The following is a 115343-nucleotide window of genomic DNA, read 5'->3' as shown; positions in this document are numbered from 1 at the left end:
GTGTTTGTTCGTTGCATTAAAGTTGGCGAGGAAACGCATTATTCTCCTATTTTTTATGCTTCGGCAAATGAGTATTTATCGGAAGTATCGGTAGAAAGTCCTGTGGCAGGTCTACCAAATTACGAATTGAGTGACTATTTCGAAGGAAAAAGTGTATTTAGATTATTGCCCGAACCAAGCACTTACACAAGCACAAATATCGCAAATGGGATTTATAAATTTACATTAACATCTGCAAAACAGGAACGTTTAACCATACAGGATAAACTATTGGATTCGCGAATCGAGCCTATTGTAATTTCCGATTTTACCTACACAAAAGCAGGTCATACTTTTGATATCTCGTGGAACCAATTAGAAAATGCCGATACTTATGTAGTAAAATTAATGACGGAAAAAGACGGCAAAGTTCTTTACATTTCCGATCGTATCACCACCACAAAATATCAGTTTAACGATAACTCTAAAAACTGGACCTATGGCGTTCAATTAAATGCCGGCACCACCTACTGGATTGGTGTATTTGGATACGAATTTGAAAGTGCAAGTACCTCAAACGGCTCCAATATTAACTCCGAAACGGTAGAGTTTAAAGAAATTGTGTGGTAGCACATAAAAAAATCCCGCCTTTCAAACAGAGAGGCGGGATTTTAGTGTTGATCGTTAATTAATTTATAAACCAGAATTAAATCGAGAAACAAATTATGATATAATTCAGAGCCTATTAGAATCCTATTCCAAGAATAAGATTTGCTGTTTCTGCTTGTGGGTTAATACCAACTTTAGCCCAAGCATTTAAAGAAAAATTATCGTTTATTTTGATTTTTCGTGTAGCAGTAGCTCCAATATTTACGAAACCAAAACTCTCTCCGTAAACCTGATTTTCGAAAGGATTCAAACCTGCAAATAAAGAAACAGTTTCTCCTCCAATTTTCACTGGGTAACCAAACTCTACATAAGTAGAATAATTCTGATCACCGTCTGCATCTAAATCGCGACCATATAACATAGTAGCTACACTAACACTTAAAGGAAATTGCTCGGTAAAATAGAAATTAAAACTCGCATCAATTAAGTGATTAGTTGTCTTTTTGTCTAAATCTAAATAGTTGTAATCATCAATAGAAGCTCTGTCTCGGTTAGCAAACAGATCCCAAATATCAATATTGAAATGATCACTAAACTTATATCCTACGTGGAAATCGAACTCCGAATAAGTATTATCGAATGAATATCCACCCCAAGCTCCAAATGTGAAATTATTATTGGTATAAACAGCATCCATTTCGAAGTTGGCTGTATTACTTACCATGATACCTCTCCAGTAGTGACGAGTGGTTACCGATGGACTAACTGTTACTTTACCTTGTGCGTTCACAGAAAGGTTCGAAGCCATTATAATAACGAGAACTAATAGCGTTGCTATTTTAAATGTAATTTTTTTCATCTGATTTAAGATTAGATTCTAAAGAGATTTAAAACAAGTGGCTTTAAATCTCTTTAGTAGTTTAAATGTAGTAGTTAGTTAAATAAGGTAATTAGGTAACACGATTGCGAGGATAAATACATGAATAACACGGCTGCCAAAATTGCTCCTACAATAGGGGCAATGATAGGAATTAAAGCATATCCCCAATCACTTGTTCCTTTGTTCTTCATAGGAAGAATAGCGTGCATAATTCTTGGACCCAAATCTCGGGCAGGGTTAATAGCATAACCTGTAGTTCCTCCTAGCGAAAGACCAATAGCTACCACCAATAAAGCAACTGGTAAAGCTCCTAAAGTTCCCAAGCCAATCTTGGCATGTTCAATACCTTCACCGGCTAATGATGGTCCTACCAAATAAAAGATGACAAAAACCAATACAAAAGTTCCAATAATTTCACTGATAGCATTACTTGCAAAGTTACGAATTGCTGGTCCTGTAGAGTAACAAGCTAGTTTAGCTCCACCATCTTCTGTTTCATTAAAATGATCGCGATACATTAACCAAACAAGGAAAGCACCCATTGCTGCACCTAGTATTTGAGCAATAATAAAAAGAGCTACTTTCGACCATGCAAATATACCAGCAACAGCTAGTCCAATGGTTACAGCAGGATTAAGATGTGCACCAGACACTGGGCCTGCAACAGCTACTCCAACAAAAACTGCTAATCCCCAACCCATAGTGATTACAATCCAACCACCGTTATTTCCTTTTGTTTTATTTAATACAACGTTTGCTACAACTCCGTTACCAAGTAAAATAAGTAGCATTGTTCCTAAAAATTCTGCAATAATTTCACACATAATAAAAAATATTAAACGATTTTACTTACAAAAAATAGATCTACCAGATAGTTTCATTCCTTTTCAATCAATCACCTCCCTATCTGGTAGTATTCAAATAATTTTCTAATAATTAAGCTTAAATATCCCAGTTTTTAGAACGTCCTAAGGCTTTATCCCAACCAGAAAGTAATCTTGCTGATTCTTCTTTAGCCATTGTAGGTTCGAATTTGCGATCCATTTGCCACTGATTCTTGATATCATCTACACCATCCCAGTATCCAACAGCTAAACCAGCTAAATAAGCTGCACCAAGAGCAGTTGTTTCAAGAGTTTTAGGACGATATACCGGAGCATCCAATACATCCGACTGGAATTGCATTAACAAGTTGTTAATCGCTGCGCCACCATCAACACGAAGTTCTCTAATCTCGATTCCAGCATCGGCTTCCATTGCTTTCAATACGTCTCTTACTTGGAACGCGATTCCTTCCAAAGCTGCTCTTGCGATGTGTGCCGCAGTTGAACCTCTGGTTAAACCAACAATGGTTCCTCTTGCATATTGATCCCAATGCGGAGCTCCTAAACCAGTAAGAGCAGGAACCATAAATACGCCACCATTATCATTTACAGAAGTAGCTAAAGCTTCCACATCGGCTGATGATTTTATAATTCCCAATCCGTCGCGCAACCATTGTACAATTGCACCCCCCATAAAAATACTTCCTTCTAAGCAGTAAGTAGTTTCGCCATTAATTTGCCATCCAATAGTAGTTAACAAATTATTATTCGATTTTACCGGCTTATTTCCAGTATTACAAAGCATGAAACAACCTGTACCATAAGTATTCTTCACCGAACCTGGCTCAATACACATTTGTCCGAAAGTTGCAGCTTGCTGATCGCCAGCGATACCCGCGATAGGTACCTTATGAGCAAATAATGTAGAGGTTGTATATCCATAAACTTCCGAAGAAGATTTTACCTCTGGCAACATACTGGCAGGAATAGTTAAAAGCTCTAACATTTCTTTATCCCACTCTAAATTCTTGATATTATAAAGAAGAGTTCTACTTGCGTTAGATACATCAGTAACGTGAACTGCACCTTTCGTCAATTTCCAAATTAACCAGCTATCAATAGTACCAAATGCTAATTTACCAGCTTCCGCTTTTTCACGAGCACCTTTTACATTATCCAGAATCCATTTTACTTTAGTTCCTGAGAAGTAGGAATCAATAATCAATCCTGTTTTATCCTGAATCATATCAGCATGACCTTCTGCTTTTAATTGGTCACAATATTTCGATGTTCTTCTGTCCTGCCAAACGATTGCATTGTAAACCGGTTCTCCAGTTTCACGATCCCAAACAACAGTTGTCTCTCTCTGATTTGTGATACCAATACTTGCAATACTTTTTCCATCAACACCTGCACGCGAAATAGCTTCTGCAGCAACACCTGCCTGAGTAAACCAAATTTCGTTTGCATCGTGTTCTACCCATCCTGGCTTAGGAAAAATTTGAGTAAACTCTTTTTGTGCAGTACTAATCATTTCCCCTTTTTTGTTGAAAACGATCGCACGGGAACTTGTTGTTCCCTGGTCTAGTGCTAAAATAAACTTGTCATTCATATTAAATCTAATTTTGGGTTATTGTATTTTATATATGTTTTGATTTTATTTCCCTGCTTAATTTTTCAATCATTTATATCGTTTGCATCCTTTGCAAAAAAAATATAAGAATCCTAATACACCTTATAAATTAAGATATTGTACCTATCGTGCTAAATTATTTATCCTCTAAACAAGCTTGCACTGTTATCGGTCTTTACTACAAAAATTCTTTTTTTTTAATTACAAATCACTATTTGTAATCGATTGCGAGCACCCTGTAAAAAAAAATATTTTCCTAAACCTATTCTTTCTTTCTCAACCTTTCAATTCAAGTTTACACTTGATGCTTTAGAGATTGGAAGGTTGGCAATTTATTAACCACCAACCTTCCTGGTGTAAAATGTAAGTCGATTTGTGCTAAGTTAATTTTGTGCCAAAAACTAACTGATTAATATTATTATAACTAACAAATACGGTAGTACTTATAATTCTTAAATACTGCTCTATCCTTGTTTCTCAACACAAATCCACTTTTTCAATTACTAACTACTGTAATATATATCGAGATGCTAACTCCTTGTATTCTTTCACTTGATTTTCTTCCCACTGTTTATCGTAACCTAATTCTTTGGCCAATAAGCTTGCAACTTTAGGTGCCATTGCAATACTTTCTTTTGCATCTAACAGCAAACACCTTGTTCTTCTAGATAAAATATCTTCTACAGTTCGTGCCATTTCATATCTTGCTCCCCAAACTACCTGAGCATTAATCACCTTCAGTTTTTCACTCAAGAATTGATCTAAGCCTTCTTCTTTTTTAGCAAGATTTACTATTTTCTCCTCATCAGAACCATAGAAATACATTGGATTATTCAAATCTACATTGTTCTTATATCCGTGTATTTTCAAGTTTCGGGTAATCGATTTCTTTTCTGGAAAATTCCCTGTCTTAGTAACTGTATCAATAACATCTTCGGCCATTTGACGATAAGTAGTCCACTTACCTCCTGTGATAGTAACCATTCCTGATTTGGAAACTACAATTTTATGTCCTCTCGAAATCTCTTTGGTTTTTTTACCTTCACCTGTAGGTGCTGCTAAAGGTCTTAATCCGGCAAATACACTTTTCACATCCGATCGTTTCGGTGCCTTTGCCAGGAATCGGCCTGCTGTTTCTAAAATAAAGTTTACTTCTTCCTCCAAAGCTCGTGGCTCCAACTCTGCAGTTTCCTTAGAAACATCTGTTGTTCCAACCACCACTTTACCATGCCAAGGCACTGCAAACAATACACGACCGTCTGATGTTTTTGGAATCATTATTGCATGATCTCCTGGCACAAATTCTTTATCCAATACCAAATGAACTCCCTGACTAACTTTTACTATATCACGAGCTTTTGGCTCATCCATCTTAATAATTTCATCAACAAATACACCAGTTGCATTTAAAATCACTTTTGCTTCTAAAGTGTATTTCGATCCCGTTTCCAAATCGGTTGCCAATACAGCAGTTACTTTATCGTTGGTTTTCTTTAATCCGTCAACTTTCATGTAATTTAAAGCAACGCCTCCATTCTCTACAAATGTCTGACACAAATTAATTGCCAATCGTGCGTCATCAAACTGACCATCGTGATAAATAACACCACCACAAAGATTTTTTTGCTGTAAAGTTGGTATATATTTTAAGGTACGCTTCTTTGAAAACGGTAATGAGCGACCATAACTTAACTTTCCTGCCATTAAATCATACAAAGTAAGACCAATGGTATAGTAAGGTGTTCCCCACCAGGTATAGTTTGGAATAATAAACGATTGATCTTTCACAAGATGCGGAGCATTTTGCTTCATCAAGCCTCTCTCTCGAAGTGCTTCCAACACAAGTGAGATATTTCCCTGTGCTAAATAACGAACTCCTCCGTGCACCAATTTGGTACTTCTGCTCGATGTTCCTTTTGCGAAATCACCTTGCTCTAAAAGCAAAGTTTTAAAACCTCTTGTAGTTGATTCGATTGCTGCACCTAAACCGGAAGCACCACCTCCTACAATAATTACATCCCACTTTTGATCTACTTTCTCAATCTCTCTAATCATTCCTTCTCTTTCCATGGCGATTCAATAAATAGTTTATGCTTCAATTCAACTATTAAAGTTCTTTTTCCCAAAATTCCCAAATACTTCCATACACATTTTCCTCATCCCGAACACAGTTGTTTTTTTGCAGCGCCAAAATGTCGAGAAAAAAGTCGTACAGGCGATTGCCTACTTCTAAATCAAATCTCTGATCTTCCATTGCTAATAATTTTTTCAATTAAAAATTAAATCCGTATACACAGTACATAGCATAACTATGTTCTTAGTGAAAAAAATTGGAAGTATTACTTCCTTCAGATTATTAACGAAATATGAACCTTTTCAAACCCTTTAATAAATCCTTCCTTACAAAGCTAAATAAAATACTTAGCTTTGCAAGGTATGTAGTATTGAATTAGTTAATTTTTATTTAGTCTAAGTTCCTGTTTTGCCATTAATACATTCAACAACAACAACTTACACGTATTGATGAATGTTTTAACTTTTAAAAATAAAAAAATAAAACGTTTGCAAACAAGAAAGCCGTACTGATTAGGTACGGCTTTATTATCGAATAGAATAGTAATCTTACTCGTCTGCATCAATCCAATTTAAGGAACGGCCTACAGCTTTATTCCAATATTTTTTATGGTGTGCAACCTGATCTTTATCCATTAAAACATGAAATTCCTTAGCAATTTTCCAATGCTCTCTAATTTCTTCGGTATTCTTCCAGAAACCAACTCCTAATCCTGCCAAATAAGCAGCACCTAAAGCGGCAATCTCCTTAATTTTAGGTTGAACCACAGGAATATCGTAAAAATCAGCCTGATATTGAAGTAAGGTATTATTTACCATAGTACCACCAGCCCTAAGTTGTTTAAATTTCATTCCAGAATCTGCTTCCATAGCTTTCAGTACATCTGCCGATCGGTGAGCAATTGATTCTAATGATGCTCTGGCAATATGACCAATACTTGTTCCCATATTTAGTCCCCAAAAGGTTCCTCTGGCATACTGATCCCAATAAGGAGCTCCTAAACCTGTAAAAGCAGGTACAATATAAATACCTCCATTATCCTTCTCGGTAAGCGCAAGTGTTTCAATTTCCTCGGTAGAATGAATCAATCCGAGACCATCGCGAAGCCATTGCACAACAGCACCACCAATAAAAACGCTTCCTTCGAGTGCATAGGTAACTTTATCTCCAATACTCCATGCAATTGTGGTTATCAAATCATTTTTTGATTCCACAGGCTGATCTCCGGTATTCATTAATATAAAACAACCTGTATTGTAGGTGTTTTTTACCATTCCCTTCTCAAAACAAACTTGTCCAAATAAAGCTGCTTGCTGATCTCCACAAATACCAGAAATTGGAATATCATCACCAAACATAGATCTTTTAGTATTACCATACACTTCACTCGACGAGCATACTTTTGGTAGTATAGAAGCGGGAATGTTCATGATATCCAATATTTCCTGATCCCATTCCAGTTTATGAATATTATAAAGCATGGTACGACTTGCGTTAGACACATCCGTAACGTGTTTTTCTCCTTTGGTAAGCTTCCAGATCAACCAACTATCAACAGTACCGAATGCAAGTTCTCCTTTTTCTGCCTTTTCTCTTGCACCCTCCACATTATCCAGAATCCATTTAATTTTTGTGGCGGAAAAGAAGGCATCAAGAATTAAACCAGTCTTTGATTTTATTAAAGAAGCATAACCTCTTTTTTTCAGGTCATCACAAATATGCGAAGTACGCTTATCCTGCCATACAATTGCATTGTAAATAGGCTGACCAGTTTCCCGATCCCATATAATAGTAGTTTCTCTTTGATTTGTAATCCCGATTCCTGCAATATCGGCACCAGTTAGTCCTGCTTTGGCAAGCACTTCCTCTGCAACCGATGCCTGAGAATACCAAATTTCCTTGGCATCCTGTTCAATCCAACCTGGCTTAGGATAATACTGTTCATATTCTTTTTGAACTAGAGAAACAATCTCGCCATCCTTATTAAATATTATTGCCTTTGATACTGAGGTTCCTTGATCCAAGGATAAAATATACTTCTTCATCACCTTTTACTCCTTATGAATTTCTGGTTATTTAAACACTCTCTTTTATCCTCTCAATCGAAAAGTTTAAAGAATCTACATATTCCCTCATCACTGATAGATGAGCGGTACCCTCCTCGGTAAGTTTATAATACTTTCGAGGAATACCTGTATCCATTTCAGCCCATTCCGAGGTCACCAAATTTTCTTTCTTCAGTCGATTCAACAAAGGATAAATAGTACCCTCGGCTATTTCGAGTGAAGTAAATTGATTCATCTCACTAATTAGCTCGTATCCATAGCATGGTCTAGACCGCAATAATAGCAGGATTATATACTCGAGAAGTCCTTTTTTAAATTGCGACTTCCACTTCGTAATAAAATATAAATTTATTTCTTCATTCATCGTTTAACAAACATATATAAAAACACCTAGTTTTACAAGACACTATGCATCATGTTAATTCTGTATATTAAATATTATCGTAAGGAAACCTCTATTCGGAATTTTGGTGTGTATTGTTCCTCCGATAAATTTCTTAGGTCAACTTTCCTCATTTCAAATGATTCACTTTTCACCAATAAGCTATCTGTGAGGTAATTCGAAAGCATACTATTTCTCTTTTCATAAAGATTATTAAATAATAAACTTAATTCCTGCGCCCCTACTACAGCCATACAGTTATCCGAAACGGATTTGTCTATATTTGAATTTATCTGGCTAAAGATATACGTTCTAAATTCAAAACTACTATCGGCCCATGTTAATAATTGATCGTCCTCGATCTTATTCTCCATTGCATTAGACTGAAAAAACCGATTTGCACATTCTCTAACTGCAAGTAAAATCTTTTCATTTTCAATATCTGTCTCCTGCGAAAAGGAAAATTTCAAATCTGGTTTTTTCACCAATATATCGGCGATATTTTGCAATGTTTTCATTTGACTAAGATCTAAGCTATCTTGTAAAAAATGAAAAGGTACTTTTTCGATACTTTCCGGATTCGATCCAACTAAATTACCCAATACTCCAAATGGTTGAGCTGCCGTTTTTACCAAAAAGTTCATTAAGGTTTTCCAGATAATTTTCCCCACCCGAAATTCCGGTTCTTTTGGATTTCCGGACACTGGCAAATCAAATTTTATCAAATCATTCTTATCCTTTAGTAAATACAAAGCTAAACGAACCGGAGCTTTAATTGGATTGGGATCCTTCGTCTTCTCTCCAAATTCAAATTCCGAAATTTTTAATTGATTCTGATTTGTTAATGCGTTAGCAGACATATTTATACTGCAGGTATAATTAAACTCTCCTTGAATAATTGGTCTGGCAATATAAAATTCGGTATAAGGCGAAAAACTCATTAAATCGAGACGTTCAACATCACCCTTTAAATGAAATTCATAAACATCTTTTATGCTAAAGCTTGCAAGTCCAGCAGATTTTCCTCCATCATTTAAATTCAACGAATATACTACAGGAATCTTTAAAGCCTCTGCATTAATAGTTCCCATATCCACATCGATATTGTTTAAATCGTAAACAAATTTCCGATTTAACGTATAATCGACAAATCGCACCACACCTCTTCGAAGAGATAGAGTATCAATCTGATAAAAGAGGGAATCAGACTCTTCTTCGGCAATCGTTGCTGAGGCAATAGAATCAGCAAGTAAATATGGCTGAAAAATAGTTTCAAAATTGCTCTTTTTAGGATACAAGGAAGCATACAACACCAAAGAGTCCATTTCAATAGCCCGAATTTTATAGTAGGAAGATCCGACATGAATAGAATCCAAATTAACTTTTGCCGATTTAGCTGCCAAAAACGGACTTCCTCCAGCATCACTAACCGAAAAATTATTTAAGGTGGAATTCCCTAGAACAAACACATCCAAAAAATCATTCATACTGCCATTAACAGTAAGCTTTGTATCCAAATATCCCTCTAAATTTGATACTAGCATATAATCCTTTAAATAAGGCATAAAAGGACTTATATCAAGAGATTTTGCACCTAATTTAATAGTATATCGTTCTAAGAAATGATCTACGTCAGCATCAATAGATACTTCCCCATTTTTTCCTATTGAGAAATTAACACCCATTTCAGATTTCTCATTATTCCAAGCAATTACGGGTAATTCAATATTAATATCCTTCAGATCTATTTTATTATTATTTTCTTGATCTAGATAATTAACAGATCCATCTTTAATTTTTATATCACGAATCTCGAACTTTACAGTTTGTTTTTCCTCATTTAAATTGGTTGAATCAATCGCTTCGCTTTCCTCCACTAACAAATCGCTAAAATTAAAACTATCTAAATTCTTTACTACCGTTACATTTAATCCATCCAAATAAATTTCACTAACCGAATATTCCCCCGAAAATAATTTCCAAGGATTAATATTCACATACAACTCATCGAAAGAAATAAACTTAGCACTTTGATCTAATTCATACAAGCTAAATCCCTTTACCCTTGCAGCAAGCTTCGCGTAATTAAAATGAAGTTCTGCAATTTCAATTTTTCGACCAATTAATTCTTCCGAATTATCATTGATCCAATATTTAACTATTGTGGATAGCATCAAAAAAATAAAAAACAGCACAACCACAATGGAGCTTAGTATAATTTTTCCCTTTGTAAGTTTCATCATAATATCATTAAAAATTTACCAACAAAAATAGAAAATACATTTTGCGATACTACATCTAATCCTACTTATCTGCTATTAGTAACCCAAAAAAAAAGGGAAGCTTTCGCCTCCCTTTTGTTATAAATTCATTTTTTTAATGATTGTATACGTGTACATCTCGCTGAGGAAATGGAATTCCAATTGAATTCTTATCGAATTCTTTTTTCACGGATTCTTGCATATAGAAGAAAACCGTCCAATAATCCGCAGCATTTACCCATGCTCTTACCGTAAAATTCACCGAACTATCGGCCAACTCGGAGACTGCAATAAAATGCGCAGGATCTTTTAGCACTGATGCATGATTCACTAATAAGTCATTAAGAATCTTTTTTGCCTTATCGATATCATCAGAATAACCTATTCCAAACGTCATATCAACTCTTCGAGTTGGTTGCGTAGAATAATTAATCATTGAACCTGTTGATAAACCTCCGTTTGGAATGATAATCGTTTTATTATCAAACGAAAGCATTATCGTATTAAAAAGTTGAATTTCTTGAACAACTCCAGCATATCCTTGAGCTTCCAATACATCACCAACCTTAAATGGTTTAAAAATTAAAATCATGATGCCACCAGCAAAATTCTGCAGAGTACCCGACAAGGCCATACCTACGGCTAAACCAGCTGCTGCCAAAATAGCAATAAATGAAGTCATTTGAACACCAACCATTCCTATAACAGAAATAAACAGCATCACTTTTAAAACAATCCCTAAAAGATTGATAAAAAAAGGCTTTAAGGTTGCATCCATGTTTCTTTTATCCATTAACCTACCTACCCCTTTAGTTAAGACTTTAATAATCCATAAACCAACTAATAAAGTAAGTATTGCTAATAATAATTTGGGAGCATAATCCATTGCCATTGTCCAAATTTGATCTGACTTACCTATAATAACGTCCATATCCATATCTTAAATTTTCTAATAATTATTTAATTTCTAATTCAAATTGTACTCTTCTATTTAATGCTCGTCCTGCAGAAGTTGCATTTGTTGCGATTGGATTCGATTCTCCAAAGCCTTTAGCAGAAATTCGCTCCATTGCAATTCCTTTTTCAGTTAAAAACTTCTTGGTTGCGTTTGCTCTTTTCTCTGACAACATTAAATTCATTTCGTCTTTACCTTGATTATCGGTATAACCAGAAATGGCTAAAGAATAAGCTGGGTAATCATTTAATATCTGAACCACTTCATCGAGGATTTTTTTAGAATTTGGTGTTAATTCATCTTTTCCAGAAGCAAACTGTACATTTTTCGCAGCAAACTCAAGTTCTTTTTTAACTTCAGCCTTAATTTCAGGACATCCATAATTAGATGCTGGACCTGCTACCTCAGGACATTTATCTTCCTCATTAACTACACCATCTTTATCATTATCAAAAGCACAACCCATTGCGTCCACTTTATATCCAGGTTTCGTTGTTGGACATTTATCTTTTGCATCGGTCACACCATCACCATCAGAATCAGGACAACCATTTAGAGCTTTTAATCCTTTCACTTGAGGACATTCATCTTCAGAATCCTGAACACCATCACCATCAGTATCCGGACAACCTGCAAACTGAACTAATCCTTTTACATCTGGACATTTATCATCTTTATCGGCAACACCATCACCATCAGAATCCGGGCAACCTGCCAATAATGGATCTCCAGCTAACATAGGACATTCATCCTGATAGTCAGCAACACCGTCTCCATCCGAATCGAGTGGGCATCCTTTTTTGTCTACAGCAACGCCAGCAGGAGTGTTAGGACACTCATCACGTTTATCGCTTACACCATCACCATCAGAATCGTCAGATTTACCGAAACTATAAATTACACCAACAGTATTGTGCATGAATTTATCATGATACGACTCTGTATCTCTCATTTTGTTTTTATATCCGTCGTACTTGTCATTAAGAGGATAATAAATTCCGGTTTCAAGGGCAATGCTCCATCGGTCATCAATTCGAATATTTAAACCAGCAGCATAGTAGAAATTTACATTATCATATTTTTTATCGAAATTACTAGCAAACACACGACCTTTCGTGTCTGCGTTGGTATAACCAACCCCAGCAACTAAAAAAGGAGATAGAGTTGCATCTTCTTTTAAAAAGTAGCCATTATTGAATTTATATTTCAAATTCAAATTGGTATTGAACAACCAAGCATCAAAGTTACCAATAGCACCTTCCGATTCAACATTAAAATAACTAACCCGGAAAACCGCATCGAAGGAAGAATTTAAATAACGACCTAAAGTCGCTGATCCAATATAAGGTTCTGCATTACCAAATTCCCAAAAATCATTAGCAATATCCCCTTTATAATCATTAAAATTTAAGTAGAGCCCAACGCCCCATTTCTTATCTGCATTTTGTGCTTTTACTCCTGTAAACAGTAGCGTAGCAACAAAAAGCAACAATACAATTTTAACGTAATTTTTATTCATAGCATAAATTTTAGTTAATACCTAATTAAACCATAAAACATTGTGTAAAATAGCTTAATTAGAATAAAAATAAATAAAATTAACGTAAAATAAAATATATACGTGATTAAATTATTAACAAGATGGTAAACTTAAGAATAAGTATTTTAAAAAAAATTAAACAATTAGAAAATTCACCCTCAGCTTAGTACAAAAAAAAAAGGAAGCTTACGCTTCCCTTTTTTTTCTTTCCGAATATCTCGGACTATCATTGCTTGTTTTCCTTTTTCTATCTCTAAAAGATTCTCTTTTATTATCTGATCGATCGGATCCTCTACGACCTCTGTCAGATGCGCCTCTCTCTCCTCTTGGTCTTCCTTTTCGATGACTACTACCGCCACCACTTTCCGAAGGTCGATCTCCAGACACCTCGATACGAACATTTCGTCCGCCTACTACAGCACCAGCAAAACCTTTTACGATATCATTGGTAAATTCTTTTTCTACATCAAAGAAAGAAAATACACCTTTTAAATCTACTCTACCAATATTCTTTCCTCTAACTCCACATTGTTTGTGAATTAAAGTTAGTAATCGAGGAACATCAATTCCATCTTTTATACCAATATTAATAAACATTCGATCCTCATTGCTATCACTACTCTCATTAGCTCTTTGAGCTCGTTTTTGAGTGGATGATTTCATATTCAAATCAGGAGTATTCTTATAATAATCCATAAAACGATTAAACTCAAGAGATACAAATTTCTTAATAATATCCTCTCTGCTTAATTCGCTTAACTCATTGTTAATCGCTTCAAAATAAGTTTCGATATTATTCTCTTCAATATCTACTTCCTTAATTCGATTCATAAAATGAAGTAACTGTCTTTCGCAAACCTCTTCTCCACCAGGAACCTTCACCTGAGCAAATTCAACATTTAATTTTTTAGATAAATCTCTTACTTTTCGCTCATCACGAGGAGTAATTAAGGCAATAGAGATACCTGATCTACCTGCTCTAGCAGTACGTCCGCTTCGGTGAGTATAAAACTCTAATTCATCCGGTAAATTGTAATGAATTACGTGAGTTAAATCGTCCACATCGATTCCACGAGCAGCAACATCGGTTGCAACTAAAAGCTGAAGTGTTTTATTTTTAAAACTTCTCATCACTTTATCGCGCTGTACCTGAGAAAGATCACCATGCAAAGCATCGGCAGAATACCCGTCCTTCATTAAAAGCTCGGCAACTTCCTGTGTTTCTTTTCTAGTACGACAAAAGATAATTCCGAATATACTTGGGTAAAAATCAACTACACGTTTTAAAACATTATAGCGATCGCGGTTATTCAACAGGTAATATTGATGTTCGATATTCACATTCGAAGTATTTGCTTTTCCCACAGTAACCTCAACTGGGTTCGTCATGTAGTTTTTTGCAATTCTTCGAACCTCAGCGGGCATAGTTGCAGAAAACAACCAAGTTAATTTATCCTCTGAAGTAGCTGAAAGAATATCATCAATATCTTCTTTAAATCCCATATTAAGCATTTCATCTGCTTCATCGAGAATTAAATATTCAATTTTAGATAGATTTACTGCTTTACGTCTAATCATATCAAGTAGACGGCCTGGAGTTGCAACAATAACGTGTGCTCCTCTTCTTAATTTCCGGATTTGATCCTCAATGCTAGCACCGCCATAAACGTTCACCACATTAAGATTCAAGATATTTTTAGAAAATAGTCTTAAGTCGTCTGCAATTTGGATTCCCAATTCCCTTGTCGGGGATAGAATCAAAGCTTGTGGTAATTTTTCGTCTTGCTCGATTAGTTCGAGCAATGGTAAACCATAAGCCGCCGTTTTCCCAGTTCCAGTTTGAGCCAAACCAACAAAGTCCGATCGTCCTTCCAATAATACAGGAATCGCCTTTTCTTGAATAGGTGTTGGATTTTCGAAGCCTAACTCTTTGATAGCTCCTAGGATAGCCTCAGAAAGGCCAAGATTTTCAAATGAATTCATTCTATAAAATTTATGAGCCGCAAAGGTACAAATTTAATAACGAACTAAGCCATCTTTTTTAGTATTATCCTAACAGAGAAAATAATAGCTGACAATAAGGAAAGTTTAAATACATTTCGAATTTAAAACCAACAACTTATCCTCCCTAAATTCATTTGAATCCTTCTAGGTTCTTTAATTACGCACCAACATAAAAACGACTTCGGATTTTATAATAGAAGGCAGTTCAATTTTCCGAAGCTCTAAACTTCTTAGCCAACCTTCCATTTCATTTTCTTTCAAGCTATAAAGCACCTCGCGAAACTCATCAATTTGATCGTCGTTGAAATCATTTTCCTCAAAGTTTTTATAGGCATCTAATTCTTCGTCTTCGTAATAAATAATTTCCTCAGACATCTTATTAATTAGATCGGTTTCGCAAATCTCGTGCGCACCACAACATTCTTCCACTGGTTCCACAGGTGTTTCAATCACCACATCACCACCTTTTTTCGATCTCCAACGCTGCCCAATATAGGTGGTTAGAAATGCAATACACGCAATCCCTACAAGTGCTATTAATAAAACTTCCATGAGCGCAAAGCTAAATATTCACAGTTAATTAATCAAGATATCTAGATATTCTTTTTTCGACCAACAAATCGAATCACCATAGCATTTCCATTGTGCAATTCCCCCTCCGAAAGGTTTATTTCAACTTCCTGCAAAACCGGAAATGTAAACCCCTCAAAATCTCGTTTAATTTCTGATAAATCATAAAGCAGATCTTCATTTTGCGGTCCGCCAGTTTTGCGGCCAAGTTGACTTTTCGAAAATACCTCTATTAGTATCGTGCCTCCTGGTTTCAAAGAATCGGCCAAAAAACGATGAGCAATAGATCGATGCTCGGATGGTAAATGCAAATAAAGCATCGCTACAAGATCGTATTTCTCAACAACAGAAGGATGATCGAGTATACTTTCAGCATACATATTTACATGTACGTCTTGCTTTACAAAGAATTGCTTGGCATTCTCGACTGCCTGACTACTATAATCAAATGCATCCACTTCCCATCCTCTGCGAGAGGCATAGCTCGCATTTCGTCCCTCACCTTCGCCAGGCAACAATAAGTTACCCGGTTCAATCGTATCCAGATGTTTTTCAAAAAAAGAATTTGCCTTCTCCCCATAAATATTTTTCGCCTCAGCATATCGCCGATCCCACATTTCCTTCATAAAAATCATTTTTCAAACTAGCTTATCTTGAAGTCGCTTTTTCGTACTCTTTTTTATATAACTTCACTTGATTGGTCAACTTTTCGATTGTTGCTTCGTTTTCTTCTTTTACCTTTCGCAACCAATTTAATTTTCCATCTTTTTCTATAATCTCAGCCTTTAAATTTTCCATCTCTTTATCTTTCAAAGAAACCAATTCGCTGTTCTTTTTAATTTCATTGGTAAGCTTTCTCATTTCCCAATCCGCATCAACTCCGGCAGTTTTCAAATCTTGAGTTAGCTGACTCGACTCCAACTTTAAGCCTTCAATCTGTTTTAACAATTCAGATATTTTCAAATTATTTTCGTCGTTCAAACTCAATGCCGCATTGTACTTATCTAATGTTTGCATTAACTTCACCTGAAGTTCTGTAGTATCAGAAGCCAATCCCATTAATTCAGTACTTAAAACATCAATTTTAGTATTTTTCATAGCATTACTTTCCGACATGCTATTTTTCATCTCATTATACTCGGCCAATGTTTGATCCAATTTGGAGTTTAACTCTGTAATATATTTGCCTTTTTTTGAATTTTCACTATCAAGAGCAACAACTTTGGCATCACTTCGACGTTTTGCATATTCCAGTTCTTCATACTTTTTCTTGGAAACTACACAGGAAAAAAGAAAAAGTGGAAGCATCGATAGAACAAGAAATTGTTTTTTCATAGGTTTACAATTTTATTAGTAGATTTAATACGCCAAACCATATCAATTGCGTATTTATTAGCATAAATGTAAACGAAGATATTTGTAATTCGACAAAAAATAAACTCATCTGCTAAAAATTAACATTTTTTATCATGAAAAGCCCTTCTTTTTCTTTTCTAAAGCTATCATAAACATATCTTTGTAGAAGTTTATTTTTTTTACAAAAAAAAACTAAAGTTTGGCTTGATTTTTTTTTGGCAAGAGAATTGTTGCCTTAACAATGATTACGAATTTTTATCTGAAACAAACCCGATTGTTTATGCAAAAATATATTATTCTTTTTCTTACGGTAATTACATTGTCTTTTTCAACAAGTGCACAAGAAGACAAAAATGAAGATCAAAAAACGAAGTTAATCCGGATTGTTGGTAAACTTACCAACGACGTAAACAACGAACCAATTCCCTTTGCAAACATTGGTGTTCTAGGATCCTACATTGGTGCCGCATCAAATATGGATGGTATTTTTGAACTTAAGATTCCCGGCAACCTAATCGACAAAACAATACAAGCCTCTGCGGTTGGTTATTCCACCTTCTCGAACAGTGTGAAAAATTGTCTGATACAGGATACTTTACTTATAAAACTAACTCCTAAAAATTACAGCATTGCAGAAGTTGAGATTACTGCACAATCATTAGTTCTGAAAAAAAGAATTAAAACTGCCATTGAAAGAATTCCAGAGAATTACCTACAAACGTCTTTTAATTACGATGTTTACTATCGTTCCGAAAAGTTCGAGAACAGCCAATTAAATCGTCTTCGCGAAGCTGCAATTCGAATTTACGACGACAAAGGATATCAGCGAGCAGATGCCCATCAAGTATTTAAGGAACGTGCCTATAAATTTTTGCAAGTACGTAAGAATTTTGAAACCTCATCGTTAGCCGATGGATCTACTTATTTAGATGAACTTTTAGAAATGGACATTGTTCGTGGTCGAGGAAATATATTAAACGGCAACCACTTAGATTTCTATGACTTAATGTTGGATCAGATCACCGAATACGAAAATGATTCCATTTGGGTAATTGCCTACAAAAGCAAAAAACCACTATTAAGTAATACCGGCGATTATTACGCCAAAGAATATTCTGGAAAAATTTACATCAAAATTAAAGACTTTGCAGTAATTAAAAATGAGACTCATGTTATTGCAAGTAATTATTCAGCGCAAGGACGAAGTTTTTACGTAAACGAGGATCGGCAAACATGGAAACCATTGAATATTGAATACGATTTTAGCGTTACTTACAAACAACATTCAGGCAGATATTATTTAAGCTATGTAAATTACAAGCGTCACCATGTAGTGGAAGACAAAAAATCACAAAAAATTACAACTACTGATATCAACACTGAAATGTTAATTACCAAAATAAACACGGACACACCAGAAGTAATAGAAAAAAGAGCCTATTATGAGAACATGCCTTTTGATGAAAAATTCTGGGAAAGTTATAATATCATTTTCGATGGAGAATAGGAAAAGAGGCATAAGCCTCTTTTTTCATCTACACCAAAGCGAAAAATAGTTCCAATAAATAATCTAACACCATATTTCCTTCCTGATTATCTCAGCACGTGAAGCTAAATAGTCCAAATTAATCCAAAAAAAAACTGCCCATAAAATGGACAGTTCCTTAAATTATATAGGAGCTTTATTCTTCCTCTTTCACTTCTTCTACTGTTTCTTCAAGATCTAACAAATTATTTTCCTGCAGAATATTATACCACTGAAAAACCTTTTTCATGTCAGAAACATATACACGATCCTCGTCGTAACTTGGCAAAACATCAGCCATATAAGCTTTCAATTCAGTTCCTGAAGCTTTGTGACTAATTGCTTGTCCGCCATTCTCCTTTTCCTTAATACTTTTAAAAACAACTGCTAATTGAACATCTCCTTCTTCTGTAAAAATAGCAATATCTTCTAGAGCACTAATTTTAGAAGATGCATAAGCTGCCATACGCTTTTTATCAATCAAAGACTCAACAATTAAAGCATTCTTTGAGTTAGATACCATTTTAAAAAGACCTGAATGTCCTGCTATGGCTAATATTCCTTTTAACATATTTTCATTTGTTTATAATTTTTATTCAATTACCAAATGGAACTCACCATGATTAAATAAACATACTCTCGTGTGAAAATTTACAATTATTGAATCACGAATGTTTCGGTTTTATATTTGGAAGCACAAATTTATAATTCCATTGTAGTTAAAAAAACAATTTTGCAAAAAAATATCTTAGAATTAATCCAGATTACGCAAAGCCTCTCTCCTTTTTAATCTTTTCGAAAGCCTCACTTAATTTCTGGAACTTCTCCTTAGCTGCTTCTTGCACATCTTCCCCTAAATAACTTACCTTATCGGGATGATATTTGGTTGCCATTTTTCGATACGCCTTTTTTACTTCGGCATCAGAGGCATCGCGAGTAAGATCCAGTATTTCATAACTTGATTCAGTAGATTGAATAAACATAGATTTAATAGAAGTATAATCTCCCGACTGAATACCCAAATAATAGGATATTTTATCGATAATACCCAACTCTAATTCACTCACACTACCATCGGACTGAGCAATTCCGAATAAAAAATGCATCAATTGCAAACGAGAAGAATAATCGAGATTGTGCTGAATTTGCTGACAAACCTCTTCCACCGGAATATCTTGCTTCAGAATATCTCGAAGTACAGTAATTGCTTCACTTGCTCTGCCAACGCCAAAACTTTTAACCAAATAAGTTTTTACGTAATCCAATTCTAATTTTAATACTTTTCCGTCGGCTTTCATAACCGCGGCAACCAACACTAACAAGCTTACAACAAAATCACCCTGTCTTGTACCACCACGCACACTTCCCGTTTCAACTTCAATCGTATCAATTGCCGAACCCAACATAAAACCCAAAACTCCACCAATTGGTCCTAAAACAGCCCAACCTAATCCTCCAGCAATCCACTTTCCGTATTTTCCCATTTTTAACACAAAATTATTTTACGCTCTTTTTCTTCAAACAAAGAAAACAAAAGATCATTTAAATAGAAATCGCCATTCAAAAAATGCGAATCTATTAACAAAGTTTAACAAAAATTTGAATTTATTTCTTGATCAAAGACCGAATTTGCTTGTCAATTTGAATAATCTGAGGAAGAATTAGATCAGCATTATTATAAATTACAAAATCAGCTCTTTCGAGCCTTACGGATTCTGGAAGCTGATTTTTCATTCTTTCAATTATTTGCTCCCTACTTGCAGCATCTCGCTTAACAACTCTCCCAATTCTTAACTCCTCTTCGGCAGTAACTGTAATAATTTTATCGAAACTCTTATACAAGCCAGAATCAAAAATAATTGCTGATTCCTGAATCACGTAGGGTTTTTCTACAAATTGTTCACACCATCTGCTAAAATCCTCTCGTACAGCAGGATGAACAATTGCATTTATGTCTTTTAGAGATGTTTCATCATGAAATACAATTTCGGCTAGTAATTTCCGATTTAAATTAAAATTTGAGTCATAAACTTGTCTTCCAAACCGAGAAATTAATAAGTCCCTAACACCGAAATCCGACGCCATTAGTCGCTTGGCCTCCACATCTGCAACATAAATAGGTATGCCCATCATCTCAAATGCCTTTCCAACAATTGATTTCCCAGATCCTATTCCTCCTGTTAAGCCGATTTTCAACATTTTCGCAAAGTATTTGTCATTCTATTTAGCAACAGGTAAGTTATTTACTGAAACGTTTTCTTTTCCTTTAAATAAGTAAGCTCTTGCGGGTAAAAACGAACATTTGTTACAAAACCAGGATAACGAAGCAAGTCAATCTTTAATTTATTACTTCCCTCATCTGAAGTTTCTTTATAATCTACTCTCACATCAAACAAATCGGCAGACACTTTACCATGCTTTTTAAATCCCACGAAGTAGGAAACTTTAACATCTCCCGGAAACAATCTAAGTAAAAGCGAATCAGGAAGATTACTCACTTTAATAGGTATAGTAATTTTTTCTTCGGTAAATTGTTCCACAGGAACAGTAATTTTGACTTTTACTTGATCAAATTCAAGTCCTTCAACTTTTTTTAAATTTACCGTCTTACGAACCGTTTTATTCAGGTTCGTTAGAATAAGCTCTTCTGTCTCTACAAAATGAACACTGTCAAGAATTGAACTTGGACCTTTGACAAGCACACTATCAAACTCCAAAAAAACAGCTCCATCCAGCATAAACTGCTGCTCAAAGCTACTTGAAACATTACTCTTAATTGGAATTTTTTTTTCGAGAATAGGCGAAAATTCGAATAGAATAGTATCGGGTAAGATACTTATTAACTGAATACTTGAAGACAAATCTCTTTCAAATTGAGGTACAATTTGCGAAGTAACTAAAGAATAGTTTCGAATCGATTTATTATTTCTCATCCTATTATTAGTATAGAACCCAACATCGAAAGGATTGGAAAGAAAAGCAGTACTAAGTTTATAACGTATTAAATCGAAGCCATACGCATTAACTTTTAGAGTTAACTGTTGGGGCAATTTATTGGTGAGAACTTTATTCTGTGGCAAATTTATATATTGAACTGGATAATTTACAGTTGTTGTATATTCTTTGCCTAATGCATTTAAGAACCAAAATATGGTAGCAATCCCAACAAAAAAAACATACACAAGTAGTTTTTTATTCGAAGCGATTTTTTCGGTATCAAAAAGCTCCTTTATTTTACTAAGATCTGGAATAGCCAATGTGAGGAAGTATTAAAATAGACTGTGCTCAATTGAGCACAGTCCAAACTATTATTTTTGAGCAACGTCGCTCATATCTTTAACAACTGCCGCTTTGTCAATTTTCAATCGGTTTTGTCCTTCAACTTCCATGATAATAACGTTTTCCTGAATTTCAAGAACCTTACCATAGATACCACCTGTTGTTACTACCTTATCTCCTTTTTGTAAATCATCACGAAACTTTTTTAGCTCCTTCTGCTTTTTCATTTGCGGACGAATCATGAAAAAATAAAATACTACAATAATTGCTCCAAGCATAATAAAAGAACCATAAGGATTTTGTCCTTCCTGAGGTTGTGTCATCAATAAGATGTTCAATAAATTATCCATTTCAATCCTGAATTTTTAGGCCAAAGGCCATATTAATTATATAAATTACTAATTATTCTATTTTACTTGTGCTGAAATTACCAGCTCATCAATTCCTGTTAAAGTATTACTAAAAATAGTAATTACCTTATACTGTTTGCCATATCTTCCTTCAGTATTAAACTCGACGATTATTCTTGATTCTTTTCCTACTCCCAAGGGTTTCTTCTCCCATTTTACGGCAGTACAACCACAACTCGTCTCCACATTTTTAATAACTAAATCTTTCGAACCAATATTTTTAAAAAAGAAATCACAAACCACTATTTCCCCTTCCGAAACATCCCCAAATTTATGTAATTCTTTAGTAAACTCAAACTTAGGAAAACCATTCGACGAAATATTTTTTTCAGTAGCTTTTCCATCAAGACTTTCAGAATCAACATTACCTGTTTTATTTGAATTACATCGTACTAAACATACGATAAATATTATCAAAAACAAGATACGACTAAGACATTTAACAGATGCAAAAATAGCTGTATTATTCATCAATTGTTCGAACATTTTGGTTCCCGAATGTACTAATTTTAAATGGAAGAATATTTGCTCCCATTAATAAAATAAAAAATGCGCATACCCCTAGGATAAGCGCATTCTAAAATATCTATTTTGGTTTTACTTTCCCTCTATTAAACCTCTACCTGCTTTTTTAACAGTTCCATTTAATTTTAACTCCTGAACCATCTTATCTAAAATTCCATTAATAAAATTACTACTATTTGCAGTACTATAAAATTTAGCAATTTCGAGGTATTCGTTAAAACTTACTTTAACCGGCACACTTGTAAACTCTTTAATTTCAGTAAGCGCCAGCTCCATGATTAAAATATCCATATAGGCGATACGCTCCAAATCCCAATTTTTAGTATTCGCCTTAATCAACTCCAGGTGTTCGGTGTGATTAATAATCGCTTTACGGAATAATGTTTTCATAAATTCCTCATCATCCCGATCCTTGTATAAAGACATTAAAGAGGCATGAGTATCATCTGTTTGCGAAAAACCTTTAATTGTTCTCACTACCATACTAATAATAAACTCAATCTCGTCATTCCAATAAATGCTCTTCTCCTCCATCACCCCATAAAACTCTTCATCTGCAGCGATAATGTGAGTGAAAAATTTCTCAACAAATTTTTTATCCGCGGCATAAGAACTCTCCGGTTGAGCCATGTACTCTTGATACAATTCTGAATTAATCAATTTATCATGCAAAATTCGAACGTAATCCTCTTGATCATCCCAAGTAACCGAATGCGAATTAGAATAGCTATTCAACTGAATATTTTCCGCCAACTGTCTAATTACTGGATTGTTAATAAACTTTGTGTTAGGATTTAAATCCTCATGAGATGGAATGATTTTGCCTCTGGAATTTTCTATTTTCTTTTCAGAAACAAAAGCGACGTCCACAATAAGTAGAAGTAAATAATGATACAAATCGTAAGCTTTTCCAACACTAAAGAATAATTCCTTTTCGGCCTTAGCTATCGTGCGATCTTGATTTTTATAATAGGCATACAAAATTTGTAACACCTTAACTCGAAGCAATCTTCTACTAATCATACGTTTAAAGAACTTGTCAATTACATTAATTTGGCTGCAAAAATACGCTTTTTTTTAATTGCTAACAAGGAAAAACCAACAAATAAGGGAAAATAATTACTCCTACTAAGCAAATGACTTTACATATAAAAAAGGATAGGCAAAAAACCATAAATACACTGAAAAGGTTTGCATACTCATTTTAAATAACCACATTTTCCTCAATAAAATACCTATTCATAATAAATAGTAAGTATATTTTTTTATTTTTGAATGTATAAAATCAAAATAAATAACAAATTATTTCAGATGGAAGGTTACGATAAAAAGGAAGGGTTCGAAAAACATAATCGAGATGAAATTTATTCAAATGCCGTAAGAGCGGGGAAAAGGACTTATTTTTTTGATGTTAAAGCAACAAAGAAAAACGACTATTACTTAACAATCACCGAAAGTAAAAAACGTTATGACAAAGAAGGAAATTTTTCCTTCGAGAAGCATAAAATATTTTTATACAAAGAGGATTTTGATAAATTTTCGGATGGTTTATTAGAAGCAATTGATTTTATCAAATCTTCAAATCTTGAAAAAGATACTGAGGAAAATACATACTCAGATCAAGAATACCATGAGCCAGAAACAGTACTAGAGGGATTTGAATCCAAATCTTTTACAAATGTAGAGTTTGAAGATTTAACTGAGTAATAGTATCAACATATTTTAAAAGCTGTCCTAAAAGACAGCTTTTTTTATGCATTTTTTTATTTCAATTCAATAATAAAAGGGCTGAAGAAGTATCGGTTTCCCAAAAACACTTACTTTTGTTTAAATTCTCTTTAATTTGATCTATTTAAACATTACAACACATTCCAATATAAATAAAATGAGTTGAAAAGTTCAAAATACCTACAAATAGGGATTGCACGTAAGTTATTTTTCCTATACGTTTGACATGCGTTAAAAATGCCCGAGAATTAAATTATAATCAAATAGCAAAAGCAGATGCCCAATGGCGTCGTTTATTAATAAATACGAATGAAGCTTTCCGAATTATCTGATAGTCAAGAAGGAATTATTATAAAAGTCCAAGGGCACGGTGCCTTTCGAAAAAGGATTACCGAAATGGGCTTTGTTAAGGGCAAAAAGGTTATTGTAATCAAAAATGCTCCTCTGAAAGATCCTGTTGAATATCAAATAATGGGATATGAAGTCTCATTAAGAAGAAGTGAAGCATCTTTAATTGAGGTAATTACAAAAGAAGAAGCGAAAGATATTAAGGTTAATGGATTTGAAGGAACTATTAACGACGACATTTTAAAAACTTCTGCAAAAGAAAAAGGGAAAAATATTAACATTGCATTAGTTGGTAACCCGAATGCAGGTAAAACTACATTATTCAATTACGCTTCGGGATCGAAGGAGCACGTTGGTAATTATAGCGGAGTAACCGTAGATGCCAAACAAGCCAAAGTAAAACAAAATGGCTATCAATTTAATATTACCGATCTTCCCGGTACCTATTCCTTAACAGCCTACTCTCCTGAGGAACTATTTGTTCGTAAATACATTATGAATGAAAGGCCCGACGTGGTTATTAATGTTGTAGATGCCTCTAATTTGGAAAGAAACCTTTACTTAACCACGCAATTAATCGACATGGACATAAAGGTAATTATTGCCTTAAACATGTATGACGAATTAGAGAAAAAAGGAGCTATTCTTAATTTTAAGGCACTTGCAAAAATGCTTGGCATTCCAATTATACCAACAATAAGCCCAAAAGGAATTGGAATTAAGGAACTATTCAACAAGGTAATTAACGTATACGAAGACAAAGATCCAATTGTACGTCATATTCATGTTAATTACGGAACGTCAGTTGAAAAATCAATTGCTAAAATACAATCTGAAATAAAAAAGGATGCTAAGCTTTGCGCCAAATCATCTCCTAGGTTTCTAGCCATAAAGCTTTTAGAATCAGATAAAAGCGCACGATTCCTTGTGCAAGATAGCGACCTGCATTTTAATATAAAAAAAACAACCAAAGAAGAAATTCAAAAACTTGAGAAGGAATTTGGTGAAGTATGTGAAACTGTTATTACCGATTCAAAGTACGGATTTATTGATGGAGCCCTTAAAGAAACCTATAAGGAAAGTCCGATAAAACGCAGACGAAAAACCACAATAATAGACACATTTATTACCCACAAGCTTTTTAGTTTTCCGATTTTTTTCGTGTTTATGTTTTTAACCTTTTATGCCACTTTTAATTTGGGGGAATACCCAATGCAGTGGATTGATATGGGAGTTAATGCCTTTGCAGGATTAATTGAACAATTTATGCCCGAAGGTCCACTAAAAGATTTAATTATAGATGGCATTATTGGTGGCGTTGGAGGTGTAATTGTGTTTCTCCCTAACATCTTAATTTTATTCTTCTTTATTTCCTTCATGGAAGATACAGGATATATGGCAAGAGCTGCCTTTATCATGGATAAGTTGATGCATAAAATTGGTTTGCATGGAAAATCATTTATTCCATTAATAATGGGATTTGGTTGCAATGTGCCGGCATTAATGGCAACCAGAACATTAGAGAACAGGAATGACCGGATTCTAACCATGCTGATTACTCCATTTATGTCGTGCAGTGCGCGATTGCCAATTTATATTTTAATTATCGGCACATTTTTCCCCGAACACGCTACTTTTGTTCTATTTGGAATTTACACTTTTGGAATTGTACTTGCCATTTTCTTTGCGAAAATATTCAAAGCAAGTTTTTTCAAATCCAAAGAGGCTCCTTTCGTAATGGAATTACCGCCATATCGCCTGCCAACCTTTAAATCGACCATAATTCACATGTGGCATAAAGGAGTTCAATATCTACAGAAAATGGGAGGTGTTATCCTCCTGGCATCGATTCTAATTTGGGCTTTAGGATACTTTCCCAGAGAAGTAAATTTCTCGAAAGATTACGATAAGATGATTGCGGAAACAACTCAAAGGTTTGATAGTGAGATTGATAATACTCAACAAAATCCCGATTTTAATACCATTCAGTTAAAACAGGAAAAAGAAGTTGAAATTCAAAAAATTCTTAATCTTAAATTGGAAGAAAAGCAACAAAAATCGTACATCGGACAAATAGGTCAATTTGTTGCACCAGCATTGCATCCTTTAGGTTTCGATTGGAAAATGACTGTGAGTATACTAACCGGTATTGCCGCAAAAGAAGTTGTAGTTAGTACAATGGGTGTTTTATATCAGGAAGGAGAAGGTGCCAGCGAAAACAGCGAAGGATTACGAACAAAATTAAAGGAGCAAAAATTTATCGGTAATTATCGAACAGGCGAGTATGTTTTCAATAGTTTATCGGCTCTATCCTTCCTTCTATTTATACTAATCTATTTTCCATGCATAGCCGTAATCGTAACAATCGTGAAGGAAGCAAATTGGAAATGGGCTGCTTTTGTGGTATTTTACACTACGGGATTGGCTTGGTTAGTTTCTTTTATTATCTATCAAACCGGAAATTTAATACTTTAATATTATGAGCTTTCAGTTAGTAGCAACTTATATAATTGTACTTTTTGCTTTTGGATATACTCTATACCAATTTGTAAAGTTATTCACGAAACAAAAATCGAGCTGTGGTGGCAGTTGCGGTGGTTGTCATTTTAAAAGAGAACTTCACAAGAGAAACCTACATTCGAAACCTCTTTTAAAAACTCAAAACTTAACATATGTTAAAAATTAATCATACTGCAATACACTATCCTATAAAACATTGAAAATAACATACAATACATAACAAAAAAAGGCGACCACACAGTCGCCTTTTTTTATTTATTTTTAGCTTATGCTCCTAAAGTAGCAACCATTACAGCTTTAATTGTATGTAAACGATTCTCAGCCTCATCAAAAACGATAGATGCTGCAGACTCAAATACCTCTTCAGTAACCTCAACACCATCCATACCAAACTTTTGGAAAACCTCTTCACCAACTTTGGTTTGTCTGTTGTGATATGCAGGCAAACAGTGCATAAATTTACATTTCTCATTCCCTGTTGCTGTCATCAATTCAGCATTAATTTGGTATGGCTTAAGAATACCAATTCTTTCTTCCCATACTTTATCAGGCTCACCCATTGATACCCAAACATCAGTATAAAGGAAATCACATCCTTCAACTCCTGCTTTTGCATCATCAGTAATTGTAATTGTTGCACCAGTCTCTTTAGCAATTTTCATACATTCAGCTACCAATCCTTCTTCTGGTTGAAGATTTGCAGGACCAACAATTCTTACATCCATGCCCATTTTTGCAGCACCAACCATTAAAGAGTTAGCCATATTATTACGAGCATCGCCTAAATATGCAAATGAAATTTGACTAAGTGGTTTGTCTGAATGCTCTGTCATCGTTAAAAAGTCGGCTAAAATTTGAGTTGGATGAAATTCATCTGTCAAACCATTCCAAACAGGAACACCAGCAAACTTACCTAACTCCTCTACAATTGCCTGTCCGTATCCACGGTACTCAATACCATCATACATACGACCTAAAACACGAGCAGTATCTGCCATCGACTCCTTAACGCCAATCTGAGAACCCGAAGGACCTAAGTAGGTTACGTGAGCACCTTGATCGTAAGCCGCTGTTTCGAATGCACAACGAGTACGAGTTGAAGATTTTTCAAATATCAAAGCGATATTTTTTCCCTTCATAGTTTGCACTTCTGTACCGGCATATTTTGCTCTTTTAAGATCTCTTGAAAGATCTAACAAATATTGCATTTCCTTTGGAGTAAAATCCAACAACTTTAAAAAGTTTCTGTTTCTTAAATTAAAAGCCATGGTATGTATTTTTTTATTACGATTACAAAAGTAATTATAATCTGATATTAATAATAGTTAATTAAGAATTATGCTCTACGTCGTTTTCGTCGTATTCCATTGTGATCTTAGTTCCGTATGATTTATCAACCAATTTTGTAGCTTCGGTAATCACGGATTTACCGCCTCCATTTTCGATAAAACTTAAACAAGCACGAATTTTAGGAGCCATAGATCCTTCTGCAAAAGTACCATCTTCCATGTATTTCATAGTATCTGCATGATTCAAGAATTCCAATTTTTTCTCATTTGGTCCTCTAAAGTCATGATATACAAAAGATACATCCGTAAGAATATAGAATTCATCTGCTTTAATTCGAGCTCCGATTAATGCCGATGCAAGATCTTTATCAATTACAGCCTCTACTGGGCACAAGTCACCATTTTCGTCTTCCGAAACTGGGATACCACCACCTCCCACAGTAATAACAATATTTCCTTGACGAGCTAGATTTTCAATAACCGTTTCGTTTAAAACTCGGATTGGTTTGGGCGATGGCACTACACGTCTCCACCCTCCTTCAGTTTTCACCTCTTCCTTAAAAATCCAACCTTTAGAATGAACCAATTCATCAGCCTGCTCTTTGGTATAAATTTTACCAACACGTTTTAATGGATTGGCGAAAGCAGGATCATTCTTATCAACAACAACCTGAGTTACCAAAGTCACAACATCTTTTTCAATGCCATGTCGTTTTAATACATTACGCAAATTTCTCTCGATCATGTAACCTATTCCTCCCTGAGAGTCAGCCACATCAATATCCAAAGGCATTTGAGGAATATTATAAAGTTGCTCACCTGCATCGTTTCTCATTAAGATATTACCTACCTGAGGGCCATTACCATGAGCAATAATAACATCATACCCTTCTTTTACAAGAAAAATAAGATTTTCGAGCGTATCAATTGTATTCTGAGTCTGCTCCTCCACAGTCCCTTTCTGATTCCCTCTCAATAAGGCATTTCCACCTAATGCTACAACTGCTAATTTATTTTTCATTACTTTTCCATTTATGTTTTTCTTTTCACTGTGCAAATCTAAAAAAAATAAGTTCAAAACAACGAAATACTTTTTTATTTACAACATTTTTCACCCTCTGTTTTTCAACACATTAGAGCTTTTATAAATTTACTGTTTACTAAAATTTCCTGTAAATGCATGAATTTCAAAGCAAAGAATCTTTTAAAATGCATTCGTTTGCAAGTCTTAAATAAGATTTGTAGTTATGATAATTATAGCACCTCATTCCTTATTTTATTTTTTTACCTCACAAATTCATTTTATACAAAAACCAAAGTAAATGAAGAACACTCTATTTTTAAACAAAACCTCAAGCAATTATTTACGTATGAAATAAAAGTGGAATTAATTAGGTAAAAAATGTGATATTTGTAAAATAACCCGTAATTTAATCTAAGATGCCAAATTTTAATATCGTATCCCCCACTGTTTTCATACTCTTAGTAAGTTTATTTATTGTTTTTGTAAATAACTTATAAATATATAGTTGCAACAAATCGATTGCTGTAAATACTCACTAACCAAAATATTATCCTATGAAACAAGGATTATCTATAATTCTAATTTTATTTCTAGTCTGGGGATGCAAAACAAAATCAGAAACAGAAACCAAAATAAATGAAGGGATAATAACCTATGATGTTAGTTATTTTTCTTCGGAAAAAGACAATCCTATTATTGCGCTTTTGCCTAATAAAGTTGAATTGCGCTTTAAGAATAATAATATCTGCTTGATATCTGAAGGATATCTTGGATTTTTCAGCACCAAATTTGTTTCTAAATACGAAAAACCGAATAGTAATATACTACTTAAGGTGCTGAGCAATAAGCTTAACTATGAATTCCCCAAAGATGAAGTTGCATTTGTATATAGTCAACTTCCTCCCACTAAAATAGAATATATTGATTCAACTAAAATAATAGCTGGTTATGAATGTAAAAAGGCAATTGTTTATTTGAATGAGTCCTCTAAGGCTAGTCTATACTACACAAAAGAAATTGGTCTAAAAGCTCCTAACCGAAACACTCCTTTGTTTCAAATTTCTGGAGTACTAATGGAGTTTGAGACTACAATGAACCAAGTAAAAGCAAAATTCACTGCTCAATCTGTAAATTTAAACCCTGTTAGCGAGGAAAACTTTACTATTCCAGAAGAATACGTTCTTTCTGATCTCAAAACATTAAAAAAATACATTGTAGATTTCAATTAATTAGCCTCCAGTTTAAAACAAATCTTTTTTACAAACCGATATTCCTGTGGTTTTAAATGCCATTTTTATTACTTTTACATAAATTTGTACTTCATGCAAATTTTGTGAAAATTGAAAAAATAGTCAATGGCTAAAAAGAAAAAAAATAGCACTACAAAAGCTAAATCGCGCTTCTCTGCCCCAAAGTTTCTTAGTGATGAAAGAACAAAACCTCTTATTGGTATTGCACTTTCGTTGTTCACTATTTATGTTGGATTGGCATTTGTCTCCTTCTTTTTTACAGGAGGAGCCGACCAGAGCAAATTAGATATTAAATGGCTTGAATTAATTACCGATTCGAAGGTTCGTGTAGAAAACTGGACTGGAAAAACTGGAGCATATATTTCCAATTTATTTATCAACAAAGGATTCGGCATTGCCTCTTTTTCATTCCTTTATTTATTAGTGGTTCTTACGCTTCGAGTTTGGGGATTAAAAATTCAATCCCTCCGAAAAACGATTATTTATACCTTACTATTTTGCATTTGGTTTTCGGTATTAATGTCGTTTCTATTTGTTAAATCAACATCACATTCATTTTTATTTTTGGGAGGTATTCATGGCTTCTTTATAAGCGAATGGCTTGTATCTTTTGTTGGAAATGTAGGCACTTTGTTTTTAGTGGTTCTAAGCTTTTTAACCTTTATCACACTCGCCTTTCAAAACTCCATTTCCTTCTTCAAAAAATTATTTATCCGAAAACCTAAAACGGATACCGAAGAGGATCAAGATTTATCTGAACCTACTGACAATGAGGAGTTAAATGAGCCTGTCTCCTTTCCCTCAACCAAAAAATCAATGGACGAGGAAAGCGAGGAGGAGGATGACGATGAGCCTACAAATGACTCTGAATTTATTCCTAAGGAAGAAATTATTCTTGAACAGGAAGTGAAAAAAACGAAAGCAGTAAGCGACGATCTAGAATTAAAAATAGAGACTGTTTCGAAGCAGGAAGAAACTGTAAGTATAAAACATGGCCCGATGGAAGATTTCGATCCAACTCTTGATCTTTCTAATTACAAATACCCTCCATTAGAATTATTAGAAGCACATCATGCAAGTAATTCTAGTGTTGGTAAGGAAGAACTTGAATCCAATAAGGATAAAATTGTTGAGACGCTACGTCATTACAAAATTGAAATCACTCAAATTAAGGCTACTATTGGGCCTACCATCACGTTGTATGAAATTGTGCCTGCTCCTGGAGTACGTATTTCCAAAATTAAAAATTTGGAAGATGATATCGCACTTAGTTTATCGGCATTAGGAATTAGAATTATAGCTCCTATTCCTGGAAAAGGAACCATTGGTATTGAGGTTCCGAACCGCAAACCAGAAATCGTGTCGATGAAAAATATTATTGCCTCGAAAAAATTTCAGGAATCCACCTATGCGTTGCCTGTAGCTTTGGGAAAAACAATATCGAACGAAACTTATACGCTCGACCTAACCAAAATGCCTCACCTTTTAGTAGCTGGAGCAACTGGACAAGGAAAATCGGTTGGATTAAATGCTATTATTACCTCTTTATTATACAAAAAGCATCCATCTCAGCTCAAATTTGTTCTTATTGATCCCAAAAAGGTTGAATTAAGTATTTATTCTACTATCGAGAAGCATTTCCTTGCAAAACTTCCCGATGAAGAGGAACCTATCATAACTGATATTCATAAAGTGATTGCGACTTTAAATTCCTTATGCATAGAAATGGATTCACGGTATGATTTATTGAAAAAAGCACATGCCAGAAATATAAAAGAATACAATACTAAGTTTGTAAAACGTGGTTTAAATCCGGAAAACGGTCATCGTTACCTACCTTATATTGTTGTAATTATTGATGAGTTTGCCGATTTAATAATGACTGCTGGCAAAGAAGTTGAAACGCCAATTGCTCGTATTGCCCAATTAGCACGTGCAATTGGAATTCATATGATTATTGCAACACAACGACCTTCAACCAATATTATTACTGGAGTTATTAAGGCTAACTTCCCAGCGCGAATTGCCTTTAAAGTAGCATCTATGATCGATTCAAGAACCATTCTTGACAGTCCTGGAGCAAATCAATTAATTGGACGCGGAGATATGCTAATTTCATTAACCAGTGAATTGGTAAGGGTACAATGTGCTTTTGTTGATACTCCAGAGGTAGAAGCCGTAACCGAATTTATACAAAAACAGCAATCCTATCCAACAGCAATGTTTTTGCCTGAGTATGTAGGCGAATCGTCGGAAAATTCAGCAACAGATATCGATCTGCAAAAAAGAGATGCTCTTTTTGAAGATGCTGCTCGTTTAGTAGTTTCCTCTCAACAAGGATCGACATCTGGAATTCAGAGACGATTCTCAATCGGTTACAATAGAGCAGGTAGAATTGTTGACCAACTGGAGGCTGCTGGAATTGTTGGCCCTTTTGAAGGAAGTAAAGCCAGACAGGTACTTGTTCAGGATGAGTATTCGTTGGAAAAATTATTGAGAGATGTGTTGCAATAAATGCGTGGCACAGTTATTGATTAAGAATAATTGAAATTTATAAAATCAGATAAAATGAGAAAAGTATTTTGTTTCCTTCTTTTTGGAGTTATGTGTTTAAATCTATCGGCACAGGATATTAAAGCTAAAACCGTTCTTGACAAAGTTTCTGCAAAAAATAAAGAATTTAAAAGTATCAAAGCAGAATTTACGTTTTCTATGGATAATGCAGAAGAAGATATCCATGAAGTATCGGAAGGAAGCATAGTGCTTGTTGGCAATAAATATCGTCTTAAACTTATGGGTGTTGACACTTATTATAATGGTACAACCATGGCTTCGCACATCATCGATGTAAATGAAGTAAACATTACTGAACCTGAGGATAATGAAGATGAAGGATTAAATCCAGCGCAAATATTTTCTATTTACGAAAAAGGCTACAATTATAAGTATATTAAAGAGGAAACTGTAAATTCAACAATTTGTCATGTAATAGACCTTATTCCTTTAAATACTGAACGAGAATTTACTTCGATACAATTAAGAATTGATAAAGTAAACAATCAAATTGAGTCGTTAAAAACAATTGGAAAGGATGGAAATAACGTAAGTATTATTCTTAAAAAATTAACTCCAAATCTTAAGTTTGCAGATTCTTATTTTGTTTTTGATCCAAAATCCCACACGGATGTGGAAATAAATGATATGCGATAAATTATTACGCAATACAATCCTCCTCTACTCTTTCAAGGGTAGAGGATTTTTTTTCTGTAGCTAAAGAGTGTAATGCCAACGAGAAGCAAAATTTGCTTCCAATTCCTTCTTGACTTTCAACAGCTATCGTCCCTCCATTTTTCTCCACAAAATCTTTGCAAAGTATTAATCCCAAACCAGTTCCTTTTTCATTAGAAGTTCCTGGCCTCGAATAGTTTGAATCCAAATTAAATAATTTCGCTTTATCCTCAGGTCGAATTCCAACACCATTATCTTCCACACTAATAATAGCTTTACCTGCTTCCACTTTAATCGAAAAAATAACACGTCCACTTTCCTCTGTAAATTTAATCGAGTTATTCCCCAAATTTCTAACCACTGTTCTAATCATATCCGAATCAGCACAAACCAGCACATTATCATTTTCAATAAAATCGATTGAAATACTTTTTGCAAGCGCTTTTTCTTCCAATCCCTCCATCTCTTCCTTAATTATTTGATTTGCGCTAAAAACAATTGGATTATACTCCATTACACCCATCTGCGATCTAGACCAAGTTAGCAAAGTGTCGAGCAACAAGGAACCATGACGAGCCGATCGATGCACTATTTCAATATATTCTTTCCGCATGGAATCCTCTAGTTCGTCATATCTGTCAATTAACAAATCGGTAAAACCCAACACAGCATTAAAAGGATTTTTTAAATCGTGTGCAACGATAGATAAAAATTTATCTTTAGTTGCATTCAAACTTGTCAGGTTTGTATTTTTATCCGAAATAATTTTACTTTTTTCTGTTAAAACTAAATTGTGCTTCTTCCTAATTCTATTAATATACATGGAGTATATTACTAATGATAAAATTAAAACACCCAAACACACGAATAATATATTTGCGGTCTTTTGTTTGTCTATTTCTAACTTCTGAATTGTATTTCGTTGCTTGAGCACTTCATTTTCAGAATCAATTTTATCCAACTGAAATTTTGCCTGAATTTCTGCAATTTCTTTACTATTATTCTCATTGTAAATTTTAGATCTTATTTTATCGTACTGTTTAAAATAATAGAGACTCTTCTCTAAATTATTTTTCTTCTCATACAATTCCGACATGTAATAACAACAGTCCGATTCAATGCGAACCACTCCTATTACTTTCGCATTTTGCAAAGCTTCCTCGAACAATCCTAGTGACACATCATAATCATTATTCTTTAAATGAGCTATTGCAAGAGATGATTTTACACTAGCAATGGAAATTTTATCTCCTTTCATTTCCGACTCTAACAAAGCTCTATGATAGTAAACCAAGCACTTATTAATATCACCTCTATCGAGATACAGCTGTCCGATATTTTCGAGCAGTATAGGTTTCCATACAATATCTTCCTCTGGTTCAATAATTTCCAAAGCTTTAAAATAAGAAGCTAGAGCCTGGGAACTATCATTCAATTTATGATAAACATTTCCAATATTAGAAAGCATAATTGCAACCCCTTGTAAATTGCCTTCAATTTCTTTTAAAGCCAACGATTGATTGTAGTATTCCAAAGCCTTAAAATACTCTTCCATTTGAAAATAAACATTTCCAATATTATTTAAGGATGCGGCAATTAGTAAGTTATTACCTAATTTGTTACGAATACTCAAACTAGTAAAATAGGAGCTAAGTGCAAATTTATAATTTTCAAATTCTATGAATGAATTTCCTAAAACATGATAGCAATCTGCTCTATCCTTATCTTGATTGATGGAGCAATAGGATATTGCTTTTTCGAGATAGCGAATAGCATTATGGAAATCACTACTCCTATACGATGCTTTTCCTTTTAGATAATTTGCTTTTACTACATAAACCGAATCGGGAAAAAAATTCGAAGTAACTAAAATTTGTTCTGCACAATAAAAAGCTGAATCTGGATAATCGGTAATATAATCTTCCCCTAATTGGTAAAACACATCACATTTAATGGCTTCTGAAGAAGATTTTATTAGCAATTTTAGACTATCACGTTTTGTGTTTGGGATTTCTGCAAAAATAAATTGGGGAATGAATAAAAGAACGATTAGAAGCCTTATCATTATATAGATATTGGTTTGGGTTAAAAAAGACCCGTAAAGATGTTAATTATTTTCAATTTTAATAAATACTATGTAATATTTTTGATAAAATGGGGAAAAAAGTAGGTCTATCCTCTTTACAAGCTAAACAACTATTCAATACTATTTTAGGAATAGGAAATTAGCATCACAAACATAAAATTCTCAATAATTCGTTTTACGAAGTTTCACCAAGCTTATTTTGCAATAAAAATCTTTCTTTTTCCTGATAAATTATGAAATCGAAAACAACTGCAATTTCCATAAAATACTTATCTTCGAAGAGTAAACCATACGCATTATGACATTAAAAACGATCTCTTTCCAAATCTTATTTATTGCATTTTTTTTAGTATCAATTAGCAATAAAACAATCGGCCAAAAATTATCAAATAATTCAGAAATTAGTCTTCTCACCTGTACCCCAGGTGACGAACTATACTCTCTATTTGGGCATTCGGCATTAAGAATAAAAGATACAGAAAGAAAATTCGATCTCGTTTTTGGCTATGGCACCTTCAATTTCAACACACCAAATTTTTATCCGAAATTTGCCAGAGGAAAATTAGATTATATGCTGTCCTACACCAACTTTGATCGTTTTAAAAATGAATACATCGATGAAAAAAGAGGCATTACGGAGCAAAAACTAAACCTTGATAGCTTAGAGAAACAAAAGCTATTCTCAGCATTACTTAAAAATTACCTGCCGGAAAACAGGTATTATAGGTATGATTTTCTATTTGACAATTGTTCTACTCGAATTAGAGATATTGTAAAAGAAAACACAACCGGCACAATTCTTTTCGATACAATTGTTGATTCCCCAAAATCTTTTTGGAATCTTTTAGATCCATTCATGGAAAAAAGCCGTTGGATATTTTTAAGTATTCACTTAGCACTTGGATATCCTTGCGATACCGAAGCAACGCCCGAGCAGTACATGTTTTTACCCGACAATATGATGTCGGCCTTTGATAAAGCTAAAATAAATACCGATGGAACAATTAAACCACTTGTATGTTCAACCAATACGATACTAAAACCAGCTCTCCAGTTAAAAACCACCAATTGGTATCAACAACCAATTTTCATTTTTGGAATCATTGCAGGAATAGGCTTTTTTCTAAGTATTACGTACTGGAAAAGACGTAAAAATTTATTCATTTTTGATATGTTCGTATTTGGAATTTGCGGATTACTTGGGTGGGTAATCATTTTCTTATGGTTTTTTACAGATCATCAGGCAACCGGACCAAATTGGAACATTGTATGGGCTTTTCCGCTTCACTTTCCGATTGTTTTTGCATTGTATAGAAATAGGTCTCGTTTGTTTTTGTTTTACTATTTTCTGTTGCATTCCGTAATATTATTCTTGGTACTAAGTGGATGGGTTTTTATCCCCCAATCATTTCCAAATGAGATAATACCATTCGTTATGCTTCTATTCATCCGATCAGTATATATTGCTAAAAAATTAAGAACTCGTTTATTATAATTGTAATGGATACCCCAAACATAGACCTCCGAAAATACCGAGAAAGTTTCCGAATTGGATCTTTTGATACAGACTTAAATGGAAGAGCAAAACTCACCAGTATCTGTAATTATTTTCAAGAAATAGCAGGACATCACGTAGATATAATTCACCAAGGCATTGACGATTTAATGGCGAATAACATGGCTTGGATTTTATCACGATTGAAAGTGCAAATTTTTGAAACCCCTAAATGCAAGGAAACTATTGATATTGAAACCTGGTCGATTGGAACAGAAGGAATGTTTGGAAACCGAGAATTCAGAATTTATAACCATGACGGAAAAGTTATTGGCCAAGCAACCTCCTCGTGGCTAGTTTTAAATACCAAAACGAAAAGATTGGTAAGACCGCAAGAAATTGTAGCTAAATTGCCAATAAATTGTGAAGATCCAATATTTGAACATACTCTTACTAAAATACCAGCAACTGAATGCAATAACTTCGTGGAGGATTTGCACATTCACTATAGCGATTTGGACTTTTATAAGCATGTAAATAACGTAAAATATATAAAATGGGCTATTGACTCTTGTCTTTCTGAAATTTTAGCAGGAAAAACAATTCATGACCTAGAAATAAACTATTTACACGAAGCAAAGCTAGATCAAACACTGGAGATATTTAGCCAAACTAACAGCGATAACTCAAAAATTACTATCAAAACCAAAAACACGAACATTGAAAATTGTCGTGCACTTATAAAATGGAAATAAAAAATGGATACTATACTATCAAGCTTTCAAACCGCACTATACCACTTACTATCTTTTGCATCTTTTGAACCATTTATGCTACTAGTATTATTTGGAATCACCTTCCAACTAAAAGACTGGAAAGCTTATTTTTCGCTCTTACTTGCTGTTGTAATTGGATCTATTGCAGGACTTTTACTCTGTAATTTTACAATTATAAACTTCTCCACTCCAACTGTTAAATTAATTTTGGCCTTCTCGATTCTAATTGTAGGCTTACAAAATCTACTTATCAGTCAAAGTTCAGCATCCACAATCAGATATAATTTCTTCGCCTTAATAGGGATCATACTCGGAATTGCAATCAACTTTCATTACAGAAAACATTATGGTAGTGGATTTTCTTTTTATCCGTTTACCGGATATAGCCTTGGAGCAAGTGTTTCCTACTTTTTAATTTCATTTATCAGCCTGCTGGTATCCTCTGTACTTATGCTTGTTTTTAAATCGGACCGAAGAAGTTTTAATTTGGTAATAACGGGGATTGGAATTGGAATTGCCCTTGTTCTTATCTACTTAAGATATTAGCAAAAAAAAATGCGAATCTATCCGATTCGCATTTTTCTTTTAAAATAGCTTTATTATACCTTGTGTGTTAATTGATCAACAACACTAATTTCCATAAAAGAAACGCCTTTAGATGGTCCAAAACTACCTCCAATAATAATGATCATATCCTCACTTTTAAAACATCCCTTATCCATTAATGAGTACATGGTTTGTTTTACGTATTCATCACGACTAACAAGCAATTTACGATAGCTAGCCTCTACCCCATACGATAAGGATAACTCTCTCATTACGCGTTTAGAATAGCACATAGCATAAACAGGAAGCGTTCCCCGGTAAGCAGATAAGTATCGTCCAGTTCTTCCTGTTAATGTATCGGTTACAATAGCTTTTACAGGCAACAATTGCGATGCTTTAACAGCAGAGCGAGCAAGAATAACTGAAAGTTCGTGGTTACTTCTCACAAAATTTTGCTTTGTATCCGGATAAAGCTCTCGTTCTACTTCAATCGCTACCGATTTCATTACTCTTACAGCTTCCACTGGATAGTCGCCATAAGCAGTCTCTCCACTTAGCATGATAGCATCTGTTCTATTATAGATTGCATTTGCAATATCGCTAACTTCAGCACGAGTAGGTCTAGGATTACTAATCATAGAATGAAGCATTTGAGTAGCAATAATAACTGGCTTCTTTTTCTCAATACATTTGCGAACAATTTTTCGCTGAATTACAGGAATTTTTTGTGCCGGAATCTCGATTGCTAAATCACCTCTGGCAACCATTATGCCATATGCGTGTTCCAGTATTTCATCAATATGGTCAACACCTTCTTGATTTTCAATTTTGGCAATAATTTTAATTTTAGAATTTTGCTGATCAAGGATTCCTTGAATTTGCATCACATCGCTTTTATTCCGAACAAATGAATGAGCAATAAAATCAATGTCTTGCTCTATTGCAAAATGAATAAATTCGATATCCTTAGGACTTAAAGATGGTAAATTTATTGCTACCCCGGGAACATTAATACTTTTGCGATTTTTTACAGGACCTGCATTTTGAGCTTTTACAGTTAAAAATTCTTTATCCTTATCAACCACTAGTAATTCTAATTCCCCATCATCAATAAGGATTTTCTTTCCAATTTCAATATCCTTTACAAAATTCTCATAACTAACCTTTATGCACAATTCTGAGCAAGGAAGGTTGTCATTTCCTTTCATTTTGATTAAATCCCCTTTTTCAAGGTAAATTTTCTCATTAACATCCATAGTTCTAATCTCAGGTCCTTTTGTATCCACGAGTAAAGCTATCCTATCGGATACTTTTCGTACATTCTTAATAACCTTCATTGCATCATCATGAGTTTGATGAGCCGTGTTTAGGCGAACTACGTTCATTCCTTCTTCAAATAACTCTGTCAAAAATTCGACATCACATTTTTGGTCAGAAATAGTTGCAATAATTTTTGTGTGCTTCTTCATCGAGTAACTCTTTCATTTTAGTTTTGGCCCTGCAAAGGTACTCAATTTCTTAAAAGCAATTTAATAAGCCGTTAACTAGTTACAGATAATATAAAACATACAAAAAAAACACACTTATCAAAAAATTATTACCTTTTGTCACAATAATTTAATAAACCTTCAATTCCTAATCGATAGGAATCCAGTCCGAACCCTGAAATAGTGCCCAAACAGGCCTTTCCTATCATCGTAGAATGCCTAACTTCCTCCCTATTATGTACATTTGATATATGTACTTCCACAACCGGCGAATTCACTGCAGATATAGCATCTGCAAGGGCAAGAGAGGTATGGGTATATGCACCAGCATTTAAAACAATCCCATCATAAGAAAAACCTACACGATGTATTTCATTTATCAATTCCCCCTCGATGTTGGATTGATAATATTCAAGCTTCACTTTACTATATAAGGACTTCAGCTGTTCAAAATAAGTTTCGAAAGAAAGCTCTCCATATATAGACTTTTCGCGTGTTCCAAGCAAATTTAGGTTAGGGCCATTAATGATTAAAAAATTCATCTTGTCAAAGTATTTTAAGGTTAAACATAAAGAGAGTTAATAAAAATTATCAGCTTACGTAATATTTTTTTAAATTGCAGACAAGTTTTATCATAAAGAATTCGTATATTATTAGTACTTGAGTAAAACTAATAATAAAATGGTATTACTTACAACTAAACTACATACTAAAAACTGAATAAAATGAAATGGACAACAACAATTGAAAATTTTAAGACCTACTTAACTTTGGAGAAAAACCTTTCCAAAAACTCTGTAGATGCTTATATTAATGACATTACAAAACTTACCACCTTCTTTAGAGAGAAGAATATGGAAGTTGCTCCGGAGGAAGTAATCCTTCAACACCTGAAAGATTTTGTTGCTTGGATTAATGATGCAGGCACAAGTCCAAGGACACAAGCTCGTGTTATTTCTGGTATTAAAGCATTTTTTAAATACTTATTACTTGAAGAAATAATTGAAAAAAATCCGACTGCTCTTCTTGAAGCGCCAAAAATTGGTCGTAAACTGCCTGATACTTTAACAACGGATGAAATTGACATTCTTGTTAAAGCGGTAGATATGAATAAAGCAGAAGGACAAAGAAACAGAGCAATTCTTGAAACACTATACTCTTGTGGTTTACGTGTATCTGAATTAATTGATCTTCGTGTATCTAACCTTCATTTTAGAATGGGTTTTATTAAAATTCATGGAAAAGGGAACAAAGAGCGTTTAATTCCAATTGGAAAAAAAGCAAAAAAAGAGATCAAAATTTATTTGAAGAGCTATCGTGGAAAATTAAATATCGATAAAGAAAGTGAAGATATTCTTTTCTTAAACCGAAGAGGTCGTAAACTTTCTCGTGTAATGATTTTTACAATCATTAAAAACTTATCGAAAAAAGTTGGATTGAAGAAAAATGTTTCTCCTCACACCTTCCGTCACTCATTCGCCTCACATTTAGTTGAAGGTGGAGCTGATTTAAGAGCTGTACAAGAAATGTTAGGACACGAATCGATTCTAACTACTGAGATTTACACTCATTTGGATAGAGAGTATTTAAAGGAGACAATTAAAAACTTCCATCCTAGATCGAAAGACTAGTTTGTATTAAATTCAACTATTATTGACAACAGGTAATGGTTGAAATACTCAACTCACATTAAAAACCTTCAAAACTTAGTTTTGAAGGTTTTTTTGTGCTTTTAACTCAAATAATAGAGAATTAATGCCACAAATTAATTGTAGATTTTTGAAAAAGAAAAACACTCTTACTTATAATAATATTATTGGCGCAAACGATTGAAATTCAACAAGCAAAAGAAATCGCACCTAACAGTAAACAACACGTACACTTGATAGCACCTGTTAATGAGGTAGTTTGAAACCAATTTTAGCCACGGTAAAACTACCTAATATTATTTGGATATAATACAATAAAATTATAAAAATAACATCTACATAGTAGGATTAATCTATATATAGTGATACTTTTAAGTTTAAAACCTAAAAATAATGTTACATGAACGCCATTGAAATTAGCATGATTGAAGATTTAAAGAAATCGTTAAAACTACATTCTAACATTCGAGAAAATCTACCAAGAGAAGTTCTTATATCTTTAGCAGTAGAAAACAAAGAGGCCGTTTTAACCAGAAATGGTGCGTTGGCCACTTGGACTCCTTCCAATTCAACAGGAAGAAGCCCGAAAGATACTTACATTGTAAGAAATCCTGAAAGTGAGTCAAATATAGACTGGTCTTCGCCAAACAACATCCAAATGAATTCGCAAACCTTTGCGTTGATCTTTGAAGATGCCTTAAAGACAATAGGTGCGAAGAAAACTATATTTACAACAGACAGAGTAATTGGTGCAGATTCTAAATATGCACTACCAGTAAAAACAATTTGCGATCAAGCATTAAGTCAAGTTTTCATTGACAATATGTTTCGACCTACTCCAACCGACATTCAACAATCCATTTTTGCTGACGAGCAATTTTTTTTAATCGCACTACCAAAAGAAAAATTGGATAAAACTCGTTACAAAGGACTGGTTCGTAATCAAGCTAACGGAGAAACTTCCGATATCTGTGTTGTGGTAGACTTCGACAAAAAAATTGGTATTGTTTATGGCTCTTCTTACATGGGTAGTTTGAAAAAACTAATGTTTACGGTAATGAATTATTATCTTCCTTTTAGAGGAGTATTGCCTTTACATTGTTCAGCTAACGAAGGAATAAATGGAGATTCGGCTCTACTATTAGGTCTTTCGGGTACAGGAAAAACTACTTTATCTGCCGATCCGGAAAGAGCATTGCTTGGAGATGATGAACATGGTTGGAGTGATAATGGCATTTTCAATTTTGAGAACGGCTGTTACGCAAAAATGATTGATATTAAACCAGAAAATGAGCCTGAAATTTACGATGCCGTAATGCATGATGCCCCCTATACAAAACATGGCGCAATTATTGAAAATGCCATGATTTATCCGGATGGGGAGATCGACTTTTTCGATGACAGATACACTCCCAACTCAAGAGCAAGTTATCCGCTTTCTTTTTTGACTAATATTAAGAAAAGTTCGACCGCTGGACATCCTAAAACAATATTATTTTTAACCGCCGATGCTTACGGTGTACTTCCTCCCATCTCTAAACTAACAAAAGAACAGGCAATGCTATGGTTCTTAATGGGATACACTTCGAAGTTGGCTGGTACCGAAACTGGAGTTACAGAACCACAAGCAACATTCTCAAGATTTTTTGGTCAGCCATTTATGCCATGCAATCCGAATATTTATGCCGAAATGCTTGGCGAAAAAATGGACAAGCATAATACAAATGTATTTCTAATTAATACTGGATGGAGCGGAGGCTCGTATGGTACCGGAGCAAGAATAAAGTTAAAGTATACGAGAGCAATGGTTGACGCCGCTTTAAAAGGAAAATTAGATAAAGGAGACTTTATTGAGGACAAACTCTTCCATTTAAACATACCAACAATTTGCGAAAATGTACCAAGTGAAATTCTTAATCCGATTAACACTTGGAAAAATAAAGATGACTATCAAAAAACAGCCGAAAAATTAGCCAATAAATTTTGCGATAGTTTTGATAAATCATACGGTAATCAAGATATTGTTCCAGAAATTATTTCTCAATGTCCGGGAAAATAAGCAAAATAACAAAACTAAAAAGAGCCTCAATCGAGGCTCTTTTTAGTTAAATCAATAAGCATTTCCTTATTCTCTTTCAAGTCGATATAATGCATTGAAACCTTATTGTTCCTTCGCCTAATTTGTGTTACACTAAGTGTTTTTACCTTCTCTCCCCTATTCATCATTAATCCGTTAAAGCTATCCCCGCTTCCTGTTGTTTTATGAAATCTAATTACTTCTTCAGCCGAAAAATTAGTTTTTCTACCAATCCAAGTATCAAACCATTGCTGACGGAGTTTTTGGGCATCACATGCATACAAAGTGGCTGATGACCATATAAATAACTTTGAAGAATCCAATTTTCGATAATGAATTGCAGCTCCGTCCCAACGTATTTCTTCCAAGCTTCGAGAATGTTTATAACTTAAAACAAGAAGTGTGAAAGGTTCCATTCCGTCAAAAATATAATTTTGAATAAAATTTTTGCTCGAAACAAATGCTGCAAACTCAAGAACCATTACCCCTCTACTTTTTCGGTAAAATATTTCCTGTTTGTGTTTTTTAAAAGCTCCATTTAATAAACAAAGCGAAAAATCATTTTCATGACACATCATCCAAGTTCCATGAGCCACTTTATCTTTTGGAAAAATTGCAAGCGATTTATCGATACAATATTCTTGTGGAAACATCGCTTCCCGAGCTGGATTTTCATCCCTATTATTGGTAAAGAAAAAGTTTTCTGAGCCAATAGGTATGTAAGTTAACGTGCACATAAATCATCTCTATAACGAAGGGTAGAATAAGCAAGTCCAAAATGTGTTTCCAACTGAATATTAGGAAATTTTTGTTCCATTGCAATTCGAATAATCGCCATATGATGAATGGCGTGCTCAATATTATAAACCAATTCCCTTCCCAAACTTGTCTGAATTTTGATACTATCCTTTTTAATGTCGTAACTTATTTTTAACTGAAGAGGCACATCATTCTCTATTTTGTCCAACCAATTTATAATATTCTCACACCGATCAACAGCAATCATTTTATCCGTTTCGGTTCTATTACAGTGCTCTCGATTATCGTAACTTACCACCTCATTATTTTTGCAACTATCCTTAAGAATATCGTAAAACTCTACAATATGCCGAATATGTTTCCCTATGGAGTTATTCATTAAAAGGTGGAGTGTTTCAGTATATTGATCGGAAGAAATCTCTTTACAAAGAGTAATTAGCTGATTAATGATGGTTTTAGAAACCGAAATTGCTTGCATAAATATGATTTTCTTGACTTATTGAACACCTACGAAAGGTATTAAATTAAAAAAATAAATCATAGAAAACAGTTTTATAATTGAATCTATGTCGGGGGAATTACATAAATCTGTACTTTCATTCTTTCATAGTTACCACATCAATCCATTTTATTACGCTTACTCTTTCTGATATAATAAGAGCAAACCAATTAGTAAATAAAATTATTTGTCGCGTATGAAAATAAAAGTTCCCTTTTTTCTATCAAAATGGTTTCATTTTGAATTCTGGCCATTCTGGATATTTTACTTTCCGGTTTATGGATATGGAATTTATTTGGCAATTAAAGCGCGTTCGTTTGCCTACTTTACTGCCGCAAATCCAAGCATGAAGTTTGGGGGCGCATTTGGAATGGACAAAATAAAAATGATTGATTTTATCAACAAAGAATATACTCCTAAGGGATTTTTATCGATAAATGGAGAAAACGGAGAGGCTATTTATTTGAAAATGATTCAACACAAATTTGATTTTCCTATAGTTTGCAAACCAAATGTTGGGGAAAGAGGAATTGGGGTTGAAAAAATTGATTGTCAACAAGATTTAAACTTATTTTTACAAACAAAAAATGAGGATATTCTCGTTCAAGAGTTTATCGATTATCCGATTGAATTAGGTGTATTTTATCACCGTTTTCCGATATCTTCGGAAGATGGCATAAGCTCGGTAGTAAAAAAAGAATTTTTAAAAATCACGGGAAATGGAAAATCTAGATTTAGTGAATTAGTGCATGAAAACGTTCGTGCAAAAAATAGAATTACCTACTTAAGAAAGAAATATAAATCGAAATGGAATCAAATTATTCCGTCTGGAATTACCTATAAACTGGAACCCATAGGAAACCATAACCGAGGTACAAAATTCTTAGATGGCAACTATTTAATTAATAAACGATTGGTTAAAGTTTTTCGTAAAATTGCACAACCTTTGGATGGGTATTATTATGGCCGATTTGATCTTAAAGTAAACAGCATAGAAGATCTTTACAACGGTAACAAAATAAAAATCATTGAGTTGAATGGCGTAAATTCGGAACCGGCTCATATTTACGATCCCGATTATTCCATTTTTAAAGCATACAAAGAAGTAGTTAAACACATGAAACTAGTATTTGATATTAGTCAGGAAAACCGAAAGTTGGGAATTAAGCCTGATCCTTTTCGTAAGGTATTATCAGGACTTTTCACACATTTATTTACAAGTAAAACAAAAGCATAACATACTTTTCAACTCAATTTTTAACATCAAAAAGAGAGGTTTTCCACTAGGAAAACCTCTTTTCAATATAATATTACTAACTACTAGAAAGTAAATGCAATTTCTACTTCGAATTGATTCATTTCCAATTCAATTGTTTGATTAGGAACCATATTCATATCAGAGTCAAATTCAAAATCCATTGGATTATACCCTTTTACACTAGCAGGCAATGCATAAACCAAAGCTAAATGAAGTGCTTTTCCTGAATCGCCAAGAGTTTTAGAACACCCCAAAGTAATGTGATCTTCAATAACTCCAGGAGCTAAAATATTAAACATCACTTCTGAGTATGGAACTGGCTGATCGGTATGCGAGTATCCTCCACGGAATGTCCAAGTATCTATACCGGCAAATTCAACACCAAACTTCCAAACACCTATATCCTGCCATCCAAAACCTGCACCCTTATCGGTTCCAAGAGGAGCTGTAGCAAATGCCATTGGATCCATTTTATTAGAAACAGAGGCTACATCAGTATAATTAATTGCTTTGTAATCTGCCATTACAGCCCAATCTTCATTGATTTCGTAAGCCAAACCAACTGTCCAAGTCGATGGAATATTAAAATCTCCTTGTTCAGCAAAAAGGCCAGCATAATCGTCAAATTCACTCATATACAACATCGTTTGGTAACTAGCACCAAGATGCAATCCTTTAGCCAATTCGCCCATATAACCGAACTTAACCCCATAGCCAAAACCATTGTCATGATCATTATTTGATAATTTAGCAGGATCACTAGACATTTGTCCGAAAGTAGAAATCCCTTTCGCTTCAAAATATTGATAAGCTAACAAAGCAGTAACACCAAAACTGTGCTTTTCAGCAATTTTTCTAGAGTAAGTTAGCCCTACAAACATTTGACCTAAATCAACACCTGTTGTGGCTGAGTTTGGATCATGAAAAGTATTGGTTGGATAATCTGTATTCATTCCACCATTACCAAAAAGAGTAGCAGAAAAACTACTTTTTTCATTAATCATCCAATTGGCACCCATACTAGGCATTAAGAACAATTTTGAATCGCTTTCAACATTTCCTGCCATTAATCCAAAAGTACCATCCATTCCCGATGGATTACCGGTAACTGTATATTCACGATTAGGATTAAAAAAACCAACACCTACCTGATATTGTTTTCCTAAGAAAACATGACCAGCAGGATTACCATTGATAAGTGAATTTTGATACCATGCGATACCAGCACCAGCTAGGCCTTTATTTTGAGCACCGTAACCGACACCAAAATAACCATCTGTTGCTTTAACAGGTTGTGTCGAAAACATTCCAGCCAATACTATAAGAGCCGAAAAAATTATCTTATTACTATTTTTCATCTTCTGTTTTAATTTAGATTAGTATAATTAGGATTCTATAACAAAATACAAACACTTAACTCATCCATATATGTTTTATATCATATATCTACATATTCAACCAATCATATCTCAAACTATCTAAATACTAGAGGTTTGTGAAAACACTTTTAACAATTGATTAACTATTTTAATTAAGTGTAAATAAGATAGATAGAAAAATCTACATGTCCCTCCAACGAGGTATGTTTTATCCGACACAAGTGTCGATATATCTCTTTATCTTAATAGGTATTTTATTTCAACATTCTTAAAAAACTGGTATTCAATAAAAATTAAAACCTCTCCCAAATAAAAAAAGTATCCTCCAAACGTGATGAACTTTTGGAGGATACTTTTAAAATTAGAAAAGCCGTAAAAGGATGTAAAATTTAGCATCCTCCAGCGACTCTTTTTTTCTTTTTCTTTTTCACAATAACTGGTTTTGAGCTTTTGCTCTCCTTAACATTCGACTCCAGTGTATTACCTCCGCCAAGAGCTGCACTAGCACCTTTTCGAAAATCATATTTTGCAATTTCATCATCGGCAAGCACCGATTTAGGAGCTTGAGGATTTAAAATTGTTTCTGCCCAATAATTTAAGCCTCCCTGAAGAACATAGTTATTTTTATATCCTAACTGTCGAGTAATCATCCATGCTTCGTTAGACTTTAAATTTCCATTAGAATAGAAAACATTCATTCTAAGCCCTTGATCTAAAAAATCGCTCCACTCCTTCGAAAGAAGATCGGAAAGCGGAACATTAACAGAACCTGGAAGACTATATTTTTCAAATTCAGCTTGAGAACGAACATCAATTAATTGAAGGCTTGGATCTTTCTGCACCAACATATCCGCAATTTGATCGGTACTTATAAATTGAGATCCATTCTGAACCTCGTTGAGTAATTCGCCAGCAGTTAAACGAAACGGCTTAGTAGTATTTTCAGGCACTGCGGCAATAATAATTCCCAAAGGAATAATTACAGATGCCAATATCAATCTCATTTTCATACGATTGTGTTTTATTAAATTAACTGACTATATATCAAGTTAAAACAAATTTTTTCTTTATTCAAGAATTAATATTCTTCGCGCGGGAATTTCTTTTCGGCCCATTCGCCTACCCAAAACATTGCCAAAGCAATCAGTATTAATCCTAGAGCAAAAACACCACGAGGAATATCCAAAATTTCATTCATTGTTGTTGTACCCATAAAGTTAGCTTTATAAACACCTTCCCAAAGCGGATAACCTTCTGCAAAAAGAAACACTCCAATAAACATGCCTACCATGAAAAGCATTCCATCTATTTTACCAATTGCAATTGCACTAAAAGCCGTTCCCGGACAGTATCCTCCCAGAAGAAAACCTCCTCCCATAACAACACCTCCAAGAATTGCAGATGTCATATAAGTTGGATGGATATACAAATAATCCATTTGAACCAAGCCAAAAAGACTAAGAAACAAAATTCCCATTATTGCTGTTATCGCACCGGTAAAAAACACTTTTAATACTGTAGTATCATAACCATAGAACACTCCTACCATTTTACGACTAGAAGAGAAACCACTTGATTCCAAGACAAAACCAAAACCAATCCCAATTAACAAAGCCAAAAGCAAATTTGTGTCTGGTGAAATTATTTCATTTACTATTAATGGAGCCATAATATATAAGTTTTAATACGATTAGAATTTAGATATAATTTTTACGGAAGATATACGCAAATATGAATGCCGTTCCAAACATAAAAATCATGGTTACAAAACTTCCCACTGATAACAAACTCATACCACTAAGGCAGGCTCCACTAGCGCAACCCCTGCCAAATTGGGAACCAAAGCCAAATAGAATTCCTCCAATAACAGCAAAAATAAGTCTTCGCTTAGAAGAGATTTTAGGTGAATGTTCAACTTTAAGTTTAAGACGTTTCCAATATGCACCTGATATAAATGCGCCAATTAGTACACCTATTATTTCAAAAACCAACCAAGATTTCATAGGATTGGCATGAGATGCATTATATTCCTCATAAAACCAGTTATTTTCTGCATGAGTTGGAGCAACCGTATTAACAGTAGTTACAATTGCACTTTTTATTGCTCCACTAGCTCCAATACCACGCCCAGAAATAAAAAATGCAGCTAAAATAACGAGGCCTAATAACACACCACCAATATATGGATTTATGTATTTTGATTTTTTCACTTCGCTCATAAGTATAATTTTATAAAGTATTTACAGATAATTTAAATCTAAATTAATATAGCCAGCGACTAGCCTGTCCGGCATTCGAAATAATGAATCGAAGCATTATACTTCCAAACAAGACTAGAACAACAGGGATTGCAACCGGAATTTTATATCCTTTTAATTCCATCCCCTCTAAAATAGCAGGAACAATCATTCCCAGAAGAACCACAAATCCCCAGAAAGGAGCCGTATATTCTCCTCCTAAAAATAAGTTTGCCGCATCAATTTGCACTTGAGTACTTGCTAAAAATCCCATAAACATATGGATGATCAGAAATAGTTCGATCCCGATTATCATTAAATCTAATTGTGCAAAGCGCTTTCGTTCGGCATGATTTTTCGACATCCAAATAACTACTGCAGCACCTGCTGATAATCCTGATGCTAAAAACAAAGGCCCCAAAATAGAAGTATTCCACAATGGTCTTGCATTGAATGCAGAAAATAAAATACCCGTATAAATACCAAGAATAGTAGCCGATATTAACATGATCCAAGCCAGAATTTTTTTATTTTTCTGAAAAAAAGCAATAAGCTCTTTTGCAAAATCAAACTTCCAATCCCAATTTGGAAACAAATCTTTAATATGAAGGGCACTCCAGATCATAGAAACGGGAGTAACAACCATTAAAGTCCATGCTCCCCAAGACATTGGCGATTCTATTCTTATGGTAGTGTATAACCTCCAAAAATAAAGCTTGTGGTGTAAATCTAAGAACAAAGCAATAAGTCCCAATGCCAAAGCTATAGGTGCAAGCATAGGTGCAATTCTTACTGCAGTTTTATATTCATTTTCTTTCCCTCTCAGATAATATAAGCCTGCAAAAAACAGTAAGCCTGCAGCTAAACCTCCTAAAAACAAATAAGTTGGAATTTCCCAATGCCACACGTGCAGTTGAGGATCAATCAGTGGGTTATTTCTCCCACTTATAATTATTTCTTCTCTCATATTCTAAGTTTTATCAGATTAGGAAATACAAATGAGGTTTTGTTCCGGCTTCTGGTATTAAGGTTTTGTGCTTTCTTTTTTTCAACACCTTAGACACTTCACTATTTGGATCATCTAAATCGCCGAAATACATACATTTAGTTGGACAAACAGCAACGCAAGCCGGTTGCATTCCTTTCTTCACTCTGTGCAAACAAAAGGTACATTTATCTACATACCCTTCTGGATGAACAAACCTAGCATCGTAAGGACATGATGTAATACAAGCGCTGCAACCGATGCATTCATTTTTGGTAACCAGAACAATTCCACCTTCGGAATAGTGACTAGCACCCGTTGGGCAACAACGAACACAAGGTGAATTTTCACAATGATTACATCGTTCGGAACGTAATTCGATTTCCAATTGAGGATACGTTCCGTCCATTACTTCCACCACCCAATCGCGGCAGTATCCAATTGGAACATCATTTTCGGTTTGGCAAGCTACTACACAGTCGCTGCAACCTACACACTTTTTTGTATCAATAGCCATTGCATATCTCATAGCTTACACCTCCGTATTTTTATTATCAAATCGAAACGTTACAAAATTGCCACGCATTCCTGTTCCTCCCATTATCGGATCAATCATTACGTTAGTAATCATTTGTGTATCACTTACTCCTTTTCCAAAAGCTCTTGTCATCCTTTTATCGGCATGACCAAAACCATGAACCATATAAACAGAATCCCAACGGATACGTTCCGTAACTCTTACCTTAATTTTAAAATCAGAAATAATACCATCCTGATTTTCTAAATAAACGTATTGATCATTTTTCAAATCCCACTCTTTTGCCACCTTAGGATTGACCCATACCGTGTTTTCATCCATCAAATCAGTAAGATTTGGGTTATTGGCTGTTCGGCTAAAAGTATGCATAGGAGCACGACCATATATTAAGCGATAAAAGCCACTATCAGGTTCTGGATGTTTCGTAAATACAGGCATTGGATCGAATCCTTCCTCCTCTAAAGCGGTTGAATACAATTCAATCTTTCCAGTATTCGTATTAAACTCAATCTCCTCATCCTCACCAAAATACAAATCATCAACTTCACGATCCAACACTTTTACTCCTATGCGCTGCATTTCTTCCAAGGAAGAACCTACTTGTTTTAGTTCCCAGTCAATCTCCTCTTCGATAGTTTCGAATGGGAAATATTGAAGTAAATCTAATTTCTTAGCCAATTCACGCGCCATCCAAAAAGCTGGTTTCGTATTATATAGAGGATCTACCGCTGGCATTCTTAAAGCAATACTAGGAACTCTACCCTGCGATATTCTCAAAGAATCATATCTTTCCAGATAAGTACATTCTGGTAAAACTACATCGGCATAACCAGTAATTTCCATTGGCATAGTATCCACTACCACCAATAAATCAAGCGCTTGAATTGCATCTATCGTTTTTTTCTGATCCGGCAAGGTATTAATTAGGTTCGTTCCATTTACAATCCAACCTTTAATGGAGCAACTCATTTCGGGACTAGGTATAGTTGCCTCACAAACACCAGAAGCAAGTGCTAAATCTGCAAGCTTATATTTTCCACCCATAGCATCGCGCCAATTCTTATTTGGTGTTGGAAAATCGGGTAAATGATAATGCGGAACCGAAGCTTTCTCGGCACTATAAAAACCACCTCTTCGTCCCCAACTACCTAAGAGTGCATTCAAAATAGCCACAGCCCGCAATCGTTGAGTATCATCACCATACCAGGTAACATGTCGGCCAGGATGAACAATTACCGCTGGAGCTGCATTTGCCATTTCCCGCGCAGTTTCGCGTATTTGTTGAGGTTTTATTGTTGTAATTCCATAAGCCCATTCAGGAGTAAAAGCTTGCACATGATCTTTTAGTTGATCGAAACCGAATGTATACTTCTCTACGTACTTTTTATCGAATAAATCTTCATTAATAATAACGTGTATCCATGAAAGTAGAAGCGCAATATCTGTAGATGGTTTAATCGGTAACCAATGTTTTGATTTCCCAGCTACTGTGGAAAAGCGAGGATCAACCGTAATAATCGTTGCCCCTTTATCAATAGCATCCGACATTTCCTGAACTTGTCCGTTGTGCATATTTTCGCCCAAATGAGAACCTATAAGTACCAAACATTTAGTATCACGAATATCAGTATTCTCCGGAGAATCAATTCCCTGTCCGAAAGTAGCTAAGAAAGCAACTTCGCGCGGTCCGCGACATTGTGCATAGGAAGGAGCTGCAATATTATTGGATCCAAAACCTTTTAATAGGTTACCAAAATATTTTCCTCCAGAACCATGTGTAAACAATGCTGTACATTCGGGACCATGCTCCTCTTTAATTTTGTTCATTTTGGCAGCTATGTAATCAAATGCCTCGTCCCAAGTAGCTTCCCGAAATGATTGAGTTCCTCTTTCATCTGTTCTTATTAATGGTGTTTGTAAACGATCCTTATCGAAATACATTCCTACGCCCCCCGTTCCTCTCGGACAAAACCTGCCATTGCAATTTGGATCGTCATCGTTTCCGATGATTTTCTTAATTTTACCATTCTCATCCTTATGAACCCATCCGGCACATTTCCAAAAGCATACCTCACAATAAGTTGGAGTTCGAACGAAATCGTATGGCCCTTTAAAATAAGATTGATTTTTTTTCAATAAATTATCGGCAAATGTTTCCAATAAACCACCGCCAAAAATCAATCCAGCTGCACTTAAGGAGCTAATTTTTAAAAACTGTCTTCTGCTTTTCATATGGTGAATACTTTAAACGAATACACATTAACACATATAGAAACATACATCTATGGATGTAAACATATCTAAAAGCGAGGGTCAATAATATGTTTTAGAACACATTAATCTTCTTTGTAATCGGTCTAAAAAAAGGGAAAGCCTCAAAGCCCCTGACACAAACAAACATATAACTATTTAGATTTTTACTAAATTACATTTATTGTAATTTTTCTTTAAATAGACCTAAACTTATACCACAACACCCTCTTTTAAAGTGTAATGAGAATATTCTCATTTCGAAGAAAATCCATTCATATGTTGATAAATTTCTCTAATTAAAGCATTCCAAATATTCATTTCATTAGCATTCAAATATCAGCTCCATAAAATTATGTTCGAAGAAATTCATTTTTCAATATCATCAGGAGTATTTGCATTAAAAAACAAATTAGAACCATTAGAATCTACTTCGGGAGGGATTTTATGGTAGAGAACCTTCAGCTTCTCCAACAATTTCATCATTTTTAATCTCCCCTCTTTTAGTTCCGATTCAAAAACCGGTAAACAGGTAGAAGAATAGCACGCTACTAAAGGTTGAAATTTATTATTCGCATCAATAGGAATAACCGCTTCGTTCTGATCTAAAACACTTAATAAATTTGAGAATAAGTGGGAAGTAATATTTGGTACATCGCAGGAAACAACCAAATAAATATCGGAAGGAACTGCTTTCATACACGTATATATTCCTCCTATCGGGCCACAATTCTCTACCTCATCATTCACAATTGGAATTCCTAAATAAGAATAACAATCGTTGCCCGAACTAATAATCAATTCGTCGCAAACCGTACGCAATGCGTCTATCGAATATTCAATTAAAGCTTTTCCCTGATATTCCACCAAGCCTTTCTCTCGGCCCATTCTAGAACTCTTACCTCCTGATAATATAATTCCGGTTACTTTTTTTCTATGAGTCATATTCAAATATACGAAGAATAGTAAATGTAAAATTTTAAGTTAATTGAGTGAATTTATTTTGAATAGAAGCAGACTATTTCTACATTTAGAACGAATTTAAATAATAATTTAAACCCCCAGAAGAAATGAAAAATTTAACATTGATATTTTGCATGCTTCTTGCCGGTTTTGTCAATGCTAATAACGATATGAGCGAGAAAGTACAGAATGAAAATATGGAAATAGCAACATTAGGAGCTGGATGCTTTTGGTGCGTTGAAGCAATTTTTCAAGAGCTAAAAGGCGTAGATAAAGTTGTTTCGGGTTATATGGGCGGTAAGGAAAAAGCAAGCTACAAAGAAGTTTGTACTGGACTTACAGGGCACGCAGAAGTTTGTCAGATTTCATTTAACCCCAGTATTATAAGTTTTAAAGAGCTTCTTGAAGTATTCTGGCATGTTCACAATCCAACAACATTAAACCGACAAGGAGCAGATGTTGGCACACAGTATCGGTCTGTCATTTTCTACAATAATGACGAACAAAAGGAACTTTCAGAAGCAATAAAGAAAAAACTAAACGAATCTGGAGCTTGGGATGATCCGGTAATAACAGAAATAACTGCATCGTCGACTTTTTATCCTGCAGAAAACTACCACCAGGATTATTTTAACAATAACACCAGCCAAACCTACTGCACCTTAGTAATTAAGCCTAAACAAGAAAAATTCAAAAAAGTTTTTAAAGATAAATTAAAGTAAAACCAAAAATGCCACTTTAAAAGTGGCATTTTTTCCTTTGCCCAAATAAATACTACATTTCCCTTAAGGTGTGACATTTTTCACTTAGAATAAACCAAAATTAATCAAAACTTAATTGTAGCTTGATCAGAAAGTTAAATTTTGCTAATCTATTGTTGTAGTTTTACAATGACTATTTAAAACCAAAAGATTATAAAACTATGCTTAAACTTCTACTAAATTCTCTTTGCTTCTGTATTATCTCCATTTCGGGATTTTCGCAAGAAAATAACATTTGGAAAGACTATCCAAATTTAGGAATTATGCAATACTCCGTTATTTTAGATGATGTTTCTGAAGAAGAAAACATTTACCAAAATCCGGAATTCCAAACATCAGAACTAACCACCAAGGAAAATAGGAAGCTAAGTGCGATTAAAATTCGATACAACATTAAGAAAGATGTTATGGAATGCAAAATTGGCTCGCAACACAGTATCATCAATTCTCCCGAAAAATTAAAAGAGGTAACTATAAATGGAGAAACTTTTGAGTATAAAAAATATTTAGTGAAAAAAGATACCATTAATGGATATCTTAAAAAACTATCAGACGGCGATCAAAAGATCTATGCTAAATATTACCTACCTACCAATGGCACATTAGATATTCAAAATCAAAAATCTTATTATCTAGTACAAGAAGAATCGGAAATACCAACAAAAAAGGGATCTGCAAATACTTTAATTTCAAAATACTACAAATCCTTTCTAAAAGAAGCTAAAGAATTCGAGAACAAGAATCAATTGAATTTAGATATCCCTCGAGATTTTAAAAAATTGCTAACCTATCTTGATCAGTTAAGCAAAGACATTGTTGCTTCACGCTGAAGTTTTCCGTTAGGTGTTCGTTTAAATTCTTTGCAGAAAATAATATCCCGGGCTTGTTCGTATTTGTTGAGCAAGCCTTTTATTTTTTCCAATAAATTTAATTTATATTCGGAAGATGGAGTTTCCTTTTCAATTACTAATACCAATTTTTGCCCCAAAAATTGATCAGCGACTCCAATAATAAAGAAAGCCTCTCCAATCATTCCTCTTAATTTTTCTTCAATTTGTTCTGGAAATAACTTAAGTCCTCCCGAATTAATAACATTATCGTATCGTCCGAGCCAAATAAAATGTTTTTCGTCCAGCAGTTTCACTACATCATTGGTGCAAATTGGTTCGGAAAGAACTGCTGGAGCGTCGATTTGCAGGCATGATCTTTCATCTAAAGAAAAAGTAACGTTTCTCAATCCTTCATAGAAATTCAATTTCTGATTACCATTTAATGGTTTTATGGCCACATGAGAAACCGTTTCGGTCATGCCATAACTGGAAAAACACTTACTACTCACCATCTGCAATTGGTCTTCTAAATTGGCATCCACAGCCCCACCGCCTATTAAGAGAGTCGAAATTAATGTAAAATCAACTCCTTCACGCAAACAATTAATAACCTGAAGAGGGACCATCGCTGCAAAATCAACTTTCGACCGATAATTTTCAAAAGGATGTCCATTCGGATTAACCAAAATCAAATTCAATTGCCAAAGAAAAGCACGAACTACCATCATTTTTCCCGCAATAAAATTAGTAGACAAACAGAGTAGTGCAGTTTGTCCTTTTTTAAACTTGAAATATTCCCCCGTAAGTCTGGCGGAATTTATCATCCGCTCTTTCGATAAATCCATTACTTTGGGAACGCCGGTAGATCCGGACGATTTAGCAATGATACTACCTTTTGTATCCAACCATTCCAATATAAAAGAATACACATCGCGTTCCCATACACAATTGGTAACTACTAATTGACTTTTACAAAAGAGAAGTAATTCTGCTTCTGAATAGTGTTTCCCATTTATTGTCAGTTCCCGCATGCTTTTTTTGCTATCCGTTAAATTTCCCACTTTCCATGACTACTATAAGCTAAAAAGCCTTTCTGCATAAAAAGAGGTGATTCAATATTGTTACTATAAATTTGGCCGGTTCCTAATCCTTGTGGCATCGGATTATTTAAAGTATAAGTCCATTGGGCAATCGCATTCAATCCTATATTAGATTCTAATGCCGAGGTTACCCACCATGGTATATTTCTTTCCGTTGCTAAATCAATCCATTCCTTGCTCCCTTTTATCCCGCCAAGCAAACTTGGTTTCAAAATAATATAGTTGGGTTTAATTGTATCCAAAAGTTCCTTTCTTAAATCGGAGCCATACACTCCAATTAATTCTTCATCCAAAGCAATAGGCAAAGAACTTGTTAAGCACAAATCCGCCATTTCGTTCCATTGTCCCGCTTTTATAGGTTGTTCGATAGAATGAAGCTGAAATTCGGATAGTATCTTTAATTTCATCGGAGCATCCTTAGGTGAAAATGCCCCATTTGCATCAACCCGTAATTCAATTTTATCGGCACTAAAATTAGATCGGATCGACTGCAACAGCTTTATTTCTTCCTCAAAATTAATGGCTCCTATTTTCAGTTTCAGACAATTGAATCCATTTTCCAGTTTTTGCTGAATTTGTTCCTTCATAAAACCAAAATCACCCATCCAAACTAAACCGTTAATAGGAATTTTTGCTTTCCCATTTGTGAAATCGGAAGGGAAAAGTATTTTATTGCCTTTGGCCTGAAAATCTAAAAACGCTGTTTCCAATCCAAAATAAATAGATGGCCATTCCCTTAAGCCATCCTCCAAATAGTACCAAAAATCATCAATACTAGTGCAAATTTCTTTTATTTTATCCTCATAACCAGGTCGATCATCGCTACTTAATCCCCGAATTATAGAACATTCCCCAACTCCCTTCCTATTTGGATGCTTATCGTCCCAAATACGAATAAACCAAGAGTCTTTATGAGTTAAAACGCCACGGGAAGTTCCACTGGCTTGTTTAAATTTTAGAGGGTAATATTGATAATCTGCTTTAAGCATATTTGTATAGATTATGATTTATAAGATTTGATATAAATAAGAATAATCTCATTTCTTAATCAAATTATAGTACCAATCCTAAACCAAAAGTCAAACTAAATAATAATGTTGATAAGGCTAAGCGTTTTAATTCTGGATCTAAATCTCTGGGATTTTTATTTGCGAACACACGCATTATATTTCGCACAATAAAAGGAAAACTCAACAAAAATAGTAATTGAAAAACTGAAACCCAATTAAAAATAGTATACAAGAAGGGTAAAATCATGGCAATGGTAAGAAGAGCAAAATGATACCTTTTGGCATTAGAAGAACCCATTTTCACAACGAGAGTAATTTTCCCCGTTTTTGCATCATTTTCGACATCGCGCATATTGTTCAAATTCAAGACTCCAACGCTAAGCAAACCTAATGAAATTGCAGGTAAAAACAGACTCCCTGATAGATTCCCGGTATGAAGAAAGTAAGTGCCCAGAACACCAGTCAATCCAAAAAACAGAAAAACAAACAAATCACCAAAACCACTATAACCATAGGGATTTTTTCCCACCGTGTAATTTATAGCTGCGCCAATGGCCAAAAGACCAATAACCAACATAATAATTCCTTGATTCAGGTTGATTAACTGCATTCCTTCATACAAAAGCCACAATCCGGAACTAAAAGAAAGCAATACAAAAACAATTAACATCCCTTTCATTTCCTTTTTACTGATAAGACCACTCTGTACAGCTCTTTCCGGTCCCACGCGTTCCTGATTGTCGGCACCCGAAATAGAATCCCCTAAATCGTTCGCTAAATTCGATAATATCTGAAGAAATAAAGTGGTAAGAGTAGCTAAAATAAAAATTTTAAGACTAAACGAATGAGCTGCAAAAGCTAAAAAACTTCCCAAAAAAATACTTGAGAGTGCCAAAGGCAATGTTCGTAATCGAAATGCATGTATCCATGCTTCTGTTTTGTTCATAGGAATGTTCAAATTTGAACCTCAAAGTTAGCAATTTTAGATGCAAAATTCGGGTAACATTTCCAATTTTAGTGCATGTAAACGAAAGCCTAAAAGTTTTCAAAGTCTTCCCCCTTTCACTTTTATCCTTTCATTATAAAACTCTAAAATAAAAATTTAATCTCTTTAAAAGATTACAAAATATAAAGCACAAAAAAAGAGCGATACAAAACATCACTCTTCATTTATGCCAATAATTTATAATTAAAACGATTTTTATGCCTCCAAATCGGGTGTAATAGATGCTGCAAATTTCTTCGAAAGAGAAATGTATCTACTTTTAAAATCATCATGCTGTAAATATTCTTTAATCTGGTCCTGCCATCCATCAGCCTGTGCCGATAATTCCATAATTCGTTGCTTATTCGCTATATCTGATTTAGTTAGCTTCTCTTTTTCAACCACTTCAATATACTCATCAACCCAAATTTCATAGGTTACTAAAAAATCATCACGATCTTTATTTGTTGCAAATTTATTTGGATTGATGCTTGCCAATGCTTCGGTTTCAATTAGTGCGGCGGCACCAAGAGTTATTCCTAATTTTTGAAAAAAACCTCTTCTTGTGCTATTTTGATTACTCATAGTATTTAAATTAAGACTTTCAGATCTTAAATTTACTATTTAAATTTAGTTTAAAAAAGAATAAAATACAGAATTTAGACGTAAATAGCTCTCATATAATCTTTACTGATTTTTTTTACTATTGAAGAAATAAGTATTAGGTATTTTCGCTACTTTAAATTCATTAAATTACTATCCGTAACCCATCATTCTTAACTCATGAAACACAGCCCAAATAGAGAGGAAGCATTCGAACTTCTTAAAAAGCATACTAAATCTGAAAGTCTTATTCGACACGCCTTAGCCGTTGAGGCCGTAATGAGATATTACGCGATAAAAAATAGTGAAGATGAAGAAAAGTGGGGAATTATTGGATTAGTCCACGATTTAGATTGGGATCAATACCCCGAAGAGCACTGTAAGAAAACAAGAGAAATATTAGAATCGGAGAATTGGCCCGAAGAATATATAAGAGCCGTGGAGAGTCACGCATGGTTAAGTTGCACCGAGGTTGAACCACGCTCATTATTAGAAAAAACACTTTATGCGGTTGATGAGTTGACCGGATTGGTAACCACAACTGCATTAATCCGTCCATCAAAATCGGTATTGGATGTAAAAGTAAAATCAGTACAAAAAAATTGGAAAAACAAGCGTTTTGCCGCCGGTGTAGATCGAAATGTTATTGCACGAGGTGCCGAAATGCTTAATATGGAGATAGTTGATTTAATTCAAGGATGTATTGAAGGCATGCAGAGTGTTGCTGACGAGCTAGGGTTAAAAGGAAATCAACTAACATAAACCTATTCGTATCCATTGTAAATAGCAAAAAAAGACCAACAAATGAATTAGTAAAGCGTAAAGAATAGGAAGTGATGGTATTAATTTAAACATGAAAACATGCGAAAATTATTATTTCTATTTAGTGCCTTATTATACATCTTTCTTTCCACTTTTATTTCTTCACCAAGTTTTGCAAAAAACGCAATTCAAAATGAAACAAATATTTTGGTGCTTCATAGCTATCATCAAGGATTAGCATGGACAGACAGTATTACAAGTGGAATACGATCAGTTTTTAAAAATCGACCGGAAATTAATCTGATTTTTGAATATTTAGATACAAAACGTAATTACAACGAGGACTACTTTACTGCATTACAAAACATCTATAAAGTAAAAGCTAAACAAATTCCTTTTGAAGCCATAATTACAAGCGACAATGCAGCTTTCGATTTTATTCGAGAATATGGCAATGAATTTTACCCTGATGTTCCTGTTATATTTTGTGGAGTAAATGATTTAGATCCGAATATTCTTAAAGATTATCCAAACTTTTATGGTTATGGAGAAAAAGCCGATCATTTCGGAACCATCTCTGCAGTACAACGCATTTTTCCAGAGAAAAAAAACATATTCATAATCAATGACAATACAACTACCGGACAAGCAATTCAAAAAGAACTAAATGGAATTACAGATCGGTTTAAAAATCTTCATTTTGAATCAATTTCTGAATTCACAATGGAAAGCTTGCAAGAAACAATCAAAAATTTAGATGATAGTTACGTAATTTACTTGCTAGTGCTCAATAGAGACAAAAACGGCAACTTCATATCCTACCAAAATGGAATCACTCAGATTAAAGAAATTGCGCATGTTCCAATATTTGGATCCTGGGATTTTTATTTGAACAAAGGTTTATTTGGAGGGAAAATTACCAGAGGATATGAACAAGGAGAAAGAGCTGCAATGCTGGCACTAAAATTAATACAGGAACCTTTTACGAATAATATACCTCAATTTAATAACCTTCCAAGCACCTATGTTTTCGATTTCAATGAATTAACTCATTTTAATATTTCAAAAAATAAATTACCGAAAAACAGCACAACAATTAACGAACCAAAAGATTCTGACTTACTTCTAAAAATTAGTGTCGCCAGCATTATTATTTTGATAATTATAGTGTTCGCACTCTTAATTTGGTTAAAAGTAAAGCAAAAAAGAGCGAAGTTGCTTCAGCGATTAATTCATGAAAAGACTTCGAAATTAAACGAAACAAATCTTGAACTAGAACAAGTAATTCAAAATAAAAACAAATTTTTTTCCATTTTAGCTCACGACTTACGAGGCTCCATTGGGGTAATTTTAAACCTATCAACATTTATTAATAAAGAGGAATTTGAAATTAGTGAAGAAGAAAAAAATGAATTCAACAAAGATATCTTTCACGTTGCAACACGAACAAATGGATTACTAGAAGACTTATTTTACTGGGGAACTATTCAAGCTGAAGAAGGACCAAAACTAAATTTCACTGAATTTGATATTAACGAAGTTTTAACAGAAATGGCAGCAACTTTTCAGGTAAACCTTAGCGAAGTTTGTTTTGACAAAAATTTTAGCGGAGAACTAAAAATAAGCAGTGATCTTAATATCTGTAAGTTTTTATTCCGAAATATTTTTCAAAATGCGATTAAATATAGTTACAAAAAAGGAAGAGTAGCAATTCAATCGCACACCGAAGAAGACTTATTTTACATTGAGGTAAAAGACTATGGATTAGGCATGTCTAAGAAAATAATTGATAGTATCTATCAAAAAAATCCCATCCGAATAGAAGGCTTATCGGGACAAAAAACAACTGGAATGGGATTACCTACGGTTCTTGATTATTTAGAAATATTAGGAGGAAAACTTTTAATTACGAGCGAAGAAGGTAAAGGCTCAAGCTTTACAATAGTTTTGAAAAGCAAATAATCAAGCACCTTCAGAACTTAAATTTTTCTACCATAATACAAGTGATCGCAAATTTCACCATCGATATCGGCAACATGTGGCATTAACCCCCAGCGTTCGAAACCGAACTTAGCGAGCAACTTAAGACTTGCCAAATTTGCAGCCAACAAAATAGCAAAAAGACTCTTGAACTGATACTTGGGAGCTTCGTTAATAGCGAACTGCATTAATTGCGAGCCAATTCCTTTCTGTAAATGCTCCTCGTCGATGTAATAACTAACCTCTGCTGCCGATTGTAATGCTCTGCGTCCTGCTCTGTAGGCACTAAAACAAATCCAACCTATTACCTTCTCATTTTCAATCGCAACAAATATTGGATATTGATCGGGATGATGCCCTTCGAACCATTTTATGCGTTGCTCCAAAGTAATTTCATCTAAATCGGCAGTACAGTAACGTTTGCGCACAGCCTGATTATAAATATCATTTATAATTGGTAGATCGGATGAAGCAGCTAGACGAATTTTCATTGTATTTCTTTTTATTTTGAGTGTTCAAGATAATAAAAATATAGATTCGCAACTACCCCCACGGATTTCAAAAAAAAACAGCCGCCAATAAGCCCCTTTATGGGTTTGGGGTAATTTGCTACTCGAAATTTACGATTGGTACTTTTGCCTATATTAGAGAAATATTTTTAATAAAAATGTGATTAATTTCATCATCCTCTAAGTATTCAAAATCTTCGTTGAACTCATCTTCTTCAGGTTCATTTTCAGTAGCCTGCCATATCTTTTTATAGCCACATCGGGAATAGAAAGCATTGAGTCTTTCTTGTGCTTTATCGTAATTTTTATCGTCGGTGATTCCTTCGAAACCTATGGGAAAGCTTTTCAAAACCACATAAGCACAGGTCGACTTAAAGTAGATATCTAAACTATTTAAGACATACTTACCATATCCTTTGGCTCTGTATTTTTCTTTTATCTCCAATCTATTGACAAGCAAAATATTTGAATTAAAACTATCTCCCACCAATTCTAAAACCTGATCATTAATAGTAGAATAGGTATCGTCAAATATTGCTGTACCCACCGCAAGAGATGAAGAAGAATGATCAAAGGCGTCCATTAAACTACAATGCTCGGCTTCAAAATTTAAATCATACATCTCTAAACAGATCGTTCCAATCTCGATCTCATCCATATCATAATTATCAAATTCATCATTTGAATGGATTAAGATCTTCCCCTCATAAGTCGTCATATTGGGATGAGAAGTATAATCTACATCTAACAAATGCGAAAAACGGTATTCTATTCTAACATTTTCGTCCATAACTTCAATACAATATTCTAATTGAGATGCAAAGGAAGTAAAAATCTCCGCACTCCCGCACAATTGCATCCTGTTGATACTATTCTGCATATAACTTCCCCTACTTCTCCCAAAAGCAACTACCAGTAAGCCCCTTCAGGGGTTTGGGGTAATTCATTACTGGATATTTCCTTCTTGCTACCCCTAAATCCCCTGAAGGGGACTTTTAAAAAAAATGCCTACCAGTAAGCCCCTTTAGGGGTTTGGGGTAATTCATTACTGGATATATCCTTCTTGCTACCCCTAAATCCCCTAAAGGGGACTTTAAAAAAAATGGCCATCGAATCAATCCGATGGCCATTTTAATAGTATCAATTTATGAATTATCCAGGAAATTTAGGGAATTTCTGAAAATCAGGATCCCGTTTTTCTAGGAATGCATTTTTTCCTTCCTGAGCTTCCTCCATGAGGTAATACATCATAGTTGCATCGCCTGCAAATTCCATTAATCCACGTTGTCCATCCAGCTCCGCATTTAAACCGCGCTTAATCATTCGCAGTGCCATTGGGCTGCGCATCAACATGGTTTTACACCAATCTACCGTCTCGTCTTCCAATTGCTCTAAAGGAACCACTTTGTTCACCATGCCCATTTCTTCGGCTTCCTTAGCGGTATATTGCTTGCAAAGGAACCAAATTTCGCGGGCTTTTTTCTGCCCAACGTGGCGAGCCAAATAAGAAGAACCAAAACCAGCATCGAAACTACCAACTTTAGGTCCGGTTTGTCCGAATTTCGCATTTTCCGAAGCAATCGTTAAATCGCAAACAATGTGCAATACATGTCCGCCACCAATGGCATATCCATTTACCATGGCAATAACCGGCTTGGGCATCGAACGAATCGCTTTGTGTAAATCCAGCACATTTAAACGAGGAACACCATGCTCATCGATATAACCACCCACTCCTTTTACATTTTGATCGCCACCCGAACAAAAAGCTTTATCGCCGGTTCCGGTAAAAACAATTACACCAATATCGCTGCGTTCGCGACAAATATCCATCGCATCCAACATATCGAAATTGGTTTGCGGACGAAATGCATTATAAACCTCAGGTCGATTGATTGTAATTTTTGCAATCCCTTCGAAAAAATCGAATTTAATGTCTTCGTATTCTTTAATGGTAGTCCAGGCTCTTGTTGTCATACCTTAGCTTTTATAGTTTTAAAATAATTTATTAATACTTGATCGTTCACCGTTCTAGGCGTTTTAATTTCCAGTATTGCCGCACGTTCGTTTGAAGCATAGAAATTAGGAAGTTCTCTGTTCACTTCCTCTTGATTTTCGGCCGTAAAATAATCTAACCCAAAAGTTGCTGCCAACCGATCGGCTTTATAATCCTGCACCGTCTCAAAATATTCTTCCAACTCATCCACTCCCGAAGGACCTGAAATAAACCGAAAGATTCCTCCCCCTCCATTATTGATTAAGATAATTTTAAAGTTAGGCTGCAAATATTTATTCCACAATGCATTCGAATCGTAAAAGAAACTAATGTCACCCGTTATTAAAGTCGTAATTTTCTCATTCACCAAAGCCGCACCCACTGCTGTTGATGTGCATCCATCGATACCACTGGTGCCGCGATTCGAATTGTAAGTAAGAGTAGCCGAAGTTTTAAATAACTGAGCATAACGCACTACCGAACTATTCGCCAATTGCAGATTTCCACCTTCAGGAATTGCCTGCAATATTAGCTCAAAAGCCTTTAAATCGCTCCACCCTATCTCACTTAAATAGGTAGCGTGAATATCAGAAACCTCCAAATCTCTCTGCTTCCAATATCCTGAAAAATTACTTTCGGATAGTTTTATTAAGGGCAATAATTGCTTAAAAAATGCCAATGGCGATACATCGATATGGGAAGTTAGGTTTTTAAATGTATCAATAAAATGATCCTCTTTCCCCACATACCAATGCTCTTTAGGCGGATTATTTCTTAAAAAAGTCTTAATCATTTTCGAGACCAAAGGACCACCGAAATTAATCAGTAAGTCTGGTTTAAAATGATCTAATTCCTCCTCTTTTATCGAGCAAATCACCCGATCGAGACAAGGTAAAAACTCTTTATTGTGGATATTAGCTACCGATTCACTTAAAACAATTACATTTTTATTTTGAGCCAATTCGGCAAGTAATTCATTCAATTCTTCCTGTGGATGCAACAAACCAGCCAGAATTAAAACTTTCTGATTAAAATTGACAATATCTGCAATAGAAGCAATGGTATCCAAACTTAATTCATCAACCGAATTAATTTTACCAATTACCCGCTCCATAGAATTTGGATAAGATTTCACCCCGTAAAGTGGTTCCCGCAAGGGAAAGTTGATATGAACCGGACCGAACCGACCACTTTGAGCTTTCGAAAGTGCTTCGTTCACCATTCGGTTTAAATACCAGCAATCATCCTGATTATTTGCATCCAGCGGCAGTTGATAGCTTGCTTTCACAAATTGTCCGAAAACATTTACTTGCGGCAAAGCTTGAGAATCATCTTGTCCAATCCATTCCACAGGCCGATCGGCCGAAATAACTACCAAAGGCAATCTTTGGTAAAACGCTTCGGCAACAGCTGGTCCGTAGTTCAGCAAAGCTGTACCCGAAGTGCAAACCAAGCCAACTGGTTTTCTTGTTTGCTGTGCAATACCAAGAGCGAAATATCCTGCACTTCTCTCGTCAACCACTACCAGACTATTAATCCGATCGTCTTTTGCAAAAGAAATACTTAATGGTGCGTTGCGGGAGCCAGGCGAAACAATCACGTATTTCATTCCCTTCGCCCAACAGATATCAATCAACTCCTTAACTCCTTTAATATCCGAGTAATTACGCTCCATATAATCTATTTTTCTTTATTGATATGAAAATTTTCAAAAGCAACAAATTGCATTTTGAAGTTATATTCGTTCAAATTTAAACTAATTTATTGGGCTTCCCTTAGGAACGAATCACATTCAGTAAGGTTTGAGCTTTTAAACAGGTTTCTTCCCATTCCTTATCGGGAAGCGAATCTGCTGTAATTCCTCCACCAACAAAAAGAGCCATCTGATTTTCAAGCACCTTCATGCTTCGCAGATTTACAAAAAGAGAAATAGATCCGTTCGATTCAATAGGTCCCAAATATCCCGCATAATACTCTCTGTCGTGTTGTTCAACTTCTCTAATTAACTCCAAAGCCTTAATTTTAGGCAAACCGCAAACCGCAGGCGTAGGATGAAGATCCTGCACCAGACTCGAAAGTTGAGGAAAACTCATTTTTCCCGACAAAAGATAAGTTGTTTTTAAATGAACCACATTTCCTGCTTGAGAGCTTACTGGACCAGTTCGCTTGTAGTCGCGAACATTATGTTGTGCCAAAACTTCTTCGATATAAGAACTTACGAAAGCTTGCTCTTTAACATCTTTATCCTCCCATTTAACTTGAGACATCAATCTATCTGAAAGCTTTTGTGTACCTGCCAAAGCAACCGTTTCGACTTCACTATTTTTTGAAGATAGTAAGGTTTCGGGACTAGCTCCAATCCACGTTCCCACATTTGGTATCGCAACCAGAAATACAAATGCAGAATGATAAGCTTCCGACAATTTCAGAAAAGATTCTACCGCATCATTCAATCCCATTCCCTCCAAAATTTGAACTCGGGAAAGTATTACCTTATTTAACTTGCCGTTTTTCAAATCCTTAATCATTTCAGTAACCTGGTTAAAATACAAAGTAGATGCACTTTCCAACATCACCTCTTTAGGCAATTCCTCCTCCTTTTTAAGCTGATAAGCCTCTAATAATGGAATAGAATTTGATTTTATTTCGGAAGCTTGTAAACTAATGTCGCTTCTTATCAACCACGATTTATGCCTGCTTTCACTATCAAAAGGAGAAAAAACAAATCCATTTACCGCATCCAATTCCGATAAAACCTGATAATCTTTCAAATCCAAATCGGTTTGAACTCCAATTTGAATTCTTCCAGTTTCGGGCAACTGATAAGCAAAAAAAGGAAAATTATTCTGCAAACAATAGCTTAAGAAAGACGACACATCATTTCTATTTTCCACCATTCTGTTTTTTTAAAATCACATTGGTAATTCGGCAAACCGAAATCAATTTTTCTTGTTCATTAAGAATATTCACCTCTACAATATGAGTCAATCCGCCTTTATGAATAAAATGTGCTTTTGCTGTAATTGTTCCCGTGCGTATACTTCGAATATGATTGGCATTTATTTCCATGCCTTTCACATCATAATTATTCATATCCGTTTTAATTACCGACAATGCGCTTCCAACCGATTCGGCCAAAGCAAGAGTTGCACCTCCATGAAGAATTTTCATAGGTTGCCAGTGCTTAGACGTTACCTCCATTTCGGCAACTAAGTAATTTTCGCCTACTTCGGTATAAATTATTCCTAAGTGCTCCATTAAAGTATCCGAGCACATTTTATTCAATGCATTAAGTGCATTCTGTTCGTTAATCATTCTACAAAAATAATATAATCTGCAATTAGAAAAAACCTAAGGAAAGCTTTCCCTGATTAATATTCCACCTAAGGTAAAAAGGAAAAAACAGCGCACAAAAAAAGCTCAACATTACATTGAGCTTTACTAAGGAAAAATATCTTATTCTGATTAGTTAATTTTAACATTAACTGCATTTATTCCTTTTTTTCCTTCAACAACATCAAAAGTTACTGAATCATCTTGATCAATTTTGTCAATTAATCCTGTTACGTGAACAAAGATGTCTTCTCCTGTTTCGCTGTTCTTAATGAATCCAAATCCCTTAGATTCGTTAAAAAATTTTACTGTACCTGTAGGCATTACTTAAAAAATTTTAGATTATTATGAAGTAAATGTACGTAATTTGAATTAATCTCAAAATTATTCCCTGAAAAAATTAAAAGATATTTGCTTTGGTCTATCTAACTATATTACAACACCTCCACAACCTATTCTATTATTTTTTTCATTAAAATACGAATCATTTTTGTTCTCTTAAAAAAAACACCTACATTCGAAAGCCAGAAACACAAAAGAAAATGAGTCGGAAATTTAATTTTAATAATCTTTTCAATAATTCAATGAATAATTATTCGTTGAAAACGGGAAGCTTATAGAATTAATCAAAATATTTAATCGTTAAGCCTTCCCAATTGGGAAGGCTTTTTTTTTGCCCTGATTATGAAAAAACAATTTCAAAATAATAAGAATAATAATAATTCTCCTCCAGGGTGAGAAAGGATATTGTTATGCATATTTCAGCCTTTCTCCCCTAAGAGAAAGGCTTTTTTTTTGAATCAATTTAAATAGAGGAAAATTCCTCACTATCAAAAACTTTAATCAAATGAAAAATTTATTTATTCCAAAAGATTACAAAAGTTCCTTGGATCTTGAAGCGACAGAAAAAGCAATTAAATTTATTAAAGATCAATTTCAATTGCACTTAGCTGCCGAATTAAAATTACGAAGAGTAACGGCACCAATGATTGTTTTAAAAGGAACCGGGTTGAATGATGATTTAAATGGAATTGAACGTCCGGTAGCATTTCCAATAAAAGGCTTAGCAGACCAGACCGCTGAAGTTGTTCACTCTCTTGCAAAGTGGAAACGCTATATGCTTGGCAAATTGGACATTCCAGCAGGAAAAGGCTTATACACAGACATGAATGCACTTCGTCCGGATGAAGTTTTTACCAATATTCATTCTATTTATGTGGATCAATGGGATTGGGAAAAAGCAATTACAAAAGCCGAACGAAACCTTGATTTTCTAAAAAGAACCGTAAAGCAAATATATGCTTCCCTAAAAAAAACGGAATATATCTTAAGTGAGTATTACTCTCCGCTTCAGCCTAGTTTACCCGAAGAAATTACATTTATTCATACCGAAGATCTACTGGCGAAATACCCTCATCTTAATTCAAAAGAAAGAGAAACTGAAATTACCAAAGAATTTGGCGCTGTATTTATTATTGGAATTGGAGGCGAACTTGCAAACGGAGAACCTCATGACGGCAGAGCTCCCGATTACGACGATTGGACAACAGCCAGTGCAATTGGATATCATGGTTTAAATGGTGACATTTTACTTTGGAATCCTATTTTGGAACAAGCTTTCGAAATATCTTCGATGGGAATTCGGGTAGATGAAGAAGCATTAAAATTACAGTTGAAAATTTCCGGAGAAGAAAAAAGAAAGGACCTCATGTTTCACAAAAAACTATTAGCAGGAAAACTTCCCTACTCAATTGGTGGTGGAATTGGTCAGTCAAGATTGTGTATGTTTCTGCTGAGAAAAGCTCATATCGGCGAAGTACAATCAAGCATTTGGCCCGATGAATTAAGAGATGCCAGTAAAAAAGCAGGCATTATCTTTTTATAAAAAAAATCTTAATTTTTAAAAGAGGGTGTCCAAAAAGGAATATTCAGTTTCGAATTTACCTATTGAGCGATCCCGATAGCCATCGGGATCAGAATGACAGTGGAACGATATTTTTTGGACACCCTCTTTACATATTCCTTCAAACAAAATTGAAATTTTCTTATCTTTAAATAAATGTATTACCACACAAAAAAAGTCACTAATCAAACATTTATTCTATGAAAATTTTACTTTACATTTTACTTGCAATTGGAGTCCTTGTAACTATCCTTCATTTTATAGCTCCTAAAACCTATCATGTGGAACGAAAAATTGTTGTTGTTACAAATATCGATAGTGTTTTTAAAAGTCTGTGTTCCCTTAAAGATCAACAAGCATGGTCGCCATGGGGAAGTAAAGATCCTGACATAATTGTTGATTACAAAGGAAATGATGGTGAAATTGGCTCCATTTCGCATTGGGTAGGAAATAGTGAAGTTGGAGAAGGGGAACAGGAAATTACGAAAATAGAACCAAGTTCTTATATTGAAACAGAACTTCGCTTTCTAAAACCATTTAAATCGACCAGTACAGGTTTTTTTGCAATTAAACAAGTTGATGAAGGAACTGAAGTTACATGGGGATTTAAAGGAAACAATACTTTTCCAACTACTTTAATGATGGTATTTATGGATCTGGAAAAATCCATTGGTCCCGATTTCGAAAAAGGCATGTTGGATTTTAAATCATTCATTGAAAAATAAATTCCTAAAATCTACCTGAATAAACAATTATTCTCACAATAGGTACTCCCAATCTATCGTAACCAAACAAATTACTATGAAAATGAAAACTAATAATCGATGAAAACACTCCAAAAATCAGCCATTATCCTACTTACCGTATTTCTTGCCTTTGTTATTCTTGGATTTTTTCTGAACAAACAAGAATATCAATTAGAAACTGAAATTAATCGTCCGGTAAGTGAAGTTTTCCAACTATTTAATGATCGAGATCTACTTTCGGAATGGTTAACTGAAGTAAAAAGTTTTGAAACCATTACTGAAACAGAGAATAAAATTGGCAGTAAGTACAAGATGATGATTGATAATGATGGTAAAATTGTTGAATTAATTGAAACACTTACCGCCTACAAAGAAAATGAAATGATAGAAATGGATTTTGTGGCAAACTGGATGCATAAATCCAATCGTTTTACTTTCGAAAAATCAGACAAAGGCACTAGATTAATTGCAAAATACTCTATTGAAGGCACTAATCCATTTGCAAAATCCTTATTCTTATTTTTCACCAAAAGCTTTCAGGGAATTGATTCGAACAATTTGGACCGTTTTAAAACTTTTGCAGAAAAACGAGCTTTTTTTATGGAGCAAAAAAATGAAATAGAAATTATTAATTAAAAGCCAGAACACTATGAAAACTAACATGGGTAAAATAGATCGATTAATAAGAATTATTGTTGGACTTGTTTTAATTGCTCTATACTTCACCGATATTATTTCCGGAACTATTGGAATTATAGCTTTAGTAATTGCCGGTATGTTTATACTTACTAGTATATTAGGAAATTGTCCTCCTTACGGACTATTTGGTATCAACACGTGCAAAGTTAAGGAACCTAAGTAATAAGAGTATTTTCTAAAATACACATCCTCGAAGAGAAATCTTTGAGGATTTTTTATGAGGTTTATTTCGCAAGTAATTCATCTCTTATTTATACCCAATAAGCTTTATAACAGCTTGAAAAACATCAATTTCTTGCGTATATTTAAAGATATAATTCCCTAATAATGTATGGAATTAAAGGTTATTCAAGCTAAAATTCCCAATTAAGATGAGAAAAGAGAGAATAGCTTATTGTGGAGTCAATTGCTCTAACTGTCCGGCATATGTTGCTACTCTAAAGGGACAGGAAAATGTTCGGATTAAAATTGCTGCATTATGGTCCGATAAAGAAAACCAATACGATGCCTGTGAAATTAGTTGCAAAGGATGCCATGAACCTTGGGGGAAAAAATTTCGCCACTGTGCCGAATGTAAAGTGAGAGCTTGTGCTCGTAAAAAATTAATTGCTACCTGTGCCGAGTGCTCCGAATATCCATGTAATCAACTAAAAGAACTCTTAGAAACTCTGAATAATAAAATTGTACGAGCCAATTTAGATGAGCTAAGATGCAACAATAAAGCAGGCTAATTTCCGCTTCAATTCCTTAACAAATAACAATACTCTTATTTTTTTTAGTCTAAAACTGAAGAGAAAACTCCGTTAACCGTCCTGGTTTCGAACGAGCAGCTATTGTACCTCCATGCAAGCGCATAATTTGTCGGGAAAGACTTAAACCTATGCCCGACCCCTTTTCTTTCGTAGTGAAAAATGGAGTAAAAATAGTATCTATCACATCATCGGGAATTCCCATACCATTGTCCCTAATAATAATAAAATTAACCGGGTTTCCCTGTCCGGTGGAAATCGAAATGGATTTTGATTCTGTACTTTTTAGTGCTTCAATCGAATTGCGAATTAAATTAATCAGCACCTGCGAAATTAATTTTTCATCAGCAATTAACTCTTGATCGGATCCATACATATGAGTTGTGAATTCAATTTTTTCGGATGTAAACTCCTCTTTAAATAAAGTATCGATATGAGAAAACAATTTCTCAACAGAGAATAGTTCAAAATGCGGTTTTGGTAGCTGCGTTAAATTCTTGTACTCATCTACAAAAGCAATTAAACCTTTACTCCTTTTACGAATGGTTTTCAAGCCCATTAATGTATTCGAAATAGCACCTTCGCTCAACAATTCCTTACAAGCCTGATCGCCATTTTTCTCGTACAAATCGATTAAACTTCCCGATAGCATAGAAATAGGACTCACCGAATTCATTATTTCGTGAGTAAATACACGAATTAATTTATGCATTGCATCCATTTCGCCCTGATCAATCGCATTTTTTATATCCTGAAAAGCAATTAGTTTAATACAGTCCTCCTCCAAACGAAAATCGACTGCCTTTACTGCCAATTTTAAAATTCGATTTTTCACCAAATATTTTTGCAGTTTTTGAGTCCCCGTTTTCACTCTAAACAAAAAGTCAGGAAATTCTCCATCGATACTATTCAATTCGGAAATATTCTGAAATTCTTTCACCAAAAAAAGTTCCTTAAAAGCTTTATTACACAATCGCACATTGCCCTTATGGTCGAAAGCCAGCAATCCAATTCCGACCAATTCTATTGCATTTTGAAAGAATATAAAATCTTTCTCCTTTTCGATTTTCACTTTCCCAAAAGCGTTGATAATACCATTAAAACTTTGATGCAGATTTTGAAACGTTTTATCTTTTTTATGCTGATTGAATACCAATGTAGAATCCTGATATTGGAAAGCGGTAAAAAATCGAGCTAAATCGCGATTTGTTTTGTTGATGTACCAGATTAAAAACACAATTTGTATCGCCCATAAAAATAAAAGACTATAGGTAGTAACCACCATATATTCCTTGGAAAATACCAGCCAAAATAAAACAGGCGTAAGAGCTAATAAAATGATTTGAACAATTATCCAAACATAGAATCTTTTATAAATCATACTTTTTAATTTTATCGTATAATGTAGACCGGTTTATCCCCAACTCTTTTGCCGCAAGACTCATATTCCCACCCGTATGCCTTATTGCTTTCTCCACCAAAAACTTCTCATTGTCTGTCAAATTAAAACTATCCACTATCTTTTTTGATCCTTGCAAATCCGCTCCAATTACAAACCTTCGTTTCCTGAATTAATGTCTGCTTTAAAATTCATATCCAACAAATAAACATCGTAATCCTGCCCTTCCAGTTACGAAAGCAATTGATTGGAATTCTTAATGGTGTCGATTTTTGCGAAATAAGAGTGCAAAAACAGTTGTAAGGCAAACAATAACTCCTCATTATCATCTATTATTAAAAGCTTCCCTTTTCCTGCCATTCTTCAATAGTTTAAATTCTTTGGTTAAAATAATCATATTGTTGTGAATATCGACAAGCTATGTTGGAAAATCCAACACTCTATTTATAGTAAAGCTCCTAAAGTCCTGTTAATCTGATAAAGATAAAACTGGCACAATACTTGGTTTTTGAAACTTGAATCCTAGAAATCTAACAAAATGATAAAAACAGAAGCCATTACAAAAATATTCAGAACAGAGGAAGTAGAAACTTCTGCTTTACAACAAATTACTATTCTGGAAAGCGGCCAATCAGAATCCTGTCGAATCCTTAAGAAGCGAATAAAGATTATTTTAAAATCTATTATAGAAAAGGAGCAGAGCCAATTTCGGTACTGCTCCTTTATTTATGGGGAAAACACATCTATTTTCTTCCTATTACAAGCCTAAGGTTTTCCGACGACGGAAAACTATAGACTTATGGCGGAATACTTCAGACTTATGGCGGAATGTCTCAGACTTGTGGCGGAAAACTATAGACTTATGCCGGAACACCTCAGACTTGTGGCGGAATGCTTCAGACTTATAGTACAGAACAATAGACTTTCAACAACCCCACTCAAGTCTAACAATTAAACTACTACGACTAAAAACCATTCTTTCACCATCTATACAAAACCTTCTGTTTTCGAAACTTAGAGCTCCAATTGTTTCGTATTTACAGTAAAGCTTCTGCTACTTCAAAAACAGCATCAATATTGTGTTCATCTATAGGTGTTGCTCCTTTATGATATCCTAATTCCGTTAAGCGCAAATGTGTGAACCCTCTAATTCCTTTTTCAAACATCATCAATTTACCACAATCTTTAGGACAACCATCAATCACTATAATTTTTGCTCCCCGAACGGAATCTATTAACTCAGGAATTCCTGCTCCTACAAAGGCCAAACATTTCATTTGTGCCTTTCCATCTCGTTGCAGTTTTCGTGCCACTAAGTCGCTTAATTCACCAACATCAGCAGCTCCTGAGCATGCGAAAACAACTTTGGTACTTTTCTCATCACATTCACTTAATTTAGTTCCCATGGCGTTTCAATGATTAAAAATTTACTTCTCACAAAATCTTTATCTTAAATGTTTTTAAATCAGAAATAAACAGTTTTAAAAAATAGTTCAGATACAATATTGAATTCACTTTTTATCACCTAATCAATAATTTGAATATCAATACGTTTCACCTCATCCAGCAATATCAAGGGAAAGCCCTTTAACTCTACCGAATAAGCATAATAACCTACTGTATCCGAATAGAAATCTCGAGTAAATCCCCCTTTTCGCTCACAAGTAAACTCATGAATTACACCTCCCTTTTCATCAAAAAGCGTAACAAAATAATCGTATAAATGAAAATCCAAATTTGATCTTAGAAGCACTTCCTTTCTAATCGCACTACGTTTGGTTTCTATCAATTTACTTTTACTAATAAATTGCAAAAAATACCTCTCATAATAAGCATATTCATTATCGTCATCCTTATCGTAATGTTTTGTTACATTTTGTTTCAGAATAATTTGATTTGTTAGCTCTATAGGTTGAGTTGCCGACGTAATTTCAAAATTACTTACAACTGCACCTAATTTCTCCGAAATAGTTTGAGATTTAGCTCCTATTACAACAAATAGGAGCAAAATGGTCATTATTTTTTTCATGTGATTATAATTTCAAGTTTTTGCCATATGGAACTCCCAAATCACAGTCATTCTCTTGTATGTAATCCTTTTTACATGCTCGTTTCATATTCATAGCCTTCAATTACAATATACTATTCTTTATATTTTTACAAATCCGTTCAAAAACTTCATCAACCCCGCCTACACCATCTATTTTTAAAACACCGTGCAGTTGATTGTATTTTTCAATTACCGGCACCGTTTTTATTTCATGTTCCTGCAGTCGCTTCACAATTTTAGAGGTATTACTGTCGTAAGGCATACAACGATCTGTTTTACTCCTTTTATCCAAACGGCTAATTAATTCTAAAGTAGGCACTTCAATTTCGATAATTTGAGAAATAGCAGAACCGTGTTTTTTCAGCAAACCATCTAAAATGTACGACTGAACCAATGTGCGCGGAAATCCTTTAAAAATAAAGCCATTCACGCCCTTTGAATTTGCAATTTTCTTTTCGATTAGTTGCACCACGATCTCATCGGGAACCAATTCTCCATTTTCATACAAATCGATAATTCGTTTTCCTATTTCGCTGCCTTTCTGAATTTCCTGATCGAGCATTTGCCCGGTGGCAACATATTCCAACTCGTATTTTTTGGCCAAAGCAATTCCCAAAGAACCTCTTCCCGACCCTGGATATCCAAACAATACTAAATTGAACAGACTCTTACTTAATTCCGTTTTTATTATTTGCTCGATGTTTCCATTCACCTTCTCGATAGATTGATCGCCCTGCAATCCAAAATACACTCCTTTATCTTTATAAAACTGTAACACCGGAAGTGTTTTTTCATTGTACTCCTTCAGTCGGTTCCGAATCACAATTTCGTTATCGTCGGTTCTGCCTGAAGTTTTTCCTCTATCCATTAATCGCGATACCGAAACTTCCTCTTCCACTTCCAGACTAATTAAACAATTTAAGGAAGTATTCAGCTTTATCATTAACCCTTCCAAAATATACGCCTGAATGTAGGTTCTTGGAAAACCATCGAATAAAAATCCGTTAGAATCAGGATTTTCAGTTATTGTTTTTTCAATGATTTGAACAATAATCTCATCGGAAACCAAACCTCCCGAGGCAATAATACTTTGCGCTTCGAGACCTAATTTAGTCTTATTCGCAATCTCTTTTCGCAACAAATCGCCAGTAGATATATAAAAAAGGTTGTACTTTTTAATGAGAAACTCGGATTGAGTGCCTTTACCAGCACCCGGGGGACCAAACAATGCAATATTCAGCATATAAAATATATTAAGAGTATAATTTATTGAATGACTTCAAAGTCTTGATTTATTCTACAATGTAATACATAAACTAATTAAGATCAAGATATATTCCTATTTATCTCCTTCTGATTTTATTGATAGAAGATGATCTAAAAGGATGTAGCTCCGCAAACGCCATACATCAAACTTGCAGTTATGGAGACAAAAAATAACTAAAACCTTGAAATTACCGCCAAAGAAAAGTCCGATTCAATACAGATGACCTTTACGAGTCAACAACTGGAATTTATCCATCCTGCTGGTATTGGTACCGACAGGAAAGAATACTCCTGTGCGAACTGCTGCGCCTATCTTCATCCATAAATTGAACATCCGAAACTATTCTATTTGGAATTGTTTTAATTAAAGAAGATATTCGTATTTGAATTTGAACAGAACATAGAAATGAAAGGAAATAGACTGAGTGGTTCGGAACTGCACGAATTGGGAATTAAGTGGGTTTACAAACATATAAAAGAGGAGTTTAAAATATTGTCGGTGAATATTGAATTTGAAAAAAACCCTCAAATTTTAGCTACAAAAGATGATGAATTACATTTTATTGTGGTGAAAACCAGTACCTATCCAGATATTGGTTCCCTATCATCTTCTGCTGCCGAAGAAATTATCCAACATGCCGATAAACACAAGGCTAAAATTTTATTTGCGCATGTTGGTGTTGCTAATGCAGATACTCAAGATGAAAATGAAATGCAACATCCAACGAAAGGTGGTCAATATTACATCAACTATACCGGTTTAAGTATTCAGCCAAACATATTACAGAATCCAAATAGTTAAATAACAGACGAATGAAAAAGGATTTTAAGAAACTGAGACATGAATATATTGAGGGAACTCTAAATGAATCGGATATGCACTCCAATCCATTTATTCAGTTCCAAACTTGGTTTAAACAGGCGGTAAACTTAGAACTTCCGGATGCCAACGCTATGACATTAGCCACCGTTTCTTCCGACAATAGAGCTTCGGCAAGAATTCTACTTTTAAAAGAATACAATGAAAAAGGCTTCTGTTTTTTCACCAATTACAATAGTCGAAAAGGAATCGATATTAAAGGAAATCCATCGGGTGCCTTGGTGTTTTTCTGGCCGGAATTAGAAAGACAGGTTCGCATTGAAGGAAAAATTGAAAAATTAGAAGCTCATTTATCGGATGAATATTTTTTCGAAAGACCTATTGGCAGCCGAACAGCTGCTTCCATATCTCCACAAAGTAATGAAATTGAAAGTAGGGAAGTTTTAACTCAAATGGTTGAAAAATTTGTTGCCGAAAATGGCACTCAATTTTCCAGACCAGATTTCTGGGGAGGCTATCGTCTTATTCCTGATCTATTTGAATTTTGGCAAGGACGAGAGAACCGATTAAATGACCGGATTGAATACAATTTCAAAAATAAAATTTGGACTTCGAGAAGGCTTGCTCCATAAAAACCACACTTTTATCAACAATTATACTGCTTTTATACAAAAATCTAAAAAAAAATACTTTTTCAGGGTTACCTTTTTATTAAAATAAGAACTAAAGGGTAGAAACAATGTCCGTTGTTTCTATTCAGAAATATGTATGTAGTTAAAAACACCTCCTTTTTGTTGTAAAGGAGGTGCTTTTTTTATAACCTATACCTATCCGCAGTAGCAATCGGTAAAAAATTATCATAAATCATACAAACGTCTTGAGAAAATATAGTTGCAATTCTTGCTAAATCAGTAATATTAGTTTGCGACAAACTTTGTAAATCGGAGGTTTTAATATCGTTACGAACCAAAACAAAAGCAATTGCTGCATTTACAGTATCGCCCGCTCCAACCGTACTAACAGGATTTATTGCTGGGACTTCAAAAACATATTTTTCCTGATTATAAATCGCCAAACCCTTTTTATTTGCCGTATAGATCAGCGTTGCATCCGAAAAAGATTTCATCCACTGATAAGCCTGATCTGAACTCTCCATTTTACAAATCAGCTCAAAATCCTCATTCGAAGCTTTTACGACATTTGCCAAGGCCATATTCTCTTTTATATAAGGCAAAACTTCCTGCAACATAGGTAAATGCTGTGTTCTAAAATTTGGATCGTAAATAATTAAAGCTCCTCTCTCCTTACATTCCTGTAAAAATTCCGTTAAAGAAGTACGAAACTCCTTTTTAACTGCTAAAAAAGATCCGAAAAGAATAATATCATCCTTTCGAACATCCTTCGGAAATACGATGGTGTCGGGAAGTCCTTTTCGAGTTTTATAAAAAGAATAATCTGCATTTTTATTTTCATCCAGAAATGCCAAAGCCAAATTAGAATTCGTATCTGAGAAATAGGATATATGTTTAATATCTACACCATTTTCCAATAAAAATTTTTTAATTTGTTTTCCAACCCTATCTGTTCCCAACTCGCTAATTAAAGAAACATTAACCCCTAACCGCCCTAATGAAACCGATGAATTTAGGAAAGAACCACCTGGTTTTGCTTCTACGGGAGAGTCGTTTTCAAAAAACAAATCCAAAACACAATCGCCTATGGTATATACTTTTCTCATCTATATTTTTCTGTTAGATATATTTTCTGATTAAGGTGGACAAGATACAAATTCAATCTCCAATATGAGCTTCGAAAGCCAGCAAACAGATTCCATAAAATAGAAAAACATTATTTCCATTTAGAGTTGTCCAATTCAAAAATCAAATAACTAATAATTAATTGCTGATGAGCAAAAAATAATCATCAATTAGTTATGAAGAGTTTCAAAAATTATATAATTTAGAACAGTTCTAAATTACGGGAAAACCTTCATAGTTAAAACGTTTTCGCTTCGTACAATTAAGGCCTGTATGAAAAAGTAAGGTTAAATTGAATAGAGCTTAACGATAGTAAGGTTTATGCGAATTTTTACAACAAGAAAAAATAAGTAAATTTGGTTTCGTCATTCCCTAAGCAAAAAATAAATTGGAGACATATGCAAAGTAACAACCCAAGCAAAATTGAAATTAAATCGAAGGAGTCTAAAATTGATCAAAAAGATTTGATTCGTTATATCAACCTTCAGCTGGCAGCGATGGGTCAGCCTATTTTTACAGAAAACTTCGAAGAAGAAAAAAACCAATTATCCGACCCAAAATTTATTAAGCTAACCGATAGTTTAATAAAAAATTATCGTGCCCAAGCACGATTATTGGCGGATCATTTATGTCCGGTAGATCAACGTATCCAAAACTTCTTAAACGAGTATTTGGAAGATGTTGAAACAGAAGTTGCAAAACTTCCTAGTTCGACCTTTATTCTTGATCAACCCGGAATAGCCAGAGAACTAAGTCTTCCTCCAGACAAAGATGAACACATTACAGACTTACTAAGCTCTTACAGAATAAAACAAGGAGTACTGCACAATCCAAAACACGACAGAAGAACTACAAGCGGTTCTTTTCATATCGTAGGAGGAAGTTTGCCAGTACCTTTAGATAAAATTGAGTTGCCTAAAAAAGCATTTGGTAAATTTTTACAAGCCGCTTTTTCGCCTAGCTCAGAATTGAAACAAATTCCATTTACAGCAACCCAAGAAAAGAAAGCCGAAATAATGGTTTCTCTTTTACTACGTCCGATAGTATGTCCGGAAGTAAAAGGAATCATCAGTCAAAAATCGATGGAAGTTCGCTTCTTTGCTCCTGGCAGCTTAGTAAGTAACTTGGATTTTGTTGAATCCATTTTTGGAAATGCCGGCGACCCTAACCAACCTGCTAATGATGCTGGTTTGGATATTGAACACTGGACCGGTCATACCGGATGTATTGTTTTGGCTCCTCAATTATTAGAACTAAAGAAAAAAGATCTTGGTTTACCTCATTACGACGATGCTACCGAGCGCGAAAGAAATGATGGCGTTTGCTGGAAAGATGAAAATGAGTTGTACAACAATGGAAATGCATTTAAGCTAACCTGCCGCAGCGAAAAAGGCATCGTAATTACCTTAATTGCAGACAACTACTTTGGATATTCTAAAAAAGAAATTAAAACTCAAATTAGTTACTCGGCTAACCTTTACGGTTTAGCTGAAGAAGAACATTCGGGTGGTGCTATTGCATTTCCACGTAAAAATTTGGGAGATAGCTTTAGTGGAGCTCTTTTCATGAAAAACGTATTGAAAAAACAATACAGTTACGATGAAATGGCGAAACAATATGGCGAAACAATGGAATTGCATCCTGAGGGTTTTGCTATTGATAAGGAGAATCCAAACATCTATTACATTAACGAAAATTCCAATGTCGATCTTTATAAAAGCACAATAAGCTGGACCAAAGATGGAAAAGAGCAATCTATTCGTTTAGTTCCAGGTCATTTCTATGTGCATCCATCCGGATACAAATTGCATATGGAAAAACATCCAACTGCCCCATCGTGGAGATTGGTGAGTACCTTTGCAGAAGGTACATTCTGCCACAAACCATGTACCGTATCTGGTGGTGGAAAGTCAGAAATTTCAAAATCCTTACTTAATGCAATTTTATATAGCTCTTTCTATATCCAAGACATGGAAAAAGATTTTAATCTTGCTGATAAAGTAATTAATCACGATTATACAAAACGTTGGAATGATGCTCCAAACAGAACTGTTCCTGCCAGATCTCTTTTAAGTTCGGATCGATCATTAGGCTCGGTGGTAAAATTGTTAACTCCATCGAAATATTATACAACAGAATATAATGAATTTTTAAATTCCATTCCTGATCATGTGAAAGCATTGGTTCTTTTTGTGAAGAGATTCTATCGTCCGGAAAGAACAGACAGTAGCTGGAGAGATTATTTCTCGGTGGATGTTATTAATGGCAGAAAAGGTCACGAATTACTATTCAACAATCGTAAAATTGTAGCCAGTTACCTACGAGTAGGTTTTGCCGGCGATAAATCGTGGTATTTGAATAAACTTCGTCAGGATTTTATTGCGGCAGCCAAAATACAAATGGAGGATGATATTACAGCTTCTGTTGTGCTTCCTGCAAGTCGCTTGAATTTCCTAAATGAATCTTACGACAATAAGAGTGTTAAGATTACTACCAATTGCGAGAAACGCTTTTTCCAGCGTCCTGATGAAGCAGTTCACCGAGGATACGATAAGGAAGCAGAAGCAGATCTTTCGATGAGAAATAACTTTACATCGAACTACGAGCCTCTTACCCGCGAAGATGGTAAGGAATTGTTAGCCGATGCAATTGGTTTCGATTTGTATACAAAACCAATTAAGGAAATTATTCGTCAAGGAGCCGAGAGCAAGAAGTCGAACTACTTTATTTCCCCATCTCACACTCGAATTGTAGACGGAAAACCATCTCAAAATCCACGTTACCTGCAAATTAGACCAGACTTGGTAAATCCTGTTGATGATCGTTTGGCCGAAATTGGTATTCGTTTAGCCAGAAGAATTCCTTTGGATCAACCAGTGCATCATCCAGTAAATGCAGTTTTACCCGGACGTAGAAATAACCCTGCCGATAAAGCAGCAGGTATTCGTGCATTGAGTGTTTATAATCCAGTTCACTATCAGGAATTGCCTGAATTGTTTATGGATTTTATTTGTAGTTTGACTGGAAAATCTCCTTCAACTACCGGAGCAGGTTCCGAAGGCGCTTTAACAAAAGGACCTTTTAATATGTTGTCTCCAACCACCGATTTGAATAATGCTTTGCTTTCTTATATCCTTACCGGATATCAAGGATTCTCATCAGCAGCAGGTCACGTAGGAACAGAGAACAGATTCGATCATGATGTTTCCTTATTGATTCCAGAACTTTGGTGTCGATTGAAAGAAGAAAATCGCGATCCTAAACTATTAATTCAGGAAGGTTCTCTTGAGAAACTATCTGATTTTGAATACGAAGGCGAGAAAATTCATGCCAGTCGTTTAGGATATCGTATCACCGAAGAGTTCCTTTTCCGTTATATGAACCGTATTTTTGATGAGCCCCAGAATGTTTTCAATGAAAGAATGTTGAAACCTGAAATTCAGGATATGGAAGCTTATGCAGATGGAATCAAGAATATTGTAGAAGCACAGAAAAAAGTTGCAATCAACTACTTTAAAGACAATAGTGTTTCGGCAGCGATACCGCCATTGCAAATTCTTTTAAGTATTATGGCATATGGTGAGTATGAAGGGAAAGAAATCAGTGATCCTGAATTACGTAAGCAATTCGACCGCGATTTAGTAATTAACTCTTCATGGTACAAAGCTCGTTTGAAAAATAAGCAACAAATAGATATCAATTTCTATACCAAGCAAATTGTTTACTTAGAAGCTTTCATGGCCAATAAGATAAATGCGGAATGGAATGGCGAGTTGCACTTGGAAGAACGTTTGTTAAAAGCTAAACAAGAGCTGAAACATGTTAAAACAGAAGAATATCTACAAGGATTAGTAGGTACAATTGGGGCAGATCCTTTATTTAAAGCCTAAGCCAAATTCGATAAAAATAATAGGGAACTCTTTTAGAGTTCCCTTTTTTTATGCGATGAATAAAAAAATTAATGCCCGTGATATAGGGGAATCACGGGCAACAATTCTAAAGGGTTAATTAACCTACTAACCAGTCTTTCGACTGAACCTTTACGAGGTACTACCTCTCAGTAATAACCCGCTAATAAAGATAAAAAAAATATTCAAATATTTTAACATTTTGTAACATTTCCCTCTCTTTAAACTAATTCCAAACACTTCATAATAATAAATTACAATACAAAATGAATAGAAGTAATTGTTTTAATCAGTAAGCAGTAGGCATTTTAATAAAATACAATAATTATGAAAGTCAGTAAAATAAATACATATGCAATATGCCTGCTGCATATAATATAAAAAAAGCTCCGATTAATAATCGGAGCTAAATAAAAAATTAAGGAACAAATTTGTTTCTTAACCATTAAAATTGAAAAACAGGCTTTCTAAATTAATTTTATATTCTTAGAAAGAATATTTAACGTACACCCCTGAACGGGTACTTGCAACCTCATCTGAGTCGGCAACCTTACCGTTAATTTGAGTTGTTCCGTAAGCTGCAGCAGTATAAAGAACTTGTGCACCAATCATGAATTTTCCAGAATAAAATTCAATTCTTGGACCAACCTGATATGCATAATCGATATCTCCACCACGGCTATACAAACCAACAATACTACCACCATCCATTGCTAAATTGTCATCAGCACCTAAGTTTTTGGTATAACCTGCAAATAATCCGTAACGCACATTACCTGTTGTTGTATGTACATCGGACCAAATAGATGATGTCTTAATATTGGTATATTCGTAATCGCCATTCGCTTTTACATTTTTAACACCATAACCACCCAACATTACAAAATTGTACATGTTCTGTCCATAAATTGTTTGTACGTTCCAAACCAATTTCTCTGTTTTAACAGTCATCCAAGCGTTCATTTGGAAGCTGCTCAACATTTCGTCGGTTTTTAAACCTGCTGAATTTACAACCATAGGCTTCAAAAATTTATAACCTGCTGTTGCACCCAAAGTAAATCCTTTTGCAAAATCGTACTTCACCTGTGCTGAAAATTCAGGAATACCAGCTTGCTGAACATACTCAACACTAGCACCATTAGGCCCCGTTGATTTAGCATCCATTTCGGATAATGCAGCAATAAATGCATAACCTTTATCGCCTAATTTACGGGTATATCTGAACTGAGGAGCTCTTGCCAATACATGAAATGGCAATCCTGCATTCCAATGCAATACATCAGGATAACATGAAGTTACAAACATTGGATGCCAAGTTTTACCCAATAAAATCTGATCTTTTTCCCAATCTAATTTAACGAATGCATGTCTTAAACGAAACAATCCTGTTGTTCCGTTAGTTGTGCTCACAAAGTCACCTTCAACTGTGGCCGATCCTTTAGCTCCGAAAGCTTCAAAACCAGAAACACCAACACTTAATCTTGAATCAACAGTCGTCATAAACAATTCAGAACGGTCATTTATATCTTCTCCATTAGCGTCATACAATTTTGCCGCCGGGTAAAGAAGTACATCCCCTTCACGTGCACTAACTGTCTTTCTTGAATCAAATAATCCTTGAGCTGATACAAAACCACTCAATTTAACTTTTACCTCATCAGCTTTTTGAGCCATGCCAACTAAAGGCAGAAGTCCTAGGAACATCAAAAATACTTTTTTCATCTTAATTTTGGGTTTTTAAAATTGAAACAAAACATGATCATTCTACTCGTTCGAAGCACAATCTCTAAATAAAAGATCATGACTGTTTCCATCATAGTGATTATTAACTTTTATTTTCTTTTAGCAGTAGTTGCCCTATCCACCAAATAAACAATTGATTGATAAGAAACTCCACTATTTAGGGTCAATCCTATTTCGCAAGTTCTACTGGTTGAATAACCATGCTTTACTTCGGCCGGATGCTGAATTTTAAGATCCCGCAATCCATGATCATTCAATTCGGAGTGAGTAAAACCTCTATCGCCAGCAAAGCCACAACAGTTAGTGTCTGGTTTCACCACATTTTTAGCACAAAGTTTAGCCAAATCGACTAATTTATCTTCCACACCTAATTTTTTAGCAGAACAGACAGCAAATACCGAAACGGTTTCGTCCACTGGTTTAAAATTCAAATGATCTTTTAAGTGATCCATGATAAATTCAATTGGTTCGTACAATTTTAAGCGCGATTCCATATTTTCTTTCATGGTATACAAGCAAGGACTCATGTCGCAAAGAATGGGATACTCTCCGTTATTGCTTGCTTTTTTTAGAGCAGCCTCCAAACTGTTAGACTTCTTCATTCCAGCTTCTTTAAAGCCTTTACTCAAGAATGCCATGCCACAGCAATGATTGTTTAAATCCTCAGGATAGATAATTTCATATCCCGCCTTTTGAATCAACAACTCCATTTTAATGGTTAAAGCAACTTTCTCGTCGTAATCTTTCGATGTTCCCATACTGCGATTAATACAAGAAGGAAAGTAAACTACTTTTTTAGGATTGCTTTTATTTACAGCAGGAGGTACAATTTTAGGTGCTCCTTTTGGAAATGCTTTGGTCCAACGAGGAATTGTATTCCCCGATAAAGTACGCATACCACCGGCAATACCACCCATCAATCCCGATCCTAAAATTGAATGAAAGAAATTAACGGTATTTAATCCTGCCTTTGCATAAGACTGCACTTTATCCATATTATCGGCACACCACATGGCATATTTCTTTGCTTTTGGCGATGCATCATCGGCCCGAAGATCTTTCACCAATTTTCCGGTATCAATCTTTACCGGACAACTTAGTGCACACAAGCTATCGGTAGCGCACATTTGTAAGGCTTCGTAGTCGAATTGTTTCACCATACTTGCTAACACGTGAGGAGTCTCTCCGGAGGCTTTCAAACGAGTAATTTCGCGATAGGCAGCAATTCTTTGGCGAGGGCTTAAAGTAAGGTTGTGCGAAACACAAGCTGGCTCGCAAAATCCACACTCCATGCACTGATCAATTTTCTCATGAGCAGCTGGCAGAGGTTTTAAATCCTTTAAGTGTGCTTGTTTATCGGTATTTAGGATAACTCCTGGATTAATTAGAAAATGAGGATCGAAAATCGCCTTAATTTTCTTCATCAAATTATAGGCATCGGTACCCCACTCCATTTCCACATAAGGAGCCATGTTTCGTCCGGTTCCGTGCTCTGCTTTCAAAGCACCATCGTAGCGTCCTACCACCAAATCGGCCAATTCATCCATGAATTTTGCATAACGATCGATTTCCGACTGCGTTCCAAAATCCTGAGTAAACACAAAATGTAAATTTCCTTCCAAAGCGTGACCAAAAATCACCGCTTCCGAATACTTGTATTTTTTAAACAAATCCTGAAGATCTAAAGTAGCCTCGGCCAACTTAGGTACAGGAAAGCAAACATCTTCGATAATAACCGTTGTGCCCACCTTTCGCATACCGCCAACCGTTGGCAGCAAACCTTTGCGGATTTTCCAAAGCATCGCAAATTCAGCAGGAACATCAGTAAACTCGATAGGAATTTCGACAGGAATCTCGTGAACTGCTTTTTTAATAATTGTAATTTGCTCCTCTAATTTATTAGCATCCTCGGCTCTGGTTTCCACCAAAATTGCAGATGCACCTTCCGAGAGCGTTTTTAAATAAGCAGGAACCCCATCGTCGTTCTCTACGGAACGCAATGCCGCTCTATCCATTAATTCGACCGCAGCAACCGGCTTCGATTTTAAAATAGAAACCGCTCTGCAAGCCTTCTCAATATCTGGATAAACCATTAAAGAACTAGCCTTAAACTTGTGTTCAATTACAGTTCGGTACACTACCTCAGAAATAAATCCGAGCGTTCCCTCCGAACCAATCATAAGATGCGTTAAAATATCAATTGGATCCTTATAATCCACCAAAGCATTCAGACTGTAACCAGTCGTATTCTTCATTTTGAATTTTTCACGAATCCGGGCATCCAAAGTCTTATTATCCCGAACCTCTTTTGCCAATTGCGCAATACTCTTTAGCATATCTAAATGAGTATTTTTAAAGGAAGCAATACTATCCTTACAAGAAGTATCCAAAACGGTTCCATCGTGCAAAATAACACGAATAGAATCGATGGTTTTATATGAATTTTCAGAAGTTCCACAGCACATTCCCGATGCATTATTGGCAGCAATACCACCAATCATAGCTGCATTAATAGAAGCCGGATCGGGTCCAATTTTCTTTCCATAACGTGCCAGTAAAGCATTTGCACGAGCCCCGGTAATACCAGGTTGCAAACGAATTTTCTCCCCTTTATCGAGTATGGTATGCTTTTTCCAATGCTCTCCTGCTACTACTAAAACCGAATCGCTAATTGCCTGTCCCGATAAACTAGTTCCTGCGGCACGATAAGTAACCGGAAGATTTAGATCGTGACATTCCCGCATGATTAAACTAACCTCTTCCTCACTTTTCGACTTTACAACCAGTTTGGGTATTAGTCGGTAAAAGCTTGCATCGGTTCCCCACGCAAGCGTATGAAGAGGGTCGTGAAACATCCTATTTTTATCGATTGTTTTCAGTAATCGTTCATGTAAAATTTTATATTCTCCTGTCAGCATATTTTTTTTATTTCAATTATCAAATATGAACTAAACTATCCTTCCCAAAATCTTTCTACAAGCTAAAAAGGTAATCAAGCCTCTCTTCTCTTTTCCTTTTCAGCCCGTAAAAAAATTCAATTCTTTATCATCTTACAACGAATAAATATGTTGGCATTAAATAGCAGCCATTTGTTTTTCCGCCTTTTTTTTCTTGTAATTAACTTTCTCCGCTTTTGGTGTTGTAACACGATCCACCAAGTAAATAATAGACTGATAAGGCACACCACCATTGTGGCTTAATCCTATTTCGCAAGTTCTACTATTAGAATAACCAGCTACTACTTTTTCTTTCGCAATTACAGGATGAAGATTTCGAAGTGCATATTTATTTACTTCAGGAAAGTTAAAACCTCTATCGCCGGCAAAACCACAACAACCCACTTCGGCAGGTAAAATTACGTGCTTAGCACATGCCTCTGCAACCTCTTTTAAAATAGGAGTTAAACCCATTTTTGTAGTTGTACAAGTGGAATGAATAGCCACCACCTCGTCTACTATTTTAAAGTTTAGCTTGTCCATTAAAAATTCATGAATAAATTCAACCGGCTCATAAAGTTTCAATGTCTTATCCATTACGTTACGCATTCGGTACAAACATGGCGAAGTATCACATAGAACAGGATATTTTCCATTCTCGGAAGCTTTTACTAATGCAGCTTCCAATTCAGAAGATTTTTGATTGGCTTGTTTAATCAATCCTTTACTTTCCCAAGGCGTACCACAACATAAATTAGCCATTCTCTCAGGGAAAATCACTTCATAACCAGCTTTCTCCAACAATTTTTGCGTTACCTTATGTAATGATTCCTTGTAAGGATCGCCTTTTGCAGGTCCCATGGTTTGAGAAATACAAGATGGGAAATACACCACTTTTAATGGATTTTCCTTATTAATAGGATGCGGAACTGGTTTTTTCGCTCCTTTAGGCATAGAGGAAGTCCACAAAGGAATGTTATTACCGCTTAAAGTTCTAAAACCACCGGCAACAGCACCCAGTAAAGTGGTACCCATTACGGTATGTACACCATTAACAAATGTAAGACCACCACGAATAACAGGACCAATTTTATACAAATTATCGGCGGCCATTTTGCTATACTTTTGAGCTTTATCCCCTGCCATATCCAGTGATCTTAAATACTTAATGTACTTACCAGTATCAATCCCCAGAGGACAAGAGGTAGCACACAGCCCATCTCCAGCACAGGTTTCTTCACCCAAATATTTGAAATTTTTAATCAACTCCTTAAGGCGCTCATCATCTTCGTGAGTAATTTCTAATCGTTTAATTTCACGTTGCAATACAGTACGCTGACGTGCTGAAAGCGAAAAGCCAGCAGTCAAACAATTCACTTCGCAGAAACCACACTCAATACACATATCCACCAACTCGTGAACAGGAGTTAATGTTTTGAAATGCTTAATATTACATTCCGGATCGTCATTAATAATAACACCAGGATTCAATAAATTTTTAGGATCAAAAAGATTTTTAACCTCTTTCATCAACTGGTAAGCTTCGGTACCCCACTCATGCTCAACAAAGGGAGCCATGTTTCGTCCGGTGCCGTGTTCCGCTTTCAAAGAACCATCATACTCGTCTACCACCAAGTGATCCACCGCAGTCATGAAATTTTTATATTGTTCCAGCTCTTCGGGCTTATCAAAATTCTGATTAAAGATAAAGTGGAAATTCCCTTCCAAAGCATGACCATAAATCACCCCACCCTTATAACCATAGTCGGCAATCAATTTCTGCAATTTAGCAGTAGCTTCCGGCAAATCCTCAATGTGAAAAGCAACATCCTCGATAATACAAGTGGTTCCAATTTCGCGTAATCCACCAACTGCAGGAAAAACACCTTTGCGGATATTCCAATATTTAGAATACTCCTCAGGCTTATCGGTAAATTCGATAGGACGAACTGTTTTATAATCCTTTAAAAGAGATCTAATTTCATTGATATTGTTATCTAAATCCTTTTTATTATTTGCCATTGTTTCAACCAAAACAGCTGTTACCCCTTCCGGAAAATCTTTGACAAAAGCAGGAATACCACTCTCATTTTCTACCGAACGCAAAGCAATACGATCAATCAGTTCAGCAGCATCAACAGGACCTGGTTTCATAGTTACCACTGCCTCGCATGCATTCACGATATCGGGAAAATACATCATCGCACTGGCTTTGAATTTAGGATTGTCGACAGACTTCATCGTTAATTCAGCCATAAACGCCAAAGTTCCTTCCGAACCCACCATCAAATTCACAATAATTTGAAAAGGATCGGTATAGTCGATAAAAGGATTAATACTAAGTCCGGTAGTATTCTTTATACTGTATTTGAAACGAATACGCTCGGCCAATTTTTTGTTGGCACGCACCTTATCTCGCATCTCTTCAATTTGGCGAATAAAATCACCGTGAGTCTTTTTAAATTCCTCTTTACTCTTAGTATCTCCGGTATCTAAAATAGTACCGTCGGCAAAAATTAAACGAGCGGACAGAATTGTTTTATAAGAATTCTCGTGAGTACCACAATTCATACCAGATGCATTGTTCATCACAATACCACCAATCATGGCAGAATTTATCGAAGCTGGATCTGGCCCCATTTTACGACCATAAGGAGCAAGAATTTGGTTCACACGAGCACCAACAATACCCGGTTGCATTCTAATTGCTTCTCCATTATTAAGAACATCGTAATTGGTCCAGTTTTTTCCTGCAAAAATAAGAATTGAATCCGTAATAGCTTGTCCGGCTAAACTAGTTCCTGCAGCACGAAAAGTAACTGGTAAATTGTACTTATTAGCCAAAAGAATCGCTTTTTGCACCTCCGCCTCATCCTTCGCACGAATAACAATTTTAGGTGTTAAGCGATAAAAACCAGCATCAGTACCATAAGCTAAATTTCTAACTTCATCAGTGTATAATCGCGACTTTTCTATGGTAGATTTAATCTCATCATAGAACTTCTTATAATCTCCTTTTAGCATCTTTCTTTAATTTTATTAGCTGTCAATATCAAGCTAAGATAGTAGGATTGTCCTTATTGGTAACTTGTATGACAAATGTACGTTTTCAGTCTTTAAAAACGAACCAAACTTTCGTTGCAACGAAAGTTTGGTTCCTAATCTATTTTATAGTGGTAGTGGATTAAAACCAGATGAAATTAACACCACAACAATTACCATTACCATTAAGTAGTAAATAAAAGCGGGTATCGCATTTCTTCGAATAATTGTTCCCTCGGCGCCAATACAACCAACGGTAGCACAAACTGCAACCACGTTGTTTACACAAATCATATTTCCTAAAGCAGCTCCAATAGTTTGAACCGAAACAATTAATACCTGAGGAATACCTAAAATAGTAGCTGTTTCGAATTGCAGAGAAGCAAATAACAAGTTAGAAACAGTAGCCGAACCCGACATAAATGATCCTAAAACACCTACAATAGGAGCGATAATTGGATATGCATTTCCTGATAAATCGGCAATAGCGGTAGCCATTGTAGTTAGCATACTATCCATACCTGCGCCGTTAGTTCCCGATTTCAGCATTAATTGAACCATTGCAACTCCAGCAAATAAAGCAATAGCGGCACCACTAATTTGTTTAAAAGTAGTTTTCCAGGAAGTAACCACTTGCTTCATCGTCATTTTATGCATGAAATTGGTAATTACAGCCACCAAAATAAATGGAATCGTTCCAGGCAAATAAGCCCATTTTAATACGTAGGTTAAACCTTCGATTCCAAAAAGATCGGATAAAGTAAGTGTTTGTGCCGCTAACCATCCTTTTAATCCTAAAGAAGGAATACGTGTTACCACCAATATAACAGCAATTAAAACATATGGCATCCATGCTTTTACCAAGCCCATTTTAGCTTCTCCGGTATCGCCACCATTGTCGTTCGATTTCCAGTTAGCAGCCCATTCCGATTTTGGAGGAAAATCCCATGATTCCTTAGGCATAAGGAAACCATTCTTTGCCGCCAAAATAATAATACCAAGACCAATAAATGCACCTAGTAAAGAAGGAAGATCCGGACCTAAAGTAGAAGCGATTAACACATAAGGAATAGCAAAAGCCAGTCCGGCAAAAATTGCAAACGGAGCAGCTGCCAATGCAGGTTTAATCGATTTTTCTTTTCCAAAAAACTTAGTCATAATCATGATTCCCAACAAAGGAATAAAAATACCTACCAAAGCATTTGGGATCGCAATCCATTTCGTTAAAGCCAATTTAAAAACCTCCGGACTTGCACCTATACTCGACAAGTTTTGCTCTAGAGTAACCATTGCACCACCACTAATTGGAGTACCAACAGCACCAAAAGGAACCGGAACCGAGTTAAAAATTAAAGCAACCATTGCTGCCGCCAAAGGAGGGAATCCGAGTCCAACCAACAACGGACCGGCCAAAGCAGCAGGAGTACCAAATCCGGCAGCACCTTCAATAAATGCACCAAACATGAAACCAATAATAATAGCCTGTATTCTCCTATCGGTGGTAATTCCACTAAAACCATTATTAATGGTTGTCATGGCACCAGACAATTTCATCGTATTTAAGATGAGAATTGCACCAAAAATAATTATTAAAATATCCAATGCCTTTAAAAATCCAAAAACAGAATATCCCATAATGTGGAAGATATCAATTTCCCATACTACAAAAGCAACTATTACTGAAAGTAATAAAGATAGAGGTAAAGCCTTTTTTGCTCCCCAATTGAAGCCTACCATCAGGACGATGGTTAATAAAATAGGCGAAAAAGCTAATAATGCGTCCATAAAAAATAATTTAGGTTTTAATTACAAATTGTGTTATCGATTTTAGTAAATGGGTTAGATCTACTATATTTTTCAATGATTGAATTATCTAATGTTTTAAGTTTCCCATTCATTGCATTGTTGTACATTAAACAATCTAATTCAGTAAGTTTTTGTTTTAAATCTTTCAGACTCTTTTTAATGTCTACCTTCTCATTATTGAAATCCATAATTCTTCGTTTTAAGTTCTCAATAGGTTTGTAAATTGTTTCGATTGCCGTATTTCCTTATTTTTTTTCGGAAAGAAGCTGGCGAAACCGCTCTTATTTGGAAATACCACTAACCAATAGGAATGCCAAGAATTTCACACTCTCGCTATTTAGAATCTTTCTATTCGATTATTCGCTGAAAGTGTGATGATTAGCGCACGCAAAGGTTTTCAGAAAACCCCATTTAAAACGATTTCGGAAGTGTTCAATATTGCGCAATAGCAAGAATACAACTGTTCCGTTTCGAACAACTGTTCGGTTTCACACAGCAAAAACAGATGAATTATGAAGGGGCCTCGAAATGGTTTGCACTCCCCTTTATTTAGAAGGCAAATGATAAGAATCGTAAGGAAGAAAAAAACACCATCTATCTATAATTTAGACATTAAGTTAACCCCCCAAAACACTAGTATTTCACAGCGTTATCATAAAAATCTTTACTTTTTCCTTTCTTTATTTTTTAGTTATTAACATATATTTACTACTTTCAACATCTAGAAAAATATAATTGTACTACTACTTACTATTTAATTCCTGGAAATGACTGATATAGGAAGCATAAAAGAGAGGAACGAGCCAGAGCTCGTAATTTCTACTCAAAAAAATTACCTCCTCCATGAAACTGGCCAAGCAGACCAGCAAGATTGCAAAATAATTCCATGCAAATGCAATAAAAAAAAAACGGAATTTCTGTAGAAAAACGGTAGTGGAAAATTAGTTTACCAAGGCTTAAGCAAAACTAAATTTCGCCAGGAAAAGTACCTATTGCAACCGAACTACGCTCGTTGTTTGAGCCTGTCGGTGAGTGCAACAGGTCTTACTTTTAGTGGATCCCCTATTATACACAAGCAAGAATTTAAAAAGAATCAACTATATAAAATAGTGGTTCTACTACTTAATAATGCAATTGAGTTAAGTGACTATTAATTTATCAATTTATTTAAATTTACATGAAAAGAATTAAATGTTTTAGTGTGGTACTAGCTATCATGATAGCTGGTATAACGAGTGCTGCCGCGCAAGTTAGCGTTACTGGAGAACTTAAACAGTGGCACAAAGTGACCCTGGAAATTGTGGGTCCTCAGGTCTCCGAAACCGATAATCCCAGTCCGTTCTTAGAGTATGAATTGACTGGTATTTTTACCAAAGGTGCAAAAACGTACACCGTACCAGGTTATTTTGCTGCCGATGGAAATGCGGCGAATACAGGAGCAAGCTCGGGTAAAATTTGGCGCATTCATTTTGCACCATCCGAAACAGGTACTTGGAATTACACCGTACGCTTTCGTAAAGGAACTAATGCAGCCGTTAGTGGTAATATTACAGCCGGCACAGCTGTTGCAGGTATCGATAATGTAAAAGGTACGTTTAATGTGGCCGCGAGCAACAAAGCAGCACCAGACCTAAGAGCAAAAGGTTGTTTGGAATATGTTGGTGAGCACCATTTACGTTTTGCCAATGGGGAGTGGTTTTTAAAAGCCGGTGCCGATTCTCCAGAAAATTTACTCGCCTACGAAGATTTTGACAACACGCCCAATAGTGGTGGCTTGCGTAAATCGTGGGGGCCACATGTATCGGACTGGAAAACAGGAAATCCTACATGGCAAGGTACTAAGGGAAAAGGTTTAATTGGTGCGGTTAATTACTTATCATCTGAAGGAATGAACACCATTTCGTTTCTAACTATGAACTCGCCAAAGGGAGATGATAAGAATGTGTTTATGTGGACTGCAAATAATAAAATGACTTCTTACGATTGTTCGAAGCTAGATCAGTGGGAAATTGTAATGGCTCATGCGGAAGCAAAAGGAATGCATTTGCATTTTAAAACGCAGGAAACAGAAAATGAATTACAACTGGATAATGGAGATCTTGGAACAAACCGCAAGTTATATTATAGAGAACTAATAGCCCGTTTTTCGCATCACAATGCTTTAAACTGGAATATTTGCGAAGAAGGAAGAGCCGATTTTTCCAATACCAATCAAACCGAAGATCAACAAAAAAAATGTATTGCCTATTTTAGAAACAACGACCCTTACAAAAGTAATGTGGTATTGCATACCGCGCCAGGATTGAGTAATGAGAAAAAAGTATATACCAATATGCTTGGGAATAAATCGGAACTAACCGGTATTTCCATTCAAACGCATTGGGATCAAGTTTACGGCGACACCAAATATTGGGTAACAGAATCGGCCAAAACCAATAACAAATGGGTAGTAGCCAACGATGAACAAGGAAATGCACAAATTGGTGTGCCTTACGATAGTTTTACAGGAACACCAAACATTAATAATATCAGAAAAGAAACCCTTTGGGGAAACTTAATGGCTGGCGGTGCTGGTGTAGAATATTACTTTGGTTATGGCGCCAAAGTTATTAATGGTACCGATAAAGATGACAAAATGTATAACAGCAGCGATATGCGTTGTCAGGATTTTAGAACGCGTGAGAAAAGCTGGCGTTTTGCTAAAGCAGCCTTAGATTTCTTTAATCAATACGTTCCTTTTTGGGAAATGAAAAGTGACGATAATAAAACCAATAAAGGCTGGTGCTTGTATAAAGATGGAGCAATATATGTCGTTTACCTTCCCAATGGCGGCGATGCTGCCGTTCAACTTAAAACCGGTAAAACCTACAATGTAAAGTGGTACAATCCTCGTACTGGCGGGGCTTTAACCAATGGCAAAACAAATATTGCAGGTGCTAATGTTTCTATTGGTGCTTCGCCCGATACCAACAACGATTGGGTGGCTTTAGTACAAGCAAGCGATTATAGACATACCGCAAATGGAGAGGTTGAAAATGGCGATAACGTACTTAGTGTAAGCTTAAATACAAATACAGTTTCGTTGGCTAATGTTAACGATCAACAACAGTTAACAGCAAGTATTTATCCTGCCAGTGCGCTAAATAAATCAGTAACATGGACCTCTAGCAATACTTCTATAGCCACAGTAAACGCATCTGGTTTGGTTACTGCTAAAGCAAAAGGAAATGCAGTTATTACCGTTAAATCGGTGGATGGAAACAAAACAGCTACTGCTACAGTTACTGTAGGCTCGGTTGAACCTGACCCTACTACCGGCGAGGAAGTTTCTTTAGCTCCTATTCACGATGCTTATCTTCAAGGAACAACAAGATATAACACCAGCGAATTAAGAATTGAATCGAATAATCGTGTAGGATATTTACAATTCGACCTAAGTTCCATTCAGGGGGAAATTGAAAGTGCAGTACTTCAATTAACCGTTGGCAGCGATGCTGGCAGTGGCCCAATAAGCGTAACAAAAGGAACTACTAATAACTGGACCGAAACAAATCTATCGTCGAGTAATAAACCAGCAGCAGGTGCCAGTTTAGCTACACTTGATAAAACATACACTACCGGTCAGACTTTCTCGTGGAATTTAGATGCTTCCTCCCTATCTGCCGGTGGAAATTTAAGTTTGATAATGACTCAAACTTCGGGGAACGATGTTTCTTTTAACACCAAAGAAGCCAGCGGAACTAAACCAGTACTAGTTATTACAACGAAAAGAGCTAGTACAAACAATAATGAAACAGCACCAACAGCTACCACAGATAAGGTTGAATTATTGTATTTGCCTGCATCCTACGATCAATCGAAAAATATCAAATTAACGATTCGTTACGATGCTGCCGAAACAAGAGATGTAGTAGGCATTCTTACCTCTCCATCGGGAAAATGGCTTGGTAATGCAAAAGCAACGGTAGAAGCCGGAAGCAGCGAAGTAGATTTAACCATTCATTTAAGCGATTTGCCTTCAGCAGGAACAAACTATAAGTTAACAGCTGCCATCCGAAAAGTAGGCACCGGATATTCGGGAAATACAAATACCGATGACGAATACGTAAATATTACTGCTTCGGCATCGGCATCTTCCAGAGCATTAAGCGGAATGGCTCCTACAGAACAAAAGGTGAGCGTATTCCCCAATCCATTTACCGATCATTTTACGGTGTATTTGAACCAAACAGACGTAAATTTTATAAAACTTTACGATACAAAAGGACAATTAGTCTACTCTCAGCCAGTACAAAGTAACACTAGCGATATAGAAGTATTTGTTGAAAACAACTGCGCACCCGGATTGTACCTGCTACAAGTTGGAAATAATAAAAGCGTACAAACAGTTAAATTATTGAAAAAGTAGGCTTAGGCTTAATTTTCTTAGAAGGAAATTCCTGTTGAAGGGATTTCCTTCTTTTTTAATAGATATTTTATCTTATGTGCTATGGTTAGCAGGCTTTGTAAATGTTTGCGATTTTTGTGTAGAATAGGCAGTTGAGGTGAAAGGATAAATTAGATCATGAAACTAACATAGTTTACGAGATCTTTCAATAAAACGAATATGAAAAAATTAGTTTGTTTATGTCTTATAGTAATTGTTAACTTGATGTTTGTTTCGACAGCATTGTTAGCAAAAAATTATTTTGTAGCGCCCAATGGTTTAGATTCAAATGCAGGTACTCTTGGTGCGCCGTTTAAAACCATTCAGAAGGCGGCTGATGTAATGATAGCAGGTGATAAATGCTATTTGCGAAAAGGTACTTATCGCGAAAAGGTAAGTGTGAAAGTTAGCAATGTGGTTTTTGAAGCCTATAATAATGAATTTGTAGTAGTTTCAGGAGCTGACGTTATATCTGCTTGGACTCGATATTCTGGTGAAATTTATAAGGCCAGACTCTCAAATGTGGAATCTGAGTTTACCCAAGTGTTCTTTAAAGGGAAGCATCAGCATATTGCTCGTTATCCGGATAAGAACAATGATGATATGTTTAGCATTGAAGATGGTTATGCACCACTAGAAGTGAAAACAGGAGGAAAAGTAGTTTTTGATACTGCTCCTAATGGAGGAACAAATTATTGGAAAGGGGGGTACTTTAGAGCGATATCCGGAAAGACATGGGTGAATCCTACAGGGAAGATAAAAGGCTCTACGGGCAAGGATTTAACCTGTGATATGATTACAAAAAGTTGGATTGATGGTTACGATAAATGTGTAGGAAGGGGTGTTGGATATATTCTTCATTTAAATGCATTAAGCAAAGCAGGTGAGTGGTATTATCAGGATAACACACTTTATTTTTGGAAACCAGGAGGAGGTAAACCTTCGGATACCGAAGTAGAGGCTCAAAAACGTGAGCAAGCCTTTTTTATTAGTGAAAAAAACAATATAACTCTAAAAAATATTCATATTAAGGCTGCTTCGATTGCATTAAAGAATAGTAACAATTGTGTAATAGATGGGTGTTCCTTTCATTATCCTAAAGGGTGGTTTACGCGACCAGACTATAGCGCTTCTTATACCGAGTTGGGTGGTGTATATGTAAAGGGAAATAATAATATCTTTCGCAATTGTTATTTTGATGGAGGCTGGGGCTCTCATTTAAGTTATGAGAGTGGAGATAATAACGAAGTGAGCAATTGCTTTTTCGAGAACAATGGCTGGATGGGAATGTTTACATCTTCCATTTATAATGGATCGTCGAATTTAGATGTTAACCATAGTTCTTTTGCTTCTACGGGGCGATTTCATATTCGTACTCACAATGCAACAGATATCAAACATTGCGATTTTTACGATTGTATGAAAATGGGACAAGATGCTGGTTCTATTGAAATTACCAATGGAGGTAATTGGGGTGTGCCGGTAGATATGAAGGGTTCTGAAATTGCTTATAATAAATTTCACGATATGAATACTTTACATTCATATAATGATAAAAAAAACTTTGTTGTGGCTTTTTATCTTGAAGGAGCCGAGAATTATACCGTACATCATAATTTAATATACAACATACAAACCGATGAAAAACAAGGTTCATTTGTATATCTAGGACCCCGTAAATCTAAAATTAAAAAATGTTATTATTATAATAATACTGTTTGGAATGTCGACAAATTAGTTAACGTTTGGAATAGAGATAATAAGGGTGAAATTTCAAGCTCTGAGTTTGTTAATAATATATTGGATAGTAGAGCTGAAATAGATTGGGGAAACCCGAGTTTAGAGTCTGGTGTATCTTTCATAAAGAATCAATTAATATCAAATCCTAATAATATTTTTGTAAATGCTTCACAAGCTAACTTTTCCTTAAAGAATGGCAGTGCAGCTATTGATTTTGGGAAAAATATAAATGGCATTACTGATAATTATAAGGGGGTTGCTCCTGATGCTGGTTGTTTTGAAAAAGGCAATTCCAATTGGACTTGTGGATCATCTTTACAACGCCCTCAATTTCCAGATGACGATGGGAGTTTTTCTGATGATGCTACTGTGATCGAAGAAATTGAATTTGTAAACTTAGCATCTTCCTTTGTTCAAAATCGGGAACTTACTGTAAGAGTGGCACATACTACTTCCGAAAAAAGAGATATTGTAGTTATTTTAACATCGCCCAATGGAACATGGTTGGGGAATAAAAAAATATCTGCAGAGGCAGGCGCCAATGAAACAGATTTAACTATTGCTTTTGATGATCAGCTTGAGCTTGGTAATAATTATAAGTTAGAAGCTATGATTCGTCTGTCAGGAGGAGCTTATACTGATAATATTCTTGTAAAAACAGCTTTTATTGATATCAATAGTGAGAGGGCAAATAGTTTGTCTTCAAAACAGAATTCATTTGTTTATCCAACTATATTAAATGAGGGTGAATCTGATTTTGTAAGTGATTCCGATGAAACCAAAACTTCACTTTCATTAGACTCATCTACAGGTGTTTCTTTGATGGATCAAAATGTAAGAGTATCACCAAATCCATTTGTAAATAGCTTTAAAATTAATTTTGGTGGAGCTGACGTAAATTTTATAAAACTTTACGATACAAAAGGACAATTAGTCTACTCTCAGCCAGTACAAAGTAACACTAGCGATATAGAAGTATTTGTTGAAAACAACTGCGCACCCGGATTGTACCTGCTACAAGTTGGAAATAATAAAAGCGTACAAACAGTTAAATTATTGAAAAAATAAAATAAGTTAATTCATTAAATAAGAAGAGAATCCCTGCCAGCAAGGATTCTCTTTTTTTTTTGTGTACCTGCCATGTATCAATAGTTCGTGAGACAGGAGATTTAAAACAAACTCATCATCAAATTTTTACAAAACCTTACCGAATTATTGATGTATTACACAACTTATTAAATACCAGCACAAATCGTGTAAAACGAAAAATATACCACCTATCCATAACTTAGGCATTAAGTTAATTCCCCCAAAAACACCAGTAATTCACAGCGTTATCATAAAAAATTTTACTTTTTCTTTCTGATTTTTTTTTGTTATTAACATATATTTACTACTTTCAAAACCCCAAACAATTTTAATGATACACTTAGTTAGTGTTTTAACCCTAAAAAAAATTAAAATGACAGATTTAGCAACAACAAAACCGATTGAAGAATTGGTTCTTGAAATTACGGATGAACAAATTGTTTCGCCTACCATTCCTGTATACATAACCATTGGCGAGGCCGGACAGCTGCATAGAAATGCACTGGAAGACAAAGATGCCTTGCTGGCTAAAGGTTTAACACTCGAAAAAATTGAGGACCTAAATTCACGAGCCCTGTTTCTGCAAGACAAGCAATCGGATTGGATTGCCGTATATGAATCGGCACAAAGCAATACCGAAAAGTGGGATCAAGTATATGAAGAAGCTAGCCTGCTGCAAAAAGAGTTGAAATACGACTTTTTGTTTGCCTACCGAAATAACGAGAAAATACTTACCCAGTTAAATAACATTATAGATGGCAACGGTAAAATGGACCTAATACAAGACATGAGCGACTACCCGAAGCTAGCGAAACAGTATCCGGAACCATTAAAATTGATAAATTTTGATAACAGTAAATTAGAAAAATCAGATCGATTCTCTCATGAACTTTACGATTTATGGCAAAAAATAGATGGTGCAAAAAACAGTACCTATCGCCCGGAAAAAATAATGCGCGACAGAGCCTACTCTTACTTAAAGCAGTTGGTTGATGAAATTCGTACCTACGGAAAATATGCTTTTTGGAACGACGAAGAGAAACAGAAGAGGTATACGAGTGAGTACCAAAGAAGAAAATTCGCAAGAAATAGTAAGGTAAAAACAAATGAAAACTCTCTATAACACCTGCAACTGTTGATTTGTTTTGCAACAGGAAGTTAAAACTTGCAACAGGAGGTTAATTTACCCAACAGAAGCCTAAACATGAGCAACAGGAAAGTAAATTAAGCAACAGAAGGAGATTTTATACAACAGACGTATTTATCTTTCCAACTGGCCTTAAAAATTGACAACTGAAATATCAATAGGGCTAACAGGAATATAAATTCAACAAATAAGAATTAAACATCCCGATTAACTACATACAACTGGAAACAATTGGAATTCTTTTTAACAACTACATACAACTGAAAGAAGGAAACATCTCTGGCTTAGGCTGGGGATGTTTTTGATTAGAAAGAAAACGAAACAATCTAAACAAAAAACAGCAAGAATGATGAAACAAGTTTTATTCCTTATCGCAATTACATTACTGATATCCTGTAAAGAGAAACGCAACACTTATTTAATAAGCGGCAATGTAACAAACATACCCGATAGCACTATTATCGACCTATTTATGGATTATGGCGACACAGGAAATAAAATCAGCTCGGACACCATCTTTAATGGACAGTTTGAATTTTCCGATTCGCTTGAAACAGGACCCGTTCGTATGTGTTTAAGAATGAGCGACTGGGAAAATTTCTGTGGAGCTTGTGATGTATGGGTGGATAAGGAAATAATTGAAGTGCAAGGCAATGGTAAGTATTTATCTACCTGGAAAGCAACTAGTAAAGTAAAAGAGCAAATCGCTCTCAATAAATTTGGGAGTGCTACCGGAAATTTACAAGCTAAAATAGACAGCCTGTATCTTACTGGCTTTAAAAATAGAAGCGATAAGGAATTGCGTGGCCAAATAATGCACAAAATTGATTCCATAGGGAATCAAATAAACGAGCTGGAGTTTTCGATAATTAAGGAAAATCCGAACAGCACCAGCGCTATTCGTAAACTTTACGAATTGGTTGCATTCGACGGTCCCATCGCTAAAGAGCAGATTAAAGAAATTTACGATAGTATGGATCCGGCATACAAAAACTCCTTATATGCAGAGGGTATCCTCTCCAATTTAGAAGAAAAAAAAATTCCTGAAATTGGTGACAATATGCTAAACTTTATTGCTCACGACACCAATGGTGTAGAGCATTCTCTTACTGATTTTAAAGGAAAGTATATTCTGCTTGACTTTTGGAGTTTAGGATGCGGACCCTGCTTTGCAGCCATGCCCGAAACGAAAAGAATTGATTCTTTAAACAGAGAGCAATTAGTTATAATAGGCGTAAGCATGTCAAGCGACGAAGAATCGTGGGAAAAAATATCAAAAATGAAAAATATTTCGTGGATCAACCTATCGGATGGAAAAGGCACTTTTGCTGGTGCATCGGCCATTTATGGTATCGAAGGATTTCCTTCCTACTTTTTAATTAATCCCGAAGGAGTAATTGTTGATAAATGGTTCGGCTATCAAGAAGGCTGGTTAGCAGACAAACTAAAAAAACACATGAAAGACGTAAATGTGTAGTAAAGCAAACACGAAATCAGTAACATTTTAACAACTACATACAACTGAAAGAAGAAAACATCTCTGGCTTAGGCTGGGGATGTTTTTGATTAGAAAGAAAACGAAACAATCTAAACAAAAAACAGCAAGAATGATGAAACAAGTTTTATTCCTTATCGCAATTACATTACTGATATCCTGTAAAGAGAAACGCAACACTTATTTAATAAGCGGTAATGTAACAAACATACCCGATAGCACTATTATCGACCTATTTATGGATTATGGCGACACAGGAAATAAAATCAGCTCGGACACCATCTTTAATGGACAGTTTGAATTTTCCGATTCGCTTGAAACAGGACCCGTTCGTATGTGTTTAAGAATGAGCGACTGGGAAAATTTCTGTGGAGCTTGTGATGTATGGGTGGATAAGGAAATAATTGAAGTGCAAGGCAATGGTAAGTATTTATCTACCTGGAAAGCAACTAGTAAAGTAAAAGAGCAAATCGCTCTCAATAAATTTGGGAGTGCTACCGGAAATTTACAAGCTAAAATAGACAGCCTGTATCTTGCTGGCTTTAAAAATAGAAGCGATAAGGAATTGCGTGGCCAAATAATGCACAAAATTGATTCCATAGGGAATCAAATAAACGAGCTGGAGTTTTCGATAATTAAGGAAAATCCGAACAGCACCAGCGCTATTCGTAAACTTTACGAATTGGTTGCATTCGACGGTCCCATCGCTAAAGAGCAGATTAAAGAAATTTACGATAGTATGGATCCGGCATACAAAAACTCCTTATATGCAGAGGGTATCCTCTCCAATTTAGAAGAAAAAAAAATTCCTGAAATTGGTGACAATATGCTAAACTTTATTGCTCACGACACCAATGGTGTAGAGCATTCTCTTACTGATTTTAAAGGAAAGTATATTCTGCTTGACTTTTGGAGTTTAGGATGCGGACCCTGCTTTGCAGCCATGCCCGAAACGAAAAGAATTGATTCTTTAAACAGAGAGCAATTAGTTATAATAGGCGTAAGCATGTCAAGCGACGAAGAATCGTGGAAAAAAATATCAAAAATGAAAAATATTTCGTGGATCAACCTATCGGATGGAAAAGGCACTTTTGCTGGTGCATCGGCCATTTATGGTATCGAAGGATTTCCTTCCTACTTTTTAATTAATCCCGAAGGAGTAATTGTTGATAAATGGTTCGGCTATCAAGAAGGCTGGTTAGCAGACAAACTAAAAAAACACATGAAAGACGTAAATGTGTAGTAAAGCAAACACGAAATCAGTAACATTTTAACAACTACATACAACTGAAAGAAGGAAACATCTCTGGCTTAGGCTGGGGATGTTTTTTATTTTGTAGGATAAAGCAAAAAAGCTCAGCCCCTTCCCTGTCTTATTTAACATGATTCTACTTTGATAAACAGTATTCATTTTATAATTTAGTGCATTCGCAACAACAGCATTTAATGAGCACAAAAATCCACCTATCGGCCAACGAGCATCGCAATAAAGAAGTAGTAGCAATTCAATTTGACTACAATACAGAAATTGTGAACCTACTAAAGCAGAATTTTCCTGCCCGTTGGAGTCAAACCAAAAAATGCTGGTGGATAGCCCGGAAAGATTTCGATTACAAGAAGTTTAAGGAGGTATTCTGCCCTATTGCTGAAATAATTCTACCTCCCAAAAAGCAAGTAGATAAAAATACAGAGCAAATATTGCCTGCAGGTTACTTTGAAAAACTGATTCGTGTAAGATATAGTGAAAGCACGAATAAAATTTATTCTAAATATTTTAAAGATTTTCAATCTGCTTTTACTGATCAGAAATTAGATGAAATTACTCCTGCAGATATCAACAATTACATACTTGGCTTAATCAAAAAACAAAAAATATCACCTAGCCAACAAAATCAACGGATTAACGCAATAAAATTTTATTACGAGAAAGTATTAGGTAGGGAAAAACTATACTTTGCAGTGGATAGACCTAAAAAGGAAAAATCATTACCAAATGTTTTAAGTAAAAATGAAATTGCAGCAATGATCAATTCTACAAGTAATATAAAACACAAAAGCTTAATTGCTTTAATTTATTCTTGTGGATTGAGAAGATGTGAGGCTATTAATATGGAGTTAAAAGATATTGATTCCAACCGAATGCTTATAAAGATAATAGCAAGTAAAGGCAAAAAAGATCGATATGTTCAACTCGCTAAATCAACGTTGTTACTCTTAAGAGAATATTATAAAAAGCATACACCCTTAAAATGGGTTTTTGAAGGACCTAATAGTAAACCCTACAGTGCAAAGAGTATATCAAATGTTATAAAATCTGCAGCCCAAAGAGCTGGAGTTAAGAAACGTGTTTACCCACATATTTTGCGCCATAGTTTTGCTACGCATCATTTAGAACAAGGAACAGATTTAAGATATATTCAAGAATGGCTTGGACATGGAAGTTCAAAAACAACTGAAATATATACCCATGTTTCCAATAAAGACTTTATTAAATTTAAGAATCCCATTGATGGTCTTATTGAGGATACGTAAAACATACACTTACACAACACTATCAGCTGTGTAAGTGTATGTTTTAAGATCGATAAAAGAAATATAAATGTACCTACACATTCACAATCGTTACAAGCAAGCCGAAAAAAAAGACAGCGACATGAAAATTGACAAGACGACATACAAAGACAAAGAAGAAAATCAAAACAGAATGACTGCCGACCACGCCAGCCGACCCGATAAAGTTTTGTTTTTTGCCGACCCACATTTTTTGTTTTTAAAATCCATCACACAAATGGCACATTGCCTTTTGCCCGAAACACAAGCCAACGCTTCGCAAAAGTCAAAGAGCCATTTCTTCCTTTGCACGAAAAGAGTAAATTTACAAATACAAACTTTAAAATTAAATAGTTATGGCAATAATTGATCTAGTCCGTTGGGCACCTCAAGGAAATCAAACCATATATGCCTATAGGTTTCCTGAGACAAATCTTAGCACATACACTCAGTTGATAGTGCAAGAATCACAAGAGGCAATTTTATTTTCAAAAGGGCAAATTGTAGGAAAATTTGGACCAGGCAAACATACTCTTAACACGGAGAATCTTCCAATATTAAGGAGTTTATATGGTCTGCCTTTTGGCAAAAAAAATCCATTTACAGCGGAAGTTTGGTTTGTAAATAAATTACAGCCTTATAATATTGACTGGTCAATTGACCGTATGGATATTCATGATGCTGATTACAATACAGGTATTCCGCTTGTTGCAAATGGCAGGTATGGTTTAAAAATTACTGATGCTGAAAGATTTTTAATAAAAATAGTTGGTACAAAAAATTCATTTGACCAAAACGACTTAACCGATCAGTTTTTTGGAGAATTTTCAACGAAAACAAAATCTACTGTTTTGCAATTCATGATTAATAATAGAATTGGATTAAAACAAATTTCTGCTCATTTAGATAGCATATCTGAACATTTAAAAACAGTTATGTTGCCTTTTTGGGAAAATCTTGGTTTGGATCTTACTAAGTTTTACATAACAAGCATTGAAATTGACAGTTCAACTGATGTTGGCAGAAAGGTATTAGAAGCTATTTCTAATCAAAGTGCACAAGCAATCAGCGGACATACCTGGCAACAAGAAAAAGCCTTTGATGTTGCTAAAAGCGCAGTGGAAGGAATGGCTCAAGGTAGTGGTGGACTATTGGGTGCTGTTGTCGCTACAAATATGATGGGCGGGTTAGGTGGAGCTGGAGCTGGAGGAGGAATGATGCAACCGCAATACAACCAACCAACATTTGGAGGGACAAATCAAAATCAACAAGGAAATAATGTACAACCTGTAAATCAAGTGAAAGAGGTTTACTGTTCAAATTGTTCAAAGAAATTTCCTAGTACACATCGTTTTTGCCCTCATTGTGGAGACCCATATGATGCTTGTCCAAAGTGTGGTACCGATAACGATAAGAATGCAAAGCGTTGTGTAAGTTGTGGCACTCCACTTCAAACAGAAATGGCATTATGTACAAATTGTAATACGCCATTAGCTCCGGGCAGTTCATTTTGCGGAAATTGTGGTCAACAACAAGCAGAAAATAAATGTACAAGATGTGGAACAGCATTAAGTCCAACAATAAAGTTCTGTCCTAAATGTGGTCAAAAACGTTAACTAAACAATAAAAAATATGAATGCGAAAAAAATATTCTCGTTGTTGCTTGCACTCTTTGGTGAGGCACTAATTGTTTTCTGTTTTTTACATTTCGGAAAAAATGTACAGACAGAAATATTAATACTTAACATTATTGTTTCTACAATAATTTATTGTCTTGTATTTGTTGATTTCATTTTTCCATGGGTTAATCTGAAAGATAAATCACAGAAGCAAATTGGTTCTATTGGTTTAAGATGGTTTTTTACATTTTTCTATTTGATTCTAGCTATCGGAGTTATGGTAATTTTCAACACTGTAAAACCTATTCACTTTACAAATCAAATTATTATTCATGGTATTCTGTTTTTTCTGGTATTGCTTGGACTGTTTTTGGCATTTTCATCATCTGACAAGGTTAGAGAAGTTTATATTGAAGAAAAACAAAACAGAGACAGAATTGATGAAATGAAGAAGGCTACAAAAGAATTACAATTAAAAATAGATGCAATGAATAATATCCAATCCGATATCATAACTCGCATTAATGAATTACAAGAAGATCTCAAGTATTTGTCTCCTAGTAATAGTAGTGCTGCTTTTGAGTTAGAAAATCAATTTGTAAATGAAATGCGATCACTAACTGATTGTTTCTTTGATAATCCGTTGAATTATGAAAAAATCTTAAGCAATATTAAAAATTGCGAGAGGACATATAAAGAACGTAAACAAGTTTTCTCAAATTAATATAAATCAATTAAATCAAATCGTATGAAAGGTAAAATTTTCCCGGAATCGAGTAATATCTACCAAGACCAGGCGAAGATATTATTCAACTATTACCAGTCAATGGCTGAAAAAATAGTACAAGAAGAGGAACGCATTGAAAAAGAAATTGCGAAACTCGAAGAAGAAAGAAGCATGTTAAACAAAGATTTGTCAAAAGCAAAGCTTTGGAAATGGGTGCTTTGTGTTCTAATTATTCCTTTTATTTATTTTATGATAAAAGAGAATGGAATTGTTAAGCAAATTAATTCCTTAGATGAAAGAATTAATGAGTTTAATAAGCAACACAAAGAAATTTTCAGAGATTACAAAGTAAATAAGCTAGGCGTTGCTTATGTCCCGATTGCCGACCAGATTAAGTATGAAAACAAAAGTTTTATTGTTGACCATACAGGAATGGTAGAGGAATCCGAAGTTAAGCTGCAATTGTCAAAGCAAAACGACTTACTTATTGAAACAATCTCCGAACTAGAAAAGCTTTCAGGAGAAGCTCCTATTGTTGAAAGCTCTACCGAAATTGAAGAAATTGAGACAGAACAATACTCAAAATCAATGCAACAACTTAATCAACATGATTATTTTGGAAAACTTGAGCGTTCTTTGAGGACGATTTCATATTGCATGGACGATTTAGATGTAACTTCTGTTCAGTTACCACTTGTTGCAAACGAGAGTTCATATCTTAACTTTTTAAAAGAATTTGCTACCAATGAAGTGCCTGAAAATGCACCTGTCTTTAAGGCATTTGACACACAAAAATACAATGAGCAAATTTCAAAATTTCAGGAATTGAATAAACTGAAAGATTCCCTATCAAGACATACTGCACAATTTGAAGATGTTTTGAAAGGTCTAATGCTTACAATGGCAAATTCAGTTCAAGCTATTTCCGCATTGAAAGTTGCTTCCACAGATAAAATTGTTTTTGAATCAAACAAGGTGCTGTATAAAATTCTTAAATCACCTTATAACCATTACTCTCCTGTTTTAGAGGCATCAGAGATTGAACGCATCAGAAATGAAAGTTTTAATTATAGTGAAGCGGTTTCTGATTATGTTCCATTCCAACTAAAAGATAGTTCAAAAGTCCGTTTCAATTTAGTTTCTGGTATGTGGACAGCCGAAGATGGTAGTACAACAAATTTCCCATTTGGCGTTCATCAAATCCATGAAGAAATTGTTGCTCCTATCGTTCAAAACCTGATGAATGAAACAAGAATTGAACGTTTGAAAATATATAATCATATCAAAGACCAAAAAATAAGTTACCTCAACAAATGGCATCAGGATACGGAAGATTTTTATGGAAGAAACCGTGCAGAAAGTGCCGATTTGATAAATTTAATGAGAGCCAGTTTAAGAGATTATGTTGCAGCATACAATACATTAACTTCTTTGAAGAAAACTGAGGATAGTATGGCACAATCTGGAGGGTCTTTAGATTCGACAGTTGTAACAGCAACTGAAAACTCAGCAGAAGTATTTGCAGCCTTTGAACTTCAATCAAAAGAATTCCAAAATGTTCAGCTTGACTTTGAGAACTACATGGAGCGTTTGAAAGAAGACATTGATATGAAAGCACAAAAGTTTGAGCACATTGATTATTACGATGCATTGCTACGGGATGGAATATCAAAAGAAATTGCTGTTGCTGCGGATGAAGTTCATGATTTTGACGCAAGAAGAAAACCTCTTATTACAGTAAATCCATTATTTGCAAAAACTTCAGATTTACCTCCAACTCCGGATGTGGAAGATATTACCTTCGAGCACATTTCTTTGAATCTACCGAATATTGCAAAAAATACATTAAGAGAACTTGAAGATGATTTGGTAATTGAGCAACCTATTTCAGAAGAAAATGATGAAATTGAAAGCACGAATATTGAATCTGATATTGAGAATAATGTTGAATCAGATGATAATATTATAGAAAATCAAGATGCTGACGATAATTCTGAATCAGAAGAAAAAGAAGATAACAATGATGCATCTGATGAAGATGAAGAAGATTTTTCTGATGAAGATGAAAACGATGATTCTGAAAGTGATAATGAAGATAGCGAAGATGAAGAAGATGAAGAAGATTTTTCTGATGAAGATGAAAACGATGATTCTGAAAGTGATAATGAAGATAGCGAAGATGAAGAAGATGAAGAAGATGAAGAAAATAAAAAGAATTAATCATTTAAACTTAAAGAATTATGGCATCATTTAATTATACAGTAGACACAAAGCCAATGGCAGAAGAAATGCGTAGTGTTTCACGTCATGTGAATGCCACTACCGGTGCCGTTGTAGCTATGCAAACAGCAGTCATAATTGCTGAAGAAAAAGCAGCAGACCATGTTTGCAATAATGTAAACAAAGGATTTTATTCTTTGATTCGCTCCCAAATCTCGCAAAAAATGGCAAAACTTCAAAGCGAGGTTGATTCTCATCTTATGCAATTGGTTCAGCAGAAAAATGCTTTACTGAGCATTAAAAACCGTATGCAAAAGGATTACAACATGATAGCCAGTAGGTATATCAAGCTTTTTAACGGATTAAATTCAAATTTGAAACAAAGAGTTTTTGAACTTGACAAGCCAACAATTGATTTTGCAGTTAAAGAGGTAGATAAAGTTTCTAACAGGTCAAAATATCTAACGGCAACTATCCCGATAGCCCAGTTGGAATCTTTAGCAGCTAGTCAAAAAATAGTTGCTTCTAATGTTAAGTATCGTGGTTTTAATGTAATCAAGTCAATGCGTAGTTTTCTTTTTGAAATGAATACGCAAAAAAAACTTACTGACCAGATATTAATAAATGATGGCAGATATACCGAAACAGCAACAGTTTATATTCCAATTGTAATATGTGAATGCAATAGAGATAAAACTGATGCAGGAGTGGAAATTTCTGTTTCTGAAGTTGAGTTAGATAATATTTCAAAGTCGGCGATTAAAAATACTGCCTTCGCAGAACTGAATCAAATTGAATGGCAAGCCAAATCGTCACCCAATACAGAAGTTAAAAGCGAGTTCAGTAAATTAGTATCATCTTCCTCAAAGTCGCAACGAGTAAAGGATATGGCTACGAAGTTGTTCCAGTCTAATAATTATCAAACCATTTAAACGTAAAAGATATGAGTTATACTAGAACATATAGAGAGCGGATTGCTGTGCATTATTCTGGTACAGTTAGTTATAATTATCCGGCATCGCAAAATGGTGGGTCAGATACGGCTCACTATAGCGGGACAGAATACGAAGATGTTAATGTATCTATTGAAGTGGATACAGAGCCATTTGATAATAGCGTTGAACATTGTAATACGAATGTCAACCTCCTTACTGGTGCTGTAGTTGCAACCGAAGCAGCTCAAATTGTTTCAATTGATAAAAACTCTAAAAAGGTTGCTGAAACCATTATTACGGGGTTCTTTGGTTACATACGTTCTGAAATCAGCCAACAAATTGCTGAACTATCGCAGAATATTGATGCACAGTTAATGCACTTAAAGGAACTTGCTCAATCTTGTCTTGCAAAGAAAAAGCAAATGGAAGGTGATTTTACACGTATCTCAAGTAGGTATATTAAAATCTTTGACGACCTTAATAATGAATTATCTAATCGAATTTATGAACTTGATAAACCTACTTTCGTTTTCAAAAAAGAGTTAGATAATCAGAGTATCAGAACTACCAACAATGATTTGGTTAACACTGTTGCAATTTTTGGCAAAGAGGGTAGCGAATTACAATCAAAAATAAGTGCCTCAATTGCTAAAAAGCGTGCTTTAGATACATTGAATAAAGCTAAAGTATTTTTATGGCAGCAGAAAAAGTTAAACAATACCATACAGCAAAGCATGTTGAATGAAAGCACGGAATCTCCACAATATTCACCTGTGTGTTTTATAGAAACAAAAGCGGATAAAAATCAAATATCTAAAGGATTACATACTCCTTTATTCGTTTCTGCTTTGCAGGAAAACCAAATAAAAAATGAGCTAATTGAGCAATTCAATGAATCAACAAATTCATGGAGTACCATAACAAAAGATTACACAGACAATCTTAAATTGTACTTTAATTCTGAATTAAACAAATCATACACAACTGCCGACCAACATTCGGTAAGGGTAAAGGAAATGATTCAAAAGATTGCCAATTTGGGTTCTATTCAAACAATAAGTGTTCAAAATCTTTAAAAAATAATAACAATGAAAGAATTAAAAGAAATTCGATTCAATGAAACCAATATCCAGCTTAAGGACAATTTGGTTAAAGGCTCTATACTTCCTGAAAAAATTGCTGAGTTAAATAGAACTATCACAATACAGGGTAGTACCGTTATTGAGGGTCCTGTATATGCACATAAGTTAGAGATTCAACAAGGTGATTCAGAAATACATGGAGCAGTATTTACACAACTTGAACTGTATGTAAATAGTGAAGCAAAAGGTAATGTTACCTTCAAAAAAAGTGTAGGTTCAGCCAATTCAATTGTTTCAAGGGCTCAAAACTGCAATATTATGTTTCATAGTGACATAAATGCAAAGAGCGTAACTTTGTATAATGCTTTTGTTGCCGGTAGCATATATGCAGATGAAATAATACTTGAGAACAGTGTTGTAATTGGAGGCGTTTTTGCAACTCAAACAATTGATTTAACTAATTCAATTGTTGGCACATTTAACACTCCATCTATTAAAGCGGCTCAAATGGTAAGTTTGCTTTTACCAAGTGCTTTTTCTATTGAAAAAATACTTGTAGTACCAGGAACAAAATTCTACAATCTAAGTTTGGCTGATTTAGGATCCTTATTCAAAGGGTTGCCACAGTCAGCAAATTCTGGTAGAATTGAAATGAACATTGATGCTGATGAAGTTAAAACTACCTTAACGAATGAAGAAACACAAAAAACATTAAGAAGCTACACAGTCGTTGGAAAAGTTTTAGCAGCAGATTTATTGGATATGGATAAGTTCCAAAACCACTTTTTATTAACTGCCGCAAGCTTGGGTACTCAATTGCTAAAAACCTATGATTTGGGAGTAGATGCGAAAGGACAACCAGCAACTTTGACAATGGAGAAAATTAGAAACTTCTTCTTTGATATTTTACATGGAAAAATCGAAGTTCAAGGAATTAACGGAAACTTTGATATTTCTCAAATTACTGGCAAATTTAATTAAGCAATGCCGGACGTAAAGCAAGCACATTTGCAAACCGCAGAATGCCAACTCACAAACCAAAGTTTGCAAAAGAGCTTGCTTTGCCCACCCGGAAAGAAAAACAAAAAATCTTCCCTCACTAAAAAATAAAACTTTGCCGACACGCAACCTGACAGACAAAAACAGAATGACAGAACTGATTGATAATAATAAAGGTATGTCGCTTGACAAGAAAGAAGGCCAGCTTGTAACATGCGGTATATTTTATTGCCGAAATAGTACTGAAATCAACGGTTGTAGCTCGCTTCAAGCTTCATCACGGTTTGACAGTGCAGTGCTCCGAAATCGGCAACAAAAACATACCGCTATCCGTTGTAGTGCATTCCCCACATCAGAACTTCTGATTAATTTCTGAAGCTAACGAGGAAGTTTTTAAAGAAAATTTAAATAATATTTAATCAAAAACCAACTGAATTGACTATGAATAAAGGAATTTGGACAAAAAACAACGGAAATTGACGTTAGTCACAATTGCCCATACTGTGCAACTGGATTACGTTCTATTAGCAATGTATAGGGAGTAAAATAAAGTGATATGGAATAGGGATATTTATATATTTTACGAAATGATAAACCAATAGAAAATTTATAATAGGTCAATGTTCTTAAATGTTGATTAGACTAGGTATTTAAACTTGGATACTGAAACACTAGATTTGTAATACTTTTAACTTAAATAAATCAATTAAAAATGAAGAAAATATTATTTGCTGTTATGGCTATTTTGTTTTTACAATCTACAAAGGCCCAGACATTCTTGAATAGTAAAGATGAGTTATCGAAACACTCTGAAAAAGTTATGAACTTCTTAAAAGACTCAGAATTTCAGAAAGCATTTACGGAGCTTCAAGTATATTGGCCATTACCTGAGAATGAAATGAAGCAATTAGAATCCCAGACTATTAAGCAATTTAATATGGTTGCGGATAGATTTGGCAATATTATTGGATTTGATTTTATAAGGGATGAGTCAATAAAAGATTACGCCATTAAAAAGATTTACGTTCTAAGATTTGAGAAACATATGATTAGAGTTTTATTTACCTATTACAAAAACAATGATGGTTGGATTCTGAATGGCTTTAAATGGGATGACCAATTTGATGAATTATTTGAATAAAACGCACTACAACAACTAAGCGTTCGTGTGGCAGGAACTGCCCAACATGAACGGTGGGTTGACGTAACCGGTGACAGAATTCTTACTCTTATGGGGAATGGTGTAAGTGAAAACCTTTTTAGAAAGGGAATTTAATATGGAAAGATTTTTAAATGCAGTAATTTCAAAGAATAATAGAAAGTTGTAGATCCGTCTACAGCTTTTTTTGTGTTTTAGATTTAGAATAGTTGACAATGG

98 protein-coding genes (1 of these 98 running past the window's edge) are annotated in these 115343 nt (G+C 34.9%); 40 read left to right on the top strand and 58 right to left on the bottom strand.

Features of this window, described 5'->3' with window-relative positions; genetic code table 11:
* Window positions 1–609, top strand: the 3' portion of a protein-coding gene (locus BZG02_RS13370; protein ID WP_101261944.1) for a hypothetical protein. Its footprint begins 105 nt before the window's first position; the window shows 609 of its 714 coding nt (coding positions 106–714); its start codon lies beyond the left edge, outside the window; its stop codon occupies window positions 607–609.
* 115 nt (window positions 610–724) lie between these two features.
* Here the strand turns inward: BZG02_RS13370 and BZG02_RS13365 are convergent, their stop codons facing one another.
* The 14 genes from BZG02_RS13365 to BZG02_RS13305 form a co-directional block, all read right to left on the bottom strand.
* Window positions 725–1447 carry a hypothetical protein gene (locus BZG02_RS13365; RefSeq protein WP_143470471.1) on the bottom strand — a complete coding sequence of 241 codons (723 nt, stop codon included), beginning with the start codon at window positions 1445–1447 and terminating at the stop codon, window positions 725–727.
* Window positions 1448–1521: 74 nt separating this feature from the next.
* Window positions 1522–2292, bottom strand: coding sequence for an MIP/aquaporin family protein (locus tag BZG02_RS13360; RefSeq protein ID WP_101261942.1), 771 nt, complete (start codon window positions 2290–2292; stop codon window positions 1522–1524).
* A gap of 118 nt (window positions 2293–2410) precedes the next feature.
* The gene (glpK, locus tag BZG02_RS13355; RefSeq protein WP_101261941.1) at window positions 2411–3904 is read right to left on the bottom strand and encodes a glycerol kinase GlpK; all 1494 of its coding nucleotides are present in this window, start codon (window positions 3902–3904) and stop codon (window positions 2411–2413) included.
* A gap of 528 nt (window positions 3905–4432) precedes the next feature.
* Window positions 4433–5995 (bottom strand): glycerol-3-phosphate dehydrogenase/oxidase, encoded by a 1563-nt coding sequence (locus BZG02_RS13350; RefSeq protein WP_101261940.1) that lies wholly within the window; start codon window positions 5993–5995, stop codon window positions 4433–4435.
* A gap of 37 nt (window positions 5996–6032) precedes the next feature.
* Window positions 6033–6179 carry a hypothetical protein gene (locus BZG02_RS20845; protein WP_180335724.1) on the bottom strand — a complete coding sequence of 49 codons (147 nt, stop codon included), beginning with the start codon at window positions 6177–6179 and terminating at the stop codon, window positions 6033–6035.
* Window positions 6180–6547: 368 nt separating this feature from the next.
* Window positions 6548–8044: a glycerol kinase GlpK gene (gene glpK, locus BZG02_RS13345; RefSeq protein ID WP_180335723.1), complete on the bottom strand. Its 1497-nt coding sequence runs from the start codon at window positions 8042–8044 to the stop codon at window positions 6548–6550.
* 31 nt (window positions 8045–8075) lie between these two features.
* Window positions 8076–8429 carry a PadR family transcriptional regulator gene (locus tag BZG02_RS13340; RefSeq protein ID WP_101261938.1) on the bottom strand — a complete coding sequence of 118 codons (354 nt, stop codon included), beginning with the start codon at window positions 8427–8429 and terminating at the stop codon, window positions 8076–8078.
* Window positions 8430–8503: 74 nt separating this feature from the next.
* Complete coding sequence (locus BZG02_RS13335; protein ID WP_101261937.1) at window positions 8504–10690, bottom strand: DUF748 domain-containing protein; 2187 nt, start codon at window positions 10688–10690, stop codon at window positions 8504–8506.
* Window positions 10691–10823: 133 nt separating this feature from the next.
* Window positions 10824–11639, bottom strand: a complete 816-nt coding sequence (locus BZG02_RS13330) for a mechanosensitive ion channel family protein (RefSeq protein WP_245868095.1) — start codon at window positions 11637–11639, stop codon at window positions 10824–10826.
* 25 nt (window positions 11640–11664) lie between these two features.
* Complete coding sequence (locus tag BZG02_RS13325; protein ID WP_101261935.1) at window positions 11665–13182, bottom strand: OmpA family protein; 1518 nt, start codon at window positions 13180–13182, stop codon at window positions 11665–11667.
* Window positions 13183–13389: 207 nt separating this feature from the next.
* The gene (locus BZG02_RS13320; RefSeq protein ID WP_101261934.1) at window positions 13390–15186 is read right to left on the bottom strand and encodes a DEAD/DEAH box helicase; all 1797 of its coding nucleotides are present in this window, start codon (window positions 15184–15186) and stop codon (window positions 13390–13392) included.
* Between the two features lie 174 nt (window positions 15187–15360).
* Window positions 15361–15759 carry a hypothetical protein gene (locus BZG02_RS13315; RefSeq protein ID WP_101261933.1) on the bottom strand — a complete coding sequence of 133 codons (399 nt, stop codon included), beginning with the start codon at window positions 15757–15759 and terminating at the stop codon, window positions 15361–15363.
* A 41-nt stretch (window positions 15760–15800) separates the two neighbouring features.
* Window positions 15801–16403 carry a class I SAM-dependent methyltransferase gene (locus BZG02_RS13310; protein WP_180335722.1) on the bottom strand — a complete coding sequence of 201 codons (603 nt, stop codon included), beginning with the start codon at window positions 16401–16403 and terminating at the stop codon, window positions 15801–15803.
* A 22-nt stretch (window positions 16404–16425) separates the two neighbouring features.
* Window positions 16426–17112, bottom strand: coding sequence for a hypothetical protein (locus tag BZG02_RS13305; RefSeq protein ID WP_101261931.1), 687 nt, complete (start codon window positions 17110–17112; stop codon window positions 16426–16428).
* A gap of 301 nt (window positions 17113–17413) precedes the next feature.
* Here BZG02_RS13305 and BZG02_RS13300 point away from each other — a divergent pair, with 301 nt between their 5' ends.
* Window positions 17414–18640: a carboxypeptidase-like regulatory domain-containing protein gene (locus tag BZG02_RS13300; RefSeq protein ID WP_180335721.1), complete on the top strand. Its 1227-nt coding sequence runs from the start codon at window positions 17414–17416 to the stop codon at window positions 18638–18640.
* A 175-nt stretch (window positions 18641–18815) separates the two neighbouring features.
* Here BZG02_RS13300 and BZG02_RS13295 read toward each other — a convergent pair whose 3' ends face one another.
* The 7 genes from BZG02_RS13295 to nusB form a co-directional block, all read right to left on the bottom strand.
* Entirely contained in the window at window positions 18816–19229 is a 414-nt protein-coding gene (locus tag BZG02_RS13295; RefSeq protein ID WP_101261929.1) for a DUF5606 family protein, read from the bottom strand.
* A 193-nt stretch (window positions 19230–19422) separates the two neighbouring features.
* Window positions 19423–20142 (bottom strand): TerB family tellurite resistance protein, encoded by a 720-nt coding sequence (locus BZG02_RS13290; protein ID WP_101261928.1) that lies wholly within the window; start codon window positions 20140–20142, stop codon window positions 19423–19425.
* A gap of 121 nt (window positions 20143–20263) precedes the next feature.
* Complete coding sequence (gene coaE / locus BZG02_RS13285) at window positions 20264–20857, bottom strand: dephospho-CoA kinase (RefSeq protein WP_101261927.1); 594 nt, start codon at window positions 20855–20857, stop codon at window positions 20264–20266.
* A 44-nt stretch (window positions 20858–20901) separates the two neighbouring features.
* Window positions 20902–21915 carry a CdaR family protein gene (locus tag BZG02_RS13280; protein WP_101261926.1) on the bottom strand — a complete coding sequence of 338 codons (1014 nt, stop codon included), beginning with the start codon at window positions 21913–21915 and terminating at the stop codon, window positions 20902–20904.
* A 51-nt stretch (window positions 21916–21966) separates the two neighbouring features.
* Entirely contained in the window at window positions 21967–22287 is a 321-nt protein-coding gene (yajC, locus tag BZG02_RS13275) for a preprotein translocase subunit YajC (protein WP_245868094.1), read from the bottom strand.
* Between the two features lie 57 nt (window positions 22288–22344).
* Window positions 22345–22818: a DUF1573 domain-containing protein gene (locus tag BZG02_RS13270; RefSeq protein ID WP_180335720.1), complete on the bottom strand. Its 474-nt coding sequence runs from the start codon at window positions 22816–22818 to the stop codon at window positions 22345–22347.
* 126 nt (window positions 22819–22944) lie between these two features.
* The gene (gene nusB, locus BZG02_RS13265; RefSeq protein WP_101261923.1) at window positions 22945–23895 is read right to left on the bottom strand and encodes a transcription antitermination factor NusB; all 951 of its coding nucleotides are present in this window, start codon (window positions 23893–23895) and stop codon (window positions 22945–22947) included.
* A gap of 288 nt (window positions 23896–24183) precedes the next feature.
* On the opposite strand from nusB, the gene BZG02_RS13260 reads away from it, so the two are divergent.
* The 3 genes from BZG02_RS13260 to BZG02_RS21355 all read left to right on the top strand — a co-directional run bounded on the left by BZG02_RS13260 (window position 24184) and on the right by BZG02_RS21355 (window position 27634).
* A complete protein-coding gene (locus BZG02_RS13260) occupies window positions 24184–24579 on the top strand; it encodes a DUF3276 family protein (protein ID WP_101261989.1) in 396 nt (131 codons plus the stop codon).
* Window positions 24580–24909: 330 nt separating this feature from the next.
* Window positions 24910–27423: a ferrous iron transport protein B gene (feoB, locus tag BZG02_RS13255; RefSeq protein WP_101261922.1), complete on the top strand. Its 2514-nt coding sequence runs from the start codon at window positions 24910–24912 to the stop codon at window positions 27421–27423.
* Between the two features lie 4 nt (window positions 27424–27427).
* Entirely contained in the window at window positions 27428–27634 is a 207-nt protein-coding gene (locus BZG02_RS21355; RefSeq protein WP_101261921.1) for a FeoB-associated Cys-rich membrane protein, read from the top strand.
* A 100-nt stretch (window positions 27635–27734) separates the two neighbouring features.
* Here BZG02_RS21355 and argF read toward each other — a convergent pair whose 3' ends face one another.
* Window positions 27735–28736 carry an ornithine carbamoyltransferase gene (gene argF / locus BZG02_RS13245; protein WP_101261920.1) on the bottom strand — a complete coding sequence of 334 codons (1002 nt, stop codon included), beginning with the start codon at window positions 28734–28736 and terminating at the stop codon, window positions 27735–27737.
* Between the two features lie 61 nt (window positions 28737–28797).
* Window positions 28798–29778 (bottom strand): carbamate kinase, encoded by a 981-nt coding sequence (locus BZG02_RS13240; RefSeq protein WP_101261988.1) that lies wholly within the window; start codon window positions 29776–29778, stop codon window positions 28798–28800.
* A gap of 557 nt (window positions 29779–30335) precedes the next feature.
* On the opposite strand from BZG02_RS13240, the gene BZG02_RS13235 reads away from it, so the two are divergent.
* The 3 genes from BZG02_RS13235 to lolA1 all read left to right on the top strand — a co-directional run bounded on the left by BZG02_RS13235 (window position 30336) and on the right by lolA1 (window position 34241).
* A complete protein-coding gene (locus tag BZG02_RS13235) occupies window positions 30336–31010 on the top strand; it encodes a hypothetical protein (protein WP_101261919.1) in 675 nt (224 codons plus the stop codon).
* A gap of 126 nt (window positions 31011–31136) precedes the next feature.
* Window positions 31137–33545, top strand: coding sequence for an FtsK/SpoIIIE family DNA translocase (locus BZG02_RS13230; protein WP_101261918.1), 2409 nt, complete (start codon window positions 31137–31139; stop codon window positions 33543–33545).
* Window positions 33546–33599: 54 nt separating this feature from the next.
* Entirely contained in the window at window positions 33600–34241 is a 642-nt protein-coding gene (lolA1, locus tag BZG02_RS13225) for an outer membrane lipoprotein periplasmic chaperone LolA1 (RefSeq protein ID WP_101261917.1), read from the top strand.
* A gap of 4 nt (window positions 34242–34245) precedes the next feature.
* Here lolA1 and BZG02_RS13220 read toward each other — a convergent pair whose 3' ends face one another.
* On the bottom strand, window positions 34246–36324 hold the full coding sequence (locus BZG02_RS13220) for a tetratricopeptide repeat protein (protein WP_101261916.1): 2079 nt from the start codon (window positions 36322–36324) through the stop codon (window positions 34246–34248).
* A gap of 319 nt (window positions 36325–36643) precedes the next feature.
* Between BZG02_RS13220 and BZG02_RS13215 the strand changes: the two genes are divergently transcribed.
* Genes BZG02_RS13215 through BZG02_RS13205 form a run of 3 tightly spaced genes read left to right on the top strand, consistent with a single transcriptional unit; the run spans window position 36644 to window position 39162 of the window.
* A complete protein-coding gene (locus BZG02_RS13215) occupies window positions 36644–37840 on the top strand; it encodes a lipoprotein N-acyltransferase Lnb domain-containing protein (protein WP_101261915.1) in 1197 nt (398 codons plus the stop codon).
* A gap of 5 nt (window positions 37841–37845) precedes the next feature.
* Window positions 37846–38595, top strand: coding sequence for an acyl-[acyl-carrier-protein] thioesterase (locus tag BZG02_RS13210; protein WP_101261914.1), 750 nt, complete (start codon window positions 37846–37848; stop codon window positions 38593–38595).
* A gap of 3 nt (window positions 38596–38598) precedes the next feature.
* On the top strand, window positions 38599–39162 hold the full coding sequence (locus tag BZG02_RS13205; RefSeq protein ID WP_101261913.1) for a hypothetical protein: 564 nt from the start codon (window positions 38599–38601) through the stop codon (window positions 39160–39162).
* 53 nt (window positions 39163–39215) lie between these two features.
* Here the strand turns inward: BZG02_RS13205 and pyk are convergent, their stop codons facing one another.
* Together pyk and aroQ are read right to left on the bottom strand one after the other, a co-directional pair.
* The gene (pyk, locus tag BZG02_RS13200; protein ID WP_101261912.1) at window positions 39216–40631 is read right to left on the bottom strand and encodes a pyruvate kinase; all 1416 of its coding nucleotides are present in this window, start codon (window positions 40629–40631) and stop codon (window positions 39216–39218) included.
* Between the two features lie 128 nt (window positions 40632–40759).
* Entirely contained in the window at window positions 40760–41191 is a 432-nt protein-coding gene (gene aroQ, locus BZG02_RS13195) for a type II 3-dehydroquinate dehydratase (protein WP_101261911.1), read from the bottom strand.
* A 183-nt stretch (window positions 41192–41374) separates the two neighbouring features.
* Between aroQ and xerD the strand changes: the two genes are divergently transcribed.
* Window positions 41375–42280 carry a site-specific tyrosine recombinase XerD gene (gene xerD / locus BZG02_RS13190; protein ID WP_101261910.1) on the top strand — a complete coding sequence of 302 codons (906 nt, stop codon included), beginning with the start codon at window positions 41375–41377 and terminating at the stop codon, window positions 42278–42280.
* Between the two features lie 418 nt (window positions 42281–42698).
* Window positions 42699–44357, top strand: coding sequence for a phosphoenolpyruvate carboxykinase (ATP) (locus BZG02_RS13185; RefSeq protein ID WP_218972239.1), 1659 nt, complete (start codon window positions 42699–42701; stop codon window positions 44355–44357).
* A 26-nt stretch (window positions 44358–44383) separates the two neighbouring features.
* Here the strand turns inward: BZG02_RS13185 and BZG02_RS13180 are convergent, their stop codons facing one another.
* The gene (locus tag BZG02_RS13180; RefSeq protein ID WP_143470470.1) at window positions 44384–45112 is read right to left on the bottom strand and encodes a hypothetical protein; all 729 of its coding nucleotides are present in this window, start codon (window positions 45110–45112) and stop codon (window positions 44384–44386) included.
* Window positions 45100–45612, bottom strand: coding sequence for a DinB family protein (locus BZG02_RS13175; protein WP_101261908.1), 513 nt, complete (start codon window positions 45610–45612; stop codon window positions 45100–45102). Before BZG02_RS13175 ends, BZG02_RS13180 begins: the two co-directional genes overlap by 13 nt.
* A gap of 217 nt (window positions 45613–45829) precedes the next feature.
* On the opposite strand from BZG02_RS13175, the gene BZG02_RS13170 reads away from it, so the two are divergent.
* On the top strand, window positions 45830–46870 hold the full coding sequence (locus BZG02_RS13170) for a hypothetical protein (protein WP_101261907.1): 1041 nt from the start codon (window positions 45830–45832) through the stop codon (window positions 46868–46870).
* Between the two features lie 83 nt (window positions 46871–46953).
* On the opposite strand, the gene BZG02_RS13165 is transcribed toward BZG02_RS13170, so the two are convergent.
* The 8 genes from BZG02_RS13165 to mobA all read right to left on the bottom strand — a co-directional run bounded on the left by BZG02_RS13165 (window position 46954) and on the right by mobA (window position 55225).
* Complete coding sequence (locus BZG02_RS13165) at window positions 46954–48249, bottom strand: OmpP1/FadL family transporter (RefSeq protein ID WP_101261906.1); 1296 nt, start codon at window positions 48247–48249, stop codon at window positions 46954–46956.
* Between the two features lie 410 nt (window positions 48250–48659).
* A complete protein-coding gene (locus tag BZG02_RS13160) occupies window positions 48660–49280 on the bottom strand; it encodes a rhodanese-like domain-containing protein (protein ID WP_101261905.1) in 621 nt (206 codons plus the stop codon).
* A gap of 68 nt (window positions 49281–49348) precedes the next feature.
* Window positions 49349–49939, bottom strand: coding sequence for a YeeE/YedE thiosulfate transporter family protein (locus BZG02_RS13155; protein WP_101261904.1), 591 nt, complete (start codon window positions 49937–49939; stop codon window positions 49349–49351).
* 28 nt (window positions 49940–49967) lie between these two features.
* Window positions 49968–50489, bottom strand: a complete 522-nt coding sequence (locus BZG02_RS13150) for a YeeE/YedE thiosulfate transporter family protein (RefSeq protein WP_101261903.1) — start codon at window positions 50487–50489, stop codon at window positions 49968–49970.
* 43 nt (window positions 50490–50532) lie between these two features.
* Window positions 50533–51474: an NrfD/PsrC family molybdoenzyme membrane anchor subunit gene (gene nrfD, locus BZG02_RS13145; protein WP_101261902.1), complete on the bottom strand. Its 942-nt coding sequence runs from the start codon at window positions 51472–51474 to the stop codon at window positions 50533–50535.
* Between the two features lie 13 nt (window positions 51475–51487).
* Window positions 51488–52009 (bottom strand): 4Fe-4S dicluster domain-containing protein, encoded by a 522-nt coding sequence (locus BZG02_RS13140; RefSeq protein ID WP_218972238.1) that lies wholly within the window; start codon window positions 52007–52009, stop codon window positions 51488–51490.
* Window positions 52010–52024: 15 nt separating this feature from the next.
* Window positions 52025–54262, bottom strand: a complete 2238-nt coding sequence (locus BZG02_RS13135; RefSeq protein ID WP_101261900.1) for a molybdopterin-containing oxidoreductase family protein — start codon at window positions 54260–54262, stop codon at window positions 52025–52027.
* A gap of 387 nt (window positions 54263–54649) precedes the next feature.
* Window positions 54650–55225 (bottom strand): molybdenum cofactor guanylyltransferase, encoded by a 576-nt coding sequence (gene mobA / locus BZG02_RS13130; protein ID WP_101261899.1) that lies wholly within the window; start codon window positions 55223–55225, stop codon window positions 54650–54652.
* A 125-nt stretch (window positions 55226–55350) separates the two neighbouring features.
* Between mobA and msrA the strand changes: the two genes are divergently transcribed.
* Complete coding sequence (gene msrA, locus BZG02_RS13125; RefSeq protein ID WP_180335719.1) at window positions 55351–55965, top strand: peptide-methionine (S)-S-oxide reductase MsrA; 615 nt, start codon at window positions 55351–55353, stop codon at window positions 55963–55965.
* Window positions 55966–56165: 200 nt separating this feature from the next.
* The gene (locus BZG02_RS13120; RefSeq protein WP_101261898.1) at window positions 56166–56834 is read left to right on the top strand and encodes a hypothetical protein; all 669 of its coding nucleotides are present in this window, start codon (window positions 56166–56168) and stop codon (window positions 56832–56834) included.
* Here BZG02_RS13120 and BZG02_RS13115 read toward each other — a convergent pair.
* The 4 genes from BZG02_RS13115 to BZG02_RS13100 form a co-directional block, all read right to left on the bottom strand.
* Window positions 56801–57865: an AMP-binding protein gene (locus tag BZG02_RS13115; protein ID WP_143470469.1), complete on the bottom strand. Its 1065-nt coding sequence runs from the start codon at window positions 57863–57865 to the stop codon at window positions 56801–56803. The two genes, BZG02_RS13120 and BZG02_RS13115, sit on opposite strands and share 34 nt — an antisense overlap.
* Window positions 57866–57882: 17 nt before the next feature.
* A complete protein-coding gene (locus BZG02_RS13110; protein ID WP_101261896.1) occupies window positions 57883–58923 on the bottom strand; it encodes an o-succinylbenzoate synthase in 1041 nt (346 codons plus the stop codon).
* A 64-nt stretch (window positions 58924–58987) separates the two neighbouring features.
* On the bottom strand, window positions 58988–59890 hold the full coding sequence (locus BZG02_RS13105) for a 1,4-dihydroxy-2-naphthoate polyprenyltransferase (RefSeq protein ID WP_101261895.1): 903 nt from the start codon (window positions 59888–59890) through the stop codon (window positions 58988–58990).
* A gap of 255 nt (window positions 59891–60145) precedes the next feature.
* On the bottom strand, window positions 60146–60514 hold the full coding sequence (locus tag BZG02_RS13100; protein ID WP_101261894.1) for a hypothetical protein: 369 nt from the start codon (window positions 60512–60514) through the stop codon (window positions 60146–60148).
* A gap of 198 nt (window positions 60515–60712) precedes the next feature.
* Here BZG02_RS13100 and BZG02_RS13095 point away from each other — a divergent pair, with 198 nt between their 5' ends.
* Both BZG02_RS13095 and BZG02_RS13090 read left to right on the top strand, forming a co-directional pair.
* Window positions 60713–61294 (top strand): HD domain-containing protein, encoded by a 582-nt coding sequence (locus BZG02_RS13095; protein ID WP_101261893.1) that lies wholly within the window; start codon window positions 60713–60715, stop codon window positions 61292–61294.
* 99 nt (window positions 61295–61393) lie between these two features.
* Window positions 61394–63256, top strand: coding sequence for a sensor histidine kinase (locus tag BZG02_RS13090; RefSeq protein WP_101261892.1), 1863 nt, complete (start codon window positions 61394–61396; stop codon window positions 63254–63256).
* A gap of 17 nt (window positions 63257–63273) precedes the next feature.
* Here BZG02_RS13090 and BZG02_RS13085 read toward each other — a convergent pair whose 3' ends face one another.
* From BZG02_RS13085 to BZG02_RS13055, 7 genes are all read right to left on the bottom strand, one after another.
* A complete protein-coding gene (locus BZG02_RS13085; protein ID WP_101261891.1) occupies window positions 63274–63765 on the bottom strand; it encodes a GNAT family N-acetyltransferase in 492 nt (163 codons plus the stop codon).
* 148 nt (window positions 63766–63913) lie between these two features.
* Window positions 63914–64663 carry a hypothetical protein gene (locus tag BZG02_RS13080; RefSeq protein WP_143470468.1) on the bottom strand — a complete coding sequence of 250 codons (750 nt, stop codon included), beginning with the start codon at window positions 64661–64663 and terminating at the stop codon, window positions 63914–63916.
* A 272-nt stretch (window positions 64664–64935) separates the two neighbouring features.
* The gene (gene menB / locus BZG02_RS13075) at window positions 64936–65760 is read right to left on the bottom strand and encodes a 1,4-dihydroxy-2-naphthoyl-CoA synthase (RefSeq protein WP_101261889.1); all 825 of its coding nucleotides are present in this window, start codon (window positions 65758–65760) and stop codon (window positions 64936–64938) included.
* On the bottom strand, window positions 65757–67454 hold the full coding sequence (gene menD, locus BZG02_RS13070; protein ID WP_101261888.1) for a 2-succinyl-5-enolpyruvyl-6-hydroxy-3-cyclohexene-1-carboxylic-acid synthase: 1698 nt from the start codon (window positions 67452–67454) through the stop codon (window positions 65757–65759). The genes menB and menD overlap by 4 nt, the downstream gene beginning before the upstream one ends.
* 100 nt (window positions 67455–67554) lie before the next feature.
* The gene (locus BZG02_RS13065; protein ID WP_101261887.1) at window positions 67555–68676 is read right to left on the bottom strand and encodes an isochorismate synthase; all 1122 of its coding nucleotides are present in this window, start codon (window positions 68674–68676) and stop codon (window positions 67555–67557) included.
* On the bottom strand, window positions 68663–69094 hold the full coding sequence (locus BZG02_RS13060) for a PaaI family thioesterase (RefSeq protein ID WP_101261886.1): 432 nt from the start codon (window positions 69092–69094) through the stop codon (window positions 68663–68665). The genes BZG02_RS13065 and BZG02_RS13060 overlap by 14 nt, the downstream gene beginning before the upstream one ends.
* Before the next feature lie 150 nt (window positions 69095–69244).
* The gene (locus BZG02_RS13055; RefSeq protein ID WP_101261885.1) at window positions 69245–69436 is read right to left on the bottom strand and encodes a cold-shock protein; all 192 of its coding nucleotides are present in this window, start codon (window positions 69434–69436) and stop codon (window positions 69245–69247) included.
* 523 nt (window positions 69437–69959) lie between these two features.
* Here BZG02_RS13055 and asnA point away from each other — a divergent pair.
* The 5 genes from asnA to BZG02_RS13030 all read left to right on the top strand — a co-directional run bounded on the left by asnA (window position 69960) and on the right by BZG02_RS13030 (window position 73191).
* Window positions 69960–70997 carry an aspartate--ammonia ligase gene (gene asnA / locus BZG02_RS13050; protein ID WP_101261884.1) on the top strand — a complete coding sequence of 346 codons (1038 nt, stop codon included), beginning with the start codon at window positions 69960–69962 and terminating at the stop codon, window positions 70995–70997.
* Window positions 70998–71215: 218 nt separating this feature from the next.
* Entirely contained in the window at window positions 71216–71740 is a 525-nt protein-coding gene (locus BZG02_RS13045) for an SRPBCC family protein (protein WP_101261883.1), read from the top strand.
* 99 nt (window positions 71741–71839) lie between these two features.
* A complete protein-coding gene (locus BZG02_RS13040; protein WP_101261882.1) occupies window positions 71840–72397 on the top strand; it encodes an SRPBCC family protein in 558 nt (185 codons plus the stop codon).
* Between the two features lie 13 nt (window positions 72398–72410).
* On the top strand, window positions 72411–72623 hold the full coding sequence (locus BZG02_RS13035) for a YgaP family membrane protein (protein ID WP_101261881.1): 213 nt from the start codon (window positions 72411–72413) through the stop codon (window positions 72621–72623).
* Window positions 72624–72831: 208 nt separating this feature from the next.
* Window positions 72832–73191 (top strand): DUF3795 domain-containing protein, encoded by a 360-nt coding sequence (locus BZG02_RS13030; protein ID WP_101261880.1) that lies wholly within the window; start codon window positions 72832–72834, stop codon window positions 73189–73191.
* A 49-nt stretch (window positions 73192–73240) separates the two neighbouring features.
* Here the strand turns inward: BZG02_RS13030 and BZG02_RS13025 are convergent, their stop codons facing one another.
* From BZG02_RS13025 to BZG02_RS13000, 6 genes are all read right to left on the bottom strand, one after another.
* Entirely contained in the window at window positions 73241–74590 is a 1350-nt protein-coding gene (locus BZG02_RS13025; protein WP_101261879.1) for a sensor histidine kinase, read from the bottom strand.
* Window positions 74580–74654 carry a helix-turn-helix domain-containing protein gene (locus BZG02_RS21350; RefSeq protein ID WP_425432623.1) on the bottom strand — a complete coding sequence of 25 codons (75 nt, stop codon included), beginning with the start codon at window positions 74652–74654 and terminating at the stop codon, window positions 74580–74582. The genes BZG02_RS13025 and BZG02_RS21350 overlap by 11 nt, the downstream gene beginning before the upstream one ends.
* Window positions 74655–74839: 185 nt before the next feature.
* Window positions 74840–74968, bottom strand: coding sequence for a hypothetical protein (locus tag BZG02_RS21210; RefSeq protein ID WP_281253689.1), 129 nt, complete (start codon window positions 74966–74968; stop codon window positions 74840–74842).
* 677 nt (window positions 74969–75645) lie between these two features.
* On the bottom strand, window positions 75646–76014 hold the full coding sequence (locus BZG02_RS13010; RefSeq protein ID WP_101261876.1) for a putative zinc-binding protein: 369 nt from the start codon (window positions 76012–76014) through the stop codon (window positions 75646–75648).
* Window positions 76015–76133: 119 nt separating this feature from the next.
* Window positions 76134–76637, bottom strand: a complete 504-nt coding sequence (locus tag BZG02_RS13005; protein ID WP_101261875.1) for a hypothetical protein — start codon at window positions 76635–76637, stop codon at window positions 76134–76136.
* 103 nt (window positions 76638–76740) lie between these two features.
* Window positions 76741–77901, bottom strand: coding sequence for an adenylate kinase (locus tag BZG02_RS13000; protein WP_101261874.1), 1161 nt, complete (start codon window positions 77899–77901; stop codon window positions 76741–76743).
* A gap of 429 nt (window positions 77902–78330) precedes the next feature.
* Here BZG02_RS13000 and BZG02_RS12995 point away from each other — a divergent pair, with 429 nt between their 5' ends.
* Together BZG02_RS12995 and pdxH are read left to right on the top strand one after the other, a co-directional pair.
* Entirely contained in the window at window positions 78331–78726 is a 396-nt protein-coding gene (locus BZG02_RS12995; protein ID WP_101261873.1) for a hypothetical protein, read from the top strand.
* A gap of 11 nt (window positions 78727–78737) precedes the next feature.
* Window positions 78738–79376, top strand: a complete 639-nt coding sequence (gene pdxH, locus BZG02_RS12990; protein WP_101261872.1) for a pyridoxamine 5'-phosphate oxidase — start codon at window positions 78738–78740, stop codon at window positions 79374–79376.
* A gap of 182 nt (window positions 79377–79558) precedes the next feature.
* On the opposite strand, the gene BZG02_RS12985 is transcribed toward pdxH, so the two are convergent.
* Complete coding sequence (locus BZG02_RS12985; protein ID WP_101261871.1) at window positions 79559–80482, bottom strand: PfkB family carbohydrate kinase; 924 nt, start codon at window positions 80480–80482, stop codon at window positions 79559–79561.
* A gap of 417 nt (window positions 80483–80899) precedes the next feature.
* On the opposite strand from BZG02_RS12985, the gene BZG02_RS12980 reads away from it, so the two are divergent.
* Window positions 80900–84391 (top strand): PPi-type phosphoenolpyruvate carboxykinase family protein, encoded by a 3492-nt coding sequence (locus BZG02_RS12980; RefSeq protein WP_101261870.1) that lies wholly within the window; start codon window positions 80900–80902, stop codon window positions 84389–84391.
* Between the two features lie 504 nt (window positions 84392–84895).
* On the opposite strand, the gene BZG02_RS12975 is transcribed toward BZG02_RS12980, so the two are convergent.
* The 4 genes from BZG02_RS12975 to BZG02_RS12960 form a co-directional block, all read right to left on the bottom strand.
* Window positions 84896–86131 carry a hypothetical protein gene (locus BZG02_RS12975; protein WP_101261869.1) on the bottom strand — a complete coding sequence of 412 codons (1236 nt, stop codon included), beginning with the start codon at window positions 86129–86131 and terminating at the stop codon, window positions 84896–84898.
* Window positions 86132–86241: 110 nt separating this feature from the next.
* The gene (locus BZG02_RS12970) at window positions 86242–89070 is read right to left on the bottom strand and encodes an FAD-binding and (Fe-S)-binding domain-containing protein (protein ID WP_101261868.1); all 2829 of its coding nucleotides are present in this window, start codon (window positions 89068–89070) and stop codon (window positions 86242–86244) included.
* Window positions 89071–89226: 156 nt separating this feature from the next.
* The gene (locus tag BZG02_RS12965; RefSeq protein ID WP_101261867.1) at window positions 89227–92112 is read right to left on the bottom strand and encodes an FAD-binding and (Fe-S)-binding domain-containing protein; all 2886 of its coding nucleotides are present in this window, start codon (window positions 92110–92112) and stop codon (window positions 89227–89229) included.
* A 144-nt stretch (window positions 92113–92256) separates the two neighbouring features.
* Window positions 92257–93915, bottom strand: a complete 1659-nt coding sequence (locus BZG02_RS12960) for an L-lactate permease (protein ID WP_101261866.1) — start codon at window positions 93913–93915, stop codon at window positions 92257–92259.
* Between the two features lie 1198 nt (window positions 93916–95113).
* Here BZG02_RS12960 and BZG02_RS12950 point away from each other — a divergent pair.
* The 14 genes from BZG02_RS12950 (at window position 95114) to BZG02_RS12885 (ending at window position 115106) form a co-directional block, all read left to right on the top strand.
* Window positions 95114–98344 carry a DUF5060 domain-containing protein gene (locus BZG02_RS12950; RefSeq protein ID WP_101261864.1) on the top strand — a complete coding sequence of 1077 codons (3231 nt, stop codon included), beginning with the start codon at window positions 95114–95116 and terminating at the stop codon, window positions 98342–98344.
* A 198-nt stretch (window positions 98345–98542) separates the two neighbouring features.
* The gene (locus tag BZG02_RS12945; protein ID WP_101261863.1) at window positions 98543–101170 is read left to right on the top strand and encodes a T9SS type A sorting domain-containing protein; all 2628 of its coding nucleotides are present in this window, start codon (window positions 98543–98545) and stop codon (window positions 101168–101170) included.
* 394 nt (window positions 101171–101564) lie between these two features.
* Complete coding sequence (locus tag BZG02_RS12940) at window positions 101565–102314, top strand: hypothetical protein (RefSeq protein ID WP_143470467.1); 750 nt, start codon at window positions 101565–101567, stop codon at window positions 102312–102314.
* Between the two features lie 370 nt (window positions 102315–102684).
* On the top strand, window positions 102685–103815 hold the full coding sequence (locus BZG02_RS12935) for a TlpA disulfide reductase family protein (protein ID WP_180335718.1): 1131 nt from the start codon (window positions 102685–102687) through the stop codon (window positions 103813–103815).
* A 130-nt stretch (window positions 103816–103945) separates the two neighbouring features.
* Window positions 103946–105076 carry a TlpA disulfide reductase family protein gene (locus tag BZG02_RS12930; RefSeq protein WP_180335717.1) on the top strand — a complete coding sequence of 377 codons (1131 nt, stop codon included), beginning with the start codon at window positions 103946–103948 and terminating at the stop codon, window positions 105074–105076.
* A 287-nt stretch (window positions 105077–105363) separates the two neighbouring features.
* Window positions 105364–106365 carry a tyrosine-type recombinase/integrase gene (locus tag BZG02_RS12925; RefSeq protein WP_245868093.1) on the top strand — a complete coding sequence of 334 codons (1002 nt, stop codon included), beginning with the start codon at window positions 105364–105366 and terminating at the stop codon, window positions 106363–106365.
* A gap of 67 nt (window positions 106366–106432) precedes the next feature.
* Window positions 106433–106753: a hypothetical protein gene (locus tag BZG02_RS12920; RefSeq protein ID WP_101261858.1), complete on the top strand. Its 321-nt coding sequence runs from the start codon at window positions 106433–106435 to the stop codon at window positions 106751–106753.
* The gene (locus tag BZG02_RS12915) at window positions 106740–107999 is read left to right on the top strand and encodes an SPFH domain-containing protein (protein ID WP_101261857.1); all 1260 of its coding nucleotides are present in this window, start codon (window positions 106740–106742) and stop codon (window positions 107997–107999) included. The genes BZG02_RS12920 and BZG02_RS12915 overlap by 14 nt, the downstream gene beginning before the upstream one ends.
* Before the next feature lie 16 nt (window positions 108000–108015).
* The gene (locus BZG02_RS12910; RefSeq protein ID WP_101261856.1) at window positions 108016–108726 is read left to right on the top strand and encodes a hypothetical protein; all 711 of its coding nucleotides are present in this window, start codon (window positions 108016–108018) and stop codon (window positions 108724–108726) included.
* A 24-nt stretch (window positions 108727–108750) separates the two neighbouring features.
* On the top strand, window positions 108751–110949 hold the full coding sequence (locus BZG02_RS12905; RefSeq protein ID WP_218972236.1) for a hypothetical protein: 2199 nt from the start codon (window positions 108751–108753) through the stop codon (window positions 110947–110949).
* Window positions 110950–110969: 20 nt separating this feature from the next.
* Complete coding sequence (locus BZG02_RS12900) at window positions 110970–111881, top strand: hypothetical protein (protein ID WP_101261855.1); 912 nt, start codon at window positions 110970–110972, stop codon at window positions 111879–111881.
* Window positions 111882–111892: 11 nt separating this feature from the next.
* The gene (locus BZG02_RS12895; protein WP_101261854.1) at window positions 111893–112960 is read left to right on the top strand and encodes a hypothetical protein; all 1068 of its coding nucleotides are present in this window, start codon (window positions 111893–111895) and stop codon (window positions 112958–112960) included.
* A gap of 12 nt (window positions 112961–112972) precedes the next feature.
* Window positions 112973–113947 carry a hypothetical protein gene (locus BZG02_RS12890; protein ID WP_101261853.1) on the top strand — a complete coding sequence of 325 codons (975 nt, stop codon included), beginning with the start codon at window positions 112973–112975 and terminating at the stop codon, window positions 113945–113947.
* 730 nt (window positions 113948–114677) lie between these two features.
* On the top strand, window positions 114678–115106 hold the full coding sequence (locus BZG02_RS12885) for a hypothetical protein (RefSeq protein WP_101261852.1): 429 nt from the start codon (window positions 114678–114680) through the stop codon (window positions 115104–115106).
* Window positions 115107–115343: the final 237 nt, after the last annotated feature.

The organism is Labilibaculum filiforme, assembly GCF_002843315.1.
GTDB lineage: Bacteria > Bacteroidota > Bacteroidia > Bacteroidales > Marinifilaceae > Labilibaculum > Labilibaculum filiforme.
The sequence above is the reverse complement of the archived record's forward strand: the minus strand, read 5'-3'. Positions and strand labels throughout refer to the sequence as shown.

Excerpts from the sequence above, each read along its gene's own strand:
- BZG02_RS13365 (WP_143470471.1), bottom strand. The coding sequence starts at position 1,447 with ATGAAAAAAATTACATTTAAAATAGCAACGCTATTAGTTCTCGTTATT.
- BZG02_RS13360 (WP_101261942.1), bottom strand. The coding sequence starts at position 2,292 with ATGTGTGAAATTATTGCAGAATTTTTAGGAACAATGCTACTTATTTTA.
- glpK (WP_101261941.1), bottom strand. The coding sequence starts at position 3,904 with ATGAATGACAAGTTTATTTTAGCACTAGACCAGGGAACAACAAGTTCC.
- BZG02_RS13350 (WP_101261940.1), bottom strand. The coding sequence starts at position 5,995 with ATGGAAAGAGAAGGAATGATTAGAGAGATTGAGAAAGTAGATCAAAAG.
- BZG02_RS20845 (WP_180335724.1), bottom strand. The coding sequence starts at position 6,179 with ATGGAAGATCAGAGATTTGATTTAGAAGTAGGCAATCGCCTGTACGAC.
- glpK (WP_180335723.1), bottom strand. The coding sequence starts at position 8,044 with ATGAAGAAGTATATTTTATCCTTGGATCAAGGAACCTCAGTATCAAAG.
- BZG02_RS13340 (WP_101261938.1), bottom strand. The coding sequence starts at position 8,429 with ATGAATGAAGAAATAAATTTATATTTTATTACGAAGTGGAAGTCGCAA.
- BZG02_RS13335 (WP_101261937.1), bottom strand. The coding sequence starts at position 10,690 with ATGATGAAACTTACAAAGGGAAAAATTATACTAAGCTCCATTGTGGTT.
- BZG02_RS13330 (WP_245868095.1), bottom strand. The coding sequence starts at position 11,639 with ATGGACGTTATTATAGGTAAGTCAGATCAAATTTGGACAATGGCAATG.
- BZG02_RS13325 (WP_101261935.1), bottom strand. The coding sequence starts at position 13,182 with ATGAATAAAAATTACGTTAAAATTGTATTGTTGCTTTTTGTTGCTACG.
- BZG02_RS13320 (WP_101261934.1), bottom strand. The coding sequence starts at position 15,186 with ATGAATTCATTTGAAAATCTTGGCCTTTCTGAGGCTATCCTAGGAGCT.
- BZG02_RS13315 (WP_101261933.1), bottom strand. The coding sequence starts at position 15,759 with ATGGAAGTTTTATTAATAGCACTTGTAGGGATTGCGTGTATTGCATTT.
- BZG02_RS13310 (WP_180335722.1), bottom strand. The coding sequence starts at position 16,403 with ATGAAGGAAATGTGGGATCGGCGATATGCTGAGGCGAAAAATATTTAT.
- BZG02_RS13305 (WP_101261931.1), bottom strand. The coding sequence starts at position 17,112 with ATGAAAAAACAATTTCTTGTTCTATCGATGCTTCCACTTTTTCTTTTT.
- BZG02_RS13300 (WP_180335721.1), top strand. The coding sequence starts at position 17,414 with ATGCAAAAATATATTATTCTTTTTCTTACGGTAATTACATTGTCTTTT.
- BZG02_RS13295 (WP_101261929.1), bottom strand. The coding sequence starts at position 19,229 with ATGTTAAAAGGAATATTAGCCATAGCAGGACATTCAGGTCTTTTTAAA.
- BZG02_RS13290 (WP_101261928.1), bottom strand. The coding sequence starts at position 20,142 with ATGGGAAAATACGGAAAGTGGATTGCTGGAGGATTAGGTTGGGCTGTT.
- coaE (WP_101261927.1), bottom strand. The coding sequence starts at position 20,857 with ATGTTGAAAATCGGCTTAACAGGAGGAATAGGATCTGGGAAATCAATT.
- yajC (WP_245868094.1), bottom strand. The coding sequence starts at position 22,287 with ATGGATAATTTATTGAACATCTTATTGATGACACAACCTCAGGAAGGA.
- BZG02_RS13270 (WP_180335720.1), bottom strand. The coding sequence starts at position 22,818 with ATGAATAATACAGCTATTTTTGCATCTGTTAAATGTCTTAGTCGTATC.
- nusB (WP_101261923.1), bottom strand. The coding sequence starts at position 23,895 with ATGATTAGTAGAAGATTGCTTCGAGTTAAGGTGTTACAAATTTTGTAT.
- BZG02_RS13260 (WP_101261989.1), top strand. The coding sequence starts at position 24,184 with ATGGAAGGTTACGATAAAAAGGAAGGGTTCGAAAAACATAATCGAGAT.
- feoB (WP_101261922.1), top strand. The coding sequence starts at position 24,910 with ATGAAGCTTTCCGAATTATCTGATAGTCAAGAAGGAATTATTATAAAA.
- BZG02_RS21355 (WP_101261921.1), top strand. The coding sequence starts at position 27,428 with ATGAGCTTTCAGTTAGTAGCAACTTATATAATTGTACTTTTTGCTTTT.
- argF (WP_101261920.1), bottom strand. The coding sequence starts at position 28,736 with ATGGCTTTTAATTTAAGAAACAGAAACTTTTTAAAGTTGTTGGATTTT.
- BZG02_RS13240 (WP_101261988.1), bottom strand. The coding sequence starts at position 29,778 with ATGAAAAATAAATTAGCAGTTGTAGCATTAGGTGGAAATGCCTTATTG.
- BZG02_RS13235 (WP_101261919.1), top strand. The coding sequence starts at position 30,336 with ATGAAACAAGGATTATCTATAATTCTAATTTTATTTCTAGTCTGGGGA.
- BZG02_RS13230 (WP_101261918.1), top strand. The coding sequence starts at position 31,137 with ATGGCTAAAAAGAAAAAAAATAGCACTACAAAAGCTAAATCGCGCTTC.
- lolA1 (WP_101261917.1), top strand. The coding sequence starts at position 33,600 with ATGAGAAAAGTATTTTGTTTCCTTCTTTTTGGAGTTATGTGTTTAAAT.
- BZG02_RS13220 (WP_101261916.1), bottom strand. The coding sequence starts at position 36,324 with ATGATAAGGCTTCTAATCGTTCTTTTATTCATTCCCCAATTTATTTTT.
- BZG02_RS13215 (WP_101261915.1), top strand. The coding sequence starts at position 36,644 with ATGACATTAAAAACGATCTCTTTCCAAATCTTATTTATTGCATTTTTT.
- BZG02_RS13210 (WP_101261914.1), top strand. The coding sequence starts at position 37,846 with ATGGATACCCCAAACATAGACCTCCGAAAATACCGAGAAAGTTTCCGA.
- BZG02_RS13205 (WP_101261913.1), top strand. The coding sequence starts at position 38,599 with ATGGATACTATACTATCAAGCTTTCAAACCGCACTATACCACTTACTA.
- pyk (WP_101261912.1), bottom strand. The coding sequence starts at position 40,631 with ATGAAGAAGCACACAAAAATTATTGCAACTATTTCTGACCAAAAATGT.
- aroQ (WP_101261911.1), bottom strand. The coding sequence starts at position 41,191 with ATGAATTTTTTAATCATTAATGGCCCTAACCTAAATTTGCTTGGAACA.
- xerD (WP_101261910.1), top strand. The coding sequence starts at position 41,375 with ATGAAATGGACAACAACAATTGAAAATTTTAAGACCTACTTAACTTTG.
- BZG02_RS13185 (WP_218972239.1), top strand. The coding sequence starts at position 42,699 with ATGAACGCCATTGAAATTAGCATGATTGAAGATTTAAAGAAATCGTTA.
- BZG02_RS13180 (WP_143470470.1), bottom strand. The coding sequence starts at position 45,112 with ATGTGCACGTTAACTTACATACCTATTGGCTCAGAAAACTTTTTCTTT.
- BZG02_RS13175 (WP_101261908.1), bottom strand. The coding sequence starts at position 45,612 with ATGCAAGCAATTTCGGTTTCTAAAACCATCATTAATCAGCTAATTACT.
- BZG02_RS13170 (WP_101261907.1), top strand. The coding sequence starts at position 45,830 with ATGAAAATAAAAGTTCCCTTTTTTCTATCAAAATGGTTTCATTTTGAA.
- BZG02_RS13165 (WP_101261906.1), bottom strand. The coding sequence starts at position 48,249 with ATGAAAAATAGTAATAAGATAATTTTTTCGGCTCTTATAGTATTGGCT.
- BZG02_RS13160 (WP_101261905.1), bottom strand. The coding sequence starts at position 49,280 with ATGAAAATGAGATTGATATTGGCATCTGTAATTATTCCTTTGGGAATT.
- BZG02_RS13155 (WP_101261904.1), bottom strand. The coding sequence starts at position 49,939 with ATGGCTCCATTAATAGTAAATGAAATAATTTCACCAGACACAAATTTG.
- BZG02_RS13150 (WP_101261903.1), bottom strand. The coding sequence starts at position 50,489 with ATGAGCGAAGTGAAAAAATCAAAATACATAAATCCATATATTGGTGGT.
- nrfD (WP_101261902.1), bottom strand. The coding sequence starts at position 51,474 with ATGAGAGAAGAAATAATTATAAGTGGGAGAAATAACCCACTGATTGAT.
- BZG02_RS13140 (WP_218972238.1), bottom strand. The coding sequence starts at position 52,009 with ATGGCTATTGATACAAAAAAGTGTGTAGGTTGCAGCGACTGTGTAGTA.
- BZG02_RS13135 (WP_101261900.1), bottom strand. The coding sequence starts at position 54,262 with ATGAAAAGCAGAAGACAGTTTTTAAAAATTAGCTCCTTAAGTGCAGCT.
- mobA (WP_101261899.1), bottom strand. The coding sequence starts at position 55,225 with ATGACTCATAGAAAAAAAGTAACCGGAATTATATTATCAGGAGGTAAG.
- msrA (WP_180335719.1), top strand. The coding sequence starts at position 55,351 with ATGAAAAATTTAACATTGATATTTTGCATGCTTCTTGCCGGTTTTGTC.
- BZG02_RS13120 (WP_101261898.1), top strand. The coding sequence starts at position 56,166 with ATGCTTAAACTTCTACTAAATTCTCTTTGCTTCTGTATTATCTCCATT.
- BZG02_RS13115 (WP_143470469.1), bottom strand. The coding sequence starts at position 57,865 with ATGCGGGAACTGACAATAAATGGGAAACACTATTCAGAAGCAGAATTA.
- BZG02_RS13110 (WP_101261896.1), bottom strand. The coding sequence starts at position 58,923 with ATGCTTAAAGCAGATTATCAATATTACCCTCTAAAATTTAAACAAGCC.
- BZG02_RS13105 (WP_101261895.1), bottom strand. The coding sequence starts at position 59,890 with ATGAACAAAACAGAAGCATGGATACATGCATTTCGATTACGAACATTG.
- BZG02_RS13100 (WP_101261894.1), bottom strand. The coding sequence starts at position 60,514 with ATGAGTAATCAAAATAGCACAAGAAGAGGTTTTTTTCAAAAATTAGGA.
- BZG02_RS13095 (WP_101261893.1), top strand. The coding sequence starts at position 60,713 with ATGAAACACAGCCCAAATAGAGAGGAAGCATTCGAACTTCTTAAAAAG.
- BZG02_RS13090 (WP_101261892.1), top strand. The coding sequence starts at position 61,394 with ATGCGAAAATTATTATTTCTATTTAGTGCCTTATTATACATCTTTCTT.
- BZG02_RS13085 (WP_101261891.1), bottom strand. The coding sequence starts at position 63,765 with ATGAAAATTCGTCTAGCTGCTTCATCCGATCTACCAATTATAAATGAT.
- BZG02_RS13080 (WP_143470468.1), bottom strand. The coding sequence starts at position 64,663 with ATGCAGAATAGTATCAACAGGATGCAATTGTGCGGGAGTGCGGAGATT.
- menB (WP_101261889.1), bottom strand. The coding sequence starts at position 65,760 with ATGACAACAAGAGCCTGGACTACCATTAAAGAATACGAAGACATTAAA.
- menD (WP_101261888.1), bottom strand. The coding sequence starts at position 67,454 with ATGGAGCGTAATTACTCGGATATTAAAGGAGTTAAGGAGTTGATTGAT.
- BZG02_RS13065 (WP_101261887.1), bottom strand. The coding sequence starts at position 68,676 with ATGGTGGAAAATAGAAATGATGTGTCGTCTTTCTTAAGCTATTGTTTG.
- BZG02_RS13060 (WP_101261886.1), bottom strand. The coding sequence starts at position 69,094 with ATGATTAACGAACAGAATGCACTTAATGCATTGAATAAAATGTGCTCG.
- BZG02_RS13055 (WP_101261885.1), bottom strand. The coding sequence starts at position 69,436 with ATGCCTACAGGTACAGTAAAATTTTTTAACGAATCTAAGGGATTTGGA.
- asnA (WP_101261884.1), top strand. The coding sequence starts at position 69,960 with ATGAAAAATTTATTTATTCCAAAAGATTACAAAAGTTCCTTGGATCTT.
- BZG02_RS13045 (WP_101261883.1), top strand. The coding sequence starts at position 71,216 with ATGAAAATTTTACTTTACATTTTACTTGCAATTGGAGTCCTTGTAACT.
- BZG02_RS13040 (WP_101261882.1), top strand. The coding sequence starts at position 71,840 with ATGAAAACACTCCAAAAATCAGCCATTATCCTACTTACCGTATTTCTT.
- BZG02_RS13035 (WP_101261881.1), top strand. The coding sequence starts at position 72,411 with ATGAAAACTAACATGGGTAAAATAGATCGATTAATAAGAATTATTGTT.
- BZG02_RS13030 (WP_101261880.1), top strand. The coding sequence starts at position 72,832 with ATGAGAAAAGAGAGAATAGCTTATTGTGGAGTCAATTGCTCTAACTGT.
- BZG02_RS13025 (WP_101261879.1), bottom strand. The coding sequence starts at position 74,590 with ATGATTTATAAAAGATTCTATGTTTGGATAATTGTTCAAATCATTTTA.
- BZG02_RS21210 (WP_281253689.1), bottom strand. The coding sequence starts at position 74,968 with ATGGCAGGAAAAGGGAAGCTTTTAATAATAGATGATAATGAGGAGTTA.
- BZG02_RS13010 (WP_101261876.1), bottom strand. The coding sequence starts at position 76,014 with ATGGGAACTAAATTAAGTGAATGTGATGAGAAAAGTACCAAAGTTGTT.
- BZG02_RS13005 (WP_101261875.1), bottom strand. The coding sequence starts at position 76,637 with ATGAAAAAAATAATGACCATTTTGCTCCTATTTGTTGTAATAGGAGCT.
- BZG02_RS13000 (WP_101261874.1), bottom strand. The coding sequence starts at position 77,901 with ATGCTGAATATTGCATTGTTTGGTCCCCCGGGTGCTGGTAAAGGCACT.
- BZG02_RS12995 (WP_101261873.1), top strand. The coding sequence starts at position 78,331 with ATGAAAGGAAATAGACTGAGTGGTTCGGAACTGCACGAATTGGGAATT.
- pdxH (WP_101261872.1), top strand. The coding sequence starts at position 78,738 with ATGAAAAAGGATTTTAAGAAACTGAGACATGAATATATTGAGGGAACT.
- BZG02_RS12985 (WP_101261871.1), bottom strand. The coding sequence starts at position 80,482 with ATGAGAAAAGTATATACCATAGGCGATTGTGTTTTGGATTTGTTTTTT.
- BZG02_RS12980 (WP_101261870.1), top strand. The coding sequence starts at position 80,900 with ATGCAAAGTAACAACCCAAGCAAAATTGAAATTAAATCGAAGGAGTCT.
- BZG02_RS12975 (WP_101261869.1), bottom strand. The coding sequence starts at position 86,131 with ATGAAAAAAGTATTTTTGATGTTCCTAGGACTTCTGCCTTTAGTTGGC.
- BZG02_RS12970 (WP_101261868.1), bottom strand. The coding sequence starts at position 89,070 with ATGCTGACAGGAGAATATAAAATTTTACATGAACGATTACTGAAAACA.
- BZG02_RS12965 (WP_101261867.1), bottom strand. The coding sequence starts at position 92,112 with ATGCTAAAAGGAGATTATAAGAAGTTCTATGATGAGATTAAATCTACC.
- BZG02_RS12960 (WP_101261866.1), bottom strand. The coding sequence starts at position 93,915 with ATGGACGCATTATTAGCTTTTTCGCCTATTTTATTAACCATCGTCCTG.
- BZG02_RS12950 (WP_101261864.1), top strand. The coding sequence starts at position 95,114 with ATGAAAAGAATTAAATGTTTTAGTGTGGTACTAGCTATCATGATAGCT.
- BZG02_RS12945 (WP_101261863.1), top strand. The coding sequence starts at position 98,543 with ATGAAAAAATTAGTTTGTTTATGTCTTATAGTAATTGTTAACTTGATG.
- BZG02_RS12940 (WP_143470467.1), top strand. The coding sequence starts at position 101,565 with ATGACAGATTTAGCAACAACAAAACCGATTGAAGAATTGGTTCTTGAA.
- BZG02_RS12935 (WP_180335718.1), top strand. The coding sequence starts at position 102,685 with ATGATGAAACAAGTTTTATTCCTTATCGCAATTACATTACTGATATCC.
- BZG02_RS12930 (WP_180335717.1), top strand. The coding sequence starts at position 103,946 with ATGATGAAACAAGTTTTATTCCTTATCGCAATTACATTACTGATATCC.
- BZG02_RS12920 (WP_101261858.1), top strand. The coding sequence starts at position 106,433 with ATGTACCTACACATTCACAATCGTTACAAGCAAGCCGAAAAAAAAGAC.
- BZG02_RS12915 (WP_101261857.1), top strand. The coding sequence starts at position 106,740 with ATGGCAATAATTGATCTAGTCCGTTGGGCACCTCAAGGAAATCAAACC.
- BZG02_RS12910 (WP_101261856.1), top strand. The coding sequence starts at position 108,016 with ATGAATGCGAAAAAAATATTCTCGTTGTTGCTTGCACTCTTTGGTGAG.
- BZG02_RS12905 (WP_218972236.1), top strand. The coding sequence starts at position 108,751 with ATGAAAGGTAAAATTTTCCCGGAATCGAGTAATATCTACCAAGACCAG.
- BZG02_RS12900 (WP_101261855.1), top strand. The coding sequence starts at position 110,970 with ATGGCATCATTTAATTATACAGTAGACACAAAGCCAATGGCAGAAGAA.
- BZG02_RS12895 (WP_101261854.1), top strand. The coding sequence starts at position 111,893 with ATGAGTTATACTAGAACATATAGAGAGCGGATTGCTGTGCATTATTCT.
- BZG02_RS12890 (WP_101261853.1), top strand. The coding sequence starts at position 112,973 with ATGAAAGAATTAAAAGAAATTCGATTCAATGAAACCAATATCCAGCTT.
- BZG02_RS12885 (WP_101261852.1), top strand. The coding sequence starts at position 114,678 with ATGAAGAAAATATTATTTGCTGTTATGGCTATTTTGTTTTTACAATCT.